The sequence below is a fragment of the Kribbella sp. NBC_01245 genome (assembly GCF_036226525.1).
In the GTDB taxonomy this organism is placed as follows: domain Bacteria; phylum Actinomycetota; class Actinomycetes; order Propionibacteriales; family Kribbellaceae; genus Kribbella.
The window spans coordinates 4,367,103-4,481,538 of sequence record NZ_CP108487.1; the positions used below are offsets into that span (position 1 = coordinate 4,367,103).

The 114,436-nt window shown below is 67.0% G+C and carries 109 protein-coding genes, 1 pseudogene and 1 riboswitch (2 of these 111 only partly in view); of the genes and pseudogenes, 57 read left to right on the forward strand and 53 right to left on the reverse strand.

All coding sequences use genetic code 11. The features are described from left to right. The 12 genes from OG394_RS19410 to OG394_RS19465 all read left to right on the forward strand — a co-directional run. Positions 1-33 carry the final stretch of an amidase gene (locus OG394_RS19410; protein ID WP_328988387.1) on the forward strand. It extends 1,404 nt beyond the left edge of the window, so only the last 33 of its 1,437 coding nucleotides appear in the window; its start codon lies off the left edge, out of view; its stop codon occupies positions 31-33. Then, positions 24-1,013: a Gfo/Idh/MocA family protein gene (locus tag OG394_RS19415; RefSeq protein ID WP_328988389.1), complete on the forward strand. Its 990-nt coding sequence runs from the start codon at positions 24-26 to the stop codon at positions 1,011-1,013. Before OG394_RS19410 ends, OG394_RS19415 begins: the two co-directional genes overlap by 10 nt. Before the next feature lie 6 nt (positions 1,014-1,019). Next, positions 1,020-2,417: an alpha,alpha-trehalose-phosphate synthase (UDP-forming) gene (locus OG394_RS19420; protein WP_328988390.1), complete on the forward strand. Its 1,398-nt coding sequence runs from the start codon at positions 1,020-1,022 to the stop codon at positions 2,415-2,417. Continuing rightward, the gene (locus OG394_RS19425) at positions 2,404-3,840 is read left to right on the forward strand and encodes an FGGY family carbohydrate kinase (protein ID WP_328988391.1); all 1,437 of its coding nucleotides are present in this window, start codon (positions 2,404-2,406) and stop codon (positions 3,838-3,840) included. The genes OG394_RS19420 and OG394_RS19425 overlap by 14 nt, the downstream gene beginning before the upstream one ends. 1,081 nt (positions 3,841-4,921) lie before the next feature. Beyond that, positions 4,922-6,247 carry an IS4 family transposase gene (locus OG394_RS19430; RefSeq protein ID WP_328988392.1) on the forward strand — a complete coding sequence of 442 codons (1,326 nt, stop codon included), beginning with the start codon at positions 4,922-4,924 and terminating at the stop codon, positions 6,245-6,247. Between the two features lie 270 nt (positions 6,248-6,517). Further along, positions 6,518-7,843 (forward strand): IS4 family transposase, encoded by a 1,326-nt coding sequence (locus tag OG394_RS19435; RefSeq protein WP_328988392.1) that lies wholly within the window; start codon positions 6,518-6,520, stop codon positions 7,841-7,843. A 211-nt stretch (positions 7,844-8,054) separates the two neighbouring features. After that, complete coding sequence (locus OG394_RS19440; RefSeq protein ID WP_328988393.1) at positions 8,055-9,341, forward strand: sensor histidine kinase; 1,287 nt, start codon at positions 8,055-8,057, stop codon at positions 9,339-9,341. Continuing rightward, a complete protein-coding gene (locus OG394_RS19445; protein WP_328988394.1) occupies positions 9,262-9,936 on the forward strand; it encodes a response regulator transcription factor in 675 nt (224 codons plus the stop codon). The genes OG394_RS19440 and OG394_RS19445 overlap by 80 nt, the downstream gene beginning before the upstream one ends. Positions 9,937-10,022: 86 nt before the next feature. Continuing rightward, the gene (locus OG394_RS19450) at positions 10,023-12,191 is read left to right on the forward strand and encodes an MMPL family transporter (protein WP_328988395.1); all 2,169 of its coding nucleotides are present in this window, start codon (positions 10,023-10,025) and stop codon (positions 12,189-12,191) included. Between the two features lie 163 nt (positions 12,192-12,354). Beyond that, complete coding sequence (gene panD, locus OG394_RS19455; protein ID WP_328988396.1) at positions 12,355-12,774, forward strand: aspartate 1-decarboxylase; 420 nt, start codon at positions 12,355-12,357, stop codon at positions 12,772-12,774. A gap of 43 nt (positions 12,775-12,817) precedes the next feature. Next, a complete protein-coding gene (locus OG394_RS19460) occupies positions 12,818-14,239 on the forward strand; it encodes an aminopeptidase P family protein (RefSeq protein WP_328988397.1) in 1,422 nt (473 codons plus the stop codon). A gap of 127 nt (positions 14,240-14,366) precedes the next feature. Next, complete coding sequence (locus OG394_RS19465) at positions 14,367-15,302, forward strand: superoxide dismutase (RefSeq protein ID WP_328988398.1); 936 nt, start codon at positions 14,367-14,369, stop codon at positions 15,300-15,302. Between the two features lie 6 nt (positions 15,303-15,308). Here OG394_RS19465 and OG394_RS19470 read toward each other — a convergent pair whose 3' ends face one another. Next, positions 15,309-15,602, reverse strand: a complete 294-nt coding sequence (locus OG394_RS19470; RefSeq protein ID WP_328988399.1) for an HU family DNA-binding protein — start codon at positions 15,600-15,602, stop codon at positions 15,309-15,311. Positions 15,603-15,785: 183 nt separating this feature from the next. On the opposite strand from OG394_RS19470, the gene OG394_RS19475 reads away from it, so the two are divergent. Beyond that, a complete protein-coding gene (locus OG394_RS19475) occupies positions 15,786-16,799 on the forward strand; it encodes an LCP family protein (RefSeq protein WP_328988400.1) in 1,014 nt (337 codons plus the stop codon). A gap of 12 nt (positions 16,800-16,811) precedes the next feature. On the opposite strand, the gene OG394_RS19480 is transcribed toward OG394_RS19475, so the two are convergent. Then, positions 16,812-18,170 carry an NAD-dependent succinate-semialdehyde dehydrogenase gene (locus OG394_RS19480; protein ID WP_328988401.1) on the reverse strand — a complete coding sequence of 453 codons (1,359 nt, stop codon included), beginning with the start codon at positions 18,168-18,170 and terminating at the stop codon, positions 16,812-16,814. Positions 18,171-18,475: 305 nt separating this feature from the next. Between OG394_RS19480 and OG394_RS19485 the strand changes: the two genes are divergently transcribed. Both OG394_RS19485 and OG394_RS19490 read left to right on the forward strand, forming a co-directional pair. Further along, positions 18,476-20,584, forward strand: a complete 2,109-nt coding sequence (locus tag OG394_RS19485; RefSeq protein WP_328988402.1) for a M6 family metalloprotease domain-containing protein — start codon at positions 18,476-18,478, stop codon at positions 20,582-20,584. A 203-nt stretch (positions 20,585-20,787) separates the two neighbouring features. Next, positions 20,788-21,369 (forward strand): DinB family protein, encoded by a 582-nt coding sequence (locus OG394_RS19490; protein WP_328988403.1) that lies wholly within the window; start codon positions 20,788-20,790, stop codon positions 21,367-21,369. Positions 21,370-21,482: 113 nt separating this feature from the next. Here OG394_RS19490 and OG394_RS19495 read toward each other — a convergent pair whose 3' ends face one another. Then, entirely contained in the window at positions 21,483-21,995 is a 513-nt protein-coding gene (locus tag OG394_RS19495; protein WP_328988404.1) for a hypothetical protein, read from the reverse strand. A gap of 122 nt (positions 21,996-22,117) precedes the next feature. On the opposite strand from OG394_RS19495, the gene OG394_RS19500 reads away from it, so the two are divergent. Then, positions 22,118-22,795 carry a uracil-DNA glycosylase gene (locus OG394_RS19500; RefSeq protein WP_328988405.1) on the forward strand — a complete coding sequence of 226 codons (678 nt, stop codon included), beginning with the start codon at positions 22,118-22,120 and terminating at the stop codon, positions 22,793-22,795. Here OG394_RS19500 and OG394_RS19505 read toward each other — a convergent pair whose 3' ends face one another. Together OG394_RS19505 and OG394_RS19510 are read right to left on the reverse strand one after the other, a co-directional pair. Then, entirely contained in the window at positions 22,796-24,532 is a 1,737-nt protein-coding gene (locus OG394_RS19505; protein WP_328988406.1) for an ABC transporter ATP-binding protein, read from the reverse strand. It abuts the gene before it with no gap. Continuing rightward, on the reverse strand, positions 24,529-26,211 hold the full coding sequence (locus OG394_RS19510; protein WP_328988407.1) for an ABC transporter ATP-binding protein: 1,683 nt from the start codon (positions 26,209-26,211) through the stop codon (positions 24,529-24,531). Before OG394_RS19510 ends, OG394_RS19505 begins: the two co-directional genes overlap by 4 nt. 299 nt (positions 26,212-26,510) lie before the next feature. Between OG394_RS19510 and OG394_RS19515 the strand changes: the two genes are divergently transcribed. From OG394_RS19515 to OG394_RS19550, 8 genes are all read left to right on the forward strand, one after another. Then, positions 26,511-27,701, forward strand: a complete 1,191-nt coding sequence (locus OG394_RS19515) for an ROK family transcriptional regulator (RefSeq protein ID WP_328988408.1) — start codon at positions 26,511-26,513, stop codon at positions 27,699-27,701. A gap of 48 nt (positions 27,702-27,749) precedes the next feature. Further along, a complete protein-coding gene (locus tag OG394_RS19520) occupies positions 27,750-29,081 on the forward strand; it encodes an ABC transporter substrate-binding protein (protein ID WP_328988409.1) in 1,332 nt (443 codons plus the stop codon). 2 nt (positions 29,082-29,083) lie between these two features. Further along, positions 29,084-30,070, forward strand: coding sequence for a carbohydrate ABC transporter permease (locus tag OG394_RS19525; RefSeq protein ID WP_328988410.1), 987 nt, complete (start codon positions 29,084-29,086; stop codon positions 30,068-30,070). Between the two features lies 1 nt (position 30,071). Then, a complete protein-coding gene (locus tag OG394_RS19530; protein ID WP_328988411.1) occupies positions 30,072-30,902 on the forward strand; it encodes a carbohydrate ABC transporter permease in 831 nt (276 codons plus the stop codon). After that, entirely contained in the window at positions 30,899-32,152 is a 1,254-nt protein-coding gene (locus OG394_RS19535) for a 6-phospho-beta-glucosidase (protein ID WP_328988412.1), read from the forward strand. Before OG394_RS19530 ends, OG394_RS19535 begins: the two co-directional genes overlap by 4 nt. Positions 32,153-32,157: 5 nt before the next feature. Then, on the forward strand, positions 32,158-33,168 hold the full coding sequence (locus OG394_RS19540) for an N-acetylglucosamine kinase (protein ID WP_328996849.1): 1,011 nt from the start codon (positions 32,158-32,160) through the stop codon (positions 33,166-33,168). A gap of 123 nt (positions 33,169-33,291) precedes the next feature. After that, entirely contained in the window at positions 33,292-33,813 is a 522-nt protein-coding gene (locus OG394_RS19545; protein ID WP_328988413.1) for a hypothetical protein, read from the forward strand. Then, positions 33,711-35,003, forward strand: a complete 1,293-nt coding sequence (locus tag OG394_RS19550; protein ID WP_328988414.1) for a hypothetical protein — start codon at positions 33,711-33,713, stop codon at positions 35,001-35,003. The genes OG394_RS19545 and OG394_RS19550 overlap by 103 nt, the downstream gene beginning before the upstream one ends. A gap of 60 nt (positions 35,004-35,063) precedes the next feature. On the opposite strand, the gene OG394_RS19555 is transcribed toward OG394_RS19550, so the two are convergent. Further along, a complete protein-coding gene (locus tag OG394_RS19555) occupies positions 35,064-35,918 on the reverse strand; it encodes a mechanosensitive ion channel family protein (protein ID WP_328988415.1) in 855 nt (284 codons plus the stop codon). A gap of 249 nt (positions 35,919-36,167) precedes the next feature. On the opposite strand from OG394_RS19555, the gene OG394_RS19560 reads away from it, so the two are divergent. Beyond that, positions 36,168-36,623 carry a GNAT family N-acetyltransferase gene (locus tag OG394_RS19560; RefSeq protein ID WP_328988416.1) on the forward strand — a complete coding sequence of 152 codons (456 nt, stop codon included), beginning with the start codon at positions 36,168-36,170 and terminating at the stop codon, positions 36,621-36,623. Here the strand turns inward: OG394_RS19560 and OG394_RS19565 are convergent. Continuing rightward, positions 36,620-37,876, reverse strand: coding sequence for a neutral zinc metallopeptidase (locus OG394_RS19565; protein ID WP_328988417.1), 1,257 nt, complete (start codon positions 37,874-37,876; stop codon positions 36,620-36,622). The genes OG394_RS19560 and OG394_RS19565 overlap by 4 nt on opposite strands. 203 nt (positions 37,877-38,079) lie before the next feature. Here OG394_RS19565 and OG394_RS19570 point away from each other — a divergent pair, with 203 nt between their 5' ends. Further along, complete coding sequence (locus tag OG394_RS19570; protein ID WP_328988418.1) at positions 38,080-38,829, forward strand: SAM-dependent methyltransferase; 750 nt, start codon at positions 38,080-38,082, stop codon at positions 38,827-38,829. A 31-nt stretch (positions 38,830-38,860) separates the two neighbouring features. Here the strand turns inward: OG394_RS19570 and OG394_RS19575 are convergent, their stop codons facing one another. The 3 genes from OG394_RS19575 to OG394_RS19585 form a co-directional block, all read right to left on the reverse strand. Then, positions 38,861-39,307, reverse strand: a complete 447-nt coding sequence (locus tag OG394_RS19575) for a hypothetical protein (protein ID WP_328988419.1) — start codon at positions 39,305-39,307, stop codon at positions 38,861-38,863. 136 nt (positions 39,308-39,443) lie between these two features. Then, positions 39,444-39,944, reverse strand: coding sequence for a hypothetical protein (locus OG394_RS19580; RefSeq protein WP_328988420.1), 501 nt, complete (start codon positions 39,942-39,944; stop codon positions 39,444-39,446). Positions 39,945-40,078: 134 nt separating this feature from the next. Further along, positions 40,079-40,711: a hypothetical protein gene (locus OG394_RS19585; RefSeq protein ID WP_328988421.1), complete on the reverse strand. Its 633-nt coding sequence runs from the start codon at positions 40,709-40,711 to the stop codon at positions 40,079-40,081. Positions 40,712-40,969: 258 nt separating this feature from the next. Here OG394_RS19585 and OG394_RS19590 point away from each other — a divergent pair, with 258 nt between their 5' ends. Continuing rightward, entirely contained in the window at positions 40,970-41,416 is a 447-nt protein-coding gene (locus tag OG394_RS19590; protein ID WP_328988422.1) for a hypothetical protein, read from the forward strand. Between the two features lie 55 nt (positions 41,417-41,471). Further along, positions 41,472-41,894 (forward strand): hypothetical protein, encoded by a 423-nt coding sequence (locus tag OG394_RS19595; RefSeq protein WP_328988423.1) that lies wholly within the window; start codon positions 41,472-41,474, stop codon positions 41,892-41,894. Positions 41,895-41,900: 6 nt separating this feature from the next. Here OG394_RS19595 and OG394_RS19600 read toward each other — a convergent pair whose 3' ends face one another. Continuing rightward, positions 41,901-42,653, reverse strand: a complete 753-nt coding sequence (locus OG394_RS19600) for a class E sortase (RefSeq protein WP_328988425.1) — start codon at positions 42,651-42,653, stop codon at positions 41,901-41,903. 54 nt (positions 42,654-42,707) lie between these two features. On the opposite strand from OG394_RS19600, the gene OG394_RS19605 reads away from it, so the two are divergent. Beyond that, positions 42,708-43,664 carry an aldo/keto reductase gene (locus tag OG394_RS19605; protein WP_328988426.1) on the forward strand — a complete coding sequence of 319 codons (957 nt, stop codon included), beginning with the start codon at positions 42,708-42,710 and terminating at the stop codon, positions 43,662-43,664. A gap of 17 nt (positions 43,665-43,681) precedes the next feature. On the opposite strand, the gene OG394_RS19610 is transcribed toward OG394_RS19605, so the two are convergent. Genes OG394_RS19610 through OG394_RS19620 form a run of 3 tightly spaced genes read right to left on the reverse strand, consistent with a single transcriptional unit; the run spans position 43,682 to position 47,417 of the window. After that, complete coding sequence (locus tag OG394_RS19610) at positions 43,682-44,848, reverse strand: cysteine desulfurase family protein (RefSeq protein ID WP_328988427.1); 1,167 nt, start codon at positions 44,846-44,848, stop codon at positions 43,682-43,684. Beyond that, entirely contained in the window at positions 44,845-46,074 is a 1,230-nt protein-coding gene (locus tag OG394_RS19615) for an MFS transporter (protein WP_328988429.1), read from the reverse strand. Before OG394_RS19615 ends, OG394_RS19610 begins: the two co-directional genes overlap by 4 nt. Continuing rightward, positions 46,071-47,417 carry an MBL fold metallo-hydrolase gene (locus OG394_RS19620; RefSeq protein ID WP_328988430.1) on the reverse strand — a complete coding sequence of 449 codons (1,347 nt, stop codon included), beginning with the start codon at positions 47,415-47,417 and terminating at the stop codon, positions 46,071-46,073. The genes OG394_RS19615 and OG394_RS19620 overlap by 4 nt, the downstream gene beginning before the upstream one ends. Positions 47,418-47,453: 36 nt before the next feature. On the opposite strand from OG394_RS19620, the gene OG394_RS19625 reads away from it, so the two are divergent. Then, positions 47,454-48,110 carry an ArsR/SmtB family transcription factor gene (locus OG394_RS19625; protein ID WP_328988431.1) on the forward strand — a complete coding sequence of 219 codons (657 nt, stop codon included), beginning with the start codon at positions 47,454-47,456 and terminating at the stop codon, positions 48,108-48,110. Positions 48,111-48,125: 15 nt separating this feature from the next. Then, the gene (locus OG394_RS19630) at positions 48,126-48,551 is read left to right on the forward strand and encodes a rhodanese-like domain-containing protein (protein ID WP_328988432.1); all 426 of its coding nucleotides are present in this window, start codon (positions 48,126-48,128) and stop codon (positions 48,549-48,551) included. 7 nt (positions 48,552-48,558) lie between these two features. On the opposite strand, the gene OG394_RS19635 is transcribed toward OG394_RS19630, so the two are convergent. Beyond that, positions 48,559-49,323 carry a hypothetical protein gene (locus OG394_RS19635; RefSeq protein WP_328988433.1) on the reverse strand — a complete coding sequence of 255 codons (765 nt, stop codon included), beginning with the start codon at positions 49,321-49,323 and terminating at the stop codon, positions 48,559-48,561. Beyond that, the gene (locus OG394_RS19640) at positions 49,323-50,327 is read right to left on the reverse strand and encodes an ABC transporter ATP-binding protein (protein WP_328988434.1); all 1,005 of its coding nucleotides are present in this window, start codon (positions 50,325-50,327) and stop codon (positions 49,323-49,325) included. Before OG394_RS19640 ends, OG394_RS19635 begins: the two co-directional genes overlap by 1 nt. A 67-nt stretch (positions 50,328-50,394) precedes the next feature. On the opposite strand from OG394_RS19640, the gene OG394_RS19645 reads away from it, so the two are divergent. From OG394_RS19645 to OG394_RS19655, 3 genes are all read left to right on the forward strand, one after another. Next, positions 50,395-50,988, forward strand: coding sequence for a TetR/AcrR family transcriptional regulator (locus tag OG394_RS19645; RefSeq protein ID WP_328988435.1), 594 nt, complete (start codon positions 50,395-50,397; stop codon positions 50,986-50,988). Between the two features lie 98 nt (positions 50,989-51,086). Then, entirely contained in the window at positions 51,087-52,223 is a 1,137-nt protein-coding gene (locus tag OG394_RS19650) for a serine hydrolase domain-containing protein (protein ID WP_328988436.1), read from the forward strand. Between the two features lie 55 nt (positions 52,224-52,278). Next, complete coding sequence (locus OG394_RS19655; RefSeq protein ID WP_328988437.1) at positions 52,279-53,232, forward strand: hypothetical protein; 954 nt, start codon at positions 52,279-52,281, stop codon at positions 53,230-53,232. Between the two features lie 4 nt (positions 53,233-53,236). Here OG394_RS19655 and OG394_RS19660 read toward each other — a convergent pair whose 3' ends face one another. The 3 genes from OG394_RS19660 to OG394_RS19670 all read right to left on the reverse strand — a co-directional run bounded on the left by OG394_RS19660 (position 53,237) and on the right by OG394_RS19670 (position 55,938). Beyond that, positions 53,237-54,034, reverse strand: a complete 798-nt coding sequence (locus tag OG394_RS19660; protein WP_328988438.1) for a class I SAM-dependent methyltransferase — start codon at positions 54,032-54,034, stop codon at positions 53,237-53,239. Positions 54,035-54,148: 114 nt separating this feature from the next. Beyond that, positions 54,149-55,033, reverse strand: coding sequence for a metallophosphoesterase family protein (locus OG394_RS19665; protein WP_328988439.1), 885 nt, complete (start codon positions 55,031-55,033; stop codon positions 54,149-54,151). A gap of 20 nt (positions 55,034-55,053) precedes the next feature. Continuing rightward, positions 55,054-55,130: riboswitch (ZMP/ZTP riboswitch) on the reverse strand. Positions 55,131-55,176: 46 nt separating this feature from the next. Next, on the reverse strand, positions 55,177-55,938 hold the full coding sequence (locus OG394_RS19670) for an SDR family oxidoreductase (RefSeq protein WP_328988440.1): 762 nt from the start codon (positions 55,936-55,938) through the stop codon (positions 55,177-55,179). Between the two features lie 90 nt (positions 55,939-56,028). Between OG394_RS19670 and OG394_RS19675 the strand changes: the two genes are divergently transcribed. Together OG394_RS19675 and OG394_RS19680 are read left to right on the forward strand one after the other, a co-directional pair. Further along, the gene (locus OG394_RS19675; protein WP_328988441.1) at positions 56,029-56,922 is read left to right on the forward strand and encodes a sigma-70 family RNA polymerase sigma factor; all 894 of its coding nucleotides are present in this window, start codon (positions 56,029-56,031) and stop codon (positions 56,920-56,922) included. Between the two features lie 31 nt (positions 56,923-56,953). After that, positions 56,954-57,205: an amphi-Trp domain-containing protein gene (locus tag OG394_RS19680; RefSeq protein WP_328988442.1), complete on the forward strand. Its 252-nt coding sequence runs from the start codon at positions 56,954-56,956 to the stop codon at positions 57,203-57,205. Positions 57,206-57,279: 74 nt separating this feature from the next. Here the strand turns inward: OG394_RS19680 and OG394_RS19685 are convergent, their stop codons facing one another. After that, positions 57,280-57,912: a hypothetical protein gene (locus OG394_RS19685; RefSeq protein ID WP_328988443.1), complete on the reverse strand. Its 633-nt coding sequence runs from the start codon at positions 57,910-57,912 to the stop codon at positions 57,280-57,282. Beyond that, positions 57,900-58,121: an alpha/beta fold hydrolase gene (locus tag OG394_RS19690; RefSeq protein ID WP_328988444.1), complete on the reverse strand. Its 222-nt coding sequence runs from the start codon at positions 58,119-58,121 to the stop codon at positions 57,900-57,902. Before OG394_RS19690 ends, OG394_RS19685 begins: the two co-directional genes overlap by 13 nt. A 32-nt stretch (positions 58,122-58,153) precedes the next feature. On the opposite strand from OG394_RS19690, the gene OG394_RS19695 reads away from it, so the two are divergent. Further along, positions 58,154-58,807, forward strand: coding sequence for a helix-turn-helix transcriptional regulator (locus tag OG394_RS19695; RefSeq protein WP_328988445.1), 654 nt, complete (start codon positions 58,154-58,156; stop codon positions 58,805-58,807). Between the two features lie 26 nt (positions 58,808-58,833). Here the strand turns inward: OG394_RS19695 and OG394_RS19700 are convergent, their stop codons facing one another. Together OG394_RS19700 and OG394_RS19705 are read right to left on the reverse strand one after the other, a co-directional pair. Continuing rightward, on the reverse strand, positions 58,834-61,698 hold the full coding sequence (locus OG394_RS19700) for a discoidin domain-containing protein (protein ID WP_328988446.1): 2,865 nt from the start codon (positions 61,696-61,698) through the stop codon (positions 58,834-58,836). 102 nt (positions 61,699-61,800) lie between these two features. Continuing rightward, positions 61,801-63,003: an ROK family protein gene (locus tag OG394_RS19705; protein WP_328988447.1), complete on the reverse strand. Its 1,203-nt coding sequence runs from the start codon at positions 63,001-63,003 to the stop codon at positions 61,801-61,803. Between the two features lie 112 nt (positions 63,004-63,115). Between OG394_RS19705 and OG394_RS19710 the strand changes: the two genes are divergently transcribed. The 4 genes from OG394_RS19710 to OG394_RS19725 are packed head-to-tail and all read left to right on the forward strand — an operon-like array spanning position 63,116 to position 68,211. Beyond that, entirely contained in the window at positions 63,116-64,408 is a 1,293-nt protein-coding gene (locus tag OG394_RS19710) for an ABC transporter substrate-binding protein (RefSeq protein ID WP_328988448.1), read from the forward strand. A 49-nt stretch (positions 64,409-64,457) separates the two neighbouring features. Then, entirely contained in the window at positions 64,458-65,279 is an 822-nt protein-coding gene (locus OG394_RS19715) for a carbohydrate ABC transporter permease (protein ID WP_328988449.1), read from the forward strand. Further along, positions 65,276-66,088 carry a carbohydrate ABC transporter permease gene (locus OG394_RS19720; RefSeq protein WP_328988450.1) on the forward strand — a complete coding sequence of 271 codons (813 nt, stop codon included), beginning with the start codon at positions 65,276-65,278 and terminating at the stop codon, positions 66,086-66,088. Before OG394_RS19715 ends, OG394_RS19720 begins: the two co-directional genes overlap by 4 nt. Further along, the gene (locus OG394_RS19725; RefSeq protein ID WP_328988451.1) at positions 66,085-68,211 is read left to right on the forward strand and encodes an alpha-galactosidase; all 2,127 of its coding nucleotides are present in this window, start codon (positions 66,085-66,087) and stop codon (positions 68,209-68,211) included. The genes OG394_RS19720 and OG394_RS19725 overlap by 4 nt, the downstream gene beginning before the upstream one ends. A 16-nt stretch (positions 68,212-68,227) precedes the next feature. Here OG394_RS19725 and OG394_RS19730 read toward each other — a convergent pair whose 3' ends face one another. Next, positions 68,228-68,959, reverse strand: coding sequence for a helix-turn-helix transcriptional regulator (locus tag OG394_RS19730; RefSeq protein WP_328988452.1), 732 nt, complete (start codon positions 68,957-68,959; stop codon positions 68,228-68,230). Between the two features lie 127 nt (positions 68,960-69,086). Between OG394_RS19730 and folE the strand changes: the two genes are divergently transcribed. Together folE and OG394_RS19740 are read left to right on the forward strand one after the other, a co-directional pair. Beyond that, the gene (folE, locus tag OG394_RS19735; protein ID WP_328988453.1) at positions 69,087-69,695 is read left to right on the forward strand and encodes a GTP cyclohydrolase I FolE; all 609 of its coding nucleotides are present in this window, start codon (positions 69,087-69,089) and stop codon (positions 69,693-69,695) included. A gap of 216 nt (positions 69,696-69,911) precedes the next feature. Then, positions 69,912-70,049, forward strand: coding sequence for a hypothetical protein (locus OG394_RS19740; RefSeq protein WP_328988454.1), 138 nt, complete (start codon positions 69,912-69,914; stop codon positions 70,047-70,049). A 148-nt stretch (positions 70,050-70,197) separates the two neighbouring features. Here the strand turns inward: OG394_RS19740 and OG394_RS19745 are convergent, their stop codons facing one another. From OG394_RS19745 to OG394_RS19800, 12 genes are all read right to left on the reverse strand, one after another. Continuing rightward, complete coding sequence (locus tag OG394_RS19745; protein WP_328988455.1) at positions 70,198-70,896, reverse strand: alpha/beta fold hydrolase; 699 nt, start codon at positions 70,894-70,896, stop codon at positions 70,198-70,200. A 184-nt stretch (positions 70,897-71,080) separates the two neighbouring features. Then, positions 71,081-71,719 (reverse strand): choice-of-anchor M domain-containing protein, encoded by a 639-nt coding sequence (locus OG394_RS19750; protein WP_328988456.1) that lies wholly within the window; start codon positions 71,717-71,719, stop codon positions 71,081-71,083. After that, on the reverse strand, positions 71,716-72,354 hold the full coding sequence (locus OG394_RS19755) for a choice-of-anchor M domain-containing protein (protein WP_328988457.1): 639 nt from the start codon (positions 72,352-72,354) through the stop codon (positions 71,716-71,718). Before OG394_RS19755 ends, OG394_RS19750 begins: the two co-directional genes overlap by 4 nt. Positions 72,355-72,370: 16 nt before the next feature. Then, positions 72,371-73,240 carry an anchored repeat-type ABC transporter permease subunit gene (locus tag OG394_RS19760; protein WP_328988458.1) on the reverse strand — a complete coding sequence of 290 codons (870 nt, stop codon included), beginning with the start codon at positions 73,238-73,240 and terminating at the stop codon, positions 72,371-72,373. Then, entirely contained in the window at positions 73,237-73,983 is a 747-nt protein-coding gene (locus tag OG394_RS19765; protein WP_328988459.1) for an anchored repeat-type ABC transporter ATP-binding subunit, read from the reverse strand. Before OG394_RS19765 ends, OG394_RS19760 begins: the two co-directional genes overlap by 4 nt. Then, positions 73,980-74,786: a choice-of-anchor M domain-containing protein gene (locus OG394_RS19770; protein ID WP_328988460.1), complete on the reverse strand. Its 807-nt coding sequence runs from the start codon at positions 74,784-74,786 to the stop codon at positions 73,980-73,982. The genes OG394_RS19765 and OG394_RS19770 overlap by 4 nt, the downstream gene beginning before the upstream one ends. Then, positions 74,783-76,345, reverse strand: a complete 1,563-nt coding sequence (locus tag OG394_RS19775; RefSeq protein ID WP_328988461.1) for an anchored repeat ABC transporter, substrate-binding protein — start codon at positions 76,343-76,345, stop codon at positions 74,783-74,785. Before OG394_RS19775 ends, OG394_RS19770 begins: the two co-directional genes overlap by 4 nt. Continuing rightward, the gene (locus tag OG394_RS19780) at positions 76,342-79,068 is read right to left on the reverse strand and encodes a TIGR03773 family transporter-associated surface protein (protein WP_328988462.1); all 2,727 of its coding nucleotides are present in this window, start codon (positions 79,066-79,068) and stop codon (positions 76,342-76,344) included. The genes OG394_RS19775 and OG394_RS19780 overlap by 4 nt, the downstream gene beginning before the upstream one ends. Before the next feature lie 559 nt (positions 79,069-79,627). Beyond that, entirely contained in the window at positions 79,628-79,960 is a 333-nt protein-coding gene (locus OG394_RS19785) for a YnfA family protein (protein ID WP_328988463.1), read from the reverse strand. A gap of 14 nt (positions 79,961-79,974) precedes the next feature. Beyond that, positions 79,975-80,475 (reverse strand): MerR family transcriptional regulator, encoded by a 501-nt coding sequence (locus OG394_RS19790; protein WP_328988464.1) that lies wholly within the window; start codon positions 80,473-80,475, stop codon positions 79,975-79,977. Then, on the reverse strand, positions 80,472-80,813 hold the full coding sequence (locus OG394_RS19795; RefSeq protein ID WP_328988465.1) for a hypothetical protein: 342 nt from the start codon (positions 80,811-80,813) through the stop codon (positions 80,472-80,474). Before OG394_RS19795 ends, OG394_RS19790 begins: the two co-directional genes overlap by 4 nt. Before the next feature lie 21 nt (positions 80,814-80,834). Continuing rightward, positions 80,835-81,620 (reverse strand): hypothetical protein, encoded by a 786-nt coding sequence (locus OG394_RS19800; protein WP_328988466.1) that lies wholly within the window; start codon positions 81,618-81,620, stop codon positions 80,835-80,837. A 98-nt stretch (positions 81,621-81,718) separates the two neighbouring features. On the opposite strand from OG394_RS19800, the gene OG394_RS19805 reads away from it, so the two are divergent. Both OG394_RS19805 and OG394_RS19810 read left to right on the forward strand, forming a co-directional pair. After that, positions 81,719-82,066 (forward strand): YciI family protein, encoded by a 348-nt coding sequence (locus OG394_RS19805; protein WP_328988467.1) that lies wholly within the window; start codon positions 81,719-81,721, stop codon positions 82,064-82,066. 7 nt (positions 82,067-82,073) lie between these two features. Next, the gene (locus tag OG394_RS19810; protein WP_328988468.1) at positions 82,074-83,345 is read left to right on the forward strand and encodes an RNA polymerase sigma factor; all 1,272 of its coding nucleotides are present in this window, start codon (positions 82,074-82,076) and stop codon (positions 83,343-83,345) included. A gap of 74 nt (positions 83,346-83,419) precedes the next feature. Here OG394_RS19810 and dhaL (OG394_RS19815) read toward each other — a convergent pair whose 3' ends face one another. Then, positions 83,420-84,043 carry a dihydroxyacetone kinase subunit DhaL gene (gene dhaL / locus OG394_RS19815; RefSeq protein ID WP_328988469.1) on the reverse strand — a complete coding sequence of 208 codons (624 nt, stop codon included), beginning with the start codon at positions 84,041-84,043 and terminating at the stop codon, positions 83,420-83,422. Positions 84,044-84,046: 3 nt separating this feature from the next. Next, positions 84,047-84,802 (reverse strand): MIP/aquaporin family protein, encoded by a 756-nt coding sequence (locus tag OG394_RS19820; RefSeq protein ID WP_328988470.1) that lies wholly within the window; start codon positions 84,800-84,802, stop codon positions 84,047-84,049. A 105-nt stretch (positions 84,803-84,907) separates the two neighbouring features. Between OG394_RS19820 and OG394_RS19825 the strand changes: the two genes are divergently transcribed. Then, positions 84,908-85,666 carry an IclR family transcriptional regulator gene (locus OG394_RS19825; RefSeq protein ID WP_328988471.1) on the forward strand — a complete coding sequence of 253 codons (759 nt, stop codon included), beginning with the start codon at positions 84,908-84,910 and terminating at the stop codon, positions 85,664-85,666. 124 nt (positions 85,667-85,790) lie between these two features. Beyond that, positions 85,791-87,518 (forward strand): dihydroxyacetone kinase subunit DhaL, encoded by a 1,728-nt coding sequence (gene dhaL, locus OG394_RS19830; RefSeq protein WP_328988472.1) that lies wholly within the window; start codon positions 85,791-85,793, stop codon positions 87,516-87,518. Between the two features lie 92 nt (positions 87,519-87,610). Here the strand turns inward: dhaL (OG394_RS19830) and OG394_RS19835 are convergent, their stop codons facing one another. Genes OG394_RS19835 through OG394_RS19855 form a run of 5 tightly spaced genes read right to left on the reverse strand, consistent with a single transcriptional unit; the run spans position 87,611 to position 90,222 of the window. Beyond that, positions 87,611-88,384 carry a DinB family protein gene (locus tag OG394_RS19835; RefSeq protein WP_328988473.1) on the reverse strand — a complete coding sequence of 258 codons (774 nt, stop codon included), beginning with the start codon at positions 88,382-88,384 and terminating at the stop codon, positions 87,611-87,613. Between the two features lie 44 nt (positions 88,385-88,428). Further along, positions 88,429-88,938 (reverse strand): hypothetical protein, encoded by a 510-nt coding sequence (locus OG394_RS19840; RefSeq protein ID WP_328988474.1) that lies wholly within the window; start codon positions 88,936-88,938, stop codon positions 88,429-88,431. Beyond that, positions 88,939-89,130, reverse strand: coding sequence for a hypothetical protein (locus tag OG394_RS19845; protein ID WP_328988475.1), 192 nt, complete (start codon positions 89,128-89,130; stop codon positions 88,939-88,941). Positions 89,131-89,189: 59 nt separating this feature from the next. Continuing rightward, positions 89,190-89,687 carry an SET domain-containing protein gene (locus OG394_RS19850; protein WP_328988476.1) on the reverse strand — a complete coding sequence of 166 codons (498 nt, stop codon included), beginning with the start codon at positions 89,685-89,687 and terminating at the stop codon, positions 89,190-89,192. Between the two features lie 31 nt (positions 89,688-89,718). Beyond that, on the reverse strand, positions 89,719-90,222 hold the full coding sequence (locus OG394_RS19855) for a MarR family winged helix-turn-helix transcriptional regulator (protein WP_328988477.1): 504 nt from the start codon (positions 90,220-90,222) through the stop codon (positions 89,719-89,721). 76 nt (positions 90,223-90,298) lie between these two features. Between OG394_RS19855 and OG394_RS19860 the strand changes: the two genes are divergently transcribed. Then, positions 90,299-91,201, forward strand: a complete 903-nt coding sequence (locus OG394_RS19860; protein WP_328988478.1) for an EamA family transporter — start codon at positions 90,299-90,301, stop codon at positions 91,199-91,201. A 5-nt stretch (positions 91,202-91,206) separates the two neighbouring features. Continuing rightward, positions 91,207-91,845, forward strand: coding sequence for an NAD(P)-dependent oxidoreductase (locus tag OG394_RS19865; RefSeq protein WP_328988479.1), 639 nt, complete (start codon positions 91,207-91,209; stop codon positions 91,843-91,845). A 62-nt stretch (positions 91,846-91,907) separates the two neighbouring features. Here OG394_RS19865 and OG394_RS19870 read toward each other — a convergent pair whose 3' ends face one another. The 3 genes from OG394_RS19870 to OG394_RS19880 form a co-directional block, all read right to left on the reverse strand. Beyond that, positions 91,908-92,858 (reverse strand): malate dehydrogenase, encoded by a 951-nt coding sequence (locus tag OG394_RS19870; protein WP_328988480.1) that lies wholly within the window; start codon positions 92,856-92,858, stop codon positions 91,908-91,910. 166 nt (positions 92,859-93,024) lie between these two features. Continuing rightward, complete coding sequence (locus OG394_RS19875; RefSeq protein ID WP_328988481.1) at positions 93,025-93,552, reverse strand: VOC family protein; 528 nt, start codon at positions 93,550-93,552, stop codon at positions 93,025-93,027. Positions 93,553-93,795: 243 nt separating this feature from the next. Beyond that, positions 93,796-94,449 (reverse strand): nuclear transport factor 2 family protein, encoded by a 654-nt coding sequence (locus OG394_RS19880; RefSeq protein WP_328988482.1) that lies wholly within the window; start codon positions 94,447-94,449, stop codon positions 93,796-93,798. Positions 94,450-94,569: 120 nt separating this feature from the next. On the opposite strand from OG394_RS19880, the gene OG394_RS19885 reads away from it, so the two are divergent. After that, entirely contained in the window at positions 94,570-95,985 is a 1,416-nt protein-coding gene (locus OG394_RS19885; RefSeq protein WP_328988483.1) for an MFS transporter, read from the forward strand. Further along, positions 95,985-96,950, forward strand: a complete 966-nt coding sequence (locus OG394_RS19890; protein ID WP_328988485.1) for a sigma-70 family RNA polymerase sigma factor — start codon at positions 95,985-95,987, stop codon at positions 96,948-96,950. The genes OG394_RS19885 and OG394_RS19890 overlap by 1 nt, the downstream gene beginning before the upstream one ends. Positions 96,951-97,048: 98 nt before the next feature. Here OG394_RS19890 and OG394_RS19895 read toward each other — a convergent pair whose 3' ends face one another. The 3 genes from OG394_RS19895 to OG394_RS19905 form a co-directional block, all read right to left on the reverse strand. Next, positions 97,049-97,876: a histidinol-phosphatase HisJ family protein gene (locus OG394_RS19895; protein ID WP_328988486.1), complete on the reverse strand. Its 828-nt coding sequence runs from the start codon at positions 97,874-97,876 to the stop codon at positions 97,049-97,051. Positions 97,877-98,308: 432 nt separating this feature from the next. Beyond that, positions 98,309-98,566: an alpha/beta fold hydrolase gene (locus OG394_RS19900; protein WP_328988487.1), complete on the reverse strand. Its 258-nt coding sequence runs from the start codon at positions 98,564-98,566 to the stop codon at positions 98,309-98,311. Between the two features lie 568 nt (positions 98,567-99,134). Further along, complete coding sequence (locus tag OG394_RS19905; RefSeq protein ID WP_328988488.1) at positions 99,135-99,566, reverse strand: VOC family protein; 432 nt, start codon at positions 99,564-99,566, stop codon at positions 99,135-99,137. A gap of 322 nt (positions 99,567-99,888) precedes the next feature. Between OG394_RS19905 and OG394_RS19910 the strand changes: the two genes are divergently transcribed. The 4 genes from OG394_RS19910 to yjfF all read left to right on the forward strand — a co-directional run bounded on the left by OG394_RS19910 (position 99,889) and on the right by yjfF (position 104,547). Continuing rightward, on the forward strand, positions 99,889-100,887 hold the full coding sequence (locus OG394_RS19910; RefSeq protein WP_328988489.1) for an ABC transporter substrate-binding protein: 999 nt from the start codon (positions 99,889-99,891) through the stop codon (positions 100,885-100,887). Between the two features lie 81 nt (positions 100,888-100,968). Next, positions 100,969-102,546, forward strand: coding sequence for a sugar ABC transporter ATP-binding protein (locus OG394_RS19915; RefSeq protein ID WP_328988490.1), 1,578 nt, complete (start codon positions 100,969-100,971; stop codon positions 102,544-102,546). After that, positions 102,539-103,567 (forward strand): ABC transporter permease, encoded by a 1,029-nt coding sequence (locus tag OG394_RS19920; protein ID WP_328988491.1) that lies wholly within the window; start codon positions 102,539-102,541, stop codon positions 103,565-103,567. The genes OG394_RS19915 and OG394_RS19920 overlap by 8 nt, the downstream gene beginning before the upstream one ends. Further along, positions 103,564-104,547: a galactofuranose ABC transporter, permease protein YjfF gene (gene yjfF, locus OG394_RS19925; protein ID WP_328988492.1), complete on the forward strand. Its 984-nt coding sequence runs from the start codon at positions 103,564-103,566 to the stop codon at positions 104,545-104,547. The genes OG394_RS19920 and yjfF overlap by 4 nt, the downstream gene beginning before the upstream one ends. A 685-nt stretch (positions 104,548-105,232) precedes the next feature. Here the strand turns inward: yjfF and OG394_RS19930 are convergent. Then, a pseudogene (locus tag OG394_RS19930) lies at positions 105,233-106,520 on the reverse strand (IS701 family transposase). Positions 106,521-106,801: 281 nt separating this feature from the next. Further along, entirely contained in the window at positions 106,802-107,407 is a 606-nt protein-coding gene (locus tag OG394_RS19935) for a TetR/AcrR family transcriptional regulator (RefSeq protein WP_328988493.1), read from the reverse strand. A 74-nt stretch (positions 107,408-107,481) separates the two neighbouring features. Between OG394_RS19935 and OG394_RS19940 the strand changes: the two genes are divergently transcribed. After that, positions 107,482-108,003, forward strand: coding sequence for a cupin domain-containing protein (locus tag OG394_RS19940; RefSeq protein ID WP_328988494.1), 522 nt, complete (start codon positions 107,482-107,484; stop codon positions 108,001-108,003). A 353-nt stretch (positions 108,004-108,356) separates the two neighbouring features. Here the strand turns inward: OG394_RS19940 and OG394_RS19945 are convergent, their stop codons facing one another. Continuing rightward, positions 108,357-109,466 carry a LacI family DNA-binding transcriptional regulator gene (locus OG394_RS19945; protein WP_328988495.1) on the reverse strand — a complete coding sequence of 370 codons (1,110 nt, stop codon included), beginning with the start codon at positions 109,464-109,466 and terminating at the stop codon, positions 108,357-108,359. An 82-nt stretch (positions 109,467-109,548) separates the two neighbouring features. Continuing rightward, complete coding sequence (locus OG394_RS19950; RefSeq protein WP_328988496.1) at positions 109,549-113,598, reverse strand: family 43 glycosylhydrolase; 4,050 nt, start codon at positions 113,596-113,598, stop codon at positions 109,549-109,551. Positions 113,599-113,787: 189 nt separating this feature from the next. Between OG394_RS19950 and OG394_RS19955 the strand changes: the two genes are divergently transcribed. Further along, positions 113,788-114,436: the start of an alpha-L-arabinofuranosidase C-terminal domain-containing protein gene (locus OG394_RS19955; RefSeq protein WP_328988497.1), read on the forward strand. The gene runs 3,656 nt beyond the window's last position; the window shows 649 of its 4,305 coding nt (coding positions 1-649); it begins with the start codon at positions 113,788-113,790; its stop codon lies beyond the right edge, outside the window.

A 114,436-nucleotide genomic window follows, 5' to 3' on the forward strand; every position in this document is an offset into this window, starting at 1 on the left:
TTCCCACTACCGGAGTTCAGACCATGGACGTAGTCCGCTGGGGCATCGTTGCCACTGGCAACATCTCGGGATCCTTCACGAAGGACCTCGCGCTACTGCCGGACGCCGAGGTGACCGCGGTCGCGTCCCGGTCGATGGCCGCCGCGGACCGGTTCGCCGAGACGCACGGCATCGCCCAGCGCTTCGACGACTATCGCGCGCTGATCGACTCGAAGGCCGTCGACGTGCTCTACATCGGTACGCCGCATCCGCAGCACTACGCGGTCGCCCGGGCCGCGCTCGACGCCGGCATCGCCGTACTGTGCGAGAAACCGATCACGCTCAACGCCCGGCAGGGCCGCGATCTGGTCGAGCTGTCGCGTCGTACCGGCACGTTGTTCGCCGAGGCGATGTGGATGCGGACGGATCCCGTCATCCAGGCGTACTTCGAGGACCTCCGCAGCGGCGTGATCGGCGAACCGTTGCAGGTGCTCGCGGACTTCGGCTTCTTCAAACCGCAACTACCCGAGCGGCTGCTGCGGCCGGACCTCGGCGGCGGCGCGCTACTCGATCTCGGCATCTACCCGGCGACCTTCGCGTACATGGTGCTGGGCAAGCCCGAGGCGATGACGGCGATGGCCCAGCTGAGCGACGAGGGTGTGGATCTGGTCACATCGATGATCTGGAAATACCCGGCCGCGATGGCCTCGCTGACCTGCGGGATGACCGCGCAACTGCCCTGGATCGCCTCCGTGAGTGGGGCTGAGGGCAGTCTGATGCTGCCGGGACGCTGGCATCACCCGGACCACTACGTGCGCCGTACGGCGGCGGGTGACGAGCAGATCGCCGTACCGAAGAGTGGACTTGGGTACCACTACGAGGCAGCCGAGGTGATGAGATCGCTACGGGCCGGGTTGTTCGAATGCCCGGCGTTCCCGCACGACGAGACCATCGACATCCTCGAACTGCTCGACGAGGCCCGCAGACAGACCGGGGTCGTTTACCCCGGCGACGACGAATATCTGGGTGGATGACACTGCATGGACACCGGCCGTAGCGATTTCGTGGTGGTGGCCAACCGGCTGCCCGTTGACCGAGTCGAGACACCGGAAGGAGGCACCTCCTGGCGGCGGAGCCCCGGCGGCCTGGTCACCGCGCTCGCTCCAGTGATGCAGCGCCACCAGGGCGCGTGGATCGGCTGGTCCGGCGCAGCCGACGAGAAGCTGGACCCGTTCGACACCGAGGGCATGCACCTAGTGCCGGTGATGCTGTCCGCCGAGGAGATCGTTCTTTACTACGAAGGCTTCTCCAACGCGACGCTCTGGCCGCTCTACCACGACGTGATCGCACCACCCGAGTTCCACCGCGAATGGTGGGAGGCGTACGTCGCGGTCAACCGCCGCTTCGCCGAGGCCGCCGCCGACGCGGCCGCCGACAACGCCGTGGTCTGGGTGCACGACTACCAGCTGCAACTGGTGCCCGCGATGCTGCGGCGGTTGCGGCCGGACGTGCGGATCGGGTTCTTCCTGCACATCCCGTTCCCGCCGACCGAGCTGTTCGCGCAGATGCCGTGGCGCCGGCAGATCCTCGACGGGCTGATGGGCGCGGACCTGGTCGGCTTCCAAAGACCCGGGGCTGCGTCGAACTTCGCCCGGCTGGCTCGTAATCGGATGGGCCTGCGGACTCGCGGCGATCGCATCCACTTGCCCGACGATCGGATCGTGCGGGCCAAGTCGTTCCCGATCTCCATCGACGTCGGCGAACTCGAGGAGCTCGCGCGCAAGCCCGAGACGCTGGCCCGCGCGCAGGAGATCCGGGATGAGGTCGGCAATCCGGAGCACATCCTGCTTGGGATTGACCGGCTCGACTACACGAAGGGCATTCGGCAGCGGATCCGGGCTTTTGGGGAGTTGCTGGACGAGAAGCGCGTGTCTGTTGACGACGCTGTTTTCGTTCAGGTCGCTACGCCTAGTCGTGAGCGGGTCGAGCAGTATCGGGTGTTGCGTGACGACATTGAGTTGCTGGTGGGGCGGATCAATGGTGAGCATGGGCGGATTGGTACGCCTGCGATCAACTACTTGCATACGTCCTTTGCGCGCAACGAGATGGCGGCGTTGTATCGGGCTGCTGACGTGGCCGTAGTTACGCCGTTGCGTGATGGGATGAACTTGGTCGCTAAGGAATATGTCGCTTGTCGGTACGACGACACGGGGGCGCTGGTGTTGAGCGAGTTCGCCGGGGCGGCGGATGAGTTCCGGCAGGCGTTCTTGGTGAACCCGCATGACATCAACGGGATGAAGGACACGATCGTTGAGGCCATGCATACGGATGATCGGCAGCTTGGGCGCCGGATGAAGGCGATGCGCAAACACCTGGCCTCCCATGACGTGAACGTCTGGGCCGCTGCCTTCCTCAAGGCTCTCCATGCAGAGGAGTGACTCGGAGTCTGGTGGATCTATCCTCGCGATTGACCTTGGTACGTCGTCTGCGCGGGCTTTGGTTTTGGATTCTTCCGCGACACCAGTCCCAGGTGCGCTCGCGCGGCACAAGGTGCAGACGGCGTACGGCGCTCAGGGCGAGGCCACCCTCGATCTCGACGGGTACGTCGACGGGCTGCTCGCGTGCATCGACGAACTCCACGCGGGCGGTCATCTCGAAGACATCCAGCACATCGTGTTGTCGTCGCAGTGGCACTCGATCGTTGCCCTCGACAACTTTGGCAAGCCGCTTACGCCAGTCATTCCCTGGGTCGATACTCGGTCGATCCCGCCGACCCTGCCTGCGTCTTTCGACGAGCGGGCTTTCCACGCTCGTACGGGCGCCTGGTTGCACCGGCTCTACTGGTCGCGTCGAATTCCCTGGCTCCGCTCAGTTCTCGGTTCGTCGGTCACGGCCTTCGCGGGTCTACCCGATCTCGTGCTGGAACGTCTCACTGGAGAGCGTCTAACGTCGGTATCGGTAGCCTCCGGCACTGGTGTTCTGGAGCTTGCCACTGGCGGGTACGACGCTGAGGCCCTTGCAATTGCAGGGGTTTCGGCCTCGCAGCTCCCGCCGATCGTTCCATCGCGTTGGACTGGGCGGCTCTCGCCGTCGTACGCCTTGCGCTGGCCGTCGCTGGTCGCCGTACCAGTGCATCCGCCGACTGGGGATGGGGCCGCGTCGAACGTTGGCACGGGTGGGTACGACGTGTCGACGGCTGCGGTGACTATTGGTACGTCGGCCGCGGTGCGGGTGGTGCATCCGATCGCCGATGCGCCGGAATTGCCGTGGGAGTTGTGGCGGTATCGCGTGGATGACGAGCGCGCGGTGACGGGGATGGCGTTCTCGGCGGCTGGGAATATGCATGCCTGGCTGACTGGCGTGCTCGATTTGGAGTCGCCTGAGCCGGAAGGTGTGGAGGTCGGGTCGTCGCGGGTGATCGCGATTCCCTTCCAGGCTGGGACTCGGCCGCCGGAGACTGTGGCTGGTGGGTCTGGGGTTTATTTCGGGTTGTCGTTTGATGACACGGCGGCGGATTTGCTGGCGGCGTCGCTGCAAGGGGCGTCGTTGGAGATCGATCGTGGGTTGCGGATGCTCGATTCGCTGTTTGGGCGAGAGCTTGAGGTTGTGTTGGGTGGTGGGGGTATCCATGCGTCCTCTTGGTGGCGGCGCTGCTTGACGGCGACGTTTGGGCGTGAGGCCGAGGTCTGCTCGGAGGCGGAGGTCGGGGCGCGTGGGGCTGCCGCAGTTGCGCTCGGGTTGTCGCCTAGCGCCGGCGGCGAACGCCTGACACCTGATCCCGCCGACGCTGCACGCGTGGCATCCCTTCGGCCTCGTTATGCCGCTCTTCGCTCTCTCGCTGTGGACGCCTCGTCGGTCTGACGCGGGCCTCTCTCGCTGTGGACGCCTCGTCGGTCTGACGCGGGCGGGTCTTTTGGCGGCACCCGGCCCCCTGAGTTCTTGCGAATTGTTTGGTGGATCCGGGCCGCGTCAAGGGCTTCATCGGCTAACGCCGACGCTGACGCGCCCTTGACCCGGCCCGGCTCCACCAAGTGCGGCGGGCTATTCAGGGGGCCGAGTGAGGTCTGCCCGTTTGCGTCACACCTTCCGTGCACGGAAGGTGTGACGTGCCGTGCCCGGAGCGGCTCGCGCCTTTCGACCGGATGGCGAGTGCTGCCGTGCCCGGATTGCTCGCGCCTTCCGTGCGCGGACGGCGAGTGCTGCCGCGCCCGGAGCGGCTCGCGCCTTTCGAGCGGACGGCGAGGGCTGCCATGCCTGGTTGCTCGCGCGTTCCGTGCGCGGACGGCGGGCGGTGCCGCGCCCGGAGCGGCTCGCGCCTTCGAGCAGATGGCGAGGGCCGCCGTGCCGGGAGCGGGCTCGCGCCGTTCGAGCGGACGGCGACGGCTGCCGTGCCTGGTTTGCTCGCGCCTTCCGTGCGCGGACTGCGAGTGGTGCCGTGCCCGGAGTAAGCGGTGTCGCTTCCTGAGTGGACTGGACGTTTTTCGGGCCTGAAAACGTCCAGTTCGCTCGGGAAGAGGGCCGCGGGCGCCCTCGCGCTGGCTTTCCGTCCGCAAATCGTGCGTTATCCCTTGATCTGCTGGTCCGGGGCCAAATAACCGGCCCGCGGAACCCAGAATCTCAGACGTTAACCCCCGAGGTGGTGGGTTAACCCCCTCCGATCTCGAGGGTGAACCCACCACCTCAGGGGTTAACCCTCCCCATCGGGAGCGCCGCCCCGAATTTAGGAGAAGCGCCCTCCAAGTCCGGATGCGCGCCGCCCTATTCCGAGGGTCGACCCCAAAGCCGGTTAGTTAGGCGTTTCGGGTGGTTGCCCAGGACTGGGTGGGCGTGTTGGACATCGAGCAGCGGAGCTCCGCGGGTAGACAGGTTTGTCCTCGCGAGACAACCAGCTACCGGTGAGGCTCCGCTGCCTGTTCAGTCTGTCATTACTCGCACGATCAGGGTGGCTGAGGGTGCGTTCGCGCCTGGTCATCTGGGCGAGTTGACCCAGTTCATTCCGTTCGAGATGGTCGATGAGGCTCTCGCCCAGACTGGCAGGACGCAGGCCCGGGTGCGTGATCTGCCGGCCCGGGTGGTGGTGTATCTGGTCTTGGCGGGGTGCCTGTTCAGCGATCGTGGCTATGGCCAGGTGTGGCACCGGCTGGTGGCCGGGCTGCACGGCCTGACCGTCGCGACACCCACCGCGGCCGCGTTGACCCATGCCCGGCGGCGACTCGGTGCTGCACCGTTGAAGGCCTTGTTCGACCTGCTCCGTGGCCCGTCCGCGCCGATCGCCGCTGCCGGGGTGCGGTGGCGGGGACTGCTGGTCACCGCGATCGACGGCACCACGATGACCGTGCCGGACACCGCCACCAATCTGGGCGTGTTCACCAAACAGACCGGCAGCCACGGCGGATCGGGCTATCCGCTGTTACGGCTGATGGTCGTAGTGTGTTGCGGCACCCGCACCATCATCGACGCGGCCTTCGGGTCAGCTCTGATCGGGGAAACCCGCTATGCGCCGCCGCTACTGGCCCGCAGCCTGCGCCGCGGGATGATCGTGCTGGCCGACCGGAACTTCGCCGCCCGGCAGGTCATCACCGCGATCACAGACGCCGGCGCCGACCTGCTGATCCGCTGCAAAGACAACCGCAAACTCCCTGTTCTGCAGCGCCACCGCGATGGCTCCTACCTGTCGATGTGGGATACGACTCCAGTCCGTGTGATCGAGGCCGAGGTCACCATCGCCACCAGCAACGGCCGACGCACCGGCACCTACCGGCTCGTCACCACCCTGCTCGACCCCGGCAACCACCCGGCCATCGACCTGGTCAAGCTCTACCACCAGCGCTGGGAAATCGAGTCGGCCTACCTGGCGATCAAATCGACCATCCTCGGCGGACACGTCCTGCGCGCCCGCACCCCTGAAGGCATCACCCAAGAGGTCTACGCACTCCTGATCACCTACCAGGTCCTGCGCCAAGCCATGACCGACGCCACCGACACCCAACCCGGCACCGACCCCGACCGGGCCAGCTTCACCATCGCCCTCAACGCCGCCCGCGACCAACTCATCCAAGCCACCGGCGTCATCGCCGGCACCGTAATCGACCTCGTCGGCCACATCGGCCGACTCGTCCTGGCCAACCTGCTACCCCCACGCCGAACCCGCCTCGGCCCCCGCACCGTCAAACGATCCACCTCCAAATACCCCGCCAAAGGACCCAACACCAACCGCACCACCTACCAAGCCACCATCAACATCGACATCCTCACTCCACCGCCCTGACAGCCCACCAACCCGCCTAACTAACCGGCCTTGGGGTCGACCCTCGGAATGGGGGGTCGACCCGGCAAGTTTGGCGAGTCCACCCCCTATTCCGAGGGTCGACCCCAAAGCCGGTTAGTTAGGCGTTTCGGGTGGTTGCCCAGGACTGGGTGGGCGTGTTGGACATCGAGCAGCGGAGCTCCGCGGGTAGACAGGTTTGTCCTCGCGAGACAACCAGCTACCGGTGAGGCTCCGCTGCCTGTTCAGTCTGTCATTACTCGCACGATCAGGGTGGCTGAGGGTGCGTTCGCGCCTGGTCATCTGGGCGAGTTGACCCAGTTCATTCCGTTCGAGATGGTCGATGAGGCTCTCGCCCAGACTGGCAGGACGCAGGCCCGGGTGCGTGATCTGCCGGCCCGGGTGGTGGTGTATCTGGTCTTGGCGGGGTGCCTGTTCAGCGATCGTGGCTATGGCCAGGTGTGGCACCGGCTGGTGGCCGGGCTGCACGGCCTGACCGTCGCGACACCCACCGCGGCCGCGTTGACCCATGCCCGGCGGCGACTCGGTGCTGCACCGTTGAAGGCCTTGTTCGACCTGCTCCGTGGCCCGTCCGCGCCGATCGCCGCTGCCGGGGTGCGGTGGCGGGGACTGCTGGTCACCGCGATCGACGGCACCACGATGACCGTGCCGGACACCGCCACCAATCTGGGCGTGTTCACCAAACAGACCGGCAGCCACGGCGGATCGGGCTATCCGCTGTTACGGCTGATGGTCGTAGTGTGTTGCGGCACCCGCACCATCATCGACGCGGCCTTCGGGTCAGCTCTGATCGGGGAAACCCGCTATGCGCCGCCGCTACTGGCCCGCAGCCTGCGCCGCGGGATGATCGTGCTGGCCGACCGGAACTTCGCCGCCCGGCAGGTCATCACCGCGATCACAGACGCCGGCGCCGACCTGCTGATCCGCTGCAAAGACAACCGCAAACTCCCTGTTCTGCAGCGCCACCGCGATGGCTCCTACCTGTCGATGTGGGATACGACTCCAGTCCGTGTGATCGAGGCCGAGGTCACCATCGCCACCAGCAACGGCCGACGCACCGGCACCTACCGGCTCGTCACCACCCTGCTCGACCCCGGCAACCACCCGGCCATCGACCTGGTCAAGCTCTACCACCAGCGCTGGGAAATCGAGTCGGCCTACCTGGCGATCAAATCGACCATCCTCGGCGGACACGTCCTGCGCGCCCGCACCCCTGAAGGCATCACCCAAGAGGTCTACGCACTCCTGATCACCTACCAGGTCCTGCGCCAAGCCATGACCGACGCCACCGACACCCAACCCGGCACCGACCCCGACCGGGCCAGCTTCACCATCGCCCTCAACGCCGCCCGCGACCAACTCATCCAAGCCACCGGCGTCATCGCCGGCACCGTAATCGACCTCGTCGGCCACATCGGCCGACTCGTCCTGGCCAACCTGCTACCCCCACGCCGAACCCGCCTCGGCCCCCGCACCGTCAAACGATCCACCTCCAAATACCCCGCCAAAGGACCCAACACCAACCGCACCACCTACCAAGCCACCATCAACATCGACATCCTCACTCCACCGCCCTGACAGCCCACCAACCCGCCTAACTAACCGGCCTTGGGGTCGACCCTCGGAATAGGGGCATGGCCGGGGGCGTCGGCGGCAGCAGGTGGCTGGTGGCTGGTGAGCGCGGGTGGGAGGTCTGGGACCGGGCCTGGTGGGTACCGCGGGTGCGGTAGTTGGCGGGTACGACCGGTAGGCGACGCGGGGGTGGGGTGGGACGCCGTACGGTGGGGCGATGGGCGCTTTGTCACTACGACCGGGCCGGCATTGGCCCGAGATGCCGTGGCAGCGGTGGATCGCCCGGCATCCGGTGGCGGCGGACGTTCTGCTGGCGGGCTTCGTACTGTTCGTCATCCTGCTCGAACCCCGGCACGGGCTCGGATATCCCGACAGCGCGGCCGCGATTGGGCTGGACGTGGGCGCGGCGGGTGCGCTGGTGGTGCGGCGGAGGTTGCCGTTTCCGGTGCTGATCGCGACGACTGGGTGTGCGTTGGCGTACGTCGTGGTCGAAGGGGTTAAGAGTCCGATCGGTGTGACCATCGCGGTCGCGATGTACACGTTGGTGGTCACGTCTAGGCACCGAGTGGCTCGCAGGGTCGTGACAGTGGTGGTCATGGTGGTGATGATCGGGGCCACCACGATTTTCACCGACGGCAACTTGCTCGAGAACCTGAGCGTCTCCGTGCTGACCCTGCTGGGCGCGGCGATGGGCGAGGCCGTGTTGTACCGGCGGGCGTACGAGGCGGAGCTGGCGGAGAGCCTGCAGCGGGCCGAGGCGCGGCGGGAGGAAGAGGCGCGCGGCCGGATCATCCAGGAACGTCTGCGCCTGGCCCACGAGCTGCACGACGTCATCGCTCATCACATCGCGTTGATGAACGTCCAGGCGGGAGTCGCCTCGCACTTCCTGCGGGATGAGCCGGAGGAAGCCGAGCGAGCGCTGGCAGAAGTCCGCAATGGCGGCCGTACCGTCCTGGCCGAGCTGACGATCCTCCTAGGCGTACTGCGCAGGTCTGAGGACCACCAACTGCCGACGGCGCCTATGCCGACACTGCAGGAGCTAGGTTCCCTGATCGACTCGTTCCGAGCTGCAGGTCTACAAGTCGAGTGGACGCCCCAGGAAGACTTACAGCCGCTACCGGAACTTGTAGAGCTCACCGCCTACAGAGTGGTCCAGGAATCCCTCACGAACGTGGTCAAACATGCACCCGGCGCCACCGCCCGGGTCGAGTTGAACCACCACAGGAACGCCCTGACCCTCACAGTCACCAACACCAGCAGTACGACGCCCCCGAGCAACACCTCGAACGGAACCGGCCACGGCCTCCTCGGTATGCGCGAGCGCGTACAGGCTGTCGGAGGTCAAGTAAGCGCCGAGCCGACCTCTACCGGCGGATTCCAGGTCAACGCCGTACTTCCCACAAGCGATGAGCAAGGAGATACACGTGTCGATCCGGGTGCTGCTGGCCGACGACCAGACGCTGATCCGCCGGGGTTTTCGCGTGCTCGTGGATTCTGCCCCTGATCTCGAGGTAGTCGCCGAGGCCGCCAACGGGCACGAGGCGGTCGAGCTGGCCCGCACCGCGCGTGCGGACGTCGTACTGATGGATATCCGGATGCCCGGGCTCGACGGCCTGGCCGCCACCCGGCAGATCGTGGCGGACGAGTCGCTCGCCGGGGTGCGGGTACTGATCCTCACCACATTCGAGATCGACGAGTACGTCTTCGAAGCGCTTCGGGCGGGCGCGAGCGGGTTCCTCGGCAAGAGCGTCGAGCCGGCCGAGCTGATCGACGCCATCCGGATCGTCGCTCGCGGGGACGCCCTGCTTTCGCCCAAAGCGGTGAAGGGTCTGATCGACCGGTTCCTGGCCCAGCCCGAGCTCGACCAGGCCGCCGCGCCGGCCGAACTGGCGGCCCTGACCGACCGCGAACGCGAAGTCCTCGGCCTCGTCGCGACCGGTCTGTCCAACGACGAGATCGCCGAACGGCTGATCGTCTCCCCGATGACGGCCAAGACCCACGTGAACCGCGCGATGGTCAAACTCGGCGCCCGCGACCGCGCACAACTCGTCGTTATCGCGTACCAAACGGGCCTGGTCCGGCCCGGAAGTAGTACCTGAGCAGTCAACGTACGACGGACGCGGTATGCCGAAGAGCCCACCCACAGCCGACGCGGGGTACGGCCGCGGACCGGGAGGCTCGTCGCATGGCTACCTACCTCTACCGCCTTGGCCGGTTCGCCTTCCGCCGCCGGGGACTCGTCGTCCTGGTCTGGCTGGGATTACTGGGCATCGCGATCACCGGCGCGGCCACCCTGTCCGGTCCGACCGGTGGCGGGTTCTCAATCCCCGGCACCGAATCCCAGCGCGCGATCGACCTGCTCGAGCAGCGCTTCCCCGAGTCCGGTGCCGACGGCGCCACCGCCCGGGTCGTCTTCCAGGCACCACCGGGCGAGAAGCTCACCGACCCCGAGAACTCGCAGATCATCAAAGCCACCGTGCAGCAGATGGGCTCGGCGCCACTGGTCGGCGAGGCCGCTGACCCGTTCCAGAGCCGGTCCGTCTCGGCGGACGGCCGGGTCGCGTTCTCCCAGGTCACGTACGCCGTACCCCTCGACGAGGTGACCCCGGAGGCGCAGGACGCGCTGAAGGCGGCGGCCGATCCGGCTCGAGCCGCCGGTCTGACCGTCGAGTACGGCGGTGACGCGATGCAGGTGCAAGAAGAGCAGAGCCTGACCGAGGTGCTGGGGGTCGCCGTCGCGGCGGTCGTCCTGCTGATCACGTTCGGCTCACTCGTCGCGGCCGGCCTACCGTTGCTCTCGGCAATCATCGGCATCGGTATCGGCATCTCCGTGATCACGGCCGTGACCGGGTTCATCGATATCGGCGAGGGCACGCCGATTCTGGCCATGATGATCGGCCTCGCGGTCGGCATCGATTACGCGTTGTTCATCATGTCGCGCTACCGGCACGAGCTGTCCGAAGGCCTGGAGCCCGAGGAAGCGGCCGGCCGGGCCGTCGGCACCGCCGGATCCGCCGTACTGTTCGCCGGTCTGACCGTCGTGATCGCGCTCGTCGGCCTGCTGGTGGCGGGCATCCCGTTCCTGGCCCAGATGGGTATCGCGGCCGCCTTCACCGTGGTCATCGCCGTCCTGATCGCGTTGACTCTGCTGCCCGCGCTGTTCGGTTTCGCCGGCCGCCGCGTCCAGGGCCGCCGTCGTACGACCCGGCCGGTGCGCACCAAGCCCACGCTCGGCCGCCGGTGGGCCGGGCTGGTCACGCGCAACCCGCTGCCGGTCCTACTCATCGCCGTACTCGGCCTGGGTGTGGTCGCGATTCCGGCCACGGACCTCAAGCTGGGACTGCCCGACGACAGCACGGCCGCGCCGGACTCGAGCCAGCGCAAGGCGTACGAGCTGCTGACAGCCGGATTCGGTCCCGGGTTCAACGGACCGCTCATGCTCGTCGTGGATGGCGCGAACGCCGATGACCCGAAGGCGACGACCGCCCAGGTGGCGACCGCCGTACGGGCTCTGCCGGGGGTGACCGTCGTGACGCCGCCGGTGTTCAACCCCGCGGGCGATACCGCGTTGCTGACGGTCATCCCGGCGAGCGGCCCGAGTACGACGGAGACGAACGACCTGGTCAAGGCCATCCGCGCCCTACCGGTTGGCGATGTCTCCGTGACGGGCGCAACGGCGTTCAACATCGACACGTCGGCCAAACTCGGCGCCGCGCTGGTGCCGTACCTGCTGCTGGTGGTCGGGCTCGCGTTCTTGCTGCTGATGCTGGTCTTCCGCTCGGTGCTGGTACCGCTCAAGGCGACGCTCGGGTTCTTGCTCACGGTCGGCTCGACGTTCGGCGCGGTCGTCGCGGTGTTCCAGTGGGGCTGGTTCGCGGACGTGTTCGGGATCGAGGGTCAGACCGGGCCGGTGATCAGCATGCTGCCGATCTTCCTGGTCGGCATCGTGTTCGGCCTCGCGATGGACTACCAGGTGTTCCTGGTCACCCGGATGCGGGAGGAGCACGTGCACGGCGCCACGCCGATCGAGGCGGTCGTGGACGGGTTCAGCCACGGTGCCCGAGTGGTGACGGCCGCCGCGGTGATCATGATCGGCGTGTTCGGCGGGTTCATCCTGTCGCCGGAGACCCTCGTTCGCGAGATCGGTTTCGGCCTCGCGATCGCGGTCGCGATCGACGCCTTCGTGGTCCGGATGACGATCGTGCCGGCCGTGATGGCCCTGCTCGGCCGCTCCGCTTGGTGGCTGCCCGCCTGGCTCGACCGGCTGCTGCCCAACGTGGACGTCGAAGGCGAGACCCTCCGTACGCCGACGGCCCCGCTGCCCGAGCGAGAGCTGGAACTCACCAGCCGCTGACCGCAGTCCTCTCTTACGTTCATTCGTCGCAATCCACCCTCTCAGCAAAGCGGACCGGTACAGGTCCGCGGCGAGAAGAGGGCGGATTGCGACGAATGAACGTAAGAGAGGTGGGTGACGGCCGCCACTGACAGGTTGGGGCGGAGACCGGATCATGTGGCCCATGCAGCGCGAGATGATGAAGTCGAAGGTGCACCGGGCCACGGTCACGCAGGCGGACCTGGACTACGTGGGGTCGTGCACGCTCGACGCCACCTTGATGGACGCGGCGAACCTGCTGCCCGGCGAGAAGGTGGACATCGTCGACATCACCAACGGTAACCGGCTGTCGACGTACCTGATCGAGGGTCCGCGCGGCTCCGGCATCGTCGGCATCAATGGCGCGGCGGCCCATCTGATCCACCCGGGCGACCTGGTCATCCTGATCTCGTACGGCCTGTTCGAGGATGCCGAGGCGAAGGTCTTCGAACCGAGCGTAGTCTTCGTAGACGAGCAGAACGCGATCACCCGCATCGGCTCGGACCCGGCCGAGGCGCTGCCGGAGGGCACCACTCTCCGCGGCGACGAGGTGCACACCCGCTGACCGCGTAGCCCCGCGGCGGCCGAACCACGAAGGACAGTCGCCGATGACCGACGAGAAGGCCCCGAAGACCGCCTCGCACGACCCGCAGACGCCCGAGAAGCTGCGCGAGTTCATGAACCAGGGCTGGGGTGACATCGAGCGGCACGACGTGACGCTCAGTGACGTCGGCTCCTGGGCCGCGAAGCGCCGGGACCGGCTGTCCGAGGCCTTCCCGGGCGAGCGCCTGGTCGTCCCCGCGGGAACGTACAAGGTCCGCTCCAACGACACGGACTACGTCTTCCGCCCCCACACGGACTACGTCTGGCTGGTCGGCGACCAGACCTCGGACGCGGTGCTGGTGCTCGAGCCGCACGGCACCAGCGGTCACGACGCCGTGCTCTACTTCCGCCCGCGCTCGGAGCGCAGCCAGGGCGAGGAATTCTGGCGCGACCGGATGTACGGCGAGCTGTGGGCCGGCCGCCGTCCGTCGCTGACCGAGACGTCGCGCGAGTTCGGCATCGAGACCCGGCACCTGGACGAGCTGGCCGGCGCGCTGAAGAACGACGTACCGACCCGGGTCCGGCGTGACGAGGACGGCACCATCGCCAGCCTGGTCAGCAACGCCGACGCGGAGCGCGACCGGGAGCTGGCCACCACGCTGTCCGAGCTGCGCCTGGTCAAGGACGCGTTCGAGATCGACCAGCTGCGCGAGGCGTGCGCGATCACGCACCGCGGTTTCTCCGACGTACTGGCCGAGATGGACAAGGTCCGCAAATACGGCGAGCGCTGGATCGAGGGCACCTTCTGGCGCCGCGCCCGCGCCGAGGGCAACGACGTCGGCTACACCTCGATCGCGGCGGCCGGACCGCACGCGACCACGCTGCACTGGATCGAGAACGACGGCCCGGTCAACGACGGCACGCTGATGCTGCTCGATATGGGTGTCGAGGGCCGCAACCTCTACACCGCGGACGTCACCCGCACGCTGCCGGTGAACGGCGAGTTCACGCCGCGGCAGCGCGAGCTCTACCAGCTCGTGCTGGATTCGCAGAAGGCCGGGATCGCCGCGCTCAAGCCCGGTGCGCCCTTCACGGCCGGTCACCAGGCCTCAATGGAGGTCATCGCGCACGGTCTCGAGGCGATGGAGCTGCTGCCGGTCTCGGCCGAGGAGGCCCTCGACCCGACCAGCATGATCTACCGCCGCTGGACCCTGCACGGCGTCAGCCACATGCTCGGCCTCGACGTGCACGACTGCGCCTCCGCGCGGAACGAGATGTACAACAAGGGCACGGTCGAGCCGGGTTACGTGCTCACCGTCGAGCCCGGGCTGTACTTCCAGGCCGAGGACCTGACCGTGCCGGCGGACCTGCGCGGGATCGGGATCCGGATCGAGGACGACATCCTGATCACGAACGACGGCACCGAGAACCTGTCCGACATACTGCCGCGCGAGATCGACGACGTACAGAACTGGATGGCCGGCTGAGGTTGAACGTTTGACGATTCGGCCTAGGCTGATCGGTGTCCCGGTTTTCGCTTTCGGGGCACCGATCAGCCGTTGAGTCGGCGTGTTGCGGTTCTCGGGGAGCCGGCTCCATCACAGGAGGACCGTCATGTCCCGCCGTCGTACCGTTTTCCGTGCTGTTATCGGTCTGCTCGCGCTCTCCGGAGTAGCGCTCACCGCCCCGGCGTCAGCTGTTTCCGAGGCGGCTTTCCCCGTCCGGATCGAACTGCCGAACGGCTTCCAGCCCGAAGGCATCGCGATCGACGATGGCGGCCGGGCCTACTTCGGCTCGCTGCTGGATGGCGACATCTACGCCGCCGACCTTCGGACCGGCCAGGGCAAGGTGATCAGCCAGGGTCCGGGTACCAGCTCGGTCGGGATGAAGGTCGACCACCACGGCCGGTTGTTCGTGGCCGGAGGCGGCGCCGGCGACGGCCGCGTGATCAATACCCGTACGGGCAAGGTGCTGGCGTCGTACAGCTTCACCAAGGCCACGTCGACCTTCGTGAACGACGTCATCCTCAGCAAGAACGCGGCCTGGTTCACCGACTCGTTCCAGCCCGTGCTCTACAAGGTCCCGCTCGGTCGCCACGGTCTGCCGCCGCAATCGGCCGTCCAGACCGTCCCGTTGAGCGGCGACTACCAGCACGGGGACGGCTTCAATGTGAACGGAATCTCGCTCACGCCGGACGGCCGGAGCCTGCTGATCGTCCAGTCCGCGACGGGCTTCCTCTTCAAGGTCGACCCGAGCACGGGTGTGACCAAGCGCGTCGACCTCGGCGGGGCGCTTTTGACGAACGGCGATGGGCTGCTGTTGCTCGGGAAGAGGCTGTACGTCGTACAGAACTTCCTGAACAAGGTCGGCGTGTACAACCTGAACCACTCGGGCACGCAGGGGCAGTTCGTCAAGGAGATCACCAGCACGGACTTCGACATCCCGACCACCGCGGCGGCGTTCGGGTCGCGGCTCTACCTGCCGAACGCCCGCTTCAGCACGCCGCCGACGCCCGATACGCCGTACTGGGCGACGGCCGTCCGGCGGTAATGGGCGTTAGTTGACCGTACGGAGGTCGCCGCGGGCGGCGGCCTTCAGCCGGCTGCCGCACGACAAACGCACCGAATAGCCGGCCGGGATCGCCAGCGGCTCGCCCGTCTGGGGGTTCCGGCCGGTGCGCGGGGCGCGCTTCACCCGCTCGATGCTGAGCAGACCGGTGAGCGAGACCTTGTCGCCCTTGTGCACGGCCTCCGTGACAACGTCACCGAGGGCGTCGAGCACCTTCTCGGCCTGGTTGCGCGGAATACCCGCCTTCTCTGCGACACCTGCGACCAGCTCACTGCGGTTCACGGCACTCCTCGAAAATTCGCTCCACCCGTCAAAGCGGGACCGACTCAGGCACCTTAACTGAAATGATTGTCGTTAGCGAGAGGCGTCCGTAAAACGGTCGATTACCGCCTGGTGAGAACACTGAGTGAGCAGGTCGCGCCCCCATGTGCGCAGTTCTTGCGCGGTCCCGCTACGGTCGATGCCATGAGCTATGCGCAGCCGGTCGACCCGGGATATACCGCCGTTCCGCCGAAGAAGAAGCGCCGATTCGGCGTCGGGCGGTTCATCGGCCTGCTTGTCCTGCTGTTCGTACTGATGCTGATCTGCGTACCGCTGTTCGCCTGGGGCAAGATCACCAAGATCGACGCGATGCCGTCCGGTGACCGCCCGGCCGACACCCCCGGTACGACGTACCTGATGGTCGGTTCGGACAGCCGCGAGGGTCTGTCCGCCGAGGACAAGAAGAAGCTCGGCACCGGCAGCACCGAAGGGCGCCGTACCGACACGATCATGCTGATGCACGTGCCGGCCTCGGGCGGTCCGACCGCGCTGATCAGCCTGCCGCGCGACAGCTACGTGCCGATCCCCGGCCACAAGAGGAACAAGATCAACGCGGCCTTCTCGATCGGCGGGCCGAAGCTGCTGACCCAGACCGTCGAGGGAGTGACCGGGCTGCGCGTCGACGCGTACGTCGAGATCGGGTTCGGCGGCTTCGTCGACATCATCGACGGCGTCGGTGGGATCAACTTGTGCCTGCCGAAGGCCATCAAGGACGCGAAGGCGCACATCAACCTGCCCGCGGGCTGCCAGGACCTGGACGGGCCGAAGGCGCTCGGATACGTCCGCGCCCGCTACTTCGACCCGAAGGGCGACCTCGGCCGGGTCGAGCGGCAGCGCCAGATGATCGGGGCGGTGGCGGAAAAGGTCGCTGGCCCCGCGACGTTCCTCAACCCGTTGCGCTACTACAACGTGCTGACCTCGGGCGCTGGCGCGTTGTCCGTCGACGAGAGCACCGGGCCGATCGACCTGTTCCGGTTCGCGCGTGGCATGAAGTCCGTTGCCGGGGGCAAGGATGGCATTCAGCTGACCGTGCCGATCGCCGACACGAACTTCAGTACGCCGGGCGGAGGGTCCGCCGTGAAGTGGGACACCGAAAAGGCCCTCGCCCTGTTCAAGTCCATCAAGGAGGACAAGACGACGGGCCTTTCCGGCACCTGAGGTTCCGCTGCTTTAGAGGCGGATCGACTTCTTGTTCATGAACTCCTCGATCCCCGCTGGGCCGAGTTCGCGACCGATACCGGAGCGCTTGATGCCGCCGAACGGCAGGTCTGCCTGGGAGCCACCCGCGCTGTTCAGATAGACCATGCCGGCCTCGATCTGGTCGGCGACCCGGCGACCCCGCTCCGGGTCGGTGCCGAACACGCTCGCGCCCAGCCCGAACGGACTGTCGTTGGCCAGCTCGATCGCCTCGGCCTCGGTCTCCGCCCGGAACACGATCACCACCGGGCCGAAGATCTCCTCGTAGTACGCGTCCATCTCGCGCGTGACGTCCGTCAACACGGTCGCCTCCAGGTACGCGCCAGGGCCGATCCGCCCACCCCCGGTACGCAACGTCGCACCCTGCCGAACCGCCTTCTCGACCTGCCCCGCGACCTCCTCGGCAGCCGCGATCGAGGCCAGCGGCGGCAGCTTCGTCGCCGGGTCGGACGGATCGCCCGGCTGGTAGAAGTCGGCCACCCGCTTGGTCAGCCGATCGACGAACTCGTCATAGATATCGGCCATCACGATCATCCGCTTCGGCGAGTTGCACGACTGGCCGCAGTTCCGCATCCGGGCGGTCGCGATGACGTTGACCGACTCGTCCAGGTCGTCGCTGTCGAGCAGGATCAGCGGGTCGGAACCACCGAGCTCGAGCACGGACTTCTTCAGGTTCTTGCCCGCCTCGGCCGCGACCGAGATCCCGGCCTGCTCACTACCGGTGAGCGAGACGCCTTGGATGCGGGGATCAGCCAGTACGGACGGGATCTGCCGGCTCGACGCGAAGACGTTCACGTACACGTCATCGGGCACACCGGCGTCCCGCAACACCTCCTCGATCGCCGTCGCGGAGCGCGGGCAAATCGACGCGTGCTTGAGCAGAATCGTGTTACCCAGCACCAGGTTCGGAGCGACGAACCGGGCCACCTGGTAGCACGGGAAGTTCCACGGCATCACGCCGAGCAGCGCGCCGATCGGGTCCTTGGTGATGACCGCCTTGCCACCCTTGATCGCGACCGGCTCGTCCTGCAGCAGGGCCGGACCGTGCTCGGCGTAGTACCGGAAGATGTCGACCACGATGCCGATCTCACCCCGGCCCTCGTTGATCCGCTTACCCATCTCCAACGTCATGATCGCGGCCAAGTCGTCGGCGCGCGCCTCGAACAGGTCCGCCGCCTTGGCCACGATCGCCGCACGTTCCTCAACCGGCCGGTTCCGCCAGGACGAGTAGCCGCGATGAACCCGGTCGATCGCGGCCCGTACCTCCTCGTCGGTCGCATTCGGGACTTCCTCGATCAGCTCACCCGTCGCCGGGTCGGTGACTGTGTACATGGGGAATGGCCCTCCATCCTTAGCTCAACCCCATACTGTATACAGTAGCCCTCCCGCTCTGTCGATGCCCGCCCACCTCCCAACCCGCCCGGCCCGCCCTTTGTATTCCATTCATCGGACCCTCGTGACGCGGCGTGTCGAGCTTCATCGGGCCCTTGTGACCAAAGACCGGGCGTGGCGTGGCGTGCCGGAAAATCACAAACGCAGGGGGAATCCGTCGTGGTGACCGATTGTCTGCGGGATCGCGGCGATGCAGACTGCCGGGACAACGCTGTCCCGCCCTTCTCTTCGATCGGAATCCGCCTGTGCCCGACGAACGGAAATTCCGGCCTGCCCTGCGGCTGATCGCCGTACTCGCAGCCGTCTCCATCCCCGGCCTCGCCCTCGCCACCCCCGCGCCCGCCTCTTTGGTGCCGGCCGCGTCAGACCCGGCCAATCCCTGGCAGTACGACCACTGGCCGCAGACCCAGCCTTGGCAGGAGCTGCCCGGCGCGAAGCGGATCGCCTCGGCCGGATTCGGCTCCGCCATCGATCCGCAGAACTGGGCCAACCCGGACCAGATGACGTGGTCCGACTACAAGAAGCCGCCCGGTACGAACTGGGCCGATCCCGCCAAGACCGGGTCGGTCCGGACGTTCAAGGGCGCGCTCGTACTGGTCGACTACCCGAACCAGCCGTTCGTCGTCACCCAGCCGAAGGGCTCGACGCCGTTCGGCAATCCCAGCGTGGAGGCGAACGGCGTACCGCGTGCGCAGGTCGCCGACTTCTACCGCGACTTCCTGAACAAACCCGGCGCGCTCAACCGGGGCCACACGATTCACGAGTACTGGATGGAGGGCTCGGGCGGCCGGTACGGCGTTCAGCTGACGTCATTCGGCGCCTACCAAATGCCCGGCAAGTCGCACGAGTACGCGATGGAGTTCCAAGGCCCATCCGCCTGCCCGGCCGGCGACACCTGCACCAAGAACCTGCGGACGGACGCCCGTGCCGCCTGGGTCGCGGACGTCGGCGCCGAGGTCCCCGCGGGCTTCGACTTCGTCTTCTACCTGAGCGCCGGCCAGGACGAATCGTCCACCTGGCAGGAGTTCGGTCCGATGAAGTTCCCCACCAAGGAGGACGTCACCGACGAGTTCGGCCCGCCGGATGCGGCCCTGACCAACTGGTCGCGCACCCGGTACGTCGACTGGACCTCGTGGGCGTCCGGCTCGACCATCTGGCCGAACGCCGGCGGCGGCTCGACCACCCAGGCCGAGAGCTCGGGCATGTCGGTCTACGCGCACGAACTGAGCCACGTCCTCGGTATCGGCGACAACTACAACAACCCGTACGGCGTTCCGCCCCGGCGGGCGTACAGCGGGATCTGGGAAATGCTCAGCCGCGGTACGTTCAACGGCCCGGGCGGTCCGCACAGCCGCTGGATGATCCCGGCGACGGGTGGCGCGTCGATGGGCGCACACCACATGCTGCGCAACAAGATCAAGCTCGGCATGGTCGACGAGCAGAACGTCTTGCGGCTGTCCCGCGAGGCGCTGGCCGAATCGGGCCTGGTCATCGCCGACGTCACCGCGCGCGCGATCCAGCCCGGGCCGAAGGGGCTGTCGGGGATCAACATCGCTCTCGGTACGGGCGATCTGGCACCGCCGTGTTCCGTCCCGACCGACCCGTTCTGCGACGGCCGGGGATACCAGAACTACACGCTGGAGGTCGTCGACCGGGTCGGCTCGGACTCGTTCACCCCCGATTCCGGCGTACTGCTGGCCAAAACCAAGAACCAGGACCAGGCGCCGTTCGAGTGGGTCATCGACGCCAATCCGCAGGACATCGGGATGACCGACTACGTGCTGCCGGACGGTACGAAGGTCCCGATCACGATCGGCGACTACCGCCAGCTCTCGGACGCGCTCTTCCACGCCGGCACCAATTCGGGCAGCGAGTTCGAGTACGTCGACCAGGCCAACCGCCTGCACTTCTACGTGACCAACGTACGACGTGACGGGGCGGGCGTGCTGTCGTACAAGGTGGCCGTCCGGTCGCTCGACGGCTCGGGTCCGGCGAAGCGCGGCGTGCGGGTACTGCCGACGGCCGCGGGGCCCGACCGGGATGGCGCGACGACGTGCAAGTTCCCGCTGATCAACACGGGCAAGGCCGCGCCGGTTGCCGGGCAGCACCCCGAAGACGTGAGCGCGTATCTCAACGGCGACGTCTACCGGTTGTCCGCGACGGTCGACGGCGGCTGGTCCGTCGTACTGCCGAACCAACTCGCCACCGCTTCCGCGGGGGATCGCGTCGAGGTCGCCGTACAGGCCAAGGCCGGTGCCACGTCCAAGCCCCTCGCCAAGGTCACCCTGACCGCCACCTCCGAAAGCGACCCCACCAAGAAGTCCACAGCCACCTGCTACGCCATCAGCCGGTAACCAGCCAACGTTCGGAAGTGGCCCGGCGAAGGGCTTGACGCCCTTCGCCGGGCCCACGAATAAGGCCTCGCAAGCTCATACCTTGCGAGGCCTTGGGGCTAATCCTTGCTGGTGACGCCGAACGGCAGGTGAAGGCACGCCGAACATCGTTCACTGGTTGGAAATTCGGTGGGCGGGGATGGTGGGGGCGGCAGACTGGGGCGATGACGGATTCGGGTGCGAAGGGTGAGCTTCGGCTTTATTTGCAGTTTGCGCGGGATGCCTTGGTGTGGAAGCTCGAGGGGTTGTCGGCGTACGACATGCGGCGGCCGTTGACGCCGACCGGGACCAACTTGCTGGGGTTGGTCAAACATGCGTCTGGGGTTGAGTTCGGGTATCTCGGCGACACGTTCGGGAGGCCGTCGGGTGAGGTACTGCCCTGGCTGGGGGACGGCGCTGAGGCCAATGCGGATATGTGGGCCACGGCGGACGAGTCGCGCGAGCAGATCGTCGAGTGTTATCGCAGGGCGTGGGCGCACTCGGACGCGACCATCGATGCGCTGCCGCTGGACGCGATCGGGCGGGTGCCGTGGTGGCCGGCCGATGCCAACGAGGTGACGCTGAATCACGCCTTGGTGCGGGTGATCGCCGATACCCACCGCCACGCCGGTCACGCCGACATCGTCCGCGAACTTGTCGATGGATCCGTCGGCATGGCCGAGAACAACGCCAGCCTGCCGCCAAGCGACGCAGCAACCTGGGAAGCCCACCACAACCGCCTCGAGCAGGTGGCTAAGGAGGCCTAGTCACCGCATCGCCTTTGAGCAGGTGGCCAAGCGGGCCTAGCCATCGCGGGCGGCCAGGGCGAGGGCGGTTTGCGGCGAATGAACGCAAAGAAGGGGGACGTGAGGGGACGGGGTCAGCGGGTGCAGGTGGAGCGGGGGGTTGCGAGGGCTTCGGCGCAGAAGACGAGGAGGAAGCCCTGGTAGGCCTGGCTGAAGGCTGCCGGGTCGACGTTGGGGCTTTCGATCACGCCGGTCGCGGGCGGCAAGGTTTGACCGACCAGCACGGCGCGGCGCCAGGCCTCGTCGCTGCCGTAGACGAAAACCTGGACGAGCGACGCCTGGTAGTGCGCTCTGGACGTCAGGTAAGTCCTCAAGGCAGGTTCGTTCAGCGTCAGCTTGATTTGGCGGCTCGCGGCGATCCTCTCCTTGGCGTGGACGGCCTCATTCCGGTAGGTGTTGGCCGCCTCCAGGAAGTCGGCATAGGCCACCGCGCGTCGCTCGCGTGCTTCCTGATCGCGATCGGCGTCGAGTTGCAGGGTGACGGCCAGGATGCTGACCAACGCCCCGACCAGAGCACCGATCAGGGCGGAACCCGCGCTGATGAACGCGACCTTGAAGTCCCGCTTCTCCCGCGGCCCGACTGGCATCGAAGTCCCTCCCCGCAGATCCCTGACTACAGAGAGCACCCACCGGGACCTTGACGTCAAGACGCCGCACGGTCTGAACCCCCGGAGCGCTGCACGGGTCCCGACCTGGGAGACTGTGGCGGGTGAGCCCGAAATCACTGAGCGACTTGGTCGCGCCGGACTGGGCAGAAGCGCTTGCGCCGGTCGAGGACACCGTTAGCCGGATGGGCGAGTTCTTGCGCGCGGAGATCGCCGCAGGCCGTCCGTACCTCCCTGCCGGGGAGAACGTGTTGCGCGCCTTCACCCGGCCACTGGCCGAAGTGAAGGTGCTGGTCGTCGGACAAGACCCGTACCCGACGCCCGGCCACCCTGTCGGCTTGAGCTTCTCGGTAGCGCCTGACGTCCGGCCAATCCCCCGCAGCCTGCAGAACATCTACCGCGAGCTCATGGCGGATCTGAACGCCCCGGCGCCCAGTAATGGCGACCTCTCGCCATGGGCCGATCGCGGCGTACTGATGCTCAACAGGGTCCTGACGGTTCAGCCCGGCAAGCCCGGCTCACACCGCGGCAAGGGCTGGGAAGCCGTTACAGAGCAGGCGATCAAGGCTCTCGTCGCGCGCGGCGGTCCGCTGGTGGCGATCCTCTGGGGACGCGACGCGCAGACGCTCAAGCCGATGCTCGGCAGCATTCCGTACATCGAGAGCGCGCACCCGAGCCCGATGTCGGCTGACCGCGGCTTCTTCGGCTCCCGCCCCTTCAGCCGCGTCAACACCCTGCTGACCGAACGCGGCGGCGAACCGATCAACTGGCAACTCCCCTAGTTACGTACCGGTCCAGCTGTGCCAGAGGTGGGCGTAGCGGCCGTCGCGGGTCAGTAGTTCCTTGTGCGAGCCGACCTCGACGATGCGGCCCTGGTCCAGCACGATGATGCGATCCGCCTGCTCGGCCTGGGTCAACCGGTGAGCAACGATGAGGGTGGTGCGGCCGTCAGTGGCGGCCGCACTCGCCCGTTCCAACTCACGAGCACCCGCACTACCCGCCTCCGCAGTGGCCTCGTCGAGGACTGCAACCGGCGGATCAGCCAGCACGAGCCGGGCGAACGCCAACTGCTGGGACTGGGCTCCTGTCAGTTGGTGAGCGTTCTCCCCGACCTGGCTGTGCAAGCCTTCCGGCAAAGCCCGCACCCACGTCAACGCGCCTGCAACCTCCAGTGCCGCTTCTACCTCGGCGTCAGTGGCAGAAGAAGAAGCAAGTCGTACGTCTTCCACTAGCGGTCCCGAGAAGACGTGGACCTCCTGACTCAACAGCGCCACCTGCAACCGCGTCCGAGCCTCACCAAGCGCGCGTACGTCGATCCCGCCGAGTAGTACCGATCCCTGTGTGGGTTGAAGAATTCCCGCGACTATGGCCGCCAGTGTGGTCTTGCCAGCACCACTCGCACCTACAAGCGCCACCCGCTCGCCTGGCTCGATCCGGAACGACACGTCAGCCAGTACGAGCGGCCCCGCGTCGTACCGGTGACTAAGTCCAACAACCTCAATCGAGCTGTCCCGAGGGCCCGGGCCTTCCGTAGCGGCTGCGGCGGGCGGTAGGTCGGCAACCCCGGCAAGACGGGCCAAGCTGGCTCCGGCCGACTGGACCTGGTCGAACTCCATCACCAGAGTCCCGAGCGGGTTGAACAACCGGTGGAAGTAGAGAGCGGCAGCAGTGGTCGCACCAACCGTCGCGAGGTCACCGCGGACCAGGAAGAATCCAGTGACGAGTACGGCGGTCAGGCCGACGAACTCGGCATGGTTGATCCGCGACGCGAAGTGGCTGAACAACCGGAACACCCCGAGCGACAAGTCCATCGCCACTCGCGATCGGTCGTCGATCCGGGCCAGGTGCTCGTCTTCCAGCCGGTAAGCCCGCACGGTCGCGCTACCCCGCATGGAGGCGATCAGCACCTGCGAACGCTCGCCCATCGCCACGCGTTCGCGCGCGTAGAACGGTGCCGAGCGCGGCAGGTACCAGCGCAGCGCCAGCAGATAAACCGGCACGCAGAGCAGACCGGCCAACCCCAGCCGCCAGTCGAGCGCGAACATGCCGACGCCGGTCAGCAATACGGTCAACGCGGCCTGCAAGAGGATCGGCCCGGTCGTGCTGATGGCGTTCGCGACGACCGAGACATCGTCGCCTACCCGGGAGAGTAGGTCGCCCGTGCGCACCTTCTCCATCGTTGCCGTGGGCAACTGTAGAACCCGATCGACCACCTGCTCCCGGAGCCGCGCGAGCACGGTCTCACCGACCCGGGACACCAGCATGCTGCCGACGGCCGTTAGCAATCCGGAGGCCAGTGCGGCAGCCGCGATCAGTACGGCGATCCGCAGCACCGAATCCTGATCGGCATCACCAGTCAGGTCATCGACGAGTCGCCCGAGTGCCCAGGGCGCGACCAACCCGGCCGCACTCGCCGAGCTCACCACCAGCGCCGCCAGCACGGCCGGTCCCCTGCGCATATCGCGCCACAACACCGCCCACGTCCCTTTGGCGCCGGCGATCGGCAACAACTCGCTCATCGGAGCACCGCCTCCCGGTACCGCAGATCCGTTTCGGCCAGGTCGGAATGCGTGCCCTCGGCAACCACCCGGCCTTCGTCCAGTACGACGACCCGGTGCATCTTGCCGAGTAGCGCCGGGCTACTCGTCAACACGAGCGTGGCCGCATTCGCCCGCTCCGCGACGAGTCCTTCCGCGAGCAACTCCTCCGTCACCGCGTCGACCGCCGTACTCGGGTCGTGCAGCACGAGTAGCGGCGGCTCCGCCAGCAAGGCCCGGGCCAATCCGAGGCGCTGCCGCTGCCCACCCGACAACGTTCGCCCGCGATCGGTGACGGCATGGTCCAACCCGACGGCGTCGACCAGATCGGTCGCGGCGGCAGCGCCGACGACCCGCGCGAGGCGTTCGTCGTCCGCCTCCGAACCGGCGAGCAGGTTGGTCCGGATCGTGCCTTCGAAGAGGTCGGTGTCGTGTTGTTCGAGCAGCACCGTGCGTCGTACCAAGTCGATGTCCAGCGTCTCGGCCGGCGTACCACCGATCAGCAGGCGGCCCTCGTGCTCGGGCGCCCGGCCGACCACGAGCGCGAGCAGCGCGTCGGCATCCCGCGGGTCATAACAGAGCACGCCGACCAGCTCACCCGCTCTAACGACAAGATCCACTCGCGCTAGACCGCGATAACTGATGCCCTCCAAAGCCAACCAGCCATCGGCCGGGTCAACCTCGGCAACCGCACCAGACGAAACCAATCCAGGAGCAGCCAGTACGGCGGCCAACCGACCAGCGGACGCCTTCGCCAGGGCCGCGAGCTGACCGCAATACCCGAGCGTGCCGACCGGCTCGGCCACGAACTGCGCCAGCCCGACCACCGTGACGAGCTCACCGATGCTCAGCCGCCCGTTCAACGCGAACCACCCGGCCACGCCGGCCACGGCCGCGAGGAACAACCCGCTCGCAAAAGTGGTCACGCCGTCCTGGATGCCGTTCGTCGCGGCCGCTCGCAGAGTCGCGGTCAAGGCCCGCTGGCTCGACCGGCGATAGCGCTCGGCCGCGTTGTGTTGGGCGCCGATCCCGCGCAGCGTGCGCAGACCCGCGACCAGGTCGGTGGCCAGCGCCGTCGTACTCGCGATCGACTCCTGCTGGCTCTCGGTCCGCCGGGTCAACAGCGGCGACAAAGCCTGCAACGCAACCACGATCAGCGGTACGCCGACCAGAACGCCGAGGCCGAGAGGTACGTCGATGGTCAGCAGGGCCACCGACGAAACGACCAGTGCCGCGACCGCCGCCGAACCCATCGAGACGGCGCGCAACACGAGGGCCGACTTCTCTGCGTCGGAGGTGGCAATCGACAGGAGCTCGCCCGAACGCAGGCCGGTGCGATGACCGCGAGGATCCAACACGCGCCCGGCGATCTCCAGCCGGAGCTGGTGCGTCTCGGTCTCGATCGCCCGCACCACCTGCCGCGCGCCGGTCTTCCACGCGTTCGACAGCGCCAGGAACAGCAACACCATCAGGAGCACGCAGAACCCGAGGTTCGCGATGTTGCCGGTCGCGATCGCCTTGTCGACGGTGAGCCCGATCAGCACCGGTACGGCCGCCTCGGTCGCCTGGTGCAACGCCAGCACCGAGATACCAAGCGCCATCCGCCCCCGATGACGCCGTACCGAACGCCACAACAACCGCCCAGCCGTGAGCTCCCGCACCCAGACCCTCCAGCTCGGCAAACAACTTAGGCCACCCTAACCCGCCCGCCAGGTCGCCCTTGCCGCGAGTGGTCCCCCTTTTTGTCCGCGGGTGGTCGCATCTGGTCCGCGCGGCGCCCCACCAGGCAGCCACCTCCCCGGACCAGATGCGACCACCCGCGGACAAAAAGTAAAGGGGGACCGCTCGCTGGCCAAAGGTTCAGTCATTGACACCTGCCGGTGGTCGCCTTTACCGTCCTACCCATCAATAGGAAACTTTCCTAACAGTTCCACCGAGCGGCACCTGAGAGGGGGCGAAGATGGCCGGCACACCGGGTACGCCCCGCCTGCTGCGAGCGATGAACGATCGCGCCGCGCTCGACCTCCTGCTCGAACAGGGCCCGCTGTCCCGCACCGCCCTCGGCACCCTGACCGGGCTGTCCAAGCCGACCGCCTCCCAACTGCTCGGCCGCCTCGAGACCGTCGGCCTGGTCCGCCTCAGCGGCACCAGCGCCGGCCGCCCCGGCCCGAACGCCCAGCTGTACGAGATCAACGCCGGCATCGCCCATGTGGCCGCGCTCGACGTCAACCCGGCCCGGATCCTGGCCGCCATCGCCGATCTACGCGGCACGGTCGTCGGCCGGTTCGAACTGCCGACGCCCGGTCGCAACGCCCGCGGCACGGTCGAGCGAGTGGTGAAGGCCATTCATGGCGCACTCGGCGAAGCCGGCCTGGCCGAGGATCAGCTGCGCCGGGTCGTGATCGGCACGCCCGGCGGGTTCGACCCGACGACCGGGCGGCTGCGCTACGCGACCCACCTGCCCGGCTGGCACAGCCCGCGCCTGCTGGAAGATCTCGCGGCCGCGATCGGCGTACCGCTCGAGGTCGAGAACGACGTCAACCTCGCCGCCGTCGCCGAGCAGCGCATCGGGCATGCCCGCGACTCCGGCAACTTCGTCCTCCTCTGGGGCGAGGAGGGAATCGGCGCCGCGGTGGTGATCGGTGGACGGCTCCACCGCGGCGCCACCGGCGGTGCCGGTGAAGTCGCCTTCCTCCCCCTGCCCGGCACTCCGCTGGTGCGCAACGTCGGCCGCAACAACGCGGGCGGTTTCCAGGAACTCGCCGGCGCCGAGCCGATCCTGGCGCTGGCCCACGACCACGGCCTGCGCGCGACGACCGCGGAGGACGCCATCACCCAGGCCCTGCACTTGCGGGGTCCGGGCGACTCGGTGCTCTCCGAGTTCGCCCATCGGCTGGCCGTCGGGCTGGCCGCCATCGTCGCGGTCGTAGACCCCGAACTGATCGTCCTGGCCGGCGGTGTCATCACTGCGGGCGGGGAGCGCTTACGCGGCCTGATCCAAGAGGAACTGGCCGAACTCGCAGTACCAAGACCCCGGCTGTTGCTCACCGCTGTCACGGACGATCCCGTGCTCACCGGTGCGTTGCAGTCGGCTCTGAGCACCACCCGCGACGAGGTCTTCGACACCGCCGGAACACCTGCCGCCGAGTGAGCACGCAATCCCTTGTAGAAGTCCCAGCACAAGATCAGGAGACCGGAAATGCCCCGAGTTCACAGAGCAGTCGCGGCTGCCGCGGCGATCGCGCTGTTCGGCACCGCCTGCACCGGCACACCCGCCGGCACCACGGCCAGTGACGACCCCTCCGCGAAGAACGTCGAGATCCTCTTCTGGCACGGTTGGAGCGCGCCGAGCGAAGTGAAGGGGATCGAGGCCAGCATCAAGAACTTCCAGGCCAAGTTCCCCAACATCAAGGTCAAGGTCGTCGGCAACATCAACGACGACAAGATCAAGCAGGCCCTGCGCACCGGTGGCCCCAGCTCCCCGGACGTCGTCTCGTCGTTCACCACCACCAATGTGGGCGCCTTCTGCTCCTCGAACGTCTTCACCGACCTGAAGCCGTTCATCGAGAAGTCCGCGATCAACCTGGAAGAGACGTTCCCGAAGCCGGTCCTGGACTACACCCAGTTCGAGGGCAAGCGCTGCGCACTGCCGCTGCTGAACGACGCGTACGGCCTGTACTACAACAAGGACGCCTTCAAGGCCGCAGGGATCGCCAATCCCCCGAAGACGCTGTCCGAGTTCGAGGCCGTCGCCAAGAAGCTCACCAAGCCCAAGGGCGACACCTTCAGCCAGCTGGGCTTCATGCCGAACTACCACGGCTACGAGGTGACCACGAGCCAGTACGGCGCCCTGTGGGGTCTGAAGTACTTCGACGAGCAGGGCAAGTCCAACGCTTCGAAGGACCCGAACTTCGTCAAGGCGTACCAGGGCCAGAAGAAGCTCGTCGACGCGCTCGGCGGTTTCGCCAAGCTGGAGAAGTACCGCACCACCTTCGGCGACGAGTGGGGTGCGAAGAACCCGTTCCACACCGGCCAGGTCGCGATGACCTTCGACGGTGAATGGCGCGCGGGCATGGCCAAGGACGCGGGGATCAAGTTCGAGCTCGGCGTCGCACCGGTGCCCGTGCCGGACGACCAGGAAGACAGCTACGGCAAGGGCTACCTCTCGGGCACGATCATCGGTATCTCCAACAAGAGCGAGAAGAAGAACGCCGCCTGGGAGCTGACCAAGTACCTGACCACGGACACCGACGCCGTCGTCAACTTCTCCAACGCGATCCACAACGTGCCCTCGACGTTCGAGGCGCTGAAGTCGCCGAAGCTGGCCGACGACCCGATCATGGACGTCTTCATCGGCATCGCCCAGCACAAGGACAGCAACAGCGCGCCCGCCAGCGTGAACGGCGGCGCCTACCTGGTCACCCTGCAGGACCTCGGCTACCAGTACGAGTCCGGCAAGATCACCGACCTGCCGGCGGCGCTGAAGAAGGCCGATGAGCAGATCGACAAAGACATCGCCCAGGCCAAGTGACGATGACCTCTTTCCCGGCCACTGACGAGGCCGTTCGAATCGCCGCTCCGGCGCAGGGCTCCCTGCGCCGGAAGCGGCGGCGCGAGACGCTGCGCAACCTGGCCTTCCTGTCGCCCTGGCTGCTCGGTGTCGGCCTGTTCTTCCTGTACCCGTTGTTCTCGACGATCTACTTCTCGTTCGTGAAGTACGACGGCTACACCCCGCCGACACTGGTGGGCCTGCGTAACTGGAAGTACGTGTTCACCGACTTCCCGAACTTCTGGCCCGCCATGGAGAACACGGTCTGGCTGGTCCTGATCATGGTCACCCTGCGCGTCGCCTTCGGTCTGGGCATCGGCCTGCTGATCACGAAGATCAAGACCGGCGCGGGCCTGTTCCGGACCGCGTTCTACCTGCCCTACCTGGCGCCGCCGGTGGCCGCGACGATGTCGTTCGCCTTCCTGCTCAACCCCGGCACGGGCCCGGTGAACAACATCCTCGGCGCTCTCGGACTACCTCAGCCAGGCTGGTTCAACGACCCGACCTGGTCGAAGCCGGCCCTTACCCTGCTGGCGATCTGGGGTATCGGTGACCTGATGGTCATCTTCATGGCCTCGCTGCTCGACGTGCCCAAGGAGCAGTACGAAGCATCCGAGCTGGACGGCGCCGGCCCGTTGCGGCGATTCCAGCACATCACGCTGCCGAACATCTCGCCGATCATCATGTTCGCCGTTGTCACCGGCATCATCCAGGCGATGCAGTACTACACCCAGCCACTCGTCGCCGGCAAAGTCGCCAGCGGTGTGATTGGGGGCTCAGGGCAACAATTCGAACCGGGCTATCCCGACAAGTCGACATTGACCTTGCCCCAGCTGGTCTACAACCTCGGATTCCAGCGGTTCGACATCGGCTCCGCGTCGGTGGTCGCGCTGGTCCTGTTCGTACTCTCGATGATCTTCACCGGGCTGCTGATGCGCCGCCGCGGTGGCCTGCTCTCGGCGGAGGACTGACATGCGCCGCAAGGAAACCCTGCACTGGGTCGCCGTGCACTCGCTCGGCATCGCGGCCGCGCTCTTCTTCGTACTGCCGTTCGTCTTCGTCTTCCTGACCGCCCTGATGAGCGACCAGCAGGCCCTCACCCGGGACCTGTGGCCGAAGCCGTTCCAGTGGCACAACCTGATCGACGTACTGAACACCCCCGGCTTCCTGACCTGGTGGAAGAACAGCCTGTTCTACGCCGTCGTCGGAACCCTTCTCGCGGTCACGTCGAGCATCCCGGTCGCCTATGCCCTGGCCAAGTTCAAGTTCCGTGGCCGGAGTCTCGCGCTGATGATTGTGATCGCGACCATGATGCTGCCGCCGCAGGTCGTGATCGTGCCGATGTACCTGTTCTGGACCCAGCAACTCGGCATGTCCGGAACGCTGTGGCCGCTGATCATCCCGATGGCCTTCGGCGAGGCGTTCACGATCTTCCTGCTGCGCCAGTTCCTCGTCTCCATCCCCAAGGAGTACGTCGAAGCGGCCAAGATCGACGGCTGCAATGACTTCAAAGCGATGATCCGAGTGATCATGCCGATGGCGAAACCCGCCATCTCCGCCGTGGCGTTGTTCCAGTTCTTCTACTGCTGGAACGACTACTTCGGCCCGCAGATCTACGCCAGCGACAACCCCGCGGCGTGGACGCTCAGCTACGGCCTCGAGTCGTTCAAGAGCGCCCATCACACCAACTGGAACCTCACGATGGCAGCGACCGTGCTGGTGATGGCTCCGGTGATCATCCTGTTCTTCTTCGCCCAAAAGGCCTTCATCGAAGGCGTCACACTCACAGGGGTCAAAGGTTGAAACTCACAGTCGTAGGCGGCGGTTCGACGTACACGCCTGAACTCATAGACGGATTCGCCCGGCTGCGCGACTCACTGCCGGTCGACGAACTGGTGCTGGTCGATCCGGCCGCCGATCGGCTCGAGCTGGTCGGCGGTCTGGCCGGCCGCATCTTCGCCAAACAAGGCCATCCCGGCAAGATCACCACCACGTCGGACGTCGAGGCGGGTATCGACGGCGCGGACGCCGTACTGCTGCAGCTGCGCGTCGGCGGGCAGGCGGCCCGCAATCGGGACGAGACCTGGCCGCTCGAATGCGGTTGTGTCGGCCAGGAGACCACCGGCGCCGGCGGCCTCGCGAAGGCGCTACGCACGGTGCCCGTCGTCCTCGACATCGCCGAGAAGGTGCGCGCGTCCAACCCGGACGCGTGGATCATCGACTTCACCAACCCGGTCGGTATCGTCACCCGCGCGCTGCTGCAGGAGGGCCACAAGGCGGTCGGCCTGTGCAACGTGGCGATCGGCTTCCAGCGCAAGTTCGCCGCCATGCTGGGCGTTTCGCACGAGCGCGTCTCGCTCGACCACGTCGGGCTCAACCACCTGACCTGGGAGCGCGGCGTTCGCGTCGACGGCGAGGAGGTGCTGCCCAAGCTGCTGGCCGAACACGCTCAGGAGCTCGCGGACGAGATCGGCCTGCCGCGCGAGGTCATCCTCCAGCTCGGCGTCGTTCCGTCGTACTACCTGCGCTACTTCTACGCCCACGACGAGGTCGTCCGCGAGCTGAAGGCGAAACCCTCCCGCGCTGCCGAGGTGGCCGCGATCGAGAAGGAACTGCTCGACATGTACGCCGATCCGGCGCTGGACGAGAAGCCCGAACTGCTCAGCAAGCGGGGCGGCGCGTTCTACTCCGAGGCGGCCGTCGCGCTGGCGTCGTCCCTGCTCAACGACACCGGTGACGTCCAGGTCGTCAACACCCGGAACAACGGCACGCTGCCGTTCCTCCCGGACGACGCCGTGATCGAGGTGCCCGCCACCGTGGACGCCCGCGGTACGACGCCGCTGCCGGTGCGACCGCTCGAGCCGCTGTACGCCGGACTCGTGGCGAGCGTGACGGCGTACGAGAACCTGGCCCTCGAGGCCGCCATCCACGGCGGTGCCGACCGGGTCTTCGCGGCACTGCTCGCGCACCCGCTGGTCGGCCAGATCGAGTATGCGAACGGACTGACCGACCGCCTGCTCGCGAACAACCGCGATCACCTGGCCTGGGCGTGACGGCGATGGTGGCGGCGCGAACCAGCCCAACCCCGCTCGTCCCGGGCGGGGTGCTGGCCTTCGACGCCGGCAACAGCAAGACCGACGTGGCCCTGGTCGGCGCTGACGGCACTGTCCTCGGTACGGCGCGAGGTGGCGGGTTCGAGCCGCATATCGTCGGTGCGGCCGCGGCCGTGGCGGCCCTCGCGCCACTGGTGGAAGCCGCCGCCGCGGCCGCGGGCCTCGACCCGGCGAACGGCGTACTGGTGCAGCAGATCTCGGCCTGCCTGGCGAATGCCGATCTGCCGATCGAGGAAGAACGGCTGGCCGAGGCCTTCCGCTCACACGCCTGGGCCGACGAGGTCCACGTCGCCAACGACACCTTCGCGCTGCTGCGCGCCGGCGTAGACGAACCCCGCGGGGTAGCGGTCGTCTGCGGCGCGGGGATCAACTGCGCGGGCCTGCTGCCGAACGGCCGCACGGCCCGGTTCGCCGCCGTCGGCCGGATCTCGGGCGACTGGGGTGGCGGCCAGCAACTCGCCGACGAGGCGTACTCCGCAGCCGCTCGGGCTGACGACGGTCGTGGGCCCGCGACGGCGTTGACCTCGGTATTGCCCGCGCATTTTGGGGTGGACTCCGTGCAGGCGTTGATCGAGGCGTTGCATCTTGGTGATATCCCTTTAAGTCGGCGGCTTGAGGCCACGCCGTTGCTGTTCCAGGTGGCGGCGGCTGGTGACGAGGTGGCGTCGGCGGTCGTACGTCGGCAGGCGGAAGAGATCGTCGCCATGGCGGTCGTGGCGCTTCGCCGGTTGGACCTGCTGGACGAGCCGGCTGACGTCGTACTGGGTGGTGGCGTGCTCACCTCCGGCCACCGGCAGCTGATGGACACGATCGAGGCGCTTCTTTCCATCGAGGCGCCTAAGGCCGTCCCGCGGGTGGTCGCCGTACCTCCGGTTGTCGGTGCCGCGTTGCTCGGGCTGGACCGCACTGGAGCCGACCGAACCGCTCACACGACCTTGCGCGCGGCCTACGCGTAGCTGTTGTGCCCGGCCTTCCCTGAGGCCGCCGGCGCCCGGAGTAGCGGTCCCAGCCCGTCGCTACTCCGGGCGCTTTTTCGTACCCTCTGGCGTGCGTTTGGGTAAGGGTGTAATCATGATTACATGAGTACAGATGAGAGTTCGGAGCGAGTGCGCGGCTGGCTGAGTGGCCGCCTTCCCGCCGACTGGTTCGACGGCGAGCCAGAGATCACCATCGACCGCGACGAGATCCTCGTGGTCGGCAAGATTCCCGCCCCCACCCTGGAGGGCGAGGTCACCGAGGCGACCCGGGCCGCGGCCGAGGCCGGGCGCATCAAGCAGTTCCGTGAGGACACCCGCGAGCGGCGGATCGAGATCGCCCGCGAGCTCGAGCACGCCACCCGGCGCAAGGTCGCCTGGGGAGTCGTCTCAGGCGATACCCGCACGGTGTTCACCTCACTGTCGTCACCGGTGATGACCCGGTTACGCCAGCCCGAGCGCCAGGTCCTCGACACCCTCGTCGACGCGGGCGTGGCCCGTTCCCGCAGCGACGCCCTGGCCTGGTGCGTCAAACTCGTCGCCCAGCACAGCGAAACCTGGCTGGCCGACCTCCGCGAAGCCATGGCCAAAGTAGAAGACGTCCGCCGCTCCGGCCCCGACGCCTGACCCGGCCCGACGTACGGCGGTCCGAATCCCTTTATCCACAGGGGGATCGGACCGCCTTCAACCACGTCCGCGTCACCTGGCAGGAGGACAGCCCGCGCCCGAACCGGGTCTTCCTCCGCGTCCCGGGCAATCCAACTGAGAAGTATGTCCACTACGTCCCGGCGGACGCGCCCAACCAGCTCGATCTGCCCAAGGAGTACGTCAGCAGATACGGCCATGGCGACGACCTGGAGGTCGGCGTAACGGTCGGCACCGAGGCGGGTTCGACCAGCGCGGTCGCCATCTCGCCTCAGTTCGACACCTTGGACGCCGGCTACCCGGTTCTCGATTCGTTCCAGGCCTCCGGCGCGAACACCCTGCGGGTCAAGTGGCGTGCGGGCGTTGCCATCCCGCGGGACAGCAACCCCGGTGACCCGCTCGACCGACCGGAGCCACCGCGGTTCCAGCCGATGTACCGGCGCGGTTCGGCGCCATCAGTGGCGTTGCGCCAGCCGTCGACGTCCACCGAGATCACCGTCAGCGGCATCGCACCCGGCTATAGCTTCTACGTACTCTCGGTCAACGAGTGGTTCATCGGCCAGCCCGGTGCCGATGTCTATGTCCACGCCACCGCGTTGACGGCCACCATTCCGACCCGGGTCACCTACGGCCTGCCAACTGTGGTCACCGGCCAGATCAGCGACGCCGGCCAGCGGCGAACCGTCGTGCTCCAGGCCAGGAATAACGCCACGAGCCCGTGGACCGCAGCGACGTTCTGGGAGCCGACCAAGGACTTCCGGCTCGAGGTGCGAAGCCCGGGCACTCGCCAGTACCGCGTCGTGGTCACAGGGCCCGAGACGACCGGCAACCAGGTCTGGTTCGGCACGTCGAGCGCGCCGGTGACGACCACGACCGGGTATCGCGTGGTGACGGCGAAGTTCTCGCAGCCGGTGATCAATCGTGGCGCGGCGACGGTGGCGCAGTTGGTGGTCCAGCCTTACCTCAGCGGTACCGCGCTGCTGCAGCGGCGGCAGGCCACGGGCTGGGTGGGCGTCAAGTACGTGCCCATGAGCTACGGCAAGGCCAACTACAAGATGACGACGGGCACCAAGGGCACGGTCGCCTACCGGTACTACGTTCCCGCTGGTACGACAGCGGGTCGCGGTATCGCCGCCACCTTCACCGCGCCGTTCTACCTCACCGCCCGCTGAGTCCGGCGTACGGCGGTGGGCGTAATCCCCGCTAGGGATTACGCCCACCGGTATGAGGTGTTACCGGGGCGGGTTGCTGGACCAGCCGTTGTCGCCTTGGCCGGGCTGTCCGGACCAGTTGGTCGCGCCGTACGACGCGGGGTGCGGCTCGTTGGTCTGGGCCGGCGGGGTCTGACCACTTCCGGCGTACGGGCCGTTGGCGGTCTGCGTGCCAGTTGCGGGCGTTGTGCCGTTGTTGGCCGACGTGGTCGGGCCGGTGGACGTTACGCCGCGCTCGAACAGGCGCTGCAGGGCCTGGGCCGCCATCTCGCGACCACCGAGGCCGAACGCAAGACCCATCGCGAGGGCCGCGCCGGCGAGCACGATCAGCAGCGTGTTACCGGTCAGCTGGACCGCGATACCGAGCTGGGTCAGCGCGGCGAAGGCGGCGTAGATCAGGACCGCGTACCGGCCGACCTTGGCCAGGGTCTCGTTACCCGTCGCGCCACGGATCACCGCGGCCAGGAAGTTCGCGAACAACGCGGCCAGGCAGATGATCACGATCGCGGCGAAGATGCGCGGGATGTAGCCGAGCATCGTGCTCATGAAGGCCGAGATCTCCGGCACGCCGAGCGCCGAGGCGAACATCGTGAAGCTGATCAGGAACACGAACCAGAAGACGACCTTGCCGAGCATCGCCGAGGCCGTCAGACCGGTACCGGATCGCTGCAGTACGCCGGATACGCCGGCCCGATCCATCCAGTGGTCGAAGCCGACCTTGCCGAGCAGCCTGCCGATCAGGTTGCCGAGAATCTTCGCGACGAAATAGCCGACGACCAGAATGACGATGCCGCCGAGCAGGTTGGGGATGAACGACAAAAGCTTGCCGAAGGCATCTTCGAAGGGCTGGGTGAAGTCGATCGCTAACGCCGACATCGGGCTTCCTCTCCAGGATGGGCCCGTCTGCCGTCGCCGCGCACAGCAACATCACGCGACCCCGGCCACGGGCGGGTGCAGTGGTGTCTGCTGGCCCCGTGCCCGTCACCCTGAGTCCCAAACGTGTCACCTTCCGCAAGCTCATTGCTAAAGGCAAGCACTTCGGTTGAGCGCGCGCTCAAGCCCGCCTTGAGCGCTCGCTCAGACCCGGCACTCGGGACGGGTCAGGTGATTTGAGAGGCTGACGCCATGACCGATGTCGTGATCCGCCCCGCCACCGTTGCCGACGTACCGGCCATCGTCGCCATGCTCGCCGAGGACGAGATCGGCGCCCTGCGCGAATCCCCCGGCGACCTCGCGCCATACCTGCGCGCCTTCGCCGATATCGATGCCGACGGCAACCAGGTGCTGGTGGTCGCGGAACGGGACGGCGAACTGGTCGGCACGCTACAGCTGACGATCATCCCGGGCATGTCCCGCAAGGGCGCCAAACGCGCCCTGGTCGAGGGCGTCCGGGTCGGCGCGGCGGCCCGCGGCCTGGGCCTCGGCACCACCCTGATGGAGTGGTCGATCGACGAGGCCCGGCGACGCGAGTGCCACATCATCCAGCTCACCTCGGACAAGGCCCGCCTGGACGCGCATCGCTTCTACGACCGGCTCGGTTTCGCCGCCAGCCATGAGGGTTTCAAGCTGCAGCTGGTTTAGGAGACACGCTTGGCCGGTGCGACGAAGGTGTTGCACTTGGCTGGGTTCGGATTCTTGAAGGCACCGCTCTCCCAGTACCAGTGGTTGGCCTTCGAGCCGTGATCCCGGACCTTCTTGGGGTCGTACTCGTCGCCGCTGTGCCGGCTCAGGGTCTCCCACTCGGCCAGCTTCCGTCCGGTGAGCTCGAACGACTGCTTGTTCGCGCCGAGGAAGAGCGCGCTGAGGCAGGAGGCCTGGAGCTCCAACCGGCGGTTCTCCTCGAGCTTGGCGGCCTCGGTCTTGGCCCAGCCCTCGCGGGACGCCGACGAGATCAGGATGTTGGTCAGCAACTGCACGTGATGCCCGTACTCATGGGCCATCGTGCTCATCATGTCGACGCGTGCCCAGAGCTGGTCCTGCTTGTACGACTTGACGTCGTCCTGCCACCGCATGTTGATCGACTCGTCCGAGCCGCAGTAGAACGCGGTGGTGGTCTCGCCGGTGCAATCCGACTTGGGCTTGCCGTTGTCGTAGACGACGAGCTTCGGCGCCCGGAACGGATAGCCGGCCTTGCGCACGACCGGCGCCCAGAACTTGTTCAGGCACGGCAACATCTGCTGGTAGTACTTCAGCACGGCCTGTTTCGTGGTCGGTTTGACCGAAGGCTCCTGGCAGCCCATCGAGGCGAGCCGACCGGCCTGGTAGAGCTTGTTCTCCTTTACCCGTTGCCAATCCGGCACCGTCTTCGCTGTGACCGTCACCGTCGGCCGGGGCGCGGGCACCGGCGCTGGCGCCTCCTTCGGCCGGAGCGACGGGCTGACCAACGGACTGCTGACGTTGTCCATAGAGTCAACCACGCGGATGCTCGCGACAACGCCGCCTGCGAGGGCTACCAGTGCCAGTGCGGAGAAGACCGCGATCATCGGGATAGAGAATCGCCTGGCCGGCATAACCGGCTCATGCGCGCCGTACTGCGCACCGGGCCGTGGGAACGGCTGAGTCGCGTCAACGCTCTGACGGCGTAGACCGTCATCCCCGACGGGCTGGCCGCCCGTACTGCTCCCAAGCTGCTGCGTCCCGGCCCAACCGAATGAACCCGACGACGTACTCAGCGGCTTGATGTCGGCCTTAGGCGTGCTGACCGGCTGAATGCTGCCACTGACTCTCAGAGGCTCTGTACTTGGCGACTTGCCGGCAGAGATCGGCTTGACGGGAGTCGTCGGCTCAGCGGTCTCGCCCGCACCACCGGGCAGGAAGTGACCGGGTTTCGGCATGGACTCGTTGTCCGGCATTACACTCCCGCGCGGGTCTGGGTGGGCGGCCCGACGAGAGGTCATCCCCTCACCGCTGTGCCTGCGAACCGGATTTCCTCACACGGCTCACCGGCAGATCTTACGGTCTCGATAGCTCAACCAACCAGCCTCGATTTGGACTAACTCGATTGCGGTCGGCCCGTCCGCCGCGCTTGGGTAGGCCGGTGGCTTCACTCGAAGACTTGAACCGGCCCGAATACCCGCGCTCCTCGACGTACGACGCTCAGTGGCTGATCGACGCGGACATGGGACCGCATCCGCTGTGGCTGCTGGAGGATCTCGCGCGGGACCTCGACCTGCGGCCCGGGATGCGGGTGCTCGACCTGGGCTCGGGCAAGGGTGCCACCTCGGTCTTCCTCGCCCGCGAGTACGGCGTACAGGTGTGGGCCGTCGATTTGTGGGTCTCGCCGGATGAGGCGGCCGCGACGTTCGAGGCCCAGGGCGTCGCGGACCAGGTCACCGCGCTCCAGGCCGAGGCGCACGCCTTGCCGTTCGCGGCCGGCACCTTCGACGCGATCGTCTGCATCGACGCCTACGAATACTTCGGTACGGCGGACGGCTATCTCACGTACCTGACGAAATTCCTCAAGCCTGGCGGGCAATTGGGGATCGCGACGCCGGCGATGACAACGGAGATCCGCGAGCTCGGGCACATACCCGCGCATATCAAGCAGTGCGTCGGCTGGGAGGCCATCGCCTGGCACACCGCCGACTGGTGGCGATTCCAGTGGGCCATCACGGAGTTGGTCGACGTCACGTCGGCTCGGCTGCAGGAATCGGGCTGGCAGGACTGGCTGTTGTGGTCCCAGGTCTGCGCCGGGCACACGGGTCAGCCATCGAGCACGATCGCCATGCTGACGGCGGATCAGGGCGAATACCTGAGCTTCGCACTGGTCACCGCTCGCAAGGTGTGAATCCCGGCCGGCTGGCGGGGTCGGCCGGGACTCAGGGGCGGCGGTGGTTGCGTTTACGGCGCCGGGCGCGCGCGCTCGCCATCACGATCGCGGTACCCGGCTCGGCATCCCCCGGCCTTGTTCGGGTGGTCAGTTCGGCGGTACGGGCCGTCAGATCGACGACCTGGTCGTTGCGGCAGCTGGCCGAGCCCGGCGTCGGTTCGTCCTGGTGCCGAACGAGTTCCCGCACCGGTGCGAGCTCACGGTCGAGCACGATCCGGCGCTGTTCGATCTCCTGACCGAGCCGGAACGCCTGCTCGAACTGCTCCGAGGTCTCGTCGATGCGAACCAGCACCCGGCGGACGCACCAGATCGCGACGACCAGCAGGGCAAGCGTGCCCAGTCTTGACTGTGGAAGCGTGAGGTCGACGGTCAGCCCAATGCCGGCGAGTGCCAGCAGGCCCCGGTCGAACCACCGGTTCCGTCTCCGTTTCTCCATCGTTTACCTGTTCCCCTGCGTGGTTGCTGTGGACGGACAGGCCACCGGGTGAATGCCGGGCAGGGGATGGACGACAGGGACCCGGGAAGCGGGGTTGATCGGGGTGGAAAATACTCTCTGCTCGAAGTGTCCTACATCACAAGTTCGTTACGCAATGGGATCGCTTGATTGCTCCAAGTAACGATTTCAACTTGCGTTCCGCCGCGGTCACTTCACCGGCCAATTGCTGGCGCAGCATCCGTGTCGCGGCCGTGTTGATGAGCTCTCCGGACGCCAGCCGGCGGTCCACCGCGACCAGGTTTTCGCAGTGGAAACGCAACTCCCGCTTGGCGATGTAGATCTCCGGCGACGTCCACGCCTCGACCGGAATCTGGCGCTCGCGGTGATGACCGGCGAGGTCGATCGCGACACCGTCGTCGATGTCCAGGCCGAGGGTTTCACCGGCGGCGAGCAGAACGGTCCCCTCACTGACGCGCAGGCCGCGAGCCAGGCCCCGAATGGTCCGGGGCGCGGGCAGCACGGCCAGGTCCGACAGATGTCTGAGCCCCGCGAGATCGGGCTCACCTCCGCAATCGGCGGCGAGCTGCGCCAGGGTTCTGTCTCCGAGATTTCTTCGGACGAGCTCAGCGAGGTCCATGTCGCCTACCTTCTCCAGACTCAGGCGGAAGAGTCCGGGCCCTGTCGTCTGCTATATCGCTGTCCGCTATGGCCTGGCTACCCTGAGGCAGGTCACATTTCGGCAACGACGCTTAGGTGAGGCTGCCCTGAGTCCTAACTGGACGCTTTTTCCGAAGCTTTCCCGGCAGCCTGCACCTCGGCCAGCTTCTGCTGGGCCTGCTCGACCGCGTCCACGAAGCGCCGGCGCTGCTGGCGCAGCTCCTTGCTCTGCGACCGCGGCGGCCCGAAATGCCGATCGAAACCGACCAGGCTCTCCTGGTGGAATCGCAGCTCGCGCTCGGCGATGAACAACTCCGGCGATCGGCCGTCCCGCAGCAGCCGGGTGGCCTGCCGCTGCTGCTCGATCCGGCCGGCCAGAATGCCGCGCGAGGCCTCGGCTGCCGCGAGCAACGTCTTCAGGGTCTCGATCTCCTCGGTGACCTTCTCCAGCGCATGCTCCACATCGAGCACGGGCATCTCGGCCACCAGCTCCTGCTGCGTCTTGGTCGACGCCGAGGTTTCGCCGAGGGTGTCGTAGATGCGCTCGATCGGCCAGCCCAGCGACTCGGCGACGCGGGCCAAGGTGGCGTCGCCGACCGGCTCGCCGCGCTCGAGACCGAGCAACATCCGGGTCGAACGCCCGACCCGCGCAGACCACTCGCGGCTCTCGCCGTACCCGGCCTTCACCCGGGCAGCACGGACCAGGCGCCCAAGGCGCTGCCAGCCATGCGAGTCGTAGTCGTGCATCCCCCCAGCATGCCGGAGGCAACGGGAAGAGTCGAGAAGGAGGAAGGAAGAGAAACTTCCTGATTTCCTCTTGATCCTTCCTCCGAAACTGCTTAGTCTCGATAGCAGACCGCCGGAACTCCGGCGGGATGCGCATCTACGACAGGGCCTCCCTGCATCCCTCGTCCTCAGTGGTTGTCGCCGGAAGGTCGTCGAGTGGCTGCGGTGTCCAGGTGGGTGCATCGCAAGGCGGAGAAGGAGCCTCGATGCTTTTCCATCGTGGCTTCTTCTCCAACGCCGCGAGGCGCCCGCCTGGACACCGCAGACGCCGACGAACTTCCGGCGACAACCACTAACGGCGCCGTTCTAGGCGCGGACACCCTGCCGGTCGCTCGGGGATCGAGCGCGACCAAGGAGTATCTGATGGACAAGGTGGGTTTCCTCAGCAGCGTGGTGATCACCCTCGGCACCCTCTTCGTGGCGGTGCTGACCCGGCGGTCGGCGAAGGACCAGACAGCGGTCCGCGGTTTCGCCGATCTGAACAAGGCCCTGCAGGAACAGGTCGACCGGCAAGGCGCCCGGATCGAATCCCTCGAGCAGTCCGAGGCGAAGTGGCGCCGGCTCGTGCGCACCCACGAGATGTGGGACGACGAGGTGCTCGACAAACTGCGCACCCTGACCGGCGGCGAGGCCCTGCCGGAATCGCCACCGCTCGACCGCTACTGAGATCTGGTGGCACCTGCCGGGCACCGGGTTGGGTCGCCGGTGACATGCTGGGGCCATGAGCTGGGCAATTTACGCATTGCGGACCGCCGGGGGCGCACGCCGCCTGGACGACATCTCCGACGAATACGCGCCGCCTTCCCTGGGCACCGCCGAACAGGTGGTCGAGCGGATCCGGGAAGCGGCACCGGAGGTCGACACCAGCAATCCGAAATGGCTGCGCATCGACGGTCCGGACCACTCGGTGGAGGTCTCGATCGGCAAGGGCGTGCACGTGCACGACATCACCTTCTACCTCAACGGCGGCGACCGCTCGGTCGCCGTCGTTCTGGCAGTGGCCGAACACCTCGGCGTGATGCCCTACGACACCGAATCCGGCGACATGCTGACCGAGTTCTCGAAGCCGCCGGTGCCGCCGCCCCTGGACGACGACGAGCTCAACATGGGCAAGCGCAAGTGGTGGCAGTTCTACAAACGCTGACTGTGGTCAGGCGGGTTTGACGCCGACGAGCACGCCGACCTTGTCGATCCGGTGCTCGGGATTGTCGAACTCGTCTTTCCAGAAGTTCCCCGCCGCGTGGTCCTCGATCGTCGCGCAGGTGGACAGCGTGATCATCGCCTTCGTCGCCGTCCTCCCCGGGAACCCGGGCACCGGCGCCGACTGCCGCGCCAAATCCGCCGGCTTGCGGAACGAGATCCACATGGTCTGACTGATCACATAGTCGTACGTCGAACCGCCCGCCGTCACGTAGACGTGATCCCCATTCCGCAACGACGGCAACTCCCGGAACGGCCCACCCGCGCTCAACCGATGCGCCGTCACCAGGTAGTTCCCGATATCGCCCGCGCCGACTCCGCCCTTGGCCCCTTGCGGATTCGCGGCTATGCCCTTGCTCTGGATCTTCGTACCCGGCCCGTCATCCGCCGTCCCCTGGTACGGCGTAACCCGCAACCCCGCCACGCCAATTCGCGGAATCGCCATCACCGCGGGCGCGGTATTCGGCCTCGCCGCACTAGCCCGTCCATCCCCCGTCTTCTGCTTCGAGGGTTGACTCGAGGGCTGCTCCGGCGGTCGCGTCGTGGGCGTCTTGGGCGCGCCCGACGTGGCAGGCCGCGTCGTCGTCGTACCGGACTGTCCGCCAAGCGAGTCAGTCGTGTCGCTGCACCCCAGCAGCGCGGCAGCACCCACCACCGCGACCACCAAAAACGGCCCAACGCCCATGCCAAAGACTAGCTCCACATCCCAAAACCTCGTCGTCAGTTTTATGTCGGTGGTGGTGGTTACGGTTTCGGCATGGAGAGCGTGGAGTTGGGGCGAAGTGGGGTGCGGGTTACCCGGCTGGGGCTTGGGCTGGCCTCGATCGGCGGGTTGTTCTCACCCGTGCCGACCGAGCAGGCTGTCGCGACGATCGAGCGTGCTTGGGAGTTGGGCATTCGCCTGTTCGATACCGCGCCGGTCTACGGTTACGGCCGATCCGAGCATCGTGCTGGTGTTGCCCTAGGCAACAAATTTCGCGATGAGTTCGTGCTGTGCAGCAAGGTCGGGCGGTTGATCGAGCGCGACGGTCCCGACACCCAGGCGATCTGGGCCGATCCACCGCCCGGCTTCGGCCCACGCCTCGACTACTCCTTCGCCGGCGTGATGCGTTCGGTGGAGCAAAGCCTGGATCGGCTCGGCCTCGACCGCATCGACGTACTGCACATCCACGACCCCGATCTCGACTTCGAGCGGGCCTCGACCGAAGCCTTCAAAGCCCTTGCCCAGTTACGTTCCGAGGGCACGATCCGCGCGGTATCGCTCGGCGTCAACCATGCCGACGTCGCGGCCCGTTTCCTCCGCGTCCACGGCGCCGACGGTCCGGATATCGTCCTCCTCGCCGGCCGCTACACCCTGCTGGACCGGACTGGCGCCGACGAACTGCTTCCCCTCTGCGAGAGCCTCGGCGTCTCTGTCCTCGCCGCTGGCGTCTTCCAAAGCGGCGTGCTGCTTGATCCGACCCCCGGCGCCCCGCATGGCTATCGCGAAATCCCACCCGAGCTCAGCAACCGCATCACCGACCTACGCCGCCTCTGCGACCTGTACGACGTGCCGCTGCCGGCCGCCGCCATGCAGTTTCCCCTGACCCATCCAGCCATACCGGCCATCCTGGTCGGCGCCCGAACCCCAGCCGAGATCACCGAAACCAGCACCCTCCTAACGCACCCCATCCCACCCGACTTCTGGCACTCCCTCCCTTCCTGGGGCAGGTGAGGGCCTGGCCTGCTTGCTCAGGCAGAGGCTTGGAACTTGGTCAGGTAGGTGTCGGCCAGCAGGCGCGCCGCCTCCTTGGCCTCCTCCGGTGTGGTCCAGCGGCCGACGGTCAGCCGCAGAGCAGCGCTGGCGCGGTCATGAACGAGACCCATCGCGATGAGTACCGCAGAGGGAATGTCCAGGCCTTCATGGCAGGCGGAGCCGGTGGCGGCGGCGACATGCGGGGTCGCGGCGAGAAGAGCTTTACCGTCGGCTCCAGCGAGGCTGACGTTCAGCGTATTGGGGAGGCGGTCGACGGGATGTCCGTTGAGTTGGACAGCGCCGGGCAGGAGTCGGTCGAGTTCGCGATGGAGTGTGTCTCGGGTGGAGGCCAGTCGGTTGGCGCTGCTGGGTAGGTCCGTGGTGGCGATTGCTGCGGCGGCGCCGAGAGCGACGATGAGGGCCACGCTCTCGGTGCCGGCCCGCAGGCCTTGTTCCTGGCTTGCACCGTGGATGATCGGCACGATCGATGTGCCGGTGCGGACATAGAGGGCGCCGACGCCTTTGGGGGCGTACATCTTATGACCAACGACCGTCAGTAGGTCGACTCCGAGTTCGGTGACATCGAGTGGGGCTTTGCCTGCAACCTGGGCGGCGTCGGTGTGCATGAGTGCACCGTGGCGGTGGGCGATCGCAGCAAGCTCGGGTACGGGTTGCAGTGTTCCGGTCTCGCCATTGGCTGTCATGACCGACACCAGGACGGTGTTATCGGTAATGGCCGCCCGCAGGTCGGCGGGATCGACCCGACCGAACTCATCGACAGGCAACTGGGTGACGGTGAACCCTTCGGCGGTGAGGCTTCGGCACGCTTCCAGTACCGCGGGGTGCTCGGTGACCTGGGTGATGACCTGGTCACCGTGGTCGCGGGCAGCAAGTGCCGCGCCGCGGATGGCGAGCGTGTCGGCTTCGGAACCACCGCCGGTGAACACGATCTCGCCCGGTGTGGCGCCGATGAGATCGGCTACTTGACGGCGTGCTTCGGCGACGGCGGCGCGTGGTTTAGCGGCATAGGCGTGGCTGCTGGAGGGGTTGCCGAAGTGGTGGGTCAGGTAGGGCAACGCGGCGTCGATGACACGTGGGTCGATGGGTGTGGTGGCGTTGTGGTCGAGGTAGATCGGGCCATCGGTGAGGGCTGGATGGGTCATCGGTTACTCCTGGGGTGGGTTTCGTACATCCGGGCGGCCACGACCAGGCCGGAGACGGCCGTGAGTGCGGCGACTGTCCAGACGGCGGCGGGGATTCCCCACAGGTCGGCGACCACTCCGGCCAGGAGGGCGCCGACCGCGAAGCCGCCGTCGCGCCAGAGCCGGTACACACCGACGGATCGGGCGCGCCAGGTGGGATGCGCGACGTCGCCGATCGCCGCGAGCAGGGTCGGGTAAACCATCGCGGTCCCTAGCCCTAGCAACGTGACTGCGATGGCCCACGCCGTGAGGCTGGTGCCGAGAGCAACGAGTGCCAGTGCGATGGCCTGGACGAGCATCCCGGTCGTGATCAGCCACTTGCGGCCGACGCGGTCGGACAAGGTCCCGGTGACGAGCTGAGCCAAACCCCACACCGCGGGGTACAGCGCGCCGAGGAGCCCGATCCGGGCGACGCTCAAGCCGTGGCCGGCGAACAGGATCGGGAACAAACCCCACGCTAGGCCGTCATTGAGGTTGTTCACCAATCCTGCCTGCGATGCCGATGACAGCGCGGGCTCCTTGAAACTGGTCAGGGTGAAAACCCTGCCAGTACTGAGGCCGCCGTCCGCCGTGCCCGCCTCGTGGTGGGCGTGGCCGCGGGTCTCCTTGACCGCGAAGACGGACAGCCCGAGCCCCAGTGCGGCATAGGCCGCGCCGAGCAGGAACGGTGCCGGCCGGAGCCCATGGGCGCCGGCCAGGTAGCCGGTGGCCATCGCGGTGCCGGCGACTGCCAGGTACCCGGAGGCTTCGTTCAGGCCCATCGCCAGCCCTCGGCGGGCCGGGCCTACGAGATCGATCTTCATGATCACGGTCGTCGACCAGGTCAGCCCCTGGTTGATGCCGAGCAGGACATTGGCGGCGATCACCCAGCCCCAGTTCGGGGCCAAGATCAGCAGCAGCGGCACCGGCAGCCCGATCAGCCAACCGGCGACCAGGACGGGTTTGCGCCCAAAGCGATCCGACCAGGTGCCGGCGAAGAAGTTCGTTGCTGCTTTGACCGCACCGAAGGCGAGGATGAAGGTGAGGGCGCTGGTGTAGGCGTCCAGGTGGAAGGTCTGTTCGGCCAACAGCGGCAGCACAATCCGTTCCTGACCGAGCATGCCGCCGACCAGAGCATTGACCGCGACCAGCAGCACGAACTGGGCGAGATTGACCCGCAGTCCCAGGCGCGGGACCGCAGTTGTCATGCCAGTGCCTGACCGCTCGAGTCGGCCCAGTCGTGTGGCCCACCGTCGAGTACACCGGCCGGGGCTTGGCCGGCGCGTTCGAGAATGCTGGCCGCGGTCATGGCGCGTTCGCCGTGACCACACATCACCACGACCGGACCGGTGACGTCGACGGCCTGTGCGGGCAGGGCGCCAAGTTCGATGTGGCTCGCCCCGGGGATGTGCCCGCTGTGGAACTCGCTGTCCTGGCGCACGTCCAGCATCGCGGCCCCTGTCACTTGATCGGGCCTCAGCAGCGGTGTCGAGGTGGTCGGCCCTTGCCATGCCGCGAGACCGCCGGCGAGTTCACCGGCGGGCGGAGCGAAGCCGATCTTCACTGCCTGCCAGACCAGGTCGGCCAGGTCCTGCTCTGGGTTGCGGACCACGATGTACGGCGTGGCCGGATCGAGCAGCCATCCGAGCCACGACGCGAACTGCGCTCGCAGCGGGATCGACACAGCGCCAGGGATGTGGCCGGCGGCGAAGTCGCGCACTGGCCGCACGTCGACCAGTACTGCTCCGCCCGCCAGCAGGGATTCGATGCGTCGCTCGTCCATCCCCGGAACGATCGGGTCGGTCGCGATGGTGCGGCCGCGGCGGTTCAGCTCGGCCAGTCGCAGGAAGTACGGCGGGAAACTCCCTAGCCCGGCCAGCAACTGCGCTACGAAGGCGTCCTCATCTGGAGCGGCGAGCAACGCATTCGTCGCTTTCTCCCGGCCGATCGTGGTGACCCGCTCGCCGCCGGTCGGTGCAGAGCAGAACGATCCGGCCCCGTGAGTCGGCCACACCGGCGTCCGATCGGGCAGTTCGGCGAGCCGTCGCAGCGACCGGTACTGCGCCCGAGTCAGTTCCTCGGTCTGCTCGGCACCCGCCAGGTCGGTGCGGGCGGCACCGCCGACGATCAGTGACCCGCCGGTGAACACACCGAGCAGCGAGGAACCGTCAAGCAGCTGGAACGCCAAATGCTCCCCGGTGTGCCCGGGCGTCGCGAGTGCCCGCAACGTCAACCCACCTAGATCCACCTCGTCGCAGTCGGTCAGCCCGGTGTGGGCGAACTCCCGCCGGCCGGCGGCCGAGGCCAGCACCCGGGCGCCCTCGGTCGCGGCCAACTGCACTGCGCCGGACATGAAGTCCGCGTGCAGGTGCGTATCCGCCGCGAACGCCACCGTCAACCCATGCCGATCCGCCGTGGCACGCAGGGCTCGCAGGTCCAGGCACGGATCCACGGCGACCGCCCGGCCGTCGCCCAGATCAACGAGGTACGACGAGTTGCCCAGTCCGTCGTCCACGACCGGAATGATCATCTTGCTTGTTTCAACGGCCACTCCTACACTATTCCATGAATCTTTGGAGGACTGTCAATGGGTTATCTGGTGGCCAAGGCGGCACTGTTCGAGCAGTTCGCGCAGGTCGGCAAGGCGCTCGGCAGCGCCAAGCGCCTCGAGTTGCTTGATCTGCTGGCCCAGGGCGAGCGGTCGGTCGAAGTGCTCGCGGGCCGGGCCGGCCTGGGGCTGACCACCGCATCCAATCACCTGCAGTTGCTGCGGCAGGCCGGACTGGTGGTCACTCGCAAGGAAGGCACGAAGGTCTACTACCGGCTGGCCGGAACTGATGTGGCCGCGCTGTGGGCGCAGCTGCGCGACGTCGCCTCGGCGCATCTGGCGGAGGTGGACCGGTCCCGTCGCGCGTATCTGGGCGACGATGACGTTGCCGAGGTGACCCGAGACGAGTTGCTGCGTCGACTGGAAGCCGGTGAAATCACGGTCGTCGATGTCCGCCCCAGCGAGGAATACACCGCGGGCCATATCCCCGGCGCGGTGTCGATCCCCCTCGACGAGCTCGCCGACCGGCTGGCCGAACTCCCCGCCGGTACGACGATCGTGGCGTACTGCCGCGGCCCGTACTGCGTGATGGCCAACGAAGCCGTGCGCATTCTCACCGCCAAGGGGCTGTCCGCGGCGCGCCTGAACGACGGGATGCTCGAGTGGCGTCTGGCCGAACTCCCGGTCGCGAGTTGACGGCAGGGAGGCGTGGTGGGCATCGACGAGACTCTGAAGCGGGTGCGTTCGGGCTTACCGCGACTGCACCCCGCGGAGGCGTACGCAGCCAGCGATGACGAGGACACGTACATCGTCGACACGCGGCCTGAATTCCAGCGACGTGCAGCCGGGGAGATCGCCGGGGCAATCGTCATCGAACGGAATCACCTCGAGTGGCGCCTCGACCCCAGCTGCGATGCCCGGATCCCCGAAGCCATCAACGCGGACATCCGTTGGATCGTCCTGTGCGAGGGCGGCTACTCCTCAAGCCTCGCAGCCGATTCACTGCGCCAGATCGGCCTTCACCGCAGTACCGATGTCATCGGCGGCTTCAACGCCTGGCGAGCCGCAGGCCTGCCGATCACTCGACCCGACCCCGCCTCGCAACCCAGGTCCGGCGGCGAGGGCCCGGGCAGCTGAGCCGAGATTACGTGAGGTCTATCCGGGTGGTGTGCCACAGTCCGGTCACTGCAACGACGAGCCCGTAGACGGCCAGCACTACGCCGCCTTGCCAGGGTTGGAGGAAGTCCTGGTCGGTAAGGGTGATCTGGGTCAGGGCACTGGCCGACGGACCCGGCAGATACACGGTCCAGTCATGCAGGGCTGGGATGCGGGTGACGATCGGTTCGGCGACAAACAGGTAGACCAGTAGACCGACCACGGCGGCGACCTGGTCGCGCAGCATCGCACCCAGGCCCACGCCCAGTACGGCGAAAGCGGTGACCGCGGCGATGACACCGGCCAAGGTTGCGGGGATCCCGTTGCCGACAAGCGTCGGGTCGATATCGCGCGCGTTCAGCCACGGCCACGCGATCGCGGTGACGACGGCGATACAGGCCATGCCGTAGGCGGCGCCGACCAGGGCGTAGGTGATCAGCTTCGCGACCACCACGCGTGAGCGGTGGGGCGTGGTCAGGAAGGTCGTGGTGGCAGTGCGGTGACGGTACTCGGCGGTGATTCCGATCGCCGCCAAAACCGCGACGAGGGTCTGCGCTCCGCCGGCTGCCGTGCCGAACAGCAACCGCTGACCCGCTGCGGTCGCCAGGGGCGGAGCGAGGGTGTCGGGGTCGTCGTTGAAGGCGATGTTCAGGCTCGCGAACAGCGCGGTCAACGCCATGGTGGCCAGCAGCAGCCAGAGCCACAGCCGGGTGGACAGGAGTTTGGCGAACTCGCCGCGAACCAGCCGGATCATCAGAGTCCCACCTCCGAAGCGTTGCTGCCTGTCTGGTCCCGGCTGCCGGCGCCGGAGGTCAAGGTGAAGAACAGCCGTTCCAGGTCACCGTCTCGTTCGGCCAGCCACTGCAGTTCGACGCCCGCAGTGAACGCGGCACGCCCCACCGCCGCCGCGTCCAGGCCGCTGACCAGCAGCCGCCCGCTGTCGTCGTGGTCGACGCTTACGCCTTCGTGGTCGGCGAGTACGGCGCGAAGCGCGTCGGACCGACTGGCGCGGACCTCGACCACCACCCCTTGCGTGCCGGCCAGCCCTGCCACCGGCCCCTGGAAGCGCAGCTGGCCGCCGTCGATGATCACGACATGGTCAACCAGTTGCTGCATCTCGGTCAGGACATGGCTGGACACCAGCACCGTGCGCCCCTGGCCGGCCAGCTCACGCAGCAGTCGCCGCATCCACACGATCCCTTCGGGGTCCAACCCGTTAGCCGGCTCGTCGAGCACCAGCACCTGAGGGTCGCCCAGCATTGCGACGGCCAGCGCGAGCCGCTGCCGCATCCCTAGTGAGTAGCCGCCGATACGGCGACCGCCGGCCGCGGCCAGCCCGACCAGTTCGAGAACCTCTTCGGCTCGTTGCGGCGCAAGGCCGTTGACAGCGCAGTACACCTGCAGGTGAGCTCGACCAGTGCGGGCCGGATGGAAGCCCGAGGCATCGAGCGCGGCCCCGACCACAGTGGAGGGTTCGGGAATGTCGCGGTAGGTGAGGCCCGCGATGGTGGCGGCGCCCCGGTCGGGGCGGATCAGACCGAGCAGCATCCGCAGCGTAGTGGTCTTCCCAGCTCCGTTCGGTCCAAGGAAGCCGGTGACCGCGCCGGGCTCGACGCTGAACGTCAAGTCGTCGACCGCTCGCACGGCGCCGAACGACTTCGACAAGCCGCGCACCTCAATTCCCGCTGCGGTGCCCCGGCTTGGATGGCCTTCGCCTGCCCCGACCTCGGCGAGGCTAGGCGACAGCTGTCTGCTCATGGCGACTACGATGAACTGTTAACAGGCAAGTGTCAACACTGCTGTAAACAGTTCGAAGGGATGAACTATGACCAAGCCAGGCGAGGGCAAGCTGCTGAAGCGGCCCGAGCGGCGTCGCGCACTGATCCAAGCCGCGGCGCGCGCCTTCGCCCGAGGCGGCTACGCCGCTACCAACCTGGACGACGTCGCGACCGAAGCCGGCGTCAGCCGGGTGCTCATCTACCGGCATTTCGAGTCCAAGACCGAGCTGTACGAGGCCGTGCTGGCTGATGTCAGCGACCAACTGCGCACCGCCACCGGCCATCCGCACCACACAACCACGAACAGCCTCGAAGGGCTGGTCTTCGCAGCGCAGGACAACCCCGATGGGTTCCGTCTCTTCTTCCGCCAATCCGGCCAGGAACCGGAGTTCCGCCGGCACGCCGACGAACTGCGCGCGGCGATGAAAGCCACCGCTCAGCCGTATCTGGAGCAAGTCATCCACGACGAAGCCCGCCTGCGATGGGCATCCGACCTGATCCCGACCATTGCGGTCGAAGCTGTCATTGCCTGGCTCGACGCCGGGTGCCCGTCGCCAGAGACCGCCGCCGACACCATCACGCACATCATCGGCAGTGCGGTCACCGCTATCGCGTCACCTGCCGGCGACCAGCACAGCTAGTGTCCTGCGCCGGAGGACACTAGGGAGCAGCCGTGGTGAGGCCGCGCGGCTCGGCGGCGACCCGAAGGAGACCCGCTGCTGGTGGCAGCATGCGGCGTATGGGTGTTGGGATGGCGGGGTTGGCCGCAGGGGTGCGCGAGGCCGTGGCCGGGAGTCTTGGGGTGGGGACGGCGCCTGGGGCGGTGTTGGCGGTCAGCCGGGGTGGGGAGACGTGGGTGGAGGCGGTTGGGCGGGCGTCGGTTGGTGGGGCGCCGATGCCGGATGACGCGGTGATGCGGATCAGCTCGATGACGAAACCGCTGGTCGCCGTACTGACTTTGATGCTGGCTGAGGACGGCGTACTCGCGCTGGCCGATCCGGTCGAACGTTGGCTGCCCGAGTTGGCGGATCGCCAGGTGGTACGACGGCTCGACGGGCCTCTTACCGATACCGAGCCGGCCGGGCGGAGCATCACCGTCGAGGACTTGCTGACGATGCGGATGGGATTCGGTTTCGCGTTCGAGGTCGAGGGCTGTCCGGCCGCGGAGGCCGCCGCGGCGCGTGGGCTCGGGATGGGACCGCCGCTGCCTTCGGCCATCACGCATAGCCCGGACGAGTGGCTCGCGCGATTCGCCGAACTGCCGTTGATGGATCAGCCGGGACGGACTTGGCGGTACGACGTCGCGTTCGCCGTGTTGGGTGTGCTGCTGGCGCGTGCCGGGCAGGCGTCGTTGCCCGAGCTGATGCGGACTCGCGTCCTGGCGCCGCTTGGAATGACCAGCACCGGGTTCGTCGTACCGGATGACGCGCGGCTGGTTCCGTCGTACGTCTCGGACGGCGCGGGTGCACTGGTCCTGTTCGATCCGGTGGAGGGCAGCGAATGGCGCGAGCCGCCGGTGTTTCCGCATGCGGGTGGTGGGATGGTGTCGACGGCTGCGGATTACCTGCAGTTCGGCGAGTTCATGCTTGCCAGGGGCGCGGGGTTGCTCGGCGAGGAGTCGATCCGGGCGATGACGACCGATCAGTTGACGCCCGAGCAGCGCGCCGGCGGCCCGGCCGGGATCTTCCTCGATGGGGACGGCTGGGGGTACGGGGTGTCGGTGAACGCGAAGCGGTACGGCTGGGGCGGCGGCCTCGGCACCAGCTGGTACGCGTATCCCGAGCACGATCTCACCGCTGTACTGCTGACCCAGATGATGCCACCATCCGAGTCGGTGGCGACCGCTTTCTGGTCCACGATCGAGGCTGAGCTCTGAGCCGAATTGACCTGGTGGGGCTGGACACTGGACCTCGTTAGGGAGGTGGGGGCGGGTGTCAGACGAGATTCCGCGGGCGGAGCCGAAGGTCGAGGCGGTGTTCGCGCCTGGGCTGCCGACGACGGTGCGGAAGTTGTACGGGGACGATCCGGCCGATTTCACGCCTGCCGGTAGCCCCGCGCCGACGAAGCAGTCCGGCATCGAGGCCGAACGCGGCGTTCAGTCGGCCGCGTTCGGCTTCTTCGCGGTCGTGGCCGTCGGTCTCTGGTTTGCGTCGCGGTGGTTCTTCGAGCTGTTTCTGCCGCACGCGGTCGTGCTGGGTCTCTCGATCGTTATCGGCATCGCCGAGGGGCTGTTCCTGCTGTGTGCCTTCTTCGCGGTGAGCGACGAGACCGTGGGCCGGAAGGTCGCGCGCGAGCACCACGGGGAGTACCTGCTGCCGGAGGACTTCGACGGCGTGGCGCAGCCGTTGATGATTCGCGCCCAGGAGGCGGTCAAGGCCGTGCGGGCCGCCGCGGTGACCAAGGCGGGATTGCTGGACGACATCGAGCACGAGGTCGTACTGCCCGAACAACTCTGGGATATCGGCCTGCTCCTGCACCGGCAATCGGTCCTGCGCGAGCGGTTGCGGGAGGTGCGCGGCGGGGTCGATCACCCGTCGGTGTTCGCAGTGCTGCAACCGCAACGCGACGCCTTGGACCAGTCGGTCGCCGCCGCGGTCAACAAGGTCGAAGCGCTCGAGCGGTACGCCGCCAAGGTCCGCGACGCCGACGGTGCGTTGCTGGCGCAGGGCGTGATGCGGGAGGCGTTGCGGGATAGCGACAAGTACCTGGAGTTGCTGGCCGCGACTGGGACCGCCGCGGACACGAGTCTGATTGACGACCTCGGCGAGGACGCGTCGAAGGTGACGGACATGCTGACCCAGAGCATCGCCGAGGTACGCGACACCGGCCTCGAACTGGTCCGCCCCACCGACAGCATGCGACCGACCGACGAGGACCGGGCCTAGGGCTTTAGGCCTCAGGTGCGGCGGTGATGATGACGTAGTCGGCGGTCATCTGGAAGGCGAGTGGGTCTTCGTTGACCTCGTTGATGCGTTCGGTGATCAACGCCTCCAGGCCGGCCAGCTTGGCCTCGCCGTCGGGCAACGCGGACAGCGCCGCCGTACCCCCGATCGCCATCGGGTGGCGGCCCTGTTCGCTGGTGAACTCGTCGATCGAGGCCGCGGTGAAGATCAGCTTCGCCGGCGTCACCTCGCCTTTGAAGCCGTGCTCGGCGAAGACCGGGCCGAGATCGTCCGGGTGATGCCAGCGGAACCCCTGCTCCGGCTCGGGCCCGCCCAGGGCGGTTCGCATGTACTCGAAGATGGCGCCGTTGAACCGGTGCAGCGGACCGGTCGGCGTCCACGCGCTGAAGACGATCCGCCCGCCCGGCGCCGTCACGCGGACGCACTCGCGGATCGCGGCCGCCGGATCCGGCGCGAAGATCATCCCGAAGACGGAGATCACCGCATCCGCCGAACCATCCGCCATCGGCAACGCGGCCGCGTCACCCTTCACGAACCGCACCTGCTCGGCGAATCGATCGCGGACCCGCTCGGTACCGACGGCCAGCAACCGCTCGGCCGGGTCGACTCCGGTCACGACCGCACCACGCTCGGCGGCCGCGATGGACGCGTTGCCCGTGCCACAACCGACATCGACGACGACTTCACCGACCTCCAGCTCGGCGGCATCCACCACCGCCCCCGCGGCCGGCGCCAGCCTTGCCGCGGTCAACTCGTACTCCCCCAAGCCCCAGTCAAGCTCCATGCGACAACCCCCGATCAGCGTTCACCCTTGTAGCGGATACTCGCATCACATCACGCCACTCCAAACGGTCAAGCCGTTATGCCTTTCGAGGCGTTGGAGCGCTAGGGCAGGTGGTCACAAAGAGGCGGATTCATCTTCCACCACGGCACCGGTGAGCGAGTTCAGGAGATAGACCTGCGCGCCGGCTTCGGGGTCGCGGGCTTGCAGGGTGTGGAACATCGGCGAGGCCGGACCGCCCAAGTCGACGACGGTCGCGCCTGCGCCCTTGACCGCTCGATCCAGGCCAGGCAGGGCGGTGAGATCGATACGCGTTATTACGCCGGGGGTCGCCCAGACGGGTACGCCCTGGAGTAGGCCGGTCAGCTGCAGGTGGAAATGCCCGCACAGCACAACATGTACGTCGCTGCCGGCCACGGCCGCGCCGAGATCCGCCGGGTTTCGCAGGCCGACGGACTTCATGAATGGCGACGAATGGACCGCGATCGGCGGATGGTGCAGGACCACGATCGTCCCAGCCGGCGCTGGTTCGGCAAGGGTGGTGCGCAGCCATTCCAACTGGTCTTCGCCGACATGGCCGTGGACCGAGCCGGGGACGAGGCTATCCAAAGTGATCACCCGCAGTCCTGACACCTCACTGACCGCCGCGCGCACCTCGCTCGTCGCGTCGAGGAGGCGGCCGATGTCGGTGCCGTCCGGGCTCAGGTGGCCCGAGCCCAGGACCGAGGCGAATGGCTTACGGATGTCGTGGTTGCCGGTGGTGTAGACGTGCGGGATACCTCGCTCGGCAGCGAATCGGCCGACCCGGTCCAGCACACCGACGTACCCCTCGACACTGCCGTCGTCCGCGAGATCACCACTCACGACGACCAGGTCGATATCCGGGACAAAGCGAGCGTCGTACAGGATCCGATCCAGGGACGCGCCGGCATCGACGCCGTAGTTGTCGACGCCCGGCGCCGCCAGATGCGGATCGGACAAGTGCAGTACACGGTGGGTCATGACGGCTCCTCATCGGTGATGAGGAGCACCCAGGCGGTCGATGCTCCGACTTCCACTCCCCGGTGGTGATCCACCTGCGCCAGTCGTGTCAGGCAAAGGTACGACGGTCGCCGGGCCATCGCAGGTCAATTACCGGCGGCGGGTCAGTTCTGGCGGTCGGCGAGGAAGGACTCCCAGGTGTGGGCGCCCTTGGGTGCGTCGAGGGTGAGGTTGTCACCGGCGCGATACGCCTTGCCCGCCTTGCCGGGAATGCGGACCGGCAGCTTCGGGCGGTTGCGCTTGCCCTGGGCCGCGAGTACGCCCTGGACCAACTCGACCATTCCGTAAACCTTCGGCCCCGCGAGATCCGGAACCAGCCCGGCAGGTTCGCCTTGGACGAGTTCGACCAACCGGGCGGCCACGTCGCGGGAGTCGACCGGCTGGAGCCGCAACCCACCCGGCGCCGGCGTGACCGGCAGCTTCGCCATCTTCTCCACCATCGTGAAGGTCAACTCGTTGAACTGCGCGGCCCGCAGCGTCGTCCACGGCACACCGGATTCCGCAATGGCCTTTTCCGCGTCCAGCTTGGACTTCAGCCAGGCCAGCGGGACCCGGTCCGCACCGATGACCGAGATGTAGACGAGGTGCCGTACGCCGGCGCGCGCCGCGGCCTCGGCCAGATTGCGCGTCGCCACGTCGTCGCCCTTGGGGCCACCCGCGAGGTGCAGCACGATCTCGGCGCCGTCCACCGCGGCGTCGACGCCCTCGCCCTTGAGCAGATCGCCGGTGACGTACTCGATACCATCGCCGGACTGGTGGCTGCTCCGGCTCAGCAACCGCACCTTGAAGCCGGCGTCCAGCAGCAGGGGGGTGACCCGGCGGCCCAGCGTGCCAGTACCACCGGTGACCAGGATGGTTGACGTCATGGTGTCTCCAAAGTGTTGGGCCGGGGTCTCTCCCAGCCTTATCGGCAGGTTCTACAGCTATGACCCGCGCCCAGAGAAAAGTGTGACCGGATGGACGAGCAAGTGATGCTGACCACGCGTTTCGAGCAGAATCGCCCCCGCCTCCGGGCCATCGCCTACCGGATGCTCGGGTCGGCGAGTGAGGCCGACGACGCCGTCCAGGAGACCTGGCTACGCCTCAACCGCACCGAAACCAGCGCCGACACCAGCACCAAGGCCGAGATCGAGAACGTCGAGGGCTGGCTGACCACCGTGGTTTCGCGGGTCTGCCTCAACATCCTGCGCGCACGCGAGTCCCGCCGCGAGGACCTCCAGGAGGAGCACAGCCCAGAGGTCCGTGGCGGCGTCGATCCCGAGGAAGAGGCGATGCTGGCCGACTCGGTCGGGCTGGCGATGCTCGTCGTCCTCGACGCGTTGAACCCGGCCGAGCGGATCGCCTTCGTGCTGCACGACATGTTCGCCGTACCGTTCGACGACATCGCCCCGATGATCGACCGTACGCCGACCGCCGTCCGCCAACTCGCGAGCCGGGCCCGTCGCCGCGTGCAAGGTACGACGACCGTGCCGATGGCCGACCTGGTTCGCCAGCGCCGGGTCGTCGATGCGTTCCTGGCCGCCTCCCGAGGCGGCGATTTCGAGGCGCTGCTGGCGCTGCTCGATCCCGACGTGGTGCTGCACGCCGACCCGGCTGTCGGCCCGACTCCGGCGCCGATCGTGCTGCAAGGGATTCGCCGCGTTGCCAAGGGCGCGCTGCTCGCGTCGGAGCGCGTGCGGTCGACGCGGCCGGCCCTCATCGACGGTTCGGTCGGTCTCGTCATGGCTCCGCGCGGACGGCTTCAGCTGGTCCTCACGTTCACGATCACCGAAGGCCGGATCACCGGTATCGACGTGATCGCCGAGCCGGAACGCCTGCGCGAGCTGGAACTCGCCGTACTCGAGGACTGAACGACCTCGCGGCCATGCCAGGATTGCGGCCATGACTGAAAGAGACGTTGAACGCAACTACTCGGTCGCGGATTTCGCGGCCAAGCTCCGCCGGCTCGCCGACGCCCTGGAGTCCGGCAAGCCGTTCCGGATCCAGATCGCCGGTGAGCGGTTCACCGTGCCGAAGAACGCGCAGGTCAGCGTCGAGCACGAGCGCGGCGACAGTGAGGAAGAAGTCGAGTTCCAGCTGAAGTGGAGCCTCGCCGACGCCGACGAGGAGCCCGAGGACGACGACGAGGTCTAACCACCTACTACTTCTTGGCCGCGAGTGGTCACCTCGGATCCATCACGCCGATCAGATGTGACCACTCGCGGCATTTAGTTGAGTTTGCCGAAGAACTGGCGCAGGTCACTGATCAGCAGCTCCGGTGCGTCCTGGGTCGCCCAGTGGCTGCCGCGGTCGAACTCCTGCCACGAAACGATGTTCGCGTGATCCCGGTCCGCGAACCGCCGCAACGGCCGGAAGTCATACGCGAAACTCGCCAGCCCGGTCGGCGCGACCGTCGGCTCCGCCGGGTGCTCCGCGTGCCGATCCTCGTAGTAGAACCGCGCGGACGACGCGCCCGTGTTCGTCAGCCAGTAGATCGTCGCGTTGGTCAGCACGTGCTCGTCACTGGTGCCACCGAGTAGTTGCGCGATCCGGGCCAACTGCCCGGACGGCGAATCGGCCAACGCGTGGGCAAGGTTCTGCGGGGCGGTCTCCTGCAACTTCGCATATCCCGACGAGTTGTCCTGGAAGCTCTGCAGGAACGCGAGATACCCACCCTCCTCCGGCGTCAGGTCCGCCAGCTCGGCCGGATCGCCCGAGGGGAACGAGAACAGCTGCGTGACGTGCACCCCGATGACGCGGTCCGGGTCGATCCGCCCCAGCTCGGGCGCGACGAACGCGCCGGCATCGTTGCCGTGGGCACCGTATTTGTCATAGCCGAGACGCCGCATCAGCTCGCCCACGCGGCGGCCGTGCGATACCGGTTCCAGCCCTTCTCACGGGTCGGCCCGGAGAAGCCGAAACCGGGCAACGACGGAATCACCAGATGGAAGGCCTGCTCGCCGGCGCCGGGCGAGGTCAACGGCTCGATCAGCTCGAGGAACTCGACCACGGTGTTCGGCCAGCCGTGCGTGAGGATCAACGGAATCGCGTCCGGGTCCGACGACCGCACGTGCAGGAAGTGAATCGTCTGACCATCGTGCGTTGGCCAAACTCGAACAGGTCCTGCCGTCGCGATTGCGCCGCCGGGTGAACGCGATGGCGACGTACACGGTCCAGGTTCCGGCCGACACCACCACGACGAGCGTCGACCCGAGCCTGCTCACGCAACTGGCCTGGCTGTGCCGGGATCGCGAGCAACTCCGGTTCGACCATCGCTCGCACAACGGCGAATCCAGCGTGCGCCGGGTCGAGCCGTACCGCCTCGTCAACTGGGGCCGCCGGTGGTACCTGCTGGCGTACGACCTGGATCGGCAGGACTGGCGGACGTTCCGGGTCGAACGCCTGGCGCCCCGCATCCCGACCGGCCCGCGCTTCACCCCGCGCGAGCTGCCCGAAGGCGGCGACGTGGCGGCGTACGTATCGCGAGGAGCGTCCACGGCGGCCTGGCGCTACCAGGCGAAGGTGATCGTGCATGCCCCGGCCGAACGAATCGCCGCGATGATCTCACCGGCCGCGGGCACGGTCGAGCCGATCGACGACACCAGCTGCCTGTTCACGACCGGCTCCGACTCGCTGCAAAGTCTCGCCGTCCACCTCGGCCTGCTCGACACGGATTTCCACGTCGACGGCCCGCCCGAACTCGTGGCCCACCTGACCAAACTGGCCAGCCGGTACGACCACGCCACCCCCTCCTGACCGCCCCGGTTCAGGAGGGGGTGTGCTCAGTGGCCTATCGACAGACGGTCGAGGTCCGGCGCGGACTCCGTGTCGTTGTGGACCTTGATCGTGTTCTGCCCGGCTTTGAGGTTGGCCCGGATCGACGTGGTGGCAGGGGTGTCGTTGCCCAGCCCACTGACCTTCACCTCGACCGGTGCCGCGTCGTTCACGCTGACGAAGAACGCCCGGTTGCCGTTCACGGTGTAATCCAGGAACACCGTGTACTCCCCAGCAGCGTCCACGGTCACCGAGTCGAACCGTACGAAGTCCGACGGACTACCACCCAGGTTGCGGACCTTCTGACCACCCGAGCACTTCGAGCAGTTGGTGATACCCGCACCACTCAAGAAGTTCTGCGAGCTCTCCGCCTCCCGCATGAACACCCGGTCCGCCGGACGAACCCGCACCGGCACAACCTTCCGAACCGTCTGCGCCCGCCCGTAGACCTTGAACGACACCTCCACGGGTACGTCGACCGGACCCGTCTGACCTCCCGCAGGCGTCGTCACGGTCCACGCGCCCTTGATCGTCCGGCCTAACCGCAGCCCCGGCGCCGTCACCTCCGGCCCCGTCAAAGTCCAACCCGCCGGCACACTCGCCGCCATCCGCACGTCCTCGACCGCGTCCTCGTCGAGCCGCAACTGCGCGGACACGTCGAACGTCTGCTGCCCGGGTCCAACCCACAGCACGCCCGCCGGATTGACCGTCATCGTCGTCCTCGGAACGTAAGACGCCGGTGGCAGGCCGCCAATCGAGATCCGGTCGATCCCGGGCCCGCGCGCCTCGTCGCTATAGATGGCGACGCTATTCCGCCCTGCCCGAAGCGGCACCGCCAAAGCCGTACTCTCCGCACCTAGGCTTACCGTCCTCGGCGCGGCACCGTTCACCCGCACCTTCACCGAAGATCCCGAAGTGTGGTCGATCTGCAACCGGTACTCGCCATCGCTCGCGACCGCCACATCCCGATAGGTGAGCGAATTCCGCGAGCCACCGCCAAACCCGACGACCTGCGCACCACCTGAACAACCCCGGCACGGCTCCACCCGAACCCGCCCGTCACGCTCGTTCGTGGGCGACTCGGCCTCAAGCGGTACGACACCACCACCCGAACGCGGATAGTCGTACCCGACCTTGAGCTCGTCGATCCGCAACTGCCGGTAGAACCGCGGCGCCTGCGGCCCACCCCACGTGTCCAGCACCTCGAGCCTCACAAAGCGGGCGAATTGGTCCCCCAGATCGATGAACTGCGTGCCCCGCGCACTCGGCAGCGCAGACGCCCGAACCGGCGAACCCCAACTGCGCCCGTCATTGCTGACGTACACGCGATAGTCCTTGATCCGCGCCGAGTCCTCCGGCCGCCCGAACGACTCCCGCGCATGCGTCGGCGACCACTCGGTCTGGTTGATCGCCAGGAACGCGGCCTTCCGTCGCGCACCAAGGTCGACTGTCACGGACACCGGCTGCTGCCCCGCGCTATCCCAGTAGGTGGTGTAGTTGCCATCGACAACATTCCCGGCCAAGGAAGCACCCGACGACGCGGACGCCTTGAGACCCGAGTGGTAATACCGCTGACCAGCCGTCCGGACCTGGAAGACCGTGTCATAGGTATCCCATTCCGACACCCCGAGAATGGTCAAGTACCCACCGGACTGGGCGAACCGTAGCCGCTTTCCCGTGCGCTGATCGGCCACCGAGGTGACGAGATATCCGTTATCCCGAAGGCGAATGTGGTCCTGGACTTTCGGTCGCGTCAACACGTGCACGTATTGCGTCCGAGCCTCGTCGTCGACGGTGATCACCCCGTGCGCACCGTCATTCCAAGAGCCCGGCTGCATTCCGCCGTACAGATATCCGCCGCCCTCGACGCCATTGAGCGACGGCCAGATCGACGGCAGCCACCCGTCCATGAAGTCGTTGAACTTCTCCTGACTCGGCGGGAATTTCCCGTTCACCATGGCGGTTTCGGCCATCAGCGATTTGATCGACGAGCCGGCGTTGGCGATGTACCGCCCGACACTGAGGCCGAAGTCGACCGCGTTGTCCTTACCGTCGTACCACCAGGCTCCGCTGGTCGGCAGTTTGTAGCACGCCTCGGTCAACCGCGGCATCGGCGTGAACGTCGCCTGCGGATAGTCGTACGCGGGAGTGATACCGGTCTTCTGCTCATTGCTGACCGTGTCCATGATCGGGGTGTCCTCATTGTTATTGCTCAACAACCAGGACGGCCGCTTCACCCGGATCTGTTCGTACAGCTGATTCCGCTCCCAATAGGCGTTGTCGTTGTCGATCCAGAACCCCGACAGATCCGGATAGTCGTCCATCACCTCGTGGAACAGGTCGTAGCTGTACATCCCGAAACCATCGCGAGTGGTCAGATCGACCGACTGACCCTTGTACGCGGAATAGGCCGCCGAATCGAGCGTCTGCACGCCGGGAACCTCGTTGTGCCATTGCGGATCATCGGTCATGTAAAGCAGGATCCGAACGCCCGCTTTCTTGCCCGCGGCAACGAGTTCGCCAAGGAAGTCGCGCTCGGTCGCGCAACTACCCGGGATGTCGGAAGGCCAGGGCCGTGCGTACCCCAGGCGGCTGTGGAAGGTCGCGAGCACGATGTACGACGCGCGCAACTTCTGGGCCTCCGTCACCCAGTAGTCGGCGCTCCAGCCGCCGGCGGTGACGTCGCGCGCCCAGCCGGCGCAATCGGTGTGCCTGGGCGCGGTGAACATGCCCCAGTGCAGGAACAGGCCGGCCGTCGAATCGCGCATCCACTGCTGACGGGGATGGTCGACCTCGGCATTGGCAACGGGCGCTCCGAGCAGTCCGGCGAGTAACGCGAGGACCAACATGAGCGGGCGCAGGCGGAATCTCATGACCACCGTTCTCTCGGATCGGGGGCGGCGAATATTGGCAACAAGGATTCCTATTCGAGGAGATCCGATGTCTACCAAGCCGTCCCGCGAACGGTCAAGAGGTCAGGACCCGGCGACGGCCAGGAGATCCGCGACGACGGTGTCCAGCGCGAACTTCGCGGCACCGAGGGCGACCGAGTCCGCGCCCATCGTCGACGTCACCACCTCGAGCGGGAACAGCGCCAACCGGGCCAACTCCCGGCGGAACGGCTCGGCGATGATCGCGCCACCGCGGGACATGCCGCCACCGAGCACGACGATCTCCGGGTCCACCGCCAGCGCCAGCACCGCCGCACCCCGCGCGAGCACCTCGGCGAACTCGATCAGCACCTCGAGACTCTCGGGATCCTGGCGCGCCGCGGAGGCGATCACCAATTCACCCTCACGACCAGCCGGCTCGTCCGAGGCGGCAAGGGCAGCGCCGCGAGCGTGCAACTTCGCGACCGCGGCCTCCCACCCGAGCATCGGCCAAGCGCCTATCTCACCGGCAGCGCCATGGCGACCCTGATGCACCTGACCACCGAGCAGCACGCCCGCGCCGGCGCGATGACCGGCGAACATGTAGACGATGTCCTTGTGCTCCTGGGCCGCGCCCTTCCAATGCTCGGCGAGCGCCGCCAGCTTCACGTCATTCGCCACGGCCACCGGCCGGCCAAGGGCTTCCGACAACACCCCAGGCACGTCTGTCGTGGTGAAACCCGGCAGCGAGTACGGCGCGAGGCCCGATCCGACCGGCCCGGCTGCCACATCGTGAACGCCTTCCGGTGCGCGCAGCGTTCCCGTCACCCCGCAGGCGATTCCACTGATGGCCTCCGGCGGGATCTCGGCCTGCGCCCAGCAGGCGCGCGTCGTCGCGACGGCCTCGCGGAGCCGGGCAGGCGCGTCCAGCTCGGGATCGAGCTCTTGCCGATGAGTCGCGAGGGTGTTGCCACGCAGATCCGTGACGACGGCCATCGTCTTGTGCGCGCCGATGTCGATGCCGCTGACGTAACCCGACTCGGCCCGGAACCGGAAGTGTCGCGCGGGTCGCCCGGCACCGCGGGTCGCCGGACGCCGAGGTGGCGCCGTCTCCTCGACCCGGCCCACGTTGAGCAGCTCTGCCAGCAGGTCCTCCGCGGTCGGGCGCGAAACGCCGACCACCGCCCGCAGCTCGCGCAGGGTCAGCGCGGGCGAAGAGATGAACGCGCCGAGAGCCGCTGACAGGTTCAACCGCCGCAACAGCGACGAGTCACCCAACCGGCCGCCGGCATCTCGTCCTTGACTCATCCCTGGCATCGTCCTTATGCTCGCGATCCTTGGTGATAATGCTAACTGGCCTGCATATTCTAACCGGGCGACGCCCCTCCCGGCGCAGACCACCAGGACCGGAGGACCCCTGATGGCACCACGTTGGACCGGAGCGGTCGCCGCCGCGACAGTTATGACGGTAGCGCTCGCCGGCTGTACGAGTGGCGGGAAGGCATCCAGCACAGCGTCGTCGGGTGGCGTCGAGCTGACCATGCTCACGTTCGAGACGCCGAATCTGCCCGCCACGCTCTGGGATTCGACGATCGCCCGGGTGTCCGCCAAGTTCCCCGGTTTGACGATCAAGAAGCTGGTCACGCCGAACGTCGACCGCACGACGTACGCCAAGCAGCTCGCGTCCTCCGGCCAGCTCCCCGACGTCATGCTCGCCGTGAACCCGCAGGGCTTCGCCGAGGGCGGGCAGCTGGCCGAGTTCACCGCTGACGAGCTCAAGGACTTCGCGTCGCCGACGTCGGGCGCGATCAACGGCAAGGTGTACCAGCTGCCGACGAACGCGCAGCCGCAATCGCTGCTCTACTACAACAAAGGCGCCTTCGCGAAGGCAGGCGTGACTCAGCCGCCGAAGACTTGGGCCGAATTCCTCGCAGCGTGCGCCAAGCTGAAGTCGGCCGGGGTCACGCCGATCGCGGTCGGCGGTGGCGGTCAGGACACCTTCGCGAGCATGTACCCGTGGGTGGGCGTGCTCGGCACGGACGTCTACCGCGCGGACCCGAAGTTCAACCAGGCCATCACCGACGGCGGCAAGACCTTCACCGATGCCGCCTTCGTCAAGGCCACTGGGAAGATCGCCCAGCTGGCGCAACTCGGCTACCTCGACAAGCAGGGCACGAGCCGGTCGTACGCCGATCACGAGAAGGCCTTCCGCGCCGGGTCCGCCGCGATGTACCCGATGGGCTCGTGGTTCGCGACGTCGGCCGACAACGACAAACCCAAGTTCGACGTGGGCGTGTTCGCCTGGCCCACCGACGATGGCCAGGCCGTCGTACCGACGTTGACCGGTGGCGGTTTGAGCGTCAGCGCGAAGGCGGAGGACGTCGGCCTGGCGAAGCGGTTCGCGCTGGAGTGGACCAAGGACAAGGCGACGGCGGACGCGTTCACCAAGGCGGACGGCACGTTCAACACGGTCGCCGGGTATCAGCCGCCGGCCGATATGGGCCCGCTGTTCAAGGCGACGCTCGCGTTGTACGAGCAGGCGGTGAAGGACGACACGGTCACACCCGCCTTCTCGATCGAGCAGGGCGACAACGGCCTGCCCGCCGCGATGACCAAGCCGATCGAGCAGCTCGCGGTCGAACTCCTCAACGGTACGTCGGACGCGGCGGCGGTCGCTGCCAAGCTGGACAAGGAGTACGCCGATCTCAAGTAGTACACGAAGAGCTCGGGAGTTTTCCGGCTTCGCGCTGCCCGGTCTCGCGTTGTACGGGCTGCTGGTGCTGGTCCCGATCGTGTGGACGGTGGCGCTCGGGTTCACCGACAAGACCCGGTTCGCGCCTTCGACGGAGTGGGTGGGGTTCGGCCAATTCGAGCGGCTAGCTGGGAACGACCAGTTCTGGTTGGTCCTGAAGAACACCTTCGTGGTGACGGCCGTTGTCGTGATCGTCCCGAACGTCGTTGGGTTGGCCATCGCACTGCTGCTCGATCGGGAGACCAGGCTTTACCGGCTGTTGCGCTCGGTCTTCTTCACACCGGTGATCCTCAGCGGCATCGTCGTCAGCGTCATCTGGCAGAGCCTGCTGCGGCCCGATGGCGTGCTCAACGCCGTACTGGCTGATCTCGGGGTGTCCTCGGCGCCGCGGTGGCTGGCGGATCCTCGAATGGCGTTGTTCTCGATCGCGGGGATTTTGTGCTGGCAGATGCTCGGGTTCTGCGTGGTGGTCTACCTGGCCGGGCTCAACGCCGTACCGCGGGAGCTGTATGAGGCGGCGATCGTGGATGGCGCCGGGTGGTGGCGGCGCTTCAGCTCGGTGACGTGGCCGATGATCGCGGCCTCGGTGACGATCAATACGGTGATGCTGTTGATCAGCGGCTTCAAGGTTTACGAGCACATCCTGGTGCTCACGAACGGCGGGCCCGGGCGGAACTCGACGGCGTCGATCGCGTTCGACGTGATCGAGAAGGGCGTGCGTGGGGACCGGATCGGGTCGGCTGCCGCGGAGGCCACGGTCATGCTGGCGATCATCGTGCTGCTCAGCGGCGTCGTACTGCGTTTGTTGCAGCGGCGCGAGGTGCAGCTATGAGGTTGCTGCGCCCTGTTGGCGCGGTGGTCGGGGCCGCGTTGTTCTTCTTTCCGATCTACATCGTGATCACCGGAATGCTCAAGCCGGCTTCGCAAATCCAGGCGTCGCCGCTCGGTTTGCCGACGGCTCCGACGCTCGAGAATCTGCGCGCTGTGCTTGGCCGGGAGGACGGGCTCTTCTGGTCGTCGTTGCTGAACAGCGTCCAGATCACGGTGTTCTCGGTTGTGCTGTTGACGTTGTTGTCGGCCATGCTCGCGCATTACCTGGTTCGATCCCGGGCTTCATGGACCAGGCCTGCGCTGCTCGTTCTCCTTGCCGGGTTGATGATTCCGCCCGCGGTGATTCTGCAGCCGGTGACGCAGGTGCTCGATCTCGCCGGCCTGATGAACACGATGGGCGGGGTCGTGCTCAGCAATGTCGCGTATTACCTGCCGTTCGGGGTGTTCGTTTTCGCCGGGTTCATCGGCACGGTCCCGGTCGATATCGAAGAGGCTGCCGCTATCGATGGCGCTTCCCGGCTGAAGGTCTTCTGGCTGGTCGTTTTCCCGATGCTTCGGCCTGCCTCGGCGAGCGTGATGATCTTCCTCGGCGTTTGGGTCTGGAACGATTTCCTCAACCCACTGGTCATTCTCGGGCCCGAATCCGGCACCACGGTCACGGTCGGCGTCTATCGCTCGGTCGGCGAATACTCGACGAATTTCGGCACGCTCTACGCCTTCTCGTTCCTCGCCTCGCTGCCCGTGCTGCTCTTCTTCGTGGCCCTGCAAAAGCAATTCGTCGCAGGTCTTACCGCCGGGTCGGTCAAATGATCAGCTTCGACCCTGCTAGTGGGGTCTTCTTACTCGATACACCTGGTACGTCGTACGCCGCGTTTGTCCCTGATGGCGACGGGATTCCGATCCACGTCTATTGGGGTCCGCGGATCGGGGCCGGCGACGCGCGGTATCTCGCTTTCAAGACGGCCGAGCAATTCGCCGTCGAGTGGCCGTGCTTCCGTTCACCGGCCAACGGGCACGAGGAATACCCGTTGGACGGGCGCTTGCAGTTCGGCCGTTCTGCGTTGTCGCTGGAGTTCCCGGGCGCGATCCGTAGTACCGAGTGGACGTTGTCCGGCCACGAGATCGACGAGAACGCGCACGACCAGGAGCTCCGGCTCTGGTTCGACGTCAGCCATCACGACGTGAGCGTGACGCTGCACTACCGGGTGTACGACGACAGCGACGTCATCGATCGATGGGTCAGCCTTTGCAACGACTCGGCCTCGGAGGCGGTCGACGTACACCGCTTTGACTCGGCGGCGTGGGTGATGCCGGAGTGGGCCGTGCACCGGATGTCCCACCTGACCGGTCGATGGGCGGCCGAGACGCAACTGCGCCGGGTTGAGCTCACCGATAGCCGGTTAGTGCTCGAGAGCCGTCGCGGCATTACTAGTCACCACGCGAATCCCTGGTTCGCCATGGACGACGGGACGGCCACCGAGACGTACGGCGACGTCTATAGCGCCACGCTGCACTGGAGTGGCTCGTGGCGGCTGCTGGCCCAGCGGGAGCTAGACGAGCCTGCCCAGGTATTACTCGGCTGGGGGCAGGAGGACTTCGGTCCGCGACGGCTGGAGCCTGGGGATCGCTTGCAGACTCCGGTGAGCTCCGGGCTGTTCAGCGCTCGCGGTCACGGCGGCGCCAGCCACGCGTGGCACGACTACGCGCTGCGGCACGTGTTGCCTTCTTCGCACGAAGTGCGGCCCGTGTTGTTCAACTCGTGGGAGGCGACGGGCTTCTCGGTGGACGAGGCTGGGCAACGGGCGCTGGCTCGGCAGGCGGCTGACCTCGGGTGCGAGCTGTTCGTACTGGACGACGGCTGGTTCGGCGACCGCGCGAGCGATCGGGCCGGGCTCGGCGATTGGCGGGTCAACACGGACCGCTTTCCTCAGGGGCTGGGGCCGTTGATCTCTGAGGTGCACGCCCTGGGGATGGGGTTCGGTCTTTGGATCGAGCCGGAGATGGTGAATCCCGACTCCGATCTCTACCGCGCGCATCCCGAGTGGACGTACCAGTTCGAAGGCCGCCAACCCGCCGCGATGCGGAACCAGCTGGTGCTCAACCTGGCCCGGCTGGACGTGGCGCACTGGGTGCTGGGAGAGCTGGACGCGTTGTTGTCCGCGAACGACATCCAGTTCGTGAAGTGGGATATGAACCGCCCGTTCGCCGACGCGGGCTGGCCGGGCGAACCGGATCGCCAGCAGCGGCTGTGGTTCGACCACGTCACTGGGGTGTACGCCGTGCTCGACGCGTTGCGGACGAAGCACCCGGGTGTTGCGTTCGAGGCGTGCTCTGGTGGTGGGGGCCGGGTGGACCTGGGGATGATGGCGCGTACGGATCAGTTCTGGGTGTCGGATAACACAGACGCGGTGGATCGGCGGTATATCCAGCACGGGTATAGCCAGCTCTATCCGGCGCGGACTATGGCTTGCTGGGTTACGGATCTGCCGACGTTCATCAATAAGCGGCGGGTGCCGTTGGCCTACCGGTTTCACGTTGCGATGGCGGGCGTACTGGGGATTGGCGGTGATCTGACCGCGTGGTCTGCGGCCGAGACCGCCGAGGCGGCTGAGTTGATCGAGGTCTATAAGCGGATTCGGCATGTCGTCCAGCTCGGGCGGGTGCACCGATTGGGCGAGCCGTCGCGGTCGGCGTCGGCTGTGCAGTACGTGACGTCTGACGCTGATGAGGCGGTCGTCTTCGTTTATCGGGAGGCGCAGCAGTACGACAGTCTTGTCCGGCCTATTCGGCTCCGCGGTCTGCAGGCGGGCGGCCGGTATCGGCTGGATGGTGGCGAGGTGGTCAGCGGCGACGTTCTGATGAACCATGGCATCGCGCCGGTCCTTACGGGCGACTACGCCAGCACGTTGATCCACCTGCGACTGGTGCGTTAGTCGGCGCTAGTCGGCGCTACGGCTCGAGGCGGACGCAGCATTGGCCTGGCTCCGGGTGGAGACGAGCCTTGAAGCGGGTATCGCCCGAACCGCTGAGAACGCCGCCGAGCAGGCAGAGGTTCATCTCGCAGACGAGCTTGGTGTGGTGCTGCGCCAGGGAGTGGAACGGGCAGTTGCCGAGCACGATCGCCTTCCCTTCCCGGCGCGGCTCGAATCCGTGATCCTCGAGGATCTCCACCACGTCGGCCTCGGGGGCTCCGGCGGCGAGATCGCGACCGAGTTGGGTGGCGCGTCGCTCCAGGGCGGCTCGTGGCGATTCGCCTGATGCGTCGGCGTCTTCGATGGCTGCCGCGAGTAGCCGCCCGGCGAGTTCGTAGCGGTGCTCCGGAAGGGACACCTCCACCTGCTGGGTCGATCGGCGGTAGAGCTTCGACGGTCGGCCGGCGCCAGGGCCGGAGCGGCCGGTACGACGCTCGTACACGACCTCGAGCAGGCCTTGCTCGGCGAGCCGGTCGAGGTGGAACGCGGCCGTGGTGCGCGGCAACCCCAGGGCTGCGGCCGCCTCGTCCCGCGTGACCAGGGCGGCCTGCCGCACGACGTAGTCGTACAACGCGCGGCGCGTCGGCTCTTCCAACGCGGCCACCGCCAGGATCCGGCTGTCCCTAGAGCCGGCCAGCGGGTCGGCCACGGAGTCGGCCGCTGAGTCATCCAGGGGGTCGGACGCCGAGTCGGCCAGGGGGTCATCCATCCCTTGATTCTAAAGCCAACTCTCGTTGACTAAAATCCCTGCTGCTTCTAAAGTCAATATCTATCGCTTTTAGAACGCAGCTTTTTAGAACGTAGCTATCGCTGATGCTCAGCAGGAGGCCGCACAGATGACGCTCGACCGCATCACGCCGTACCCCCTCCGAGTCGTCCCCGGCCGCGGCCGGATCGACCTCGACGCGGCCGAACGGGCGGTCAGCGACCTGCTGATCGCGCTCGGCAAGGACCCGGACAGCGAGCACCTCAGCGACACCCCGCGCCGGGTCGCCAAGTCGTACGCCGAGCTGCTCACCCCGCCGGAATTCGACCTCACCACTTTCCCCAACGACGAGGGGTACGACGAGTTGGTGCTGGCCCGGAGCATCCCGGTCCAGTCGCTGTGCGAGCACCACCTGTTGCCGTTCCGCGGTGTCGCGCATGTCGGCTATCTGCCAGGCAAACGCATCCTGGGCCTGTCGAAACTGGCGCGCGTCGTCGAGCTCTTCGCCCGCGATCTCCAGGTCCAGGAGCGGTTGACCAAGCAGGTCGCCGACTGGCTCCAGGACCGGCTGGACCCGAAAGGCGTAGGTGTTGTCATCGAGGCCGAACACCTCTGCATGTCCCTCCGAGGTGTCCGAGCCGTCGGCGCCAACACCGTCACCTCCTCCCTCCACGGCCTACTCCGCGACAACCCCACCTCCCGCCAAGAGTTCCTAGCCCTCACCACCCTCCACCGCTGACCCCTTCTTTTTCGTTCATTCGTCGCAATCTGCCCTCTCAGCTCCACCGACCTGTTCTAGTAGTCGGCGCAGGAGGGCAGATTGCGACGAATGAACGAAAAAGACCGCATGCTAGACGCGAGGCATGGCCGCACATGGTGGAGGTAGCCCCGCCAAAGGGCCGGGTACGTACGTCATCGCGTGTGCGCGCGGAGCCGGAAACCGCGCCACCCGCACGTGGCGTTCAGCGTCGAACGCCCCGCGCGCATGATCGGCAGCGCCTACCCGTTCCCCGACGCCTCGCTCGCACTCGCCCCGGCGTACGACATCCTGATCCACCTACACAACGTCACCGCCGCCAACCGCCTGCCGTAACCGCACCTTCCCCTTCCTCCTGCCGCGAATGGTCGCGTCTGACCACGTTGCCGGGGCAAGACGTGAGCCGCCGAGCGACCAGATGTGAGCCTCGCGGCGGGAGGGAAAGGGATGCCGCGGGGGTGGGCCGTCCAGTGCTGGACCTGGCTTAACCGATGGCGGCGACGAGCGAGTCGCCGAGCGGGGCGGGTTTGGTGAACTGGGGCCAGTGCCCGGTCGGCAGGTCGACGAACTTCGCGTCGCGGATCTTGGCGAGCTCCGCCGTATACGGATGGTCCTGGGCCATGAACTCGCGCAGCATCGAGGTCGGGAACTCGCACGAGATCACCGTGACCGGTACGTCGTACCGCCGCGGGTCTTTGAGCACCTGGGCGTCGTTCGCAACACCGGCCGGCACCGGGATCGCGATGGCCCGGAATCGCTCCCGCAGTTCGTCATCGAGATCGGTCAGGTCCTCGTCACCGAACACCGACCAGTCGGGCAGCGGGATCTCGCCATCCACGACCGGCAACTCGGTGTTGATCGAGTCGCCGTCACCGAGCGGACCCGAGTCGACGTACACCACCCGCGCGACTCGGCCCGGACGCGCGTCGACCGCGGCATGCGCGACCGCACCGCCGCCGCTGTGACCGACCAGCACCACCTTGTCCGGGCCGAGCTGGTCGATGACCGCCACCACCGCGGCGACGTGATCGGCAAGACCGATCCCCGCGCGATCGTCGTCCACCGAAGCAAGACCGGGCAACGTCAGCGCACGCACCCGATGCCCCGCGGCCTCAAGTGCGGGCAGAACGCCATCCCAAGAAGACGCGTTCAACCAGAAACCGGGAATCAAAATGACATCCATGCCCCGGACGCTACCCAACCCCACCGACACTCCACTTTTATGCGTTCATTCGTCGCAATCCGCCCTCTCAGCGACCGCGGACAGGTGCAGGTCAGCGGACAGAGGAGGGCGGATTGCGACGAATGAACGCATAAAAGGGGGACGAGGTCCCCCGGGCAGGCGCCTACCCGGGGGATAGCACGGACTACGGCTGGACGGTGAAGGTGTAGGTCTTTTGGCCGGTGGTGACGGGCGCGCCGGCGGCGGTCGTAGCGGTGGCCTCGAAGACGACGGTGTAGGTGCCCGCCGCTTCGAAGGCCCAGTTGGCGTGGGCGTGGGTGTTGATGGCGAACGACCGGTTGTCCGGCAGTCCGTTGCCACTGTCGAACCACACGGTCGGGCTGCCCAGCGAGCTACTCGTGTAGACGCTCACGTCGGCAGGACCGGTGACCGAGACGAGCCGTACGTTCACGGCGTTGCCCTGGAGCGCGCCAGTCGGCACGCCTTCGGTGTTGATACCCGGCCAGACGATGTTGCTCACCTGGGTCTGCGGCAGGATCCAGACGGCTGAACCCGGCGTACCGAGGAAGGCGTACGCAGAGCTCGACGGGACGGTGGTCTTGCTGGCGGAAACGGCGTTCAGTACGACGTCGGCCGGGTTGCGGTCGACCGCCGGCGTGACGGTGCCGTCGCGCAGATCGAGGGTCAGGGCGGACCCGGTCCAGTCCACGTCAACGGCGTCGACGTGGCCCTGCGAGATCGTCGTCGCGGCGTGGGCCGGAGCGACGGACAGCAGGGTCATCGCGGTCGCGGCTGCGACGCCGACGAGCGCCCGGGCCTTCACGCGGCGACCTTGAAGCAGTAGGTGGCGATGGCAGACGTGACCTTCTCGCCGGTGGCGGCGAGTGTGCCACTCACGCGCACCTTGATCTTGTACGTGCCTGCCGCCTCGAACGCCCAGTTGGCGTGCAAGTGGCCGCCGGCCGTGGTGCTGATCCGGTCCGGCAGTCCGTCGCCGCTATCGGCCAGTACGGTCGGCGCACCGAAGGCGTCGGTGGTGAAGAGGCTGACGCCGGCCGGACCGGTGACGCCGACGATGTCGACCTTCAGCGACTCCCCGGCGAAGACGCCGGGCAGGATCTCCTCGGACGCGATCCCCGGCCAGAGCAGCGCGGGGTCCTCGACCTGCGGCAGCACCCAGACGGGCGCGCCGGACGAACCCAGGAAGCGGTACGCCGGGTCTTCCGGCACGCTGGTCTTCGAGCCGGACTTCGCGACCAGCTGCACCTCGGACGGCGCGTACTCGGTGTCGGTGCCCTCATCGTGCACGTGCACGTTGAACGCGCCGTCCTCGAAGGCGATACCGATGACGTCGACGTGGCCCTGGTCGAGTACGACCTGGGTGGCGGCAAAGGCCTGCTGGGTGAGCCCGGCGAGCGCGAGGACTGCCACGGTAGGCAGCGCCAGGCGATGGGACATGCGCATGGTTTTCCTTTCAGGGGTGGACGGAAACTGCGGTCGTCGCGCTACGGCGACGGCGATTGGGAACCAGGCCGTGCCGGGGTGCGAACACCCAGCAGGCAACGAAGACGGTGGTGGCGGTGAGCACGATCAGCCCACCGGCCGCGAGGTTGAACGCGTAGGAGAGATAGAGCCCGACCAGGCCCGACGCCGCGCCGATGGCCGGAGCGATCAGCATCATCACGCCGATCCGGTCGGTCAGCAGCCGGGCGCACGCGGCCGGCGTGATCAGCAGTGCCAGCACGAGGATGTTGCCGACGGCCTGGATCGAGATGACGATGGCGATCGTCACCATCGCGTACAGCGCCATGTCCAGCCAGAAGATCGGCAGCCCGACCGACCGGGCCGTCTCGCGATCGAGGCCGACCGTGACGAGCTCCTTGTGCAACGCACCGGTGATCAACAGCAGTAGCGCCCCGGCGACAGCGACGGTGATCACGTCCTGGCTGCTGATACCGAGTACCGAGCCGAACAGGAACGACTCGAGCGAACCGCCGTACCCCGGTGCCGTGCTCATCACGACGATGCCCAGCCCGAAGGCGGCCGCGAAGAAGACGCCGATCACGGTGTCCTCCTTCAGCCGCCGGTTCTGCGACACCACCGCGACCGACAAGGCGGTGATGAGGCCCGCGACGATGCCGCCGACCACCAGACTGGTGTGCAGGACGAAGGCGATCGCGATACCGGGAAAGACCGCGTGGGCCACGGCGTCACCGATGAAGGCCATACCGCGCAGCGCGACGTGGCTGCCGATCACTCCGCAGACGACGCCGGACATCAGCACCACCAAGAACGCCCGCTGCATGAACACGTGCTGCCAGGGTTCGAGCAGGAACTCGATCATCGGGTCACGCCCAGGCTGTGCAGGAGCTGCTCGGACCGGGCCACGCCGAACGCCCGCAGCCAGATCGCGGGATCGCGCAGCTCTTCCGGGGTGCCATCCGCGACGACCGTCTCGTTCAGCAGGCACAACCGGCCACAGGTCTCGGCCGCAGCAGGCAGGTCGTGCGTGGTCATCAGGATCGCCGTACCTTCGCGGGTCAGTTCGTGGAACAGGCTGGTGAGAATCTCCTGCGTCGGTACGTCGAGACCGGTGAACGGCTCGTCGAGCAGTAGCAGGCGCGGTTGCAGGGCGAGCGCTCTTGCGACCAGTACTCGTTGCCGTTGGCCACCGGACAGTTCGCTGATGGGTCTGCGACTAAGCGCCATTAGGTCGACCCGTTGCAAGGCTTGGTCGACGGCGTCGCGATCGGCCTCGCCGGGCCTGCGGAACCAGCCGATTCGGTGGGTTCTGCCGGTCATCGCCGCCGTGCGTACGTCGACGGGATAGTCCCAGGCGAACTCGTGCCGCTGTGGCACATAACCGATGCTGCCGCGTGCCTGGGCGGGAGTCTTCCCGGTGATCGTGATCGCGCCGTCGCGGATCGGCACCAGGCCGAGCATTGCCCGCAGCAGGGTGGTTTTGCCGGCGCCGTTCGGGCCGATCAGGCCGACCTGTTCCGACTCCGCGACGCGCAGGTCCACGTCGTGCAGGACCAGGCGTCCGCCAAGCTCGACGCCGACGCCTTCGATGCTCAGCACCGTCATGCCTTGGCCTTTCTGCGACGTACCACGAAGGCTGCTCCAGCCACGGCCAGCAGGAGTGCCCCGCCGCCGACCCAAGGCCATGGGTTGTTCGCTTCTTTAGGGGGCTCTTGCTGGGCTTCGGGTTGTTCTTTCGGTTGGACAGAGAAGGCAGTGCGGGCGTCGCCATCGCCGGCGTACAGGCGAAGTGGGCGACGATCTGTGACCGTGCTGCCATCGGTGAGCTTGGCCGTCATCGCGATGTCGAGCAGATAGGTGCCTTCGGCATCGAACGTCCAATTGCCGTGTACGTGCGTGTTCACATCGACGCCAGTTGCTTGCGGCAACGTCTTACGGCTGTCGAATACCGGCGCCGGCTTGCCGAAATCCGAATTGAGGAACAAGGTGAACGCCCCCGGTCCTTCGATACCCTCCAGGGACCACGTCACTTCGCGATCCACCCGGGTCGCGACCTCCGTGTCCTGCGTATTCCAGCCGGGCCAAACGACGTCCGCCTGCTGCACTTGCGGAATGACCCAGAGTTTCTGTCCGGCCTTACCCAGAAAGGCGTACGCCGGATCGGCCGGAACCGTCAGCTGCGATTTCCCGGTCGCTTGCAGAACGACGTTCTCCAGTGGTCGCCAGGTGACTGGGTCCGTGGTGTCGTCTCGCAGTTGAATGGTCCATTTGCCATCGACGAAACGCGGTCCCAGATCGACGTGTCCGGTCGCGATCACCGTCTGTTCCGTCGGTGGTACCGGCGGAGTCGCGACAGCGGCGGTTGGCGCGGCGCCGAGCAGCAGCGCGACGGCGACGATGGCCTTCACTTGGCCGCTCCCAGGCAGCGCTCGAGCTCGTCCGCGTTGTGCCGCATCATCGCGACGTACGAGGTGGCGTGCTGGTCGAACGAGTCGCCGTAGATCGTGCACACCTGGACCCGCTGATCGGTCGCGACCTGGGTCAGTACGGACGCGCGCTGAGCCAGGTTCGGCTCGATGAACACGGCCGGGACCTTCAGATTGCGAATGGTCTCGGACAGTTTGCGCACCTGTTCCACACTGGGCTCCTGGGCTGGATTGGGTACGACGAAACCGGCCACGGTCATGCCGTAGGCGTCCGCCAGATAGCCGAACGCGTCGTGGGTGGTGATCAGCTGCCGCCGGTCGGCCGGGATGCCGGCCAGCTTCGCGCGGACGTAGTCGTCCAGCTCGCCGAGTTCGCGCAGATAGGCCGCGGTGTTGTCCTGGTAGACCTGTTTCCCGTCGGGATCGACGCTGATCAAGGTGTCCCGCATCAGCTGGGCGTACGCCTTCGCGTTGGCGACGTCCTCCCACAGATGCGGGTCGATCTCGCCATGGACATGCCGACCGAGCACGGCCTGCGGCAGCTGGTGAATCGCCGCCCCGGGCTTGCCGAGGAACGAGAACCGCGGATCATCGGGGACCGACTCCAACGCCCGGTTCGGTACGTCGATGACGACACGTTCAGCCGGTACGACGTGTTGGGCCGCGCCGGCCTTCTTCGCATCCGAGAAGGCGTAGACCTGGCCGGTATCGAGGTCGACGGTCATATCCGTATGGCCTTCGCCGAGCACGGTCGCCGTACCACCATTGGCCGGTTTGACCGTGTGCGGTTCGACGCCGACGGCAAACGTGAACGTCCCTTTGCCCAACGGCTGCAGGGGTTTGCCGCCACCGACGTCGAGCTTGCCCTCTAGCGTCAGGTGGTAGACGCCGGGCTTGGTGAAGACCCAGTTCAGGTGGGTATGGGCCGCGGGCGGCAACGTCGTACGGTCCGTGGAGCTCAGGCCGTCGGTCGAGTCGAAGAACCGGGTGGGTTGTCCCAGCGATTCGGTGAGGTAGGCAACGAGTTTGCCGGGCCCGTCGAGTCCCGTCGCCGACAGCTGGACCGTCGACGTACGCGTCGCGCCGCGGGCCTTTCCAGTACCGCGAATGCGCAGGCCGAGCCAGAGCACGTCCAGGCCGATGTCCTCGACGAGCGGGATGACGTGGGCGCCGTACGACTCGGCCGCCTCGGCCAGCGAGACGTTCGGCGTGCCTTTGGGCGCGTTCGCGTCGATCGTCTTGATCAGCGCCTGCGGTTCGAGCAGCAGGTGATTGGTGAACGTGACGTCCGCCTTGGCGACCCGTTTGGCGTCGGCCGGCGCTGGTTCGTAGGAATGCGGATCGCCGCCGGGCGGAACCAGCGACGTCGCCGCCACCCGGTCACCCCCGACGCGCTGGGCGAGATCGGCCAGGATCTCGGTGGTCGCGACCACGCGCAGCTTGTCGCCGGACTCGTCCGCCGCGCCGCCTTCACAACCGACGAGCCCGAGCGGTACGGCGAGCGCGAGCGCGGCGGCGCCGAACCGCAGACCGCGCGTCATGCGACGTTCCGGCGACGCGTGGCGACGATGGCGACCGTGCCGAGGAGGACGAGCACGGCGCCTAGGGCGATCCAGCCTGTTCCGATCGAGGCACCGGTTGCGGCGAGTGAGCAACTAACGGTGGGTACCGCCTTTGGCCCTCCTTGGGAAGAGCCGCCTCCGCCCCCGGACGTGTCGCCGACGATGAACGTGATGGTGGCGGAATCGCTGGACTTGTTGCCTGAGGCAAGCGTCGCGCTGTGGGTGAACGTGACGCGGTAGGTGCCGGCCTTGGTGAACGCCCAGTTGCCGTGGGCATGCGTACCGGGCGCGATCCGGAACGTGTCCGGCAATCCGTCACCACTGTTGAAGATCACCTTCGGCTGCCCGAACGAGTCGAACTCGAATACGGCCAATCGCCCCGGACCATCGACCCGGTCGAGCCGCCAGTCGATACCGGCCGGCACCTGGGCCGCGGTCAGCTCCTCGGTGTTCCAGCCGAGCCAGACGACGCCGTCCTTCTGCGTCTGCGGGATCTGCCAGATCGGGCTACCGGCGGCGCCGAGGAATCCGAATGCACCACCCGGCGCCTTCGCCGCGGCCGCGTTCGTCAATCGCACGGTGACCTCGGCGGGGTCGCGCCAGATCGGCGTACCGGCCTTGGTGCCGTCTTTGAGGCGCGAGGCCAGCGAACCGTTCTCCAGCCGTACGGCGTAATCGGCGTGCCCGGTCGCGAGCGCCACCCCACCCGGCGTCGTCGTGGGCGACGTCGTTGTGGTCGGCGTGGTCGCCGTACTTCCAGGTGTCGTGGCGGCGGTCGGCTGGGTGCTGGTCGACGTGGTGACACACGGCGGGAGCTTGGTGGGCTGCGCTACCGGAGCTTTCGGATCAGTGCTCGGCGTGGGAGCCGTCGGCGGGACCGTCGGCGACGGAGTCGTGGGAGGCGTCGTCGGCGAGGGCGTGGTTGGCGGGGTCGTCGGCGGCGTACTCGGCGGCGGTGTCGTTGGCGGCGGCGTTGTTGGCGGCGTACTCGGCGGTGGGCCTCCCGGACAGAGTGCGGCCAGGTCCGTCGCGCCTACCGCGACCGGCAGCGTGGCGGTGTCGCTGAGCTGGACGCCCGCCTTGGTCGTCGCGGAATACGTGAACGTCAGCCGGTAGATGCCTTGCCGGGTGAACGCCCAGTTGCCATGGGCATGCGTCGGCTCGGCCAACGAGATCGCCTGCGGCAGCGCCTTCCCACTGTCGAACGAGACCAACGGCTGCCCGAACTGGTCGAACTGGTAGACCGCCACCTTGCCCGGCCCCTCGACCTTGTCCAGGGACCATCGCACCGGCCCGGCCAATGCGTTGTAGTCGACGGATTCGGTGTTCCATCCGGCCCAAAGCAGGTCATCCGCCTGCGTCTGCGGGATCTGCCAGATCGTCGCGCCCGGCGCACCGAGGAAGCGGTATTCCGGCGCGGCCGGGACCGTCTCGTCCCCCGACGGTCGGACGTGGAATGCGACCGTTCCAGGATCACGCCAGACCGGACTCCCCTGCGTCCCGTCCTTCACCTGAAACCGCAGCCGCCCATCGACCGAACGCGCCGCCACATCCACATGCCCAACCCCCAACACCGCACTCACACACGCAGGCGGCTTCGGCGTACCCGGCGGATTCGTCGGAGGCGTCGTCGGCGGGTTGGTCGGAGGCGTCGTCGGCGGGGTCGTCGGCGGAGTGGTTGGGGGCGCGGTGGTGATGGTGAGCTGGACGGGCTCGGAGGTCGACGGGCCAAACGCGGCAGGGTCCGCGGGGACGAAGCGCGCGGTGAGCGGATGCACGCCCGCGGCCAAACCACTGGCCCGAATCGTCGCCAGTCCGTCGGTCACCGGCGCACCGCCGAGCAGGTTGCCGCCATCGAGGAATTCCACCGAACCAACAGCATTCGCGGGCGAAACCGTGGCGGTCAGCGCGACGGGATCCGTACTGCTTGCGGGATTCGGCGAAGCCGCCAACATCGTCGCGGTCGGCGTACCGACCGGCTCGTACGGTCCGACCACGAACGTGTAATCGATCGGCCCCGAGCTGATCGCCTGCCCAGCGACCGTGACCGCCTTGGCCTCGAACGTGACGGTATACGTGCCGAGCTGCGTGAATGCCCAGTTGGCGTGCACGTGCCGCCCGACCGGCTGGTGCAACGTACGGATCGACGGGTCGGCCGAGCTGAACAACCTCGGCACCGAACCGGTGTGATCGTAGTTGTAGAACACCTCGACATTGCCCGGCCCTTCGCTGGCCAGCAAGGTCAACTCGATCGAGTCATCGCGCAGTACGCCGGCGGGAATCGTCTCGGTATCCCACCCAGGCCAAATCAGCTCGGGATCCTGCGACTCCGGCGCGATCCAAACGGGATCCCCCGGCTTGCCAAGAAACGAGAACGCCGGCAAATCAGGCAATTCCACCCGCGCCGACCCTCGATCCTCCAGGTTAAAGATCAACCCCGCCGGATCCGCCTCCCGCGTATCCCCACCACTCCCGATCCGCGTCGACAACCCCAACGCCGCCCCGTCATACGTCGCATGCAACGCATCCACATGAACCGCCCGCAACACCTCCTTCCCTGCAAGCGATCCCCCCACCCCAACCGAACCAGTCGCGGGCGAGGCGGTCGCGGTCGGCGCGGCCAACGCAGGCAGGGACAGTACGGCCAACGTGGCAAGCAAAACGGGCAGGGCAAAGCGAAGTCGTTGGTGCGCGGCGGTCACCGGGTCCCCCAGCAATAGAGCGATCAGCGGGTCAACCCACGCGCCGACCCCCGACGGCCTACGTGAGCAAACCCACCTTATCTGACCTGACAACCATTTTCAGTAAGCCTCCGCAAAACTCCGCGTACTTCCACCCAAAACTCGTCCTCCACCCCCAACACGCCAAGCCCCTCGGCGTATCCCGTTCATCGGGCCCTTGTAACCCGGCGTGCCGCGCATCATCGGTCCCTTGCGACCAAAAGCGTGGGCCCATCGCTCTTCGCATTCATTCGTCGGAATCCGCCCTCGCTCGTGCGCTGACCTGCACGGACCCAGTGGTGGCTAAGAGGGCGGATTCCGACGAATGAATGCAAAGAGAAGGTGCCGGGCGGACGCCGCGGAAGACCCGCGCGTGGTCAGAACGGACCGATGAACGGCAACACACCGCGTCACAACGGCCGGACGACGCGCCGGGAACTGGTCAGAAGGGACCGATGAAGGGCGGCGCGCCGGGTTACAAGGGCCCGATGAACGGCATACACGTGGGGGTTTGGCGTGTCGGGGGCGAGGGCGGCGGTGGTTAGGGGCGGGGGGCGTACATGATTATGGCGACGCCTAGGAGGCAGATGGCGGCGCCGGTTAGGTCGTAGCGGTCGGGGTGGAATTTGTCGACGAGGATGCCCCAGGCTAGGGATCCGGCTACGAAGATGCCGCCGTATGCCGCGAGGATGCGGCCGAAGTGGGGATCGGGCTGGAAGGTCGCGACGAAGCCATAGGCGCCGAGGGCAACGATTCCGGCGGCGATCCACCAGAGGCCGCGATGTTCGCGCCAGCCTTGCCAGATCAGCCAGGCGCCGCCGATCTCCGCGATGGCGGCCAGTACGAACAACGCGATGGATCTGGCGATGGTCATGGTGACGAACGTACTCAGTCGGTTGCCGTACCACCCGTCGCCAGGCCGCTGAAGGGCAAGGGGCAGTTCGGGCTTTGCGCGCATTCGATCAGGTCGTCGCAACCGACCTCGAGCGCTTCCCGCAGGGTGCCGACGATCACGGTCAGGTCGGCGATCTTGGCCTCCACATCGGCCAACTTCTGCCGCGCCCTGACCTGCAGCCCCTCCTCGGATCGCCCACCAGCGCCCACGCGTGGAAGGGCGGGAGGCCGTATTCCGTCCGCGCTGTGTGGGGTCCGGCCGTGGTGGTGGGCGGCTACTAGTAGGTCGGCGATTTCTTCCAGGGTGAAGCCGAGGCGCTGGGATGCCTTGATCACTCGCAATATCGTCACGGCCTCGGGCGGGTAGAGGCGATGGCCGCCGGGACTGCGATTCGGCTCGGCGAGTAGGCCGCGGCGTTCGTAGTAGCGCAGGGTCTGCAGGTTCACCCCGGCGGCGGCCGCGACCTGGCCGCTGCGTAATGCCGTCGCGGTCATGCCGACAACGCCTTGGCCGCTCGGCCAGCAAAGGCGTCCAGCACATCGACGTACGTCGGAGGCACCGTCACGTCTAGCCGCAACTCGCCGTTGGCCTCAGCGGCGAAGGCGAACGTGAAGAAGGAGCAGCAGCTCGCCTCGCGCGCGGCCAAATCCCGCGCTGCCGCCTCGGCCGTCGCGTCGAGCCGCAGCCGCAACCACGTCGGCTCGACCCGATCAACGCCTTGGAGGCTGCGCGCGAACAACTCGTCGAACTCGGCAACCCGCGACGGCTGCTCCACCGTCGGCAACGTGCAAGCCTCCGGTGCCCAATCATCGGCAGGGCTGAATGTGCTCATACTTCGACGGTAAACCCGTACCTAAGTACCGGATGCAAGTCTTTCAAAGAACTCCGTCGTCGGGCGATAGCCGGCGGCCCGAAGCAGGACCGCAGTCGACCCGTCGACGGTCGGCCTATCGGCGGTCGGCTGATCGTCGCGGTGCTGGTCGTCGCGGTGCTGAGCGTCGGGGCGCTGGGAGACTACGGCTACTACGGCGCCGCGGCGGCTTGCTGCCTGCTCGAGCTCGGCCAAAGCGGCGGCGGAAGCCACGGCGTTGACCAGGAGAACCGGACCGCCAGGAGCGTAGATCGGCGGCGCCGGCACGAGCCGGACACCCTCGGCTCCCAGCAGCGACTCGGCAGGAACCGGCGGCTGGTCCCCCAGTGGCGACTCGGCAGGTGCGGGATTCGGGTCGAGGTCGCGGTGCCACCAGGTCTCGACGACGGATAGGCCGAGCTCGGAGACGGCCTGTCGGCGCAACGGCTCAGGCACCGGGCAGACCACCCGCAGCGGTCCACGTCGCGCCACCTCGCCGAGAAGACGCGCACCGTCTGTCGACCAGAAGGCGTCGTCCACGGCCATGTCGTCGACGACAAGCCGGTTCCCGTTGGGCGCCGCGATGGCGAAGCCGCGGTCTGTGCGCAGGCTAACCACGTCCGGCGACCGGATCAGCTCGCCGATCCACTCACTGTGAACCCTCCGAGCATCAGGCGCGGGACGCCAGAATCGCGGCGCGAAGCCGGCGATCCGCTGCCGCCGTCTCGCGGCGAGGTCGACCACCCATTCGATGTCCTGCGCGGCCAGTTCGCGCGGCTCGTCGGTCATCTCGTCACGATAGCCATGGCCGATGTCCTTTTCCTGGGGCGGCGTTCGTTCCATTCTTGAGGGGCCAAGGTGGGCCCGCGTGATGAAGGAGTATTCCGATGGCGCAGTACCTCGTATTGACCTACACCGCGGACGTGAATTGGTGGGCGCCCGAACAAGCGGATGAGCTCGCGGAATACCGGCAGTTCGCCGTCGACAATGCCGAAAGCATCCGCGCGAGCGCCGTACTTCACCCGACCAGTACGGCAACAGTGGTTCGCGTCGAAGGCGCCCGGGGCGGGAATGTGGTGACGACGGACGGGCCGTACGCCGAGACCAAGGAAGCGCTGACCGGGTATTACCTGGTCGACGCCGAAGACCTCGAGGCCGCGGTGGCGATCGCGACCGAATTGCCGGCGGCGTGGAACGGTGCCGTCGAGGTGCGTCCGGTCATCCTCGCCAAATAGGTCCCTGGTGAATCCATCGCGTGACCCCGTGCTCGACACGGTGGCCGAGACGGTTCGGGTCGAGGGCGCGCGCATTCTCGCGACCTTGATCCGGACCGTCGGCGACGTGCAACTGGCCGAGGACGCCGTCCAGGAGGCGACCCTCGCTGCGCTCGGCGCTTGGCCGGTGACGGGAGTGCCGCCGCAGCCGCGCGCTTGGCTCACGGTGACCGCGCGTAGGAAGGCGATCGACATCATCCGCCGCGAACGAGCCCGTCCCGACAAGGAACTCGACGGGCTACGGATGATCGAACTGCAGAAGTCCGAGCTGCCCTCCGACGAGATCATGTACGACGACCTGCTGCGGCTGATCTTCACTTGTTGCCATCCCGCCCTATCTCCGGCCACCCGGATCGCCCTTGCCTTGCGAACCCTGTGCGGGCTCTCGCCGGCGCAGATCGCGGCCGTCCTACTCACCACCGAGGCCGGTACGACGAAACGCCTGACCCGGGCTCGACAGAAGATCGCCGCGGCCCACATCCCCTACCGGGTCCCGGCCTCTAATGAGCTGGCTGACCGATTGCCTGCGGTATGCGGGGTGATCCATAGCCTGTACACCGCCGGCCATGCGCCGGTCGACGGCCAGAACGCATATGACCTGGACGTTTGCGCCGAGGCGATCCGGCTGGCCGAACTCCTGCACGAGCTACTTCCGGACCAGCCGACACCGACCGCCGTGCTGGCGTTGCTACTCCTCACCGAGGCCCGCCGACCGGCACGGCTCGACTCGAATGGCGACGTGGTGACGCTCGACTGTCAGGACCGTGGCCGGTGGGACGCGGCGGCAATCACTCGTGGGATCGAGCTTCTCAATGATTCATTGCGCCGCTCGGACGCGCAGGCGGACGCCCACCAGCTCCAGGCGGCCATCGCGGCCGAGCATGCCCGGGCGCCGGCCTATGACGCGACGGACTGGACGGAGATCCTGCGCCTGTACGACCTACTCGTGTCGATCGCGCCGAGCGATGTCGCGGGCCTTGGCCGGGTGGTAGCCGCAGCCGAGGCGACTGGGGCAGCGACTGGCCTCGCGATGCTGGCCGAACTACCGCCCAGCGCCAGGTGGCACACGGTTCGCGCCGAACTACTCGCCCGCGAGGGTCAGTACGCCGAAGCAGCCCGCGCCCTCACCGACTCACTCGACGACGGATCGGCCACGCAGCCGGAACGACGACACCGGGAACGACGTCGCGAGAAGTTCCTCCAACTGGCCGCGTCTAACCGTGGCGCAGAACCGCAATGATGAACGAGCGAAGGATTTCGTGCCAACTCCGCCTCCCTGCACCCCGTACCGCCCGCCCGCCGTCTCAGCTGAACTCAGCACATCACCCGGGCCGCGGCCTGGAACAGCAACACCACCGAGGTCGCTCCCGGGTCCTGGTGCCCGACGCTGCGTTCACCGAGGTAGCTCGCCCGCCCCTTGCGGGCGAGCATCGGGATCGTTGCGTGACACCCAGACTCGGCGGCAGCAAATGCCGTGCGGAGCTGGACACAGAGGTCTCCCTCCGCAGGCAACGCGTAAACCGCCGGCGCGAGTGCGTCGTACATGGTCTTGTCGCCGGCCTCGGCCCGGCCGCGGGCGACGACGCCCTCGAGTCCGGCCCGCAGGCCTGCGGCAAGACCGGCGGAGTTGAGGTCCTGCGTGTCGCCGACTGCGGCACCAAGGCGGCGGAAGAACGTGCCGAAGAGTGGACCGGTGGCGCCACCGGTCTTGTTGATCACCGTTTGGCCGAGCTGATCGAACAGCGTGCCCACAATCCCCGCCGGGTTCGCGTCCAGCACGGAGACTGCCACTGCAAGGCCGCGGTCGAGGTTCGTGCCATGATCACCATCGCCGATGGCCGCATCCAGCGCGTTCAACTGATCCTTGGTCGCGGCGACCACTCGGGCGAACTCCCGGATCCACTCGGACAGCACCTCGACTGAAGCGGTCTCCGCCATTCTTCAGGCTTCCTGCCCGGTCGCCGCGGGCTGTTGCTGCGGCAGGCGGTCCGCGGCCGTGCGTGACAGCGCGACGTAGGCCAGGCCCGCCAACACACCTGCAGTGAGTTCCGCGAGCAGGTAGACCGGCATTTGAGCGAACTCCACCTTTCCACCGGCGAGGCCCTGGATCAGCATCGGACCCACCGTGCGGGCGGGGTTGATGGATGCACCGGTGACCGGTGCGACCGGGATGATCGCGCCGAACACCGCCAGCCCGATGGCCAGCCCGGCGAAACCCGGCACGGCCTTGCGGCTGATGACGCCGAAGACGGTCAGTACGAGGATGAAGGTTCCGACGAACTCGGCCGCGAAGGCCTGCGGAACGCCAACCTCCGGGCCGTACGTCGCGACGCCGAGGCCGACGTCGCTCGCCTTCTTTCCGAGTACGGCGAGGATGGCGGCGGCGCCGAGCGTCGCGCCGGCCAGCTGGGCGCCGAGATACGCCGGCACCCGGGACCAGGGGAATTTGCCGGTCGCCGCCAGGCCGATCGTCACCGCCGGGTTGATGTGATTACCCGAGATCTGCCCGAGGGCGTAGACGGTCGCCACCACGGCGGCGGCGAAGGCGAACGAGATCATGCCGAGATCCGCCATCGTGAAAGGCGTATCCCCGTTGACGATCAGCGCCGCCGGCACCGCACCGACGCCGATGAAGACCAGGATCGCGGCGCCTAGCGCCTCTGCCGCCAGCCGTTGGGGCAACGAGTTCTCATCCATGCCTATTCCTCTCGAAGATCATTCGACTATGCCGAATGTCACTCGGAAGGTACGCCTGTGGTTCACTGCTGTAAAGGTTTCGTGTCAGGCAGCGAGGGGACGTCGATGATCCAGTCCGTCGACCGGGCGATCCGGATGCTGGGCGTGCTGCAAGGGGCGCGCCGGCTGAGCCTTTCAGAGGTCGCGACCCGGCTCGATCTGCCGCCGTCGACAGTGCACGGCATCCTCAAAACGCTGCAGGCGCACGGGATGGTCGTCCAGGACAAGGATTCCAACCGCTATCAGCTCGGGCCGGCCGTGCTCAAACTCGGCAACGTCTACCTGGACACCCTGGAGCTGCGCTCGCGAGCGGTCACCTGGTCCGAGGAACTGGCCAGACGCAGCGGTCACGCCGTCCGAACCGGCGTACTCACCTTCGACGAGGTGGTGATCATCCACCACGAGCCACGCCCCGACGGCAGTCGGCAGATGCCTGAGGTCGGGATCGTCATCCCTGCCCACGCAAGCGCTCTAGGCAAGGCAATGCTTGCGTATCTGCCCGACCAGGCGACGGCTCTGCTGGCCGGCGGCAAGCTCCGCAGCATGACCTCGGAGACGGTGATCGACCCGCAGGCATTGCGTGCACAGCTCGACGAGGTCGCGAAGGAGGCCCTCGCGATCGAGAAGGAAGAAGCCGTCCTCGGCGAGGCGAGTATCGCCGCGCCGATCTTCGACGCATCGGGTTCGGTGGTCGGCGCGATCAGCGTCGTACTGCCGGCGGTGGAATGGCCGCCGACGGACGCGATGTACGCGGCGGTCCGGGAGTCCGCGCGCAACATCTCCCGCGAACTCGGCGCCGCCCGCTGGCCCGTTCCGACCGGCTGACGGCTTCGGCACCGGATCTTTACAGCCGCATGACGCCGCCCTATGCTCCGAAACATATTCGACATTATCGAATCATGTTCACGGTGATCGTATTGCCACCGCCTGAGCCCGCTGAGGAGCAGCCATGAAGAAACTCATCAATGACCCGGCCGGCGTCGTCCCCGACATGCTGCGGGGGTTCGCGCTCACCAACCCCGGCATCGCGCTACTCGGTGACGGCGTCGTCGCGCGGACCGACGCCGACAGCGTGCGAGACCGCGGCCAGGTGGCCCTGATCTCCGGTGGCGGCGCGGGCCACGAGCCTGCCCACGCCGGGTATGTCGGGGCCGGCATGCTCACCGCAGCGGTGAGCGGTGACGTGTTCAGTTCCCCCTCCGCCGACACCGTCCTCAAGGCGATCCGGGCGGTCGGCGGCCCGGCCGGCGTGCTGCTGATCGTGAAGAACTACACCGGCGATCGGCTCAACTTCGGGCTCGCCGCCGAACTGGCACGAGTCGAGGGCATGGCGGTCGAGATGGTCGTGGTCGGTGATGACGCCGCCCTCGCCGATGACGGCGCCAACGCGGGCCGGCGCGGACTCGCCGGCACCGTCCTGGTGCACAAGATCGCGGGCGCCGCCGCCGAAGAAGGGCTGCCGTTGGCCGAGGTCACCCGGGTCGCGACCGAAGCCGCGGCGTCGGTCGCCACGATGGGCGTGGCCTTGTCGGCCTGCACGGTCCCGGCCGCCGGGCGGCCCGGCCTCGAACTCGGCGACGACGAGATCGAGTGGGGGCTGGGAATCCACGGCGAGCCCGGCGTTGAGCGCGGCCCTGCGCGGCCTGCCGACGAGGTCGTCGATCGGATGCTCGGCCGGCTCGTCACCGACCGGCGGATCCAGGCCGGCGAACGGGTCGTGCTGCTGGTCAACAACCTCGGTGGTACGCCGACGATGGAGCTCGGCATCGTCGCCCAGCGGGCGATCGCCAACTTGGCCTCGGCCGGTATCCAGCTCGAACGTGCCTGGGTCGGCAGCTTCCTGACCGCCCTGGAAATGGCCGGGTGCTCACTGTCGATCGCGCGAGTGAATGACAACATGCTGAGCCGGCTCGATGCTCCCACCAAGACCACGGCGTGGCCGGCCGCACATATCGGTGCCGTCTCCACCGGCGCGACCGTACAAGCGGCAGCGATCAAGGCTCCGGCCACTGCCGCACCTGTCCTGGGTCTGGCCGAGGACTCGGAACTGTGGCAGGCGATCACCGCGGTCTGCGAGGCCCTGATCGGAGCCGAGGCTCAGCTGACCGACCTCGACCAGCTGGTCGGTGATGGCGACCTCGGCATCAGCCTGGCCCGCGGTGCGCGCGCTGTCCTGACCGAGCTCCCGCGGTACGAGGGAACCGACGCGGCGGCAGTTCTCCGCGGCGTCGCCGGCACGGTCCGCCGAACGGTTGGCGGCACGTCTGGACCTCTGTACGCGGCGCTCCTCCTCCGCACAGCGGCGACCCTCGAGACCGGTACCGCGAAGCCCGCCGGGGTCTGGATCGAGGCCTTCGCGGCGGGTGTCGACGCGATCGCCGAGCTAGGTGGCGCCCGGGTCGGCGATCGCACCATGCTCGACGCATTACACCCGGCCGCCAAGGCGCTGCGTACCGCCGTACAGGCTGGAACGGGGGTCGACGCGGCCCTCGCCATTGCTCGTAATGCGGCCCGCAAGGCCACCGACGAAACCGCCGGGATCCTCGCTCGCCGCGGCCGATCGAGTTATCTCGGCGACCGCGCTCTGGGCGTTGTCGACCCGGGGGCCGAGGCCGTCGTGATCTGGCTGGAGGCGATCCGGACCGGTCTCGCAGTCAAGCAAGCGCCTGTCTCCTAGCGGCCACATGCGGCCGGCGTCGTAGCGGGTTTCCCAGCGCGTCGGGGTGCGGGGGCGTCAGGTGGCCGAGCACAGCATCTTGGGCGCCGGGGTCAGGCGCGGGATTCGAGTACGTCGAAGTCGCGCTCGGCGTAGAGGCGGTGCTCCCACTCCTCGTTGAGGATGGCGCCCAGACAACGACGTACGGCGAAGCTCTCCGAGTCGGGATAGCCCGGCTCGAGCACCGGCTCGGTCTTACCGGCCAACTGCTCATCGGTGAGATCGGCGATCACCTGACGGACAGTGGCCATCCGGTCTTCGCGCAGGGCGAGCACCTCGTCCAGCGACGGCCGGACGTCGCGGTCGCGCGGTACCCCCGGCCGGTCGGTCATGTCGTCGTGGGGCAGGTCCAGCGGATCCCACGGCGATGGCTCCAGCAGCATCGCGCGCCTGACCCAGGCGTCGGTCGCGAAAACCAGATGACGGAGCGTCTCGATGAACGACCACTCGCCGTCAACCCGCTCGTGCAACTGCTCGGGTGCCATCCCGCGGGCCCGGTCGACGGTCTGCCGCCAGAGCCGCTCGAGGATGTCCCACGCCTCGCGATAGCCGTCCGCATCGGCCGGGCGCATCTTGACGCGATCGGGATAGCGGCGGTTGAGCTCGGCCTCCACCAGCGGTACGACGTCGACGCCGTTGATGCGCAGGTTGTCGATGTCGCCGCTCAGGTCCATGTTCACCAGGGCCGCGCCACGGACCACCACCCCGCTCAGGTCGACCAGGTCGAACCGCGCGTTGCTCAGATCGACATCGCGGAACCGCGCATCGGTCAGATAGACGTCCTCGAACACCGAACCCGTCAGGTTCTCCTTGATGAACTCAGCCACCCCAACACCCTGCCCCACTCCCGTCACTACGTCCACAAGGCCGGTCAGTCCCGCCGCCACTGGTCGTACGGGTGCCGTCCGGACCGGAAGCCGCAGGCCGCGGCCATCGCGGCGGCGTCGGCGAAACCGCGCGCGAGGGAGTCGGGGTCATGCGCGTCGCTGGCGAAGGTGATGTGCTGACCACCTTCCTCGTACCACCAGCGGAGGATCTGCCGCGGCATCGGCACTCTCGTGTTCAGCTCCAGGACCTTGCCGCTGCCGGCCAACTCCCGAAGGACGACCCGGTACTCCTCCTCGAAGCCGCCGGGATCGAACGGCATCACGTCGTACGGCCAATAGCGCAGCGGGTAGTCGATATGCGCGAGCACCTCGAACGCGTCGAACAGCTGGACCATCCGGAGGGTCTCGGCCAGGTACTCCCGGATTACCCCAGCAGGTTCCCGCGTGAGGTAGGCGTCCGAGGCTTCGGCTGTACTGCCATCGGTGGCCAGGCTGTGCACCGAACTGAGGACCCGGTCGAACCGGCCCAGGTCGAGCAATTCCGCGGTGACCAACTACCGCCACTCCGCGGGGAGATCCGCATCGGGCGGCAGCGTCCAAGGCGTGAAGTCGGCGTGTTCGGTGAACGCCAGAGCGGGCAGCCCGACCTCGACCGCTCGCGCGCAGGTCGCCGCCATCGAACCGGCGAGCGCATCCCAGGACCACTCGCTGTGGACAGCGTCATCCGCCGGCAGCAGTCCCGTCATAAACGCACGTCCTTCTGAGCTGTCGGTTCACCGGCCGTGGGGCTTCAGGTGGGTTCTGGTCAAAGCCGTTGGCGCAGCAGCGGGATCCAGTGGTCGCCGTACCGCTCGTGGAGTTCGGGGAGCTGCCAGTCCCGCCCGGTCACCGCCCCGCGGCAGAGGTCCGATCCACAAGCACATGACATCTCGAAATCCTCGACGGCCGAGCTGGTGCCGTAATCACTGGTGACCTCCTCATCGGCCGCAATATCGCGCCGAGCCAAGAGTGTGACGGCATCGGTCCACCAAAGGTTCGGATCGCAGCTGTGGTTGCCGTATCCAATCAACGGACGCGGGTGATCCGGCAACACCAGATGTACGTCGTCCCCGACCGTGATGGTGTCGATCGGTCCGGCGGCGCGCGCGAAGATCTCGGCCAGCTCCGCCCCGGACACCAGGCGTCCACCAAGCGTCGCCACCACCGTGCCGGCCGGAATGGCCGCCGTGGCGTACAACCCCTGGCCGGCGATCGGTGACGCCCGAACCTCTAGGTCAGCATGACTCCAACACTCTGTTTCCAAGGTGTCCGTCCGTCCCTCCAGTGCGCAGGCTTTAGCGGTCGGGGAGTTTGTCGCCGAGGGATTCGAGCAGGGTCCGGAGGGTTTCGGCGAGGGCGTCTCGCTCCTCGCGGGAGAGGGCCTCCAGCAGACGGTTCTCGGTGGCGATGTGGTCCGGCAGAGCGTCGTCGATCAAGGTCAGACCGGCCTTGGTCAGCGTGACCTGCACCCCGCGACCGTCGGTCTGACTGGGCGCACGACTAACCAACCCGCGAGCCTCCAACCGGTCGAGCCGCTGGGTGATCGCGCCCGAGGTGACCATCGACGAGCGCATCAGGTCGGCCGGCGTGAGGCTGTGCTCGGCGTTGCTCCGCCGCAGAGTCGCCAGTACGTCGAACGAGGGCCGGTCCAGGCCGTGGTCGGCAAACGTGCGCCCCAGTTCGCCGCCGATCAGCAGGCTGAGCCGCGACAGCCGGCCGATCACCGCCATCGGCGACGCGTCCAGGTCCGGCCGCTGCGTATTCCACTGCTCGAGGATCCGATCCACGTGGTCAGCCATACCTCCAGCGTAGTAGATCGCTTAGTGGTGAGGTAAATCCCTTCCATTTTGCTTAGCGCTGAGCTACTTTAGCTTAGTGCTAAGCAAACGAGTCGCCCTCATCCTGGTCACCGCCATCGCCCCGGCCGTGTGGGGAACCACCTATCTGGTCACCACGGAGTTCCTGCCGCCCGAGCGTCCACTGCTCGCCGCTGTGCTCCGCGCCCTGCCGGCCGGCCTGATCCTCGTCGCCATCACGCGACGGCTGCCGCGAGGAATCTGGTGGTGGCGCGCATTCGTGCTCGGCGCACTCAACATCGGGGCGTTTCTGGCATTGCTGTACGTCGCGGCGTACCGGCTTCCCGGCGGAGTCGCCGCGACCGTCGGCTCGCTGCAGCCGTTGCTGGTCGCGCTACTGGCAGTGGGCCTGCTCGGACAGAAGCTCACGCTGCGAACCACACTCGCCGCTCTCGCCGGAGTGCTTGGCGTCAGCCTCCTCGTATTGCGCGCCAATGCTCGTTTAGATGGCTGGGGAATCGCCGCGGCGCTCGGTGGCGCGGTCGTAATGGCGACGGGCGTCGTGCTCAGCAAGCGTTGGACCTCACCGGCGCCGCTGCTGGCGACGACCGGCTGGCAACTGGTGGCGGGCGGATTGCTGCTGGTGCCGGTCGCGCTCATCGTCGAAGGCGCGCCACCGGCCTCCTTCACCACGGCCAACCTGGCCGGTTACACGTACCTGGCGATCATCGGCTCGGCCATCGCGTACGCCCTGTGGTTCCGCGGGATCCGGGCCCTGTCCCCCACCGACGTCACCTTCCTCGGACTACTCAGCCCGGTGGTCGCGACCGCCCTCGGCTGGATCGCACTCGGCCAGGGTCTGACGTCCGCGCAGATTCTCGGCGGCGTGATCGTGCTCGGCGCACTCGTCACCGCTCAGCTCAAGAAGGCACCAACCCCCGCACCCATCCCCCAGCCGCTGGTTTTAGCCGGAAGGAACTGAAAGATATGCGCATCACAGTGTTCGGAGCGGCCGGCGACGTCGGCAGCCGGGTAGTCGCCGAAGCCGTTGCCAGAGGCCACAAAGTCACCGCCGTCGGACGCAACCCGGCCCGGCTGGCCGATTCGCCCGTCGGCGTCATCGTCCGGCAAGGCGACGCCCGAAACGTCGAGGATGTCGCCTCCTTGAGCGCCGGCCAGGATCTCGTCATCAGCGCCACCCGGCCCGTGCCAGGTAGCGAGCACGAGCTCGCCATCGCGGCAAAAGGCCTGCTCGCGGGAGCCGCCGCGTCCGGCGTACGCCTGCTGGTCGTCGGAGGCGCGAGCAGCCTCTTCATCCCCGACTCACCCGGTACGACGGTCGTCGACGCCCCGGGCTTTCCCGACGACCTCCGCCCGATCGCGTTGGCCTGCAGCGAACAACTCGACGTATTCCGCGCGGATGCGGCCGTCGACTGGACCTACCTCAGCCCGCCCGCCCTCCTCGAACCGGGAGAACGCACTGGCCGATTCCGCCTCGGCCGCGACGAGCTGATCGTCGACACCGCCGGCAACTCGTCCATCTCGATGGAAGACCTGGCCATCGCCCTACTCGACGAGGCCGAACGCCCCCAACACCCCCGAACCCGCTTCACCATCGGCTATTGACCCGCGATGGTTCACCCGACTGGCAACAGGGTTCTGGCTGATCGGTCGTTCGGCAGACACGATTACAGGTTGGTGATGTCTGCTTGCTTGGCGCGGACCGCCTCGGCCGCGTTCAGAAGATCCGCGCGTTCCGAGGGGGTCAGCTCGGTCTCGATGACTCGCTTGACTCCCTCGGCGCCGATCTCAGCCTCGACGCCCAGGTAGACACCGGAGATGCCGTACTCACCGTCGACCCACGCGCAGACGGGCATCACGGCGCCACTGTCCTCGGCGACGGCCTTCGCCATCCGGGCGGCTGCCGCCGATGGCGCGTAGTACGCCGAGCCGGTCTTGAGCAGAGCCACAACCTCGGCACCGCCGTTTCGGGTCCGGACGACCAGTTCGTCGATCTGGCCGGCCGGGAGTAGCTCGGCAAGTGGTGTGCCGCGGACGCTGCAACGCGAGGGCACCGGCACCATCGTGTCGCCGTGCGAGCCGAGCGTCAGCGTCCGCACATCGCCGACCGGAACCGCCAGGGCCTCGGCCACGAAGTTGCTGAACCGGGCGGTGTCGAGCATCCCGGCCTGACCGAGCACCCGATTCGTCGGGAACCCGGTCGCGATCTGAGCCAGCGCGGTCATCTCGTCCAGCGGGTTCGACACCACGATGACCACGGCCGCCGGCGCGAACTTCGCCACGTTCTCCGCGACCTGGCGAACGATCTTGGCGTTCACCCCGAGCAGATCCATCCGGCTCATGCCCGGCTTGCGGGGTAGCCCGGCAGTGATGACGACGACGTCCGAAGCTTCGATCGCCTCGTACCCCTCACCATTCGGCCCGGTGGTGGCGCCTACGACCTTGGTCTCGAACCCCTCGATCGGACGCGATTGGTTGAGGTCGAGAGCCAGGCCCTCGGGCTTACCCGCCACGATGTCGGTAAGTACGACGGTCTCGAAGACGTCGTACTCCGCCAGGCGCTGCGCGGTCGTGGAACCGTAGAAGCCCGCGCCAACGACGGTGACCTTCTTGCCCATGCTCGACTCAACTCCAGAATAGAAACCATTACCGGGCCGCGATCAGCCCGACGGGGAAAGTCCCGCCGATCAGCTTAGATCTCCTCCGCGAGTGGTCAGGTCATGACGCGACCACTCGCGGGGAACTGGGCACGGGTTGGTGCGCCGTCATGACGCGCACGCTTGTCTACTCCGTTGTGAAGATAGGGGTGGAGGCTTGTCCGGTGGGGCGGCCGCTTAGTTCGGCGTCGAGGGTTTCCTGGGCGTCGCGCATGGCGTCGACGTAGACCGGCTGGCCCATTCGCGCGCCGATTTCGTCCACCGGTACGTCCTCGACGTGGCTCACGACCCACCAGATGTTGCCGAACGGATCGCGCACGCGCCCGCCCCGATCACCCCACGCCGCAGTGGCCAGCTCGGTCACGACCCGGGCACCAGCCGCCACGGCCTTGTCGAAAACGGCGTCCGCGTCGTCGACGTACACCCGAAGAAGTGACGGCATCACGGGCCAGTCCTCGCGACGGTCGAACGCCAGCACGACCGTGTCTCCGACCTGGATCTCGGCGTGACCGATGCTGCCGTCTTCCAACGGAACGCGCGAAATTTCCTTGCCACCAAAGGCGTTCGTGATGAAGTCCAGCAGCTTGGCGGTGTCGTCGGTGACGACCCACGGGGCGACGGACGTGTAACCCGCGGGAGCAGCGATGGCAGTCATGGACATTCCTCTCGGTCTGTTTTGGTATCCCCATCCTCTCGACAGAAGCGGCCAGGTTCTGTCCTCTACCAAAGAGGGGTAACGACGGGTCCTCCTTGCACGTGACCGAGGGGCTCGGGCGGATCCAGGCGCGCGGTGGCGACGTACTCGAGACCGAGTGGGGCGATCACGTGACGGACGACGAGTACGACGGCTGAGCGTGTACGTCGTACCCCTTGCGCAAGGGGTACGGCATACGCGCGGTCAGGTGGTGGGGGTGAGGTCGCGAAGGACGTGGGTGTCGAAGACGAGTTGGTCGGAGATCACCCGGCCGTCCCTGACGACTAGGTGGTCGGAGGCGCGGATCGTGCCGAGGGGGCCGAGCTCCATGTCGTACATCACGACCGCGCGCTCCTCGTCGCCGTACGCCGCGATCACGGATACGCCCAGCACGGCTTGAGCGAAACCGCCGATGGCCGTCGCGACCGCGTCCGCGCCGTTGAGCGTCGTACGCGGGCTCTCGAAGACGACGTCCGGGTCGAGCAGACTCGCCAGCTTCGCGGAATCCTTTGTGGCGAAGGCGTCGAGGAATTCCAGCGCCACTCGAACCGCGGCCGGGCGCGTTGAGTCGGCTGCGGCGTAGGAACCGACGAGCTGGCCCGGCGAACGGTCCGGCCCGGCGGCCACTCGATGGGCAAACTGGCGCTGGAACTCCTGGAACGACGCGAGCGCCGGTAGCGAGTCATTCTCGGCACTGACGACGTGGACGAAAGTGACACCGTCATCGAGCCGCACGCACTGATAGCGGAGTCCTTCCGGACGCGTAGCCGCCAACTCGGCGAAGACGTTCTCGATCAGTCGCTGGTTCTCGTCGGCCTGGTCGGCGCTTGTTTGGTAGCGGATCACTGCTGTGTTCATGGTGCTCCTCCTTGGGCTGTCTACCTGTACAGACAGCCGCGCGACCCTGAATTCATCGCGGCGATGAGTTTCGGACCTCCGGCCTGTCTATCCAGATGACGACAAGCCGATGGAGGACGCATGACCAAGCAACCGCGTGCGACAACCCAGCAGCGATGGGTACTCGCCCTCGCCTCAGTGGGGTCGATGGTGGTCGCGCTCGACACGCTGGTGGTGGCGTCCGCGCTCACCACCATCCAGGCGGAGCTCGGCGCCTCGCTGTCCGAACTCGAATGGACCGTGAACGCCTACAACCTCACCTTCGCCGTACTGATGGTGAGCGCGGCAGCAGCCGGTGACAGGTGGGGACGCACTCGCACCTTCGCCGCCGGATTCGCCCTGTTCACGGTGGCGTCGGCCATTTGCGCGCTGGCCTCGTCGGTCGGCTTGCTGATCGCCGCCCGCGCCCTGCAGGGTGTTGGCGCCGCGGTCGTGACGCCGTTGGCGATCGGGCTGGTGGGTGCCGCGTTCCCTACCGCGAATCGGGGCTGGGCGACGGGCGTCTTCGGCGCGCTCACCGGGGTCGCCGTACTGAGCGGCCCGCTGGTCGGTGGTGCCATCACGCAGGGACTGGACTGGCATTGGGTGTTCTGGGTCAACGTGCCGGTCGGACTGGTACTGATCCCGCTGGTGCTGCGCAAGATCCCGGAAAGCCGTGGCGCGACCCGTCGGCTGGACGTCGTTGGTGCGGTACTGGCCGCGGCCGCTCTGCTGGGTGTCGTCTGGGGTCTGGTCCGTGGGCCGGAACACGGCTGGACGAGCTTCGAGGTACTCGGTTCCGTCGCGGCCGGCCTCCTGATCGGCGTGGCCTTCGTGGTCTGGGAACACCGGACGCCGGAACCAATGTTGCCTCCGGCCCTCTTCCGGCTGCGTTCCTTCGTCGCCACGAATCTGGCCGGGTTCTTCCTGACTGCCGCTCTGCTGGGCAACCTCTTCTTCCTTACGCAATTCGCCCAGATCGTCTGGCAGGCGGGTCCACTGCGCGCCGGTCTGCAGATCCTGCCGTGGACCGCGACCTTGTTCATCGTGGCCCCGTTCGCCGGCCGGCTCGCTGACAAGATCGGCGAACGCCCATTGGTCATCACCGGCCTTGCCCTGCAGGGATTCGGCCTGCTCATCGTGGCCGCGCTCGCTGCCAACGGTCTGACGTACGGCGAATTGGTGGCGCCCGTGATCGTCGCCGGTGCGGGAGTGTCGCTGGCCATGACGGCGGCGCAGAGCGCGATTGTAGGGTCGGTACCGCCGGAAGCGGTCGGAATCGGCTCAGGGGTGTACGGAATGATGCGTCAGTTGGGCGGTGTCGCCGGAGTGGCCGTAATGGCGGCCGCCTTCGCGGGCAATGGCGGCTACACCTCGCCGCAAGAGTTCTCGGACGGCTTCACTTGGGCCACAGCCACCGGCGGAGTGTTGTCCCTGCTCGGCGCCCTCGCAGCTGTCGGTCTCGCCCGGCGGCGCCTCGGCCGCCGGGCGACGGTCGTCGCCATAGGGGCCGAGTGATGCCGGTGCCAGCGGCGGACGAGTTCGAGGCCCGCACCGAGCCACATCGCGGTGAACTGGTGGCCTACTGCTACCGGATGCTGGGTTCGCTGCACGACGCCGAGGACATCGTCCAGGAGACGTACCTGCGAGCGTGGCGTGGTTACGGGGACTTCGAGCACCGGTCATCCATCCGGACCTGGTTGTTCCGCATCGCCACCAACCAATGCCTGAACCTTCTGCAGCACAGCAGCCGCCGGTTGATCCCGTCGGCGGTCGGAGCGCCGGGCGATCCCAGCGACATCGCGCCCGCGGCCGATTTGCCTTGGCTAGAACCGTTTCCAGACCTCATGTTCAGCTCGGCACCGGTCGATCCGGGAGTCGTCGTCGTTGAACGGCAGACGATGCGGCTGGCATTGGTCGCGGCGTTGCAGCACCTGCCGCCGCGCCAACGGGCCGCACTGTTGTTGCGCGACGTCCTCTCCTGGCCGGCGGCCGAGGTCGCCGAGCTCCTCGGTACGACGACGGCCGCGGTGAATTCGGCCTTACAACGAGCCCGGGCCGTGCTCGAACAGGTCGCGCCGGAGGAGCAGAAGATGGTCGAACCCACCGAGCCGGTTCAACGCAAGCTCCTCGACCAATACGCGTACGCCTTCGAGCAAGCCGATTTCGCCGTACTGGAAGAGCTTCTCGCCGATCACGTCCGCTGGGAGATGCCGCCGATGCCGACGTGGTTCGACCACCGCGACGCCGTACTGCGTCTGCTCCGCGCCAAGCTGGACCCGGCCCAGGCGCGTCGGTTGGTGCCGATTTCGGCGAACGGGCAGCCGGGGTTTGCGACGTACCATCAAGTGCCTGGCGGGCAGTTCCATGCGCATGCGTTGCACGTGTTGACCATCGAGGGGGACCAGATCACCGCGGTGATGGACTTCCATATGCCCGGGTTCTTCCACAAGTTCGGGCTGCCGCTTACTTTGCCGGTTTAGCGGGTCTGTAGGTAGAGGGCGACGGCTTGGGCTGTTTTGGTGACCATCCGGCGTAGTTCGGCGGGGTTGAACGCGTCGAGGTACGCCGTTGCCCCGCGTCATTTCGCCCGTATCCAGGAGTACTCGGGTTTCGCGTCGGGCCGGAAGCCGTGCGCCTCTGCCATCGCTGCCGCGTCGGCCAATCCCGCGCCAAGTGCCTGCGGTAGGTGGGCGTCGCTGCCGAAGGTCACCCGTTGCCCGCCTTCCTCGCGCCACCAGGCGAGGATCGTGGCGTCGAGCGGCAGGCGGGTGTTGATCTCGAGCGCTCGTTCGCCGTCAGCCAGGGCCTTGAGGGCTTGCCGGAATTCATCCTCGAAGGCGTACGGATCGAAGGGGCGAAGGGCATCCGGCCAGGATCGAACTGGGTAGTCGATATGGCCGAAAACGTTGAATGCGTCGGAGCCGGAGACCATTCGGGGGATTTCCAGGAGGTATTCGCGGAATACGGCATCTGCGGGGTGGTGTGGGAATAGCTCCCATGGTTCGGCGTATTCGTCGCCGTCGGGAAGGCAATGCAGCGACCCAATCACACGATCAAACGTGCCTTTGGCCAGGAGGTCGGCCACCTCGCTCACGTGGCGATGTGGCTGTCCCACCTCCATACCGGTGAGGATCCGGAGATCTGGGTACTTCGCCCGGCATTTCTCAATGGACTCCAAATACCCGGCGAGATCGAGTTCTGGCGCAATGAGCGTGCCGTCCACAACCAGGTGAGCGAACTTCTCAGCCAAAAACCCGGCCCTGAACGGCGTGAAGTCCACATGCTCGGTAAACGCAACCACCGAAAGCCCAAGAGCAACAGCCCTGGCACACGTCGCATCCATCGCCCCCAGATCCGCATCCCACGACCACTCACTATGCACATGCCCATCCGCAGGAAGCTCCATCCCCCAACTATCCCCCGTCCCAGTGCCACTCGCACGAGGAGCGCGGGCGCCACTCCAGCCACCAAATGGCGACCAACCGGTGGAGGTGGGGTCACTGCACGGCGACGATTGGGCGCAACATCAACATCCGGATCTTCGAAGGCTTGGGATCCAAAATGGTCCTTTATCGCGGCGATTCGGCGCATCTTGCGCCCCCAACCGTCCCCAAACACATCGCGTCAGATGACAAGCCCAACCACACGACACTAGGGGGCACAAGATGCGCCCAATCGCCGCCGTGCAGTGGCACCACCCTCATCATGATCCGCCCTTGCTGGCCGGCGCAGTGGCGGCCTTCCACCTCATGATCCGTCCTTTGGCGGTCAGCGTGGTGGCGTCGACCACGGCATGATCCGCCCCTGGCGGCTGGAGGGTGGTGTCTGCGGGTTGGGGCTATTTCTGGAAGAGGTCTAAGGCGTGCGTGATGACCTCGTCGGGGCGGTCGTCTACTAGGAAGTGGCCGGCGTTGGGCATGTAGTCGATGGTCAGGTCGTCTACGTGGGACTCGTGGCCATGTACGAATTCGGGACGCAAGATCGGGTCATCCGCGCCAACCAGAACCCGCGTCGTCGTCCTCAGCCCAACATCCATGAACTCACGCGTCGTCCGCATCGACTCCGGAAGGATGAACGACCGGTACACGCGCGACACAACCAGGCACCTCGCGGCAGGGTTTCCACAAATCGGCCCGCAGTCTTGGGATCCGGGGACGCACTCTGTACGACGTACGGCGTCCGCGGCCGCGCGGTATCGGCGCAAGGCGGCGGATCAACGCGTCGGTGCGCGGTATCGGCGCAAGGCGGCGGATCAACGCGTCGGTGCGCGGTATCGGCGCAAGGCGGCGGATCAACGCGTCGGTGTGCGGTGTCGGCGTAAGGCGGCGGCGTCCGCGGGCGACGGCGGCGGGCGTGCGGAGGCCGGGCTGGCGCGACGTACGCCGAAGTTCTGGCCAGCGCCTTTCCTTCCTGCCCGCGAGTGGTCGCGTCTGGACCTCCCGCGGGTGGTCGCGTCGCAAAGTGACCGCTCGTGCCCGGGATCTTCGCGAGTGGTCGCGTATATACGCGGCCACTCGCGCGGAGGGTCAGACGCGGCCACTCGCGAGGAGGGTCAGATGTGACCACTCGCGGGAGGGGCAGATGTGACCACTCGTGGGCAAGGGAGTGGGGAGGCGGGCGTGGGAGGGAGTGTGGGGGTTTTGGCGTCGGGGAGGGGGTGGGGGTTAGGGGGATTTGGTGGTGCCGCCCCAGGCTTCGGGGGGTAGGTCGGCGATGGATTGGGAGAAGGTCCAGTGGTGGCCGGCGGGGTCTTGGGCGCTGTACATGCGTTCGCCGAATGCGTAGTCGGTGGGCGTGGTCAGTACGAGCGCATCACGGCTGCGGGCGTGTTCGTAGTGGGCGTTGACGTCGTCGACTTGGACCATCGTCGACTGCGCGTACGGATCGCCAGGGGTTGGCGTTGTGCGGCCGTTCGACGGGTCGGCGTCGGCGATGACGACGATGCCGTTGCCGAGGCGGATGCGGGCGCGGTGGTTGCCGACTCGCCACATCTCGGTGAAACCGAAGGCGTCGCAGAGCCAGTCCACCGCGGCGCCCACATCGTCGTACACCAGCTCGGGGACCACGCTCGCCGAGCCCATCGTCCGGTTGATCATCGAACCTCCAGCACCGTGAACCAGAGCCACCAGTCGACCAGAGAGGCCGTTTGACGTCTTGAACATATGGGAGCCGCGCGGACCCGGGCAGAGCGGACTCACGGGTTCGGCGTCGGTCTGGTTGGAATTCACCGGAAAAGGTTGCAAAAGGGTGACAACGAAACCGTTGTAGCTCCGGGGTTGACGTGCGCAAAGTTAGCGCTAACATTTTGCCGTGCGCAGCTCCGCCCGTCGCTCACTCGCCGGGCCGGTTCGAGGCATCTGCCGCGGATGCGTGCAACTGGCCGTCGGTCGAGAAAGACCCCGAGATGGAGGAACTGCTGTGTTGAAGAAATTGATGGCGGTCGCGACTGGCCTGGTGGCTGTCGGCGGTCTCAGCGCGTGTGGGGCGGACGAACCGGCTGCCGGTGGCGGCACTGGTGGCACCGCTGACACGATCACGATGGGCTTCGCCCAGGTCGGCGCCGAGAGTGGCTGGCGGACCGCGAACACCAAGTCCATCCAGGAGACCGCGAAGACGGCGGGAATCGACCTGAAGTTCTCCGATGCGCAGCAGAAGCAGGAGAACCAGATCAAGGCCATTCGCTCGTACATCCAGCAGAAGGTCGACGTGATCGCCTTCAGCCCGGTCGTGCAGACCGGCTGGGACACGGTGCTGATGGAGGCCAAGCGTGCGAACATTCCGGTCATCCTCACGGACCGTTCCGTCGACTCGCAGGACAAGACGTTGTACAAGACGTTCCTCGGTTCGGACTTCGTCGAGGAAGGCAAGAAGGCCGGCGACTGGCTGGTGAAGCAGGCCGCGACCGCTGACGTCAACGGCGACGGTGCCGTCAAGGTCGTCGAGCTCCAGGGCACCACTGGCGCGGCGCCGGCGATCGACCGCAAGAAGGGGTTCGAAGACGCCATCGCCGCGAATCCGAAGATCACGATCGGGGCCTCGCAGACCGGCGACTTCACCCGTGACGGCGGCAAGAAGGTGATGGAGTCCTTCCTGAACGCCCACAAGGATGTCGACGTCGTTTTCGCCCACAACGACGACATGGGGCTCGGCGCCATCGAGGCGATCGAGGCGGCCGGCCGCAAGCCCGGCAAGGACATCAAGATCATCACGATCGACGCGGTCAAGGACGGTATGACCGCACTCGCCGCCGGCAAGATCGACTACATCGTCGAGTGCAACCCGCTGCTCGGCCCGCAACTGATGGACCTGGCCAAGAAGGTCGTCGGCGGCGAAGAGGTGCCGGCCCGCGTGGTGACCGAGGAGACCGCGTTCGACCAGGCCGCGGCCAAGGAAGCCCTGCCCAAGCGTCAGTACTGACCGCTTCGATCCAATCCCCCGCTTGCCGGAGCGGCCGCCCCTCCGCGGCCGCTCCGGCATCACTCACCAAAGGAATCTCTGATGACCCAGGTGACCAGTCCGGGCTCGCTGGCAGGAACAGCGGCGGCGGTCGTCGAGATGCGGGGTATCTGCATCACCTTCCCGAGCGTCAAGGCCCTGGAGGATGTCGACTTCCGGCTGCGGCCCGGTGAAGTACATGCCTTGATGGGCGAGAACGGCGCCGGCAAGTCGACCTTGATCAAGGCGTTGACCGGCGTCTACACGATCGACAGCGGCTCGGTCGTCGTCGACGGGCAGGAGCGGCAGTTCCACACTCCGGCCGATTCGCAGGCCGCTGGTATCAGCACCGTGTACCAAGAGGTCAACCTCTGCCCGAACCTCACTGTCGCCGAGAACATGCTGCTCGGCCGCGAACCCCGTCGCTTCGGCCGCATCGACGTACGGGCGATGAACGCCAAGGCGGCGGCCGTACTCGACCGGCTCGGCCTGACCATCGACCCGGGCTCCCTGCTGGGCGATCACCCGATCGCGATCCAGCAGCTCGTCGCGATCGGCCGGGCGGTCGCCGTCGACGCCCGCGTGCTGATCCTCGACGAGCCGACGTCGAGCCTGGACGCCGAAGAGGTCGCCAAGCTGTTCGTCGTGATGAACACGCTGCGCGCCGAGGGCGTTGCGCTGTTGTTCGTCTCCCACTTCCTCGACCAGGTCTTCGAGATCTCCGACCGGATGACCGTGCTGCGCAACGGCAAGTTGGTCGGGGAATACCTGACCGCTGACGTCACCCAGCTCGGGATCGTTCAGGCCATGATCGGCCGTGAGCTGGAGACCCTGGTCAAGCTCGAACACCATGTCGAACCGGGCTCCCTCGATGAGAGCGGCCGGCCAGTGCTGAAAGTGCTCGGCCTGGGCCGCAAGGGAAGTCTCGAAGCCGTAGACCTCAACGTCTACGAGGGCGAGGTGATCGGCATCGCGGGCCTGCTCGGCTCCGGCCGGACCGAGCTCGCGCGACTGCTGTTCGGCGCGGACACCGCCGACACGGGCACGGTCGAGATCCAAGGCGTACGCCGGAAGCTGCGTTCGCCGCGACAGGCCATTGCTTCGAAGATCGCGTTCTCCAGCGAGAACCGCCGCAGTGAAGGCGTTATCGAAGATTTGACCGTCGCCGACAATATGCTGCTCACCTTGCAGGCGTCGCGCGGATGGCTGCGGCCGATTTCGCCGCGCGTTCGCGAAAAGCTGGTGAGCGAATACATCGAAAAACTTGGCATTCGGCCCGCTAATCCTGATGCCCTGATGCGAAATCTCTCGGGTGGTAATCAGCAGAAGGTGCTGCTCGCGCGCTGGCTCATTACCCAGCCCGAATTGCTCATTCTCGATGAGCCGACCAGGGGTATCGATATCGGCGCCAAAACGCAGATCCAGCAGCTCGTCTCCAAGTTGGCCGAGGACGGTATGTCCGTCGTCTTCATCTCCGCCGAGTTGGAAGAGGTGCTCCGGCTCAGCGATCGCGTGGTCGTGATGCGGGACCGGGCCAAGATCGCGGACCGGGTCAACGACGACAGCGTCAGCGTGGCCGGGATCCTGGAAACCATCGCCGCCGGTGGCACCGCTGCCGTGGAGGGAAGCCACCATGCGTGAGATTCTGCGTAAGCCCTTGTTCTGGCCGGCGTTGGCGTTGGTGCTGCTGATCGTGTTGAACACGGCCATCACGCCTTCTTTTCTTGCCATTCGGATGCAGGACGGCCACTTGTTCGGCAGTCTGATCGACATCCTGCGGAACGGCGCCCCGGTGCTGCTCGTGGCACTCGGTATGACCCTGGTGATCGCCACTCGCGGCATCGACCTGTCGGTCGGAGCGATCGCGGCGATCGCCGGGGCGGTGGCCTGCGTCTACATCGCCGGATCGCCCGCACAGTCGAGTGCGTCGACCGCGGTGACCGCCATCTTCTTGGCATTGGGGGTGTGCGTGCTGCTCGGGTTGTGGAACGGCTTCCTGGTATCGGTGATGGGTATCCAACCGATCATCGCGACGCTGGTGCTGATGACGGCCGGCCGTGGACTGGCGATGCTGGTGACGGATGGCCAGATCACCACGGTGGTCAACCCGGCGTTCAAAACGCTCGGCACCGGATTCGTCGCCACGCTGCCGCTCTCGATCCTGATCGCGCTCGCGGTCTTCGGGATTACCGCGGTGCTGGCACGTCGTACGGCGTTGGGGATGTTGATCGAGTCGGTCGGCATCAACCCGGAGGCGAGCAGGCTGGCCGGCGTACGGGCGAGGACGATCACTTGGATCGCGTACGTCTTCGGCGCCTTCTGTGCGGGTATCGCCGGTCTGATGATCGCGTCGAACACCAGTGCCGCCGACGCGAATAACGCCGGGCTTTGGATCGAGCTTGACGCGATCCTGGCAGTCGTCATCGGTGGTACGTCGCTTGCCGGGGGCAAGTTCTCGCTCACTGGCACGCTGCTCGGCGCCATGTTCATCCAGACCCTCGCGACGACCATTCCGACGATCGGGATTCCGGCCGAGGCCAACTACCTCTTCAAGGCCGTGGTCGTGGTGGCCGTATGCCTGCTGCAATCGCCCAAGGCGCGCGCGGCATTGCGGCGAAACAGGACCACCGTCCCCCTGAGCGCAAAGGCTGATGCAGTATGAGCACCGTGACGGGCCGGCTCTACCGGTACAGTCCGCCGGCGAAGTACCTGCCGGTCATCGCGACCGTCGTCCTGCTGATCAGCATGTTCGGCGCGGGATCCTTGCGCTACACGGGATTCGCGGACCCTCAGGTCATCCTGAACCTGTTCGTCGACAACGCGTTCCTGCTGGTTCTCGGTGTCGGGATGACGTTCGTGATCCTCACCGGCGGCATCGACCTGAGCGTCGGATCGGTCGTCGCGCTTTCCACGATGATCGCCGCTTCCACCCTCGAAGCGGGTTGGCCGGCGTTCGCGAGCATCATCGCGGTCTTGCTCTGCGGGACGTTGCTCGGCACGTTGATGGGCTTGGTCATCCACTATTTCGACGTACAGCCCTTTATAGCCACGTTGGCGGGGATGTTCCTGGCTCGCGGGCTTTGTTACTTGATCAGCGTCGAATCGATCCCGATCCGCGATGCGACGTTTAAGTCGTTGGCGCAGGGCGCTATTACGTTGCCGGGTGGGTACCGCATCACGCCTAGCGTCGTACTGGCGTTGTTGATCGTCGGCGTTGCTGCGTGGGTGTTGCATATGACTCGGTTCGGGCGCACGGTGTACGCCGTTGGTGGTAGCGAGAGCTCGGCCCACCTGATGGGGCTGCGGGTCGCGATGGTCAAGGTCGGCGTCTATGCGATCAGTGGGCTTTGCTCTGCCCTGGCGGGACTTCTGTTCGCGATCTACATGCTGTCCGGGTACAGCCTGCACGCCGTCGGTATGGAGCTCGACGCGATCGCCGCGGTCGTCATCGGCGGCACCCTCCTCACCGGTGGGCGCGGACTCGTCCTCGGCACGGTGCTGGGCGTCCTGCTGCTGGGGACGATCCAGACCTTCATCTCGTTCGACGGCACGCTCAGCTCGTGGTGGACCAAGATCTCCATCGGCGTACTCCTCCTGATCTTCGTCCTCATCCAGCGCTTCCTAACCCGCCGCCAGCCCTAACGCTCCGGGCCAACGGGCTTCCGCCCAATCAAGCAATCTGGGGATAACCCTCCCGCGAAGTGCCTTGTTATGTCGCGCGTGTGCAAACACAACAAGGCACCCCGCGGGAGGGTTTTGCACAAACTGGCCCGAACGTGTGCGGCTCACCCCTAAACGCCCTGGGCTCGCCGTCCACAAGCGACGCACTTCGCGTCCGACCGTGGCGAGGGGTTTCCACAGGTGGCGCATCTCGCGTCCGACTGTGCGGGGTTGGCTGTGGATATTGCTGCCACGGTCGGACGCGGAATGCGGACGCACGCGCCGATCTGGGGATAACTCTGCCGCGAGGTGCCTTGTTGCGTCGCGCGTGTGCAAACACAGCAAGGCACCTCGCGGGAGGGTTTTGCACAAACTGGCACGGACGTGTGCGGCTCACCCCTAAACGCCCCGGGCTCGCCGTCCACAGCCACCGCACTTCGCGTCCGACCATGGCCGGTGTTTCCACAGGCGAACACGTACCTCACGTCTGACCGCGACCCGGGTTACCACGGGTGGCGCAGCTCGCGTCCGAGCGTGCGGGGCTGGCTGTGGATATTGCTGCCACGGTCGGACGCGGAATGCGGACGCACGCGCCGATCTGGGGATAACTCTGCCGCGAGCTGCCTTGTTACGTCGCGCGTGTGCAAACACAAGGAGGCACCTAGTACTACAGCCGTAGATCGTGATCCCGTTCCTGTCGCGCTTGGTAGTGGCAGCGTCTGGCTCGGTGTTGGTGGCGTCGGCGGAATCGGCTCCATCGGGCGATGTGCAGCTGGTCGTGGATGGGGCGGGTGAGTGCTGCGCGGAGGTGCCGGATCTCGTTGCATGTAAGGGGAATCATCGCTGTTTGGTGTTGGGTGTCGCTGTGTGTGGTGCTGGCGGTGTGGGTGGTGGTTGGCTGTCGGGCTCGTGCGGCGGTGACGGCGAGGAAGGCGTGGGCGAGCATGGCGAGGGTGGTCCAGCGGTGCCAGGAGGTCCAGGTGCGCGTCCAGGCCGGCGCAGCCCTTGCCGGCTTGGAAGTTCTCCTCGACCCGCCAGCGGGTCCCGGCCACCCGCACCAGTGTTGCGAGCGGAACGGCGGTGGTGGCGTGGCAGAGGAAGTAGGCCAGCTCACCGGTGTGCAGGTTGCGCCGCAATAGCAACCAGCGGTGATGGGTCGGCTCGCCGTCGCTGATGCTGGTGAAGGCCCAAGCGTAGAGCCGTTCGCCTTTGCTGCCGCGGCCCGCGGACAGGATCTGCCAGCCGTTGCGTGGGATCTGTTCGACGAACCTGTCGGCGCGTAGCTTGCCTGGCGGCGTGGGGATCTGGGTGTCGCAGGAGACGGCCATGACGTAGTTCAGGCCACGTACTTCCAGTGCGTGCCGAAGCTCGGGGTTGTCGCCGTATGCCTCGTCTGCGGCGATCCAGCCCACGCCGGCGCCGGCGGCCAGTACCCGTTCGGTCATTCGCAGCGCCAGTTGAGGCTTGGTCGCAAACTCCGCATCAGCCGGAACCCCTGCCGCCGCACGCCGAGCCACAGCCGATGTCTAGCGCTGCGGCAGATACAACTCGACATCGACGAACGCATGCCCGGCCGGAGTGGCCAGCGTGGCAAACACCGCGATCTGGCAGTTCTCGATCCGCCCGCAGGTGCCGGAGTACTGCCGTTGCACGCCCACGGTGCGCCGGCCCTTCTTGGCGTCACCGGTCTCGTCGAACACCAGCGTCACCAGATCCGGCTCCAGCCCACCAGCCAGATTCTCCACCGCGTAGGCGGCAACCTCCGCCCGGACCGTCTCGTGATCCCAGCTCGCCCGACCCAGCAGATGCTGTATCCGGTCGGGGGAGCCATGGCCGGCATGCTCGGCCAGGCTCCAGCAGTTCTTGCGCGGCAGGTCTGCCAGCAGACCGTCGACAACGTCCCTGGCCGTCCGGCGAGTCTCGACCCGCGCGAAACACCCCCCAACCCCCTGCATCAGCGCGCCCAGTCCCCGTTCCCAGATCGCAGCCTCCACGCTAAGCGCAGCGGCCACCGCCGAATCTTCAGTTGTTCTCACAAGCACCGCATGATCAAGCGGTGGCCGCCTCGCGTCACACAGCCACGCCGCCCCCCCAGATCCCTTACCAGGAAAGCGAATCAGCCTAGGCAACGATCCACAGCTGTGGTACTAGGCGGCCCAGGCGCATTGCATGGGCCAGGCAATTCCCAGAAGCCGTGCTTGTGCCCATTGTCACGACGCTCGCTCACACGAAGCCGTCATCCCGCCGCCGCGCCGACCATCGCCTCCATGAGATCGGCAGCCTCTTCGCTCGTGAGCGATCCCTCCCGGACGAGCGAGTGCCATGTCACGAACGAGATCGCGTGGCCGACGGCTGCCGCCGTGCGCACGCGCACACGACCTCGCTCGCGGCGTCCCGTCATCAGTGAACGAGCGACGCGGCGGAAGTATCCGAAGAACGCCTCGCGGGCCGCCGGCGGGACAGCATCGATATCGCGGATACCTGCCGAGAGCATCGCCTCCGTTTCCTCGTACCACCGATACAGTTCGCGCACCGCAAGGCGAAAGCGCTCCTTGGGTGAGGCGATGCCGGCCCACGACGTCGGGTCGGGCATGGGATGCCGCTCGTAGTAGTGGGCGTTGCACGCCTCGAAGAGCGCCTGGAGCTCGGGGAAATGGTTGTACACCGTGGCACGCTGCACGCCCGCGCGCTCGGCGATGGCCTTGATGGTCGTCTTCGCGGGGCCGAGCGTTTCGTGGAGCTCGACCGTCGCTTCAATGATTCGTTGTCGGGTCTCGGCTTCGGTGAGCGCACGCTTCGTCTTCCGGTATGAGCGTGGCGACGCGATGTTCGCTGAACACATATGTTAGCCAATCTTGACAGGGCGCCTTGCTGCTGCTTCATTATACAGAGGTGTCATCCAAATGGAGGTGCGGCATGAGTGCAGGGACTGAAGCGGCCACGACCGTGAAGGTTGTCCAGCCCGGTGAAGGTCGGCGCGGCGGATTGATGCCCGGCGTCGGGGTGATCTTCAAGATCGACGGTGCCGACTCCGGTGGCGCCCTCGCCGTCGTCGAACACCCCTTCGAGGTCGGCGGACTCGTCCCGCCCCACGTCCACCACCGCGAGGATGAGATCTCCATCGTGCTCGAGGGCGAGATCGGCTTCCGGTCCGAGGACAAGGAGATCGTGCTCGGTCCGGGCGGATACATCGTGAAGCCGCGTGGCGAGGTCCACGCGATGTGGAACGCCGGGCCGACGCCGGCGCGCATGATCGAGATCATCTCGCCTGCCGGACTCGAAGAGCTCTTCCGGACGGTCGTCGACCTGACCGAGCGCGGCGAAGCAGAGATGTCGAAGATCGTCGAGCTCGCGACCCGCTACGAAGTCCCAATCGCGGAACCCGAATGGTTCGTGGACGTCATCGAGCGCTACCAGCTCTCCATGCCGACGCCTTAGTCCGGGCCGCCTGGATGTAAGCCAGGCGGCCTCCACCCGTTCGCGATGGACTACCTGCTCGACAGGAACGCGATCACGATCTACGGCTGTAGTACTAGCGGGAGGGTTTTCCACAAAACCGCCCGCGCGTGTGCGGTTCGGGCTTTGGTGGCGTGGGCTCTGTGTCCACAGGCGGGCCCACGCCACCGCATTTCGCGTCCGACCGTGCTGGGTCAGAGGTGACCACTCGCGGATGGAAGAAGCGGTATTGGTGGGGCTTTCGAGGGGCCGAAAGCGGTCTGCCGCGTTCGCCGCGGCGTCGGGCGGGTTAGGCGCGGCGGTCGCCGGGTAGGCGCGGCGGTTAGGTGCGGCGGTTAGGTGCGGCGGGGTGGGGTGGTTTTGCGGGGGCGGGGGGTGGGTTTGCGGGAGGGGAGGGTGCTTTCGCGGATTATTAGCGTGGGGGCGATTAGTTGGTTGGCTACCTCGGTGGCGCCGTTCATTAGTTCGGCTAGGAGGGCGAAGGTGTGGCGGCCGGTGGCGGCGAAGTCTTGGCGAATGGTGGTTAGTGGGGGGCTGAAGAACTCGGCTTCGGGGACGTCGTCGAAGCCGACTACGTGGACGTCGGCGGGGACTTTGATGCCGGCTTCGGCGAAGGCGCGGAGCAGGCCGAGGGCCATTTGGTCGTTCGCGACGAATACGGCGCCGAGGTCCGCTTCCTTCGCGAGGGACTTGCCCGCCTCGTAGCCGGACCGCGGGCTCCAGTCGCCTCGGGTTACCCGCGGCGGACGTACGCCGTGCTGCTTGAGGGTCTCGCGCCAGCCGCGCTCGCGCTCGCCGGCCTCGAGCCAGTCGGACGGCCCGGCGACGTGCCAGACCGTTTTGTGACCGAGTGACAGCAGGTGCTCCGTCGCCAGGCGGGCGCCGTCGAACTGGTCGGTCGCGACCACCGGCACCGGGGCGTCCACACCGCTGACGGCGACCAGTGGGATGTCGTTCGGGGCGTACTTCAGCGCCTTCGTCGTCGCGACATGGGGCGCGATGACGACGATGCCTTCCACCGCTTGGCGTTTGAGGGTTTCGATGGCTTCCGCGATCGTGCCGCCGTCGTGCGCGCCGACGCTGGCCACGCTGATCGCGAACCCGGCCTCGCGGGCGGCCCGCTCGATGCCGTACAGGGTGCTGGCGGGTCCGTACAGCGTGGAGTCGAGCGTCACCACACCCAGCGTCGCCGTACGGCCAGTGGCGAGGGCCCGGGCGGCGGCGTTCGGCCGGTATCCCAGCTCCTCGATCGCGGCCTGGACTCGCGCCTGCGTCGCCGGCCGGACGATGCCCGTGCCGTTGATGACGCGGGACACCGTCATATGCGATACGCCTGCCGCGGCAGCGACGTCGGACAGGCTTGGATGCCGCCTCGAGGCAGTGGTCGCAGTAGCGGTGGTCGCCTCGGACAGAGACTTGGCTTCGGACCTAGCGGACACGTCCACGTCTCCCATCATGTAGTCGTGCTGAATTCTGCCATCCGCTTGTTACAGCAGATCGCTCAGTGCCACCCCAGGCGTGTCTACCTCAGCCGGTCACCACAGCAGTCGCCGCCGACCGGGCGACCCCAGGCGCCGCGCCGGTACGCCACGCGGTCACCCGCACTGCCACCCGATGACCGACGTCCGACCGCGTAAGCCGGTACTGCCGACCCGTAGCACCCAACACAGGCAACCCATCCCGAAGCCATTGGTACTCGAACCTCAACCCGGTCTGGTCCCACGAGCCGGGAGAACCCGCAAGCGTGTACCCCTCCACGGCCTTACCCAGCACCTGCGGCAGCACCTTCACGATCTTCGGAGCCGGAGCGAGCGGAACCCTCGGTGAGACGCTACTAAGAGTCGGCACCACCTTCCGGATCATCCCGTCCGCGTTGAAGAACAGCCGGTCGATCGTGGTCTCGCGATGAGTCCCGTTACCCCCAGGCATCCCGAACCGGTGATACGCGATGTACCAGTCATCAGTCCCCGGCACCTGGACGATCGAGTGGTGCCCAGTCCCGAGAATGCCCTGCGCGGGATCCTTCTCCAGTACGACGCCGCGATAAGTCCACGGCCCGTCAACATTCGAAGACGTGGCGTATCCAACCCGATAGTCAGGCGAACCGGTGTCGTCGATCGAGTACGTCAAGTGGTACATCCCATTGCGGTAGTTGACGAACGTCCCCTCACGGAAGTCGTTCAACCCGCTGATCCGCTTAAGCGTCTCCGGCTTGATGGACACCATGTCGTCGCCCAGTTCGGCGTACACCGGCGACCCATTGCCCCAGAACAGGTACCACTTACCCGTCACCGGATCCTCAAAGGCGGCCGGGTCAATCGCCTGCCCAGACGTCACCGCCTCGTTGTTGAGGATCATCGCGGTCGGCTGCGCCGTGAACGGGCCCTCCGGGCTGTTCGCCACCGCGACGCCGATCGTCTTGCGGTTGTACGTCGGGTTGTGACCGGAGAAGTAGAAGTAGTACTTCCCGTCGCGCTCGATGATCGTCGGCGCCCACGCGTTCCCGCTCGCCCACGGCACGTTGCCGTTCGCGCCGTCGAGGGTCAGGAACGGCTGCGCCGATCGCGTCCAGTCGACCAGGTTCTTCGACTTCCACACGTAGAAGTCCTTGCCGCCCCACCCGGCAAAGCCGTCGGTGGTCACGTAGAGGTAGTACGTATCGCCAAAGCGCGCGATGTTCGGATCCGCGTAGTAACCCGGCAGCACGGGCGAGCGCATCGCGACGGCCTTGACCGTCCACGCACGCGTGGCGCCGTCCTTGGTGGTGACAGTGAACGTCTTAGGCGTCGACAGGTCGACGGGACCCGCAGGCGAGATCGTCGACGTCGACACGACCCGCAAGGTCGGCTCCAACGCGGTCAGGTCAGTACCGGGAACCACCGGCAGCGTCACGGTCGACGAGGCGTCGTCGATGATCGCCGGCACCTTGAGGCTGTCCAGCCCAACCCCAATGATCGCGGAAGGGTCGGCCGCCAATTCGGTGACCTCGTCGGCCGACAAGGCCCGGTTGTAAATGCGGAAGTCGCGCACTTTGCCCTTGAGGTATTTGTCGGAGGTGTAAACCGAACGCCCGATGTAGTTGGCCGTCGTCCGACCGCCGCCGATATCACCGGGAGAAATGGTGACGCCCGTCTTCTGCCCGACCTGAACCCCATCGAGGTAAATCGTCGCTGTCCCATCACCACCGAGCGTGTAAGTGAGCGTCTTCCAAACCCCACGCGGTACGGCGTTGGACGACGAAGCGGTCTGCTCGGTCGACCAGTTGCCCGTGGCAATAGAAGTCCGATAGGCGTTACCAGTCGTGAAGAGATAGCCATTCCCGATATCGCCCGCGGTATTGCCAAGCCCCCAGATGAAGTACGGCGTTGCCTGGCCCGCGTCGATCCACACGTCGGTCGAGACGGTGATGGCGTCGAGCCCGGTCATCATGTTGTCGGGCAATTTCACGTGACCACTGGTGCCGCCAAGGCTGAGTGATCCGTCGACCCAAGTGGCATCGCCCGACACAGTCCCGTCGTACCCGTGCCCGGTCAGGTCGGTCGCCGTACCGCCACTGCTCTGGTTCAAGGGGTAATGCGCGACCAGTCCGTTCTCGTCGGCCACGACCGGGTCGGGAAGGACCAGGCCGGTCCGCAGCAGGTCGAGCTCGGCCTGGGTGACGGGAAGTACGGTGCCGTGGCGCGGGCTGGCCGGCAGCGAGTACGTCGACGGCACCTTCCAGTCGGGCGCCTCGAGGTTGTTCGTGCCGAGCGGGATGTACCCGCGGCCGCCGTACTCGTCGACAAAGAGGTAGTAGTTGGAACCGGACGTGTCACCCGGGTTGGCCTTGAAGACGGTCGGACCCTCGACGGCTGACGTACCGGCGTCCCGGCCGATGCACGAGTCCTGCATTGCCCACGCGGGATTGCCCGGCAGGTCGACCGCGGTCAGCGACGACGACTTCTCCTGGATGATGTCCGAGCAGCCGGTACCGCCACCACCCTCGTCCTTGGTGAAGCGGTAGTACGTGCCGCTCTCCTTGATCACCGTCGAGTCGATGCGGGACTCGCCACGGTCCTGCCAGATCTTCGGCGCGCTAAAGGTCTTGAAGTCGCGAGTCGTCGCGTAAAGCATCCGGTTGTACGTCGATCCGGTGTGCCCGGGATCGCTATCGGCGTAGAGCTTCGACGCCCAGAACACGACGTACGACTGAAGATCCTCGTCCCAGTAGGCCTCTGGCGCCCAGGTGTTGCCGGCGGTCGGCGGTGAGACCAGCACGTGCCGCTGCTCCGACCAGTTCACGAGGTCGGTGGATTCCCAGACCTCGAGGTAGCGGCTGCCTTGGCGCTGTGCCGCATCCCAGTCGCCGTTGCGGCCGATGGAGAGGTCGGTCGCGATCAGGAAGAACCGATCGCCCTCGGGAGAACGGATCAGGAACGGGTCACGCAGGCCGAGAGTGCCCTTGGTCGACTCCAGCGTCGGCTGCCCGCCGTTGAGCTCGTCCCACCTGAGCGCGTTGTTGCCCCGGCTGGCGGCGAAGTAGATCTTCTCCCCCGCGATCGAGTTCCCGGTGAAGTAGCTGAACGCATACCCGGCGTACGGCGCGGCCGCCTTCAACTCGCGCACGGTGAGAACGATCTGCCTACTGGCAGTTGCACCTCCAACGGCAACACTGGCAGTCAGTGTGACCTGTACGTCGCCGCTTCCGTGGGCAGGCCGGTGCACGACGCCACCATCGGAAACCACCGCCGGAGACGAGGACGCCCAGGTCACCGAAGCGCCGTACTCGCCGGTCGTCGGCAGAGTCAGGTTGCCGCGTACGTCGTCCGCATGCACCACCTCGAGCGCAGCCGCGGCGTTGTCGGCCTTGGCCTGGTCGGTCAGAGAGATCAACGCGACCTCCTCGCCGCTGAGCGCGCGGTCGTAGATGCGGAAGTTCCGGAGCTTGCCCTTGAGCGTGCGGTCGGCCGCGTAATTCGACTTGCCCAGCAGGTTGTTGGTGGTCACGCCGGCGCCCACTTGGCTCGGCAGCACGCTGACCGCGGTGTTCTGACCGACCTGTACGCCGTCCTCGTAAAGCGTGCCAGTGGTGCCGGTCTGGGTGTAGGTCACGGTCTTCCAGACGCCTCGCGCAAGGTCGGCGCGAGGCTCCTTCGCGGTGACCTTCTCGCCGGACCAGTTCGTCGTGGTGATACCGGCCCGGAAGTTGTTGCCGCTGGCAAAGAGATAGCCGGTACCGCTGCCCGAAGTCGCGGTGTTGCCGAGTCCCCAGATGAAGAACGGCGTGGCCTGGTCGGTGGCGACGTACACGTCCGTCGACACCGTGATCGACGCCAAGCCGGTCAACACGTTGTTGGGCAGCTTCACGTGTTCGTCGGTGCCGTCGAGGGTGAGGCCTGATCCGGTCCAGGTGCCGCCGCCGACGAGTGTTCCGTTGCGGCCGTTGCCCGAGCTGTCGGTCACGGTCGTACCAGTGGTCTGGGTGAGGTCGTACTGCAGCACCAACCCAGCTGTGACGTCGGTCGATGCGGCCACCGCTGCGGGCGTTGGCAGCAGCAGGAGGATGGCGGCCGCGGCAATGCAGCGACGGATGTGCATAGGGACCTCACCAGGGTGTTAGCGCTAACAGTCCGAGCAGTCTCGCCACCCACTCACCGCCACGTCAAGGCCTGGCGTCCACTTCCGGCCCCAGGCATGACCAACGGCCGCAAGCTCTTGACGGCTGAGGTGTTAGCGCTAACAATCCCTGCCACACGTCCTCGGTGAACCGCCCTTGAAGAGGTCCCCATGAAACTCGCTCGCCCCCGGCTCATCGGCCTGGGCATCGTCCTCGCGCTCGTCGCCGCCGTCGCGCCCTCTGCAGCGCAAGGCGCCTCGCGAACACCAGCAGCTGCAATCACCTGGTCCGACGACTTCAGCGGCCCCGGCCTCGATCCACGCTGGCAAGTGGTCAACGAGGAGCCGAGCAAGCTCTCGCTGAGCGACGGCGCGCTCCGGATCGAAGGCCAGCCCGGCGACACCTACCAAGGCTCCAACACCGCGAAAAACGTGGTGGTGCTCGACCTTCCCGCCGGAAACTTCACCGCCACCGCGACCCTTTCGGCACCGGTCGCGAAGGTCTACCAGGGCGCCGGCCTGATCGCCTGGAAGGACATGGACAACTACGTCCGTTCCGGCCTGACCTTCGTCGGCAGTCTGGCGCCGTCGGGGATCGCGATCGAGAACGACGTCGAGACCGGCGGCACGTTCAGCGCGGTCAAGTTCACCGACCGCCCGGGCTCCACCGGCGAGACGATCCGGATGCAGCGGGTCGGCGACGTCATCACGACCAGCGTGTACGACGCGACCAGCAGCGCGTGGATCCCGGCCGGATCGGCCACGGTGTCGTTCGAGACCACGCAAGTCGGCCTCTACGCCCTCGCGGCGCAAGACGGAA

Excerpts from the sequence above, each read along its gene's own strand:
- OG394_RS19595 (WP_328988423.1), top strand. The coding sequence starts at position 41,472 with ATGAGCTGGGCAATTTACGCATTGCGGACCGCCGGGGGCGCACGCCGC.
- OG394_RS19765 (WP_328988459.1), bottom strand. The coding sequence starts at position 73,983 with ATGACGGTGCTGAGCATCGAAGGCGTCGGCGTCGAGCTTGGCGGACGC.
- OG394_RS19705 (WP_328988447.1), bottom strand. The coding sequence starts at position 63,003 with ATGAGTCAAGGACGAGATGCCGGCGGCCGGTTGGGTGACTCGTCGCTG.
- OG394_RS19795 (WP_328988465.1), bottom strand. The coding sequence starts at position 80,813 with ATGAGCACATTCAGCCCTGCCGATGATTGGGCACCGGAGGCTTGCACG.
- OG394_RS19560 (WP_328988416.1), top strand. The coding sequence starts at position 36,168 with ATGACCGATGTCGTGATCCGCCCCGCCACCGTTGCCGACGTACCGGCC.
- OG394_RS19645 (WP_328988435.1), top strand. The coding sequence starts at position 50,395 with ATGACCAAGCCAGGCGAGGGCAAGCTGCTGAAGCGGCCCGAGCGGCGT.
- OG394_RS19555 (WP_328988415.1), bottom strand. The coding sequence starts at position 35,918 with ATGTCGGCGTTAGCGATCGACTTCACCCAGCCCTTCGAAGATGCCTTC.
- OG394_RS19635 (WP_328988433.1), bottom strand. The coding sequence starts at position 49,323 with ATGATCCGGCTGGTTCGCGGCGAGTTCGCCAAACTCCTGTCCACCCGG.
- OG394_RS19920 (WP_328988491.1), top strand. The coding sequence starts at position 102,539 with ATGCGTGAGATTCTGCGTAAGCCCTTGTTCTGGCCGGCGTTGGCGTTG.
- OG394_RS19465 (WP_328988398.1), top strand. The coding sequence starts at position 14,367 with ATGTCCCGCCGTCGTACCGTTTTCCGTGCTGTTATCGGTCTGCTCGCG.
- OG394_RS19415 (WP_328988389.1), top strand. The coding sequence starts at position 24 with ATGGACGTAGTCCGCTGGGGCATCGTTGCCACTGGCAACATCTCGGGA.
- OG394_RS19720 (WP_328988450.1), top strand. The coding sequence starts at position 65,276 with ATGAGGTTGCTGCGCCCTGTTGGCGCGGTGGTCGGGGCCGCGTTGTTC.
- OG394_RS19520 (WP_328988409.1), top strand. The coding sequence starts at position 27,750 with ATGCCCCGAGTTCACAGAGCAGTCGCGGCTGCCGCGGCGATCGCGCTG.
- OG394_RS19755 (WP_328988457.1), bottom strand. The coding sequence starts at position 72,354 with ATGTCCCATCGCCTGGCGCTGCCTACCGTGGCAGTCCTCGCGCTCGCC.
- OG394_RS19495 (WP_328988404.1), bottom strand. The coding sequence starts at position 21,995 with ATGCCAGTCGGGCCGCGGGAGAAGCGGGACTTCAAGGTCGCGTTCATC.
- OG394_RS19670 (WP_328988440.1), bottom strand. The coding sequence starts at position 55,938 with ATGACGTCAACCATCCTGGTCACCGGTGGTACTGGCACGCTGGGCCGC.
- OG394_RS19730 (WP_328988452.1), bottom strand. The coding sequence starts at position 68,959 with ATGGATGACCCCCTGGCCGACTCGGCGTCCGACCCCCTGGATGACTCA.
- OG394_RS19585 (WP_328988421.1), bottom strand. The coding sequence starts at position 40,711 with ATGCACGACTACGACTCGCATGGCTGGCAGCGCCTTGGGCGCCTGGTC.
- OG394_RS19805 (WP_328988467.1), top strand. The coding sequence starts at position 81,719 with ATGGCGCAGTACCTCGTATTGACCTACACCGCGGACGTGAATTGGTGG.
- OG394_RS19675 (WP_328988441.1), top strand. The coding sequence starts at position 56,029 with ATGGACGAGCAAGTGATGCTGACCACGCGTTTCGAGCAGAATCGCCCC.
- OG394_RS19725 (WP_328988451.1), top strand. The coding sequence starts at position 66,085 with ATGATCAGCTTCGACCCTGCTAGTGGGGTCTTCTTACTCGATACACCT.
- OG394_RS19775 (WP_328988461.1), bottom strand. The coding sequence starts at position 76,345 with ATGACGCGCGGTCTGCGGTTCGGCGCCGCCGCGCTCGCGCTCGCCGTA.
- OG394_RS19640 (WP_328988434.1), bottom strand. The coding sequence starts at position 50,327 with ATGAGCAGACAGCTGTCGCCTAGCCTCGCCGAGGTCGGGGCAGGCGAA.
- OG394_RS19885 (WP_328988483.1), top strand. The coding sequence starts at position 94,570 with ATGACCAAGCAACCGCGTGCGACAACCCAGCAGCGATGGGTACTCGCC.
- OG394_RS19820 (WP_328988470.1), bottom strand. The coding sequence starts at position 84,802 with ATGGATGAGAACTCGTTGCCCCAACGGCTGGCGGCAGAGGCGCTAGGC.
- OG394_RS19450 (WP_328988395.1), top strand. The coding sequence starts at position 10,023 with ATGGCTACCTACCTCTACCGCCTTGGCCGGTTCGCCTTCCGCCGCCGG.
- OG394_RS19420 (WP_328988390.1), top strand. The coding sequence starts at position 1,020 with ATGGACACCGGCCGTAGCGATTTCGTGGTGGTGGCCAACCGGCTGCCC.
- OG394_RS19425 (WP_328988391.1), top strand. The coding sequence starts at position 2,404 with ATGCAGAGGAGTGACTCGGAGTCTGGTGGATCTATCCTCGCGATTGAC.
- OG394_RS19530 (WP_328988411.1), top strand. The coding sequence starts at position 30,072 with ATGCGCCGCAAGGAAACCCTGCACTGGGTCGCCGTGCACTCGCTCGGC.
- OG394_RS19545 (WP_328988413.1), top strand. The coding sequence starts at position 33,292 with ATGAGTACAGATGAGAGTTCGGAGCGAGTGCGCGGCTGGCTGAGTGGC.
- OG394_RS19865 (WP_328988479.1), top strand. The coding sequence starts at position 91,207 with ATGCGCATCACAGTGTTCGGAGCGGCCGGCGACGTCGGCAGCCGGGTA.
- OG394_RS19870 (WP_328988480.1), bottom strand. The coding sequence starts at position 92,858 with ATGGGCAAGAAGGTCACCGTCGTTGGCGCGGGCTTCTACGGTTCCACG.
- OG394_RS19525 (WP_328988410.1), top strand. The coding sequence starts at position 29,084 with ATGACCTCTTTCCCGGCCACTGACGAGGCCGTTCGAATCGCCGCTCCG.
- OG394_RS19480 (WP_328988401.1), bottom strand. The coding sequence starts at position 18,170 with ATGTACACAGTCACCGACCCGGCGACGGGTGAGCTGATCGAGGAAGTC.
- OG394_RS19665 (WP_328988439.1), bottom strand. The coding sequence starts at position 55,033 with ATGACCCACCGTGTACTGCACTTGTCCGATCCGCATCTGGCGGCGCCG.
- OG394_RS19825 (WP_328988471.1), top strand. The coding sequence starts at position 84,908 with ATGATCCAGTCCGTCGACCGGGCGATCCGGATGCTGGGCGTGCTGCAA.
- dhaL (WP_328988472.1), top strand. The coding sequence starts at position 85,791 with ATGAAGAAACTCATCAATGACCCGGCCGGCGTCGTCCCCGACATGCTG.
- OG394_RS19615 (WP_328988429.1), bottom strand. The coding sequence starts at position 46,074 with ATGACAACTGCGGTCCCGCGCCTGGGACTGCGGGTCAATCTCGCCCAG.
- OG394_RS19905 (WP_328988488.1), bottom strand. The coding sequence starts at position 99,566 with ATGATCAACCGGACGATGGGCTCGGCGAGCGTGGTCCCCGAGCTGGTG.
- OG394_RS19855 (WP_328988477.1), bottom strand. The coding sequence starts at position 90,222 with ATGGCTGACCACGTGGATCGGATCCTCGAGCAGTGGAATACGCAGCGG.
- OG394_RS19880 (WP_328988482.1), bottom strand. The coding sequence starts at position 94,449 with ATGAACACAGCAGTGATCCGCTACCAAACAAGCGCCGACCAGGCCGAC.
- OG394_RS19940 (WP_328988494.1), top strand. The coding sequence starts at position 107,482 with ATGAGTGCAGGGACTGAAGCGGCCACGACCGTGAAGGTTGTCCAGCCC.
- OG394_RS19760 (WP_328988458.1), bottom strand. The coding sequence starts at position 73,240 with ATGATCGAGTTCCTGCTCGAACCCTGGCAGCACGTGTTCATGCAGCGG.
- OG394_RS19680 (WP_328988442.1), top strand. The coding sequence starts at position 56,954 with ATGACTGAAAGAGACGTTGAACGCAACTACTCGGTCGCGGATTTCGCG.
- OG394_RS19950 (WP_328988496.1), bottom strand. The coding sequence starts at position 113,598 with ATGCACATCCGTCGCTGCATTGCCGCGGCCGCCATCCTCCTGCTGCTG.
- panD (WP_328988396.1), top strand. The coding sequence starts at position 12,355 with ATGCAGCGCGAGATGATGAAGTCGAAGGTGCACCGGGCCACGGTCACG.
- OG394_RS19660 (WP_328988438.1), bottom strand. The coding sequence starts at position 54,034 with ATGGAGCTTGACTGGGGCTTGGGGGAGTACGAGTTGACCGCGGCAAGG.
- OG394_RS19505 (WP_328988406.1), bottom strand. The coding sequence starts at position 24,532 with ATGAGCGAGTTGTTGCCGATCGCCGGCGCCAAAGGGACGTGGGCGGTG.
- OG394_RS19650 (WP_328988436.1), top strand. The coding sequence starts at position 51,087 with ATGGGTGTTGGGATGGCGGGGTTGGCCGCAGGGGTGCGCGAGGCCGTG.
- OG394_RS19710 (WP_328988448.1), top strand. The coding sequence starts at position 63,116 with ATGGCACCACGTTGGACCGGAGCGGTCGCCGCCGCGACAGTTATGACG.
- folE (WP_328988453.1), top strand. The coding sequence starts at position 69,087 with ATGACGCTCGACCGCATCACGCCGTACCCCCTCCGAGTCGTCCCCGGC.
- OG394_RS19605 (WP_328988426.1), top strand. The coding sequence starts at position 42,708 with ATGGAGAGCGTGGAGTTGGGGCGAAGTGGGGTGCGGGTTACCCGGCTG.
- OG394_RS19895 (WP_328988486.1), bottom strand. The coding sequence starts at position 97,876 with ATGGAGCTTCCTGCGGATGGGCATGTGCATAGTGAGTGGTCGTGGGAT.
- OG394_RS19440 (WP_328988393.1), top strand. The coding sequence starts at position 8,055 with ATGGGCGCTTTGTCACTACGACCGGGCCGGCATTGGCCCGAGATGCCG.
- OG394_RS19580 (WP_328988420.1), bottom strand. The coding sequence starts at position 39,944 with ATGGACCTCGCTGAGCTCGTCCGAAGAAATCTCGGAGACAGAACCCTG.
- OG394_RS19625 (WP_328988431.1), top strand. The coding sequence starts at position 47,454 with ATGGGTTATCTGGTGGCCAAGGCGGCACTGTTCGAGCAGTTCGCGCAG.
- OG394_RS19845 (WP_328988475.1), bottom strand. The coding sequence starts at position 89,130 with ATGACGGGACTGCTGCCGGCGGATGACGCTGTCCACAGCGAGTGGTCC.
- dhaL (WP_328988469.1), bottom strand. The coding sequence starts at position 84,043 with ATGGCGGAGACCGCTTCAGTCGAGGTGCTGTCCGAGTGGATCCGGGAG.
- OG394_RS19890 (WP_328988485.1), top strand. The coding sequence starts at position 95,985 with ATGCCGGTGCCAGCGGCGGACGAGTTCGAGGCCCGCACCGAGCCACAT.
- OG394_RS19490 (WP_328988403.1), top strand. The coding sequence starts at position 20,788 with ATGACGGATTCGGGTGCGAAGGGTGAGCTTCGGCTTTATTTGCAGTTT.
- OG394_RS19515 (WP_328988408.1), top strand. The coding sequence starts at position 26,511 with ATGGCCGGCACACCGGGTACGCCCCGCCTGCTGCGAGCGATGAACGAT.
- OG394_RS19790 (WP_328988464.1), bottom strand. The coding sequence starts at position 80,475 with ATGACCGCGACGGCATTACGCAGCGGCCAGGTCGCGGCCGCCGCCGGG.
- OG394_RS19700 (WP_328988446.1), bottom strand. The coding sequence starts at position 61,698 with ATGAGATTCCGCCTGCGCCCGCTCATGTTGGTCCTCGCGTTACTCGCC.
- OG394_RS19800 (WP_328988466.1), bottom strand. The coding sequence starts at position 81,620 with ATGACCGACGAGCCGCGCGAACTGGCCGCGCAGGACATCGAATGGGTG.
- yjfF (WP_328988492.1), top strand. The coding sequence starts at position 103,564 with ATGAGCACCGTGACGGGCCGGCTCTACCGGTACAGTCCGCCGGCGAAG.
- OG394_RS19575 (WP_328988419.1), bottom strand. The coding sequence starts at position 39,307 with ATGGAGAAACGGAGACGGAACCGGTGGTTCGACCGGGGCCTGCTGGCA.
- OG394_RS19540 (WP_328996849.1), top strand. The coding sequence starts at position 32,158 with ATGGTGGCGGCGCGAACCAGCCCAACCCCGCTCGTCCCGGGCGGGGTG.
- OG394_RS19935 (WP_328988493.1), bottom strand. The coding sequence starts at position 107,407 with ATGTGTTCAGCGAACATCGCGTCGCCACGCTCATACCGGAAGACGAAG.
- OG394_RS19745 (WP_328988455.1), bottom strand. The coding sequence starts at position 70,896 with ATGGATGTCATTTTGATTCCCGGTTTCTGGTTGAACGCGTCTTCTTGG.
- OG394_RS19915 (WP_328988490.1), top strand. The coding sequence starts at position 100,969 with ATGACCCAGGTGACCAGTCCGGGCTCGCTGGCAGGAACAGCGGCGGCG.
- OG394_RS19785 (WP_328988463.1), bottom strand. The coding sequence starts at position 79,960 with ATGACCATCGCCAGATCCATCGCGTTGTTCGTACTGGCCGCCATCGCG.
- OG394_RS19610 (WP_328988427.1), bottom strand. The coding sequence starts at position 44,848 with ATGACCCATCCAGCCCTCACCGATGGCCCGATCTACCTCGACCACAAC.
- OG394_RS19565 (WP_328988417.1), bottom strand. The coding sequence starts at position 37,876 with ATGCCGAAACCCGGTCACTTCCTGCCCGGTGGTGCGGGCGAGACCGCT.
- OG394_RS19460 (WP_328988397.1), top strand. The coding sequence starts at position 12,818 with ATGACCGACGAGAAGGCCCCGAAGACCGCCTCGCACGACCCGCAGACG.
- OG394_RS19875 (WP_328988481.1), bottom strand. The coding sequence starts at position 93,552 with ATGACTGCCATCGCTGCTCCCGCGGGTTACACGTCCGTCGCCCCGTGG.
- OG394_RS19475 (WP_328988400.1), top strand. The coding sequence starts at position 15,786 with ATGAGCTATGCGCAGCCGGTCGACCCGGGATATACCGCCGTTCCGCCG.